Origin of the sequence: Nonomuraea sp. NPDC049419, from assembly GCF_040676995.1 — a bacterium.
GTDB classification, from domain to species: Bacteria; Actinomycetota; Actinomycetes; order Streptosporangiales; family Streptosporangiaceae; genus Nonomuraea; species Nonomuraea salmonea.
The window spans coordinates 57,672-167,433 of record NZ_JBFAQB010000006.1 but is presented as its reverse complement, the minus strand read 5'-3'; the positions used below and the strand labels follow the sequence as shown (position 1 = coordinate 167,433).

The window sequence follows — 109,762 nt, the reverse complement described above, 5'->3', positions numbered from 1 at the left end:
CGCATCAGGTTGTCCGGCCAGAGCGCGAAGCCGGCGTTGTTGAACGCCGACACCCCATGGAAGATGCCGAGGTAGACGGCCCGGCCCAGCGGTTCACCATATCCCGTGACGAAACGTACGGCGAGAACGGCGGCGACGGCCGTCTCGCAGATCAAGCTGAACATCACCACCTTGCGCAGCACGTGACGCAGATCGGCCGCGACCACCGCCTTGGTCTCTAACTGGGCGGACAACCTGGCCCGCAGGCCGACGCGGCCGGAGACGATGACCATGATCAGCGTGGCGAGCGTCATGATGCCCAGGCCACCGGCCTGAATGAGCAGGACGATCACTATCTCACCGAAGACCGACCAGTGCGTCTCGGTGTCGACCACGATCAGGCCGGTCACGCAGACGGCGGAGGTGGCGGTGAACAGGGCCGTGAGCCAGTGCGGGCTTTCCCCTTCTGTCGTGGCCAGCGGGGTGCCGAGCAGGAGTGTCCCGATCAACACTGCCGAGCCGAACCCGGCCGCGATGACCACGGCTGGATGCCGGCCGCGGCCCGGCGCGGCCGTGTGGCGCCGCATCATGAGATCACCCGCGCCGCGGGTCGCCGGACAAGCTGTCAACGCCGTCATTCATCGCGGAGGCTCCGTTCGGTCGCGCGGCCATAGACGTCGCCGACCAGACTTCCCGGCACTCCGGGCCATACCGTAGCGCAGCGAGGCGCGCGGGCAGTACAGGCCGGCCAGTGGGCTGCGCGACCGTGACCCGCTGCGACCCGCATGATCACGACTGACAGCTCTGGCTTCCCTTTCTGCTGACCATATGGTTAGCATGCTGTCCATGCGATCAGCCGAGGATGATTTGACGGCGCGAGCTCGGATCAGGAACGCGGCGCTGGAGTTGTTCGGCGCCGAAGGAGTAGGCCGGGTGAGTCTTCGCGCGGTGGCCCAGCGGGCCGGCGTCTCGCACGCCCTGGTCCTGCATCACTTCGGCACCAAGGAGGGCCTGCGCCAGGCGTGTGACGACTACGTGATCTCGCTGGTGCGCGATACTCCGGACGCCGACCTGGGCGACACGGCAGGACTGGCCGCCATGCTGGAGGCGGGCACGGAGGTACGCCGCTACCTGGGACGAGCGTTCCTGGACGGCGCCCCAGAGGCGGCGGCGCTGTTCGACGAGCTCGTGGCCTCCACGGGTCAATGGCTGGAGCAGGGCGTGAGCGAAGGGTGGGTGCAGCCCAGCGACGACCCGCCGGCGCGGGCCGCGATGTACGTCACCTGGCTGCTGGCACCGCTGGCGTTCGGCGAACATCTGGCGCGCTCACTGCGCGTGACGGACGTGCACGACATGCGGACCATGCTGCGCGTCTCGCGCGCCGGCATCGAGATCTTCACCCGCGGCGTGTTCGCCGACGACCGCGCCCTGGACGCGTGGGACGCCATGCGTGACGAACGCGGCTCGCGCTGAGCCGCCGCGCCTACTGTCAGGAAAGGAACATCCGTCATGAGCATCGCCGCCAAGATGCTGGCCGGCAGAGCCAAACTGGCCCCGGCCGAGACCCAGAACGTGACCATCGAGAAGGACCTGCGTGTCCCGATGCCGGACGGCGTCGTGCTGCTGGCCGACCACTACGCTCCCCAAGGGCTCGGCGACCGGCCGACGGTGCTGATCCGCTCGGTCTACACCGACAGGACCAAGGGCGCCATGGTGAGCCGCCTGGTCGCCGAACGCGGCTTCCACGTCGTGGTCGTCAGCGGCCGGGGGAGCTGCGGATCGGAGGGCACGCTCACCCCGTTCGTCTCCGAGCGCGACGACGGCCTGGCCGTCCTGGAGTGGCTGCGCCGGCAGCCGTGGTTCACCGGCGAGCTGGGCACCCTGGGACAGAGCTACAACGGCTACACGCAGTGGGCGATCGCCGCCGGCGCCGGGCCGGAGCTGCGCGCGATGAGCACCTCGCTGATCGGGTCCAACGCCTACGACCTGGTCTATCCGGGCGGCGCACTGGCTCTCGAGCTCTTCCTCGGCTGGATCAGCATGGTCGCCCACCAGGAGAAGCCGTTACCCGTCTATCTGTCCACCGTGGCGCTGGGCGGTAAGAGGCGGGCGCGGGCCGCTCGCGTCCTCCCGCTCGCCGAGGCCGACACCATCGCCATCGGCGCCGTGGCGCCACACTGGCGGGACTGGCTCGCACATCCCGACGCCGGGGACCCGTGGTGGTCCGCTGGTGACCACAGCCGGGAGATCTCGGCGGTGTCCGTCCCCAACCACCTGGTCAGCGGCTGGGACGACTTCGCGCTGCCCGGCCTGGTCCGCGACTACCAGGCGCTGCGCAAGGCGGGGCGCGAGCCGTACCTCACCATCGGGCCATGGCAGCACTGGGACGCCGAGCTGTCGATGACGGCCCTGCGGGAGAGCATCGTCTGGCTGCGCGCCCACCTGCTGAAAGACCGGGACGGGCTGCGCACGGCGCCGGTGCGCGTCTACGTCAGGGGCGCCGAGGAGTGGCGCGACCTGCCGGCCTACCCGCCCGCCGAGGTACGACCGCAGCGCTTCCACCTGCACCCGAACGGCGGTCTGGGAGGCGATCTGCCTGCTGACTCCGCCCCCGACCGCTACCGTTTCGACCCCGCCGACCCGACCCCGGCGGTGACCGGGATGTCCCGCATGATCGGCATCTCGCGCAGGACCGGGGAGAGCGTGCTGGCCGGACGTGCCGACGTCCTGACCTACACCGGCGAGCCGTTGCCCGCCGATCTGGAAGTCATCGGCGTCCCCGCCGCCGAGCTGCACGTGACCTCCAGCCTGGCGCACACCGACTTCTACGTGCGCGTCAGCGACGTGGCGCCCTCGGGCGCGATCACGCATGTGTCCGACGCGCTGCGCCGGTGCGCCGCCGACCGGCCGATCGACGGGATGGTCGAGATCGAGCTGGCGCCGGTGGCCCACCGGTTCAAGCGCGGCCACCGCATCCGGGTGCAGGTCGCCAGCGCCGCCTACCCGCGCTGGGACCGTAACCTCGGCACCGGTGAGCCGCCCGCCACCGCGAGCGCGATGCGCGCAGCCGACCAGCAGGTTCATCACGACCCCCGCCGGCCCTCCGCCCTCATCCTGCCGGCCTGCTGACGAGAAGGCATGGCTTTTCGCCTGGCGGCCGCTGCCACGGTGCTGGTCACCCCTTCGTAACCCATGACCGGTCCGCGTGGCATGCGTCATGGGGTCGCCGATGTCCATGACGGTGCGACACCCGCATGAAGCGTGCCGGCCGGAACACAGGTCAGGGCCGGGGGGAGGGAGGGCGCAAGCGGACGGTCGCCGAGCCGAAACGCAGGTCGTGCTGGCGTTGCAGCCACGCCCGCCGCGCCCAGTCGTAGCGGCCCAGCAGGCGGGCGCCGCGCTTGGCCAGGGCATAGCGCCAGCTCGCGGCGCGGGCGTCCCCCTGCCCCCGCGCTTCGCGCCGCTGCAGCCGCTGGGCGCGTGACACCTCGGGCTCGCGCTCGGCCTGGATGGCCCGGCATGCCCGGTCGACGCTTCCGGTGGTGGGTTCCGAAGCAAGTGCGAGGAGGTGATTGGCCGCCACGACGACGTCCCGCAGCGCCAGGTTGATGCCCTGCGCGCGGACCGGTGACATCGGATGGGCGGCGTCGCCGAGCAGCAGCACGCCGGGTGCCGACCAGGACGGGGCGTGACCGACCATCACGTTGAGCCTTATCGGGCCGACGACGTCGGTGTGGTGCCGCATGACGTGCTTGGCCAGCCACTCCGGCGCCGACGCGAGGGCGGCGGACAGCCAGTCGTCGCCACGGAACTCCGCCATGCCACCCTTGGGCATGATCAGCCCGCATTGCAGCAGATCGTCCCAGGAGGTGTAGGCGATCAGCGGATGGCGGCCCCGCCGGACCATGATGTGAAAATCGCAGCGCGCGCGCAGCGGCTCCGGAGCCGGCAGTTTGAACCACAGCACGTCGTACGCTTCGCGTTCCTGAGTCAGTGTGAGTCCCGATCGGGTCCGCACCGACGAGCCCCGCCCGTCACATCCGATGACCAGATCCGCCGGCCACGTGGTCTCGGCCCCGCCATGCACCACCCGCACCCCGCTCACCCGGCCCGCGGTATCGCGTACGACGTCGGTGAAGCGGGTCTCGGGGTGGTAGCTGAACGTGCGATGGCTCCGGGCTTCGTCAACCACCCCTTGCAGCAGTGCGGCGGGAGAGACGACGCGGAAGCCGCGCTCCCCGAGCTCGGCGACGGGCTCGGGGACGGTCAGCACGTCCTCTCCGTCGATGAGGATGCGCCAGGCGTCGATGGGACGGCCTGGCAGCTCGGCCAGCATCCGGGCCAGCCCCATCTCCTGGAGCGCGTCCACGCCCAAGGGCATGAGGCCCTCGCCCCGGAACACCGCCGCGCTCGACGCCTCCCGCTCCGCCAGCCGCACCTGAACGCCATGCCGCGCCAGCAGCAGAGCAAGGGTCGCTCCCGCAGGACCGGCACCTACCACCACGACCTTCATCGGGCACCTCCTCGCGCCACGGCCACTTTAAAGCAACTTACCGTTGCATGCAACGGTAAGTTGCTTTAAGATCGGTTCATGGAGGAATCGTCACCACGGCGCCGCACCGGTGGCCGCAGCCTGCGGGTCACGCGGGCTGTACACCAGGCGACGCTCGCGATTCTCGGCGAGAAGGGCATCAACGGGGTGTCCATCGAAGGTGTCGCGGCCAGGGCCGGAGTGAACAAGACGACGATCTACCGGCGCTGGGGCACGCGGGCCGGCCTGCTCGCCGATGCCCTGGTCGAGGGGACCGGCCGCCAGATCCCGCTGCCTGACACCGGCACCCTGCGCGGCGATCTGGTGGCGTTCGCGCTACGCGTCCGTGACGCGCTCGTCGCTCCCGGCAGCGGCGGCCTTATGACGGCTCTCTCGGCGGGTGGCGTGCACGAGGAACTGGCCGAGGTGGGCCGCCGCTACTGGGAAGGGCGGTTGGCGGCGGTGCGGCCGCTGCTTGAGCGGGCGGTCGAGCGGAAGGAACTGGCTCCTCACACTGATCTCGACGCTCTGATCATCCGCGTCGTCGGCCCCGTCTGGTTCAGTCTGTTCGGCCCCGGCCGCGAGGCGGACGACGCGTTCGTGGCGCAGTGCGTCGACATCGCCCTGGTCGGCACGACCACGCTCGTGACGGGCGTCTCGGAGCCGGCACAAGGGTCTTCTGCGGCCCCGAAGCCAACGCGCCGCCTTGACCGTTGACTGCAACGGCTGGGGTCTGTTGGCTTCCATGCAGCGTGTCCGTCGACGGACACGCTGCTGATGGGCAGCCTGGTGCAAGGCGCGTACCGTCAAGCTGACAGCGCCTTGACCGCGTGTTCTGTGATCTGGCTCGACGGCATGGCTGATGCTGAGCCGTCGCATCCGGTGACCGGCTCCTTTCTCTCGAGAGAAGAGGGCACTGTCCCTTTCTCGCGTCCTTGGTCCGCCCCTCTACCTCGCCTGGGTGAGGCCAGTGGCGACGATGTCGATGAGCCGGTCCAGGACCTTCGGGTACAGGTCCGGACGGGCCAGCCGGTCGCGGTGCAGCGGCATCATGAGGACGGCCTGCAGGACGCCGACGATCACCTCCGGGTCGTCGCCGGCGAGGTCGTCGCTGTGCTCGGTGAGGTAGGCCGCCAGCGCGGTGACCGGGTTGTCCGGTGCGGAGGTCACCCGTTCCTGGTCCAGCTTCCTGACCACCGCCTCCATCTCCTCGGGGTGCGTCATCAGCCTGCCGTAGAGGGGGTTGCCGTCAAGCTCCGCCAGCGTGGCGTGCAGGAAGGCGCGCAGCCCGGCGCGGGTGTCGCTCTCCTCGCGCAGCGCTCCGTCGATGACCCTGCTCTTGACCTCGGCCATCTGGGCGAGCATCAGCTCCAGGTAGAGCGCCTCCTTGGAGTCGAAGAAGACGTAGAAGGTGCTCTTGGCGATGCCGGTCCCGGAGACCAGGTCCTCCAGGGAGGTCTTGCGCAGGCCCTGCGTGGTGAACAACTTCAGGCCGTTGTCCAGGAGCAGCCGCGTGATGCGCGCCTTTTCCGCGGCCGAGAAGGCGGGAGGCATGAGGTGCACCTTCCGATGGGTCCAAACAGATCAATCGCATGTTTTCACGTGGAGCGGGGAGATCGGACCAGGTCCAGGACGCGCTGCTCCTGGGCCGGGTCGAACCACTGGGCCGGGGACGGGGTGTCAGGGCGGGGCACGGGATCACCTTCGCGCTGCAGCCAGGCCCAGGTGTCGGCCAGGGTCTCGCGCAGGGGCCGGATGGTGAGCCCGGCCGCCAGGGCGGCGCGGACGTCGGCGTCGTGCAGGCCCGTGGGGTGGGGGTTGCCGGGGTAGCGCAGCCCGAACTCCATGCCGAGCGGGAAGTTCTCCCGCTCCAGCAGCTCCGGGGACGCCCACACCAGCTCGGAGTCTGAGCCGATCACCTGCGCGGCCGTGGTGAGCAGGTCACCGATCGTGGTGTGCCCGGCCGGTCCGGCGACGTTGAACACCCCGCCGGTGCCGCGTTCGGCCGCCGCCAGCATCCAGGCCGCCAGGTCGATCGCGTCGATGTACTGCAGGGCCGCGTCGTCCGGTCCCGGGGCGAGCACGGGGCCGCCCCTTTCGAGCCGCCGCAGCCACCAGGGAATCCGCCCGACGTCCTCGTACGGGCCGAGGATCATGCCCGCCCTGGCCAGCAGGGCACGCTTTCCGAACGCCTCCAGCACGGCCAGCTCGCCGCCACGCTTGGCCGCGGCGTAGTCGGTGCCGTCCTGTACGTCGGGATCACCGGCCACGAGCGGCGCGCTCTCGTCGGCTCCGGCCGGCCAGGGCCAGGCGTAGACGGCGCGGCTGGAAACGTAACCGTAGTGCCCCGTCCGTCCGGCCAGCAGCCGGGCGCTGTCCCGGACCACGCTCGGCGCCCACGCCCAGGTGTCGATCACCGCGTCCCAGGAACGCTCGCCGAGCGCCTGTCGTACCGCGTCGGGGTCGGTCCGATCGGCGACCAGCGCTTCCACCCCCGGTGCGGGCGGGCGCGACAGGCCGCGATTGAGCGTGGTGACAGTGTCGCCGCGCCGCAGCGCGACCTCCACCACCGCGCGGCCGACGTGGTGGGTGCCGCCCATGACCAGTACACGCATCGCCATCCCCTCAACCCGCCAGCTGGAAGCCGCGCTCGATCAGGCGGCGTACCGGCCCCCACGACGACAGCCGCAAGGGAAGCTGGGTCAGCTCCAGCAGCAGCGGGTTGCGCGGGGCGTACACCCCCTTGACCCGGCGGCCGAGCTTCTGCTTCTTCTCCGCCTCCGGCCGCAGCTCGGCCTCCCAGTCCGCCAGCGCGGCCGGGACGTCGTGGCCGTGGCGCTCCAGGGCGGCGCCGAGCCGGTCGGCGCCGCCGACGGCCAGCGAGGAGCCGTAGCCGGCGAACAGGGTCACGCACCAAGCGGCGTCGCCGAGCAGCGCGATCCTGCCTCTGCTCCAGCGGTCGACCACGATCTGGCTGATGCTGTCGAAGTAGACCGAATCTGCCGTCTTCAGCCCTTCCAGGGCGTGGGGGACGAGCCATCCCATGTCGCTGTAGAGCTCGTGCAGCTCCTCCAGCGACGCCCCCGCCCGGCCGCCGTCGGTGCGGTAGCCGAAGAAGGCGGCGGTACGGCCGTCGCCGACGCTCATCATCGCGAACGTGCGTCCGTCCGCGCTGATCGAGCCGGTCGTCTGGGCGGGCAGTTCGGCCGGCGGCTCCTTCAGCATGTAGACCGCGACCCGGTGTTCCAGGTCGAGCCGGTAGTCCTCTTCCGGGCCGAATACCAGCGTGCGCGTCGCCGAGTGCAGCCCGTCGGCGCCGATCAGCAGGTCGGCGTGCTCGGTGCTCCCGTCGCTGAGGGTGACGCGCACCGCGTCCGCGTCCTGCTCGACGGCGGTGATCGTGGTGCCGAACCGGATCGTCGTGTGATCGGCGACGGCCTCGTACAGCACGGCCTCGATGTCGCCGCGCAGGATGGTGAACGACCTGTTGCCCATGGTGGCCGCGATCGTCGTAGCGTCGAGGGAGAAGCGGCGTGCCCCGTCGGGCTTGCGGTAGACCAGCTCGCGCGTCACGAACGCGCGCCGCTGCAACTCCGGCAGGACGCCCATCCGCTCGGCCCCGTCATAGCCGATGCCGCCGAACGTCACCCCGTAGCCGCCACCGCGACGCTGTGGCGCGCGCTCGATGACCAGCGTCTCCCAACCCGCTTGATGCAGTCGCAGCGTCGCCGCCAGCCCGGCGATCCCCGCCCCGATGATGATGGCTCGCATATCCGAGCTCCCCTTGTGTCTATAAAAACAAATCGGGAATATGTTCTCACAGTATCGTGCGCACGTCGAGACCCGTTGGTCGCGGCCCACGCGCCATGCCCGTGGCAAGGCCGCCGTGAGCGTCGTGCCAGATCAGCGTGGACGCTGTGCCTTCCGGGCAGGGGCGCGGAGGACGGCGGCGTCGCGGGCGGCGATCGCATCCAGCAGGCTGGTGCCGCGCCGATGGAGCAGCCGTACGGTGAGCGCCGGGGTGGCGTACAGGACGGTGCCGGCCAGGAGGATCCCGGCCAGGACGGTCACCCACGGCAGGCCACCGGACACCGCGCCGATCACACCTGGCAGGAAGGCGGCCGGCAGGACCAGACAGAAGATCGTCATCTGCGCTCCGGTCGGATCACCCGCCTGCTGCCCGGGATAGACGCGGTCGCGGGCATCGGTGCCCACGGCCGGCATCACGAGCGCGAGCAGCGGCGCCAGGGCGCAGGCGGTCGCCGCCGCGGCGATGGCGCCGCCGACGGCGGCACCACCCGCGGGCGAGCCGGTCGCGGCCCACAGCACGGCCGCGAGCACCACGGACGGGACCCCGAACAGCAACGCCCACGCGACCATGCGCCCTCGCACGTCAGCCCTGGCAGCGCCTGGTGTGGTGACAAGCTGCCACAAGGCCGTGCCGTCCAGGGCATACGTGTTGATCGCGACCATCCCCCCGAACACCGCCGCCGCCGCTCCCACGAAGGGCAACGCCCAACTCCAGCCGGTGAGCGCGATGATGCCCGCCATCAGCAGCGGCGTCAGCCAGGCGCTGCGCAGTTCCACTCCCCGCGCCGGGTCGCGCACCCAGGTGGCCAGCTCTCGCGACACGACCGCCGACACCTGCGGGCTGGTGAACGGCAACGACAGCGGACGTCCCGGTACGGCCGGCCGCTGAGGCGCCGCCCGGCGAGGTGGGCGGCGCAGGGCGCGAGCCGTCAGCGCGATCCAGCCCAGATGCAGCAGGGCCCCCGCGGTCAGCAGCGCCGCCAAGGGCAGAACCGCCGTGCCGAACCCGGCACCGTCGCGGGCGGCGAGCGCGGCGCGGTAACCCCAGCCCGTGGGCAGGGCGGCGAGCACGTCGATGACCTCAGCGGGCAGCCGGCCGAGGGTGATGGTGGTGTCTCCCTCGCCGAGACGCGGCGCCAGCCAGGCGGCGATCGGCACCCAACCGGCGAACGACACCGCGAGCATGATCGCGGTCTGCGTCGCCGCCATGGTCATCCCGGCCCGGGTCTGCAACAACCAGGCCATCAGCGCCGCCACCGTCTTCCCCGCCCAGACCAGCAGATACAGCTGCGCCACGAGAGCCCCGACGGCGATCGCCACCGCCGCGGGGTCCCTCGGCGCGGCCAGCACGACCAGGGACGACAGGCACGCCAGCGTGATCAGCGGGCCGACGCCGAGCAGTTCGGTCCACGACAGCGCCCGCGCCAGCCGCCACGGCGGCAGCGGATAGCCGCGCAACCACTCGCGCGAGATGACCGATGGCTCGTGGCGCGGCTGGGCCAGAGGCCCGAACACCCACATACCTCCCCACACGGTGAGCGCCACGGCGATCCAGCCCTCGTCGATCACGCCGCGCGAGGCCGCCACCGAGCCCGCGGCCACCAAGGCGGCCAGGACAAGGCCGGCCACCAGGCTGAAGGCGCGCTCGTTGTGCGGGCCGTTGCGGAACAGGCGCAGTTTGAGGGCGAACAGGGTGCCCGTCATCGCAGCCACTCCAGCGGACGTACCGGGTCGGCGCCCACCAGCTCGACGAACCGCTCGTTCAGCGTCGAGCCCGCGGCCACCTCCTCCACCGGTCCCTCGGCCAGCACCCGTCCGCCGGCCACCACCGCCACCCGGCTGCAGTTGCGTTCGACGAAGTCCATGATGTGGCTGGACAGGAGCACGGTGCCGCCCGCGCCGACGTATTGCTTGAGCACCTGCTCGATGGCGTGGGCGGAGACCGGGTCGATGGCCTCGAACGGCTCGTCCAGCACCAGGACGCGGGGCCGGTGCAGCAGCGCCAGCGCGAGGTTGATCTTCTTGCGCATGCCGGTGGAGTACTCCACGATCAGCGTGCGCGGGGCCGCGTCCAGCCGGAGGATCTCCAGGAGATCGCGCGCCCGTGCCTGCCAGCCGTCGTCCAGGCCGCGCAGCCCGGCGCTGTAGCGCAGAACCTCGGTGGCGGTCAGCCGCTCGGGCAGGGACAGCCCGTCCATCATCATGCCGAGCTGGGCGAGGGCGGCCTCCCGGTCGGTTCGCAGATCATGGCCGGCGATCCTGATCGTGCCGGAGGTCGGCTCCCGCAGCCCGCATACGGCCGTCAGGGTCGTGGTCTTACCGGCGCCATTGGGGCCCACGATGCCGTAGAACATCCCCGGCGGGATGCTGAGGCTGAGCCGGTCGACGGCGAGCACGGTGCCGAAGCGCTGCGTCAGGTCCGTCACTTCGATGGCGGGGGTGCAGAGATCTGACATCGAACGTCTTCACCTGGCCGTGTGCGCGAGGATGGCGTCGGCCAGGGTCTCGTGCACCTCGGGCGGCAGGGTGTGGCCCATACCCTGGACGATCATCAGCCTCGCGTCAGGGATCTGGTCGGCGATGAGCGCGCTGTGGCCCGGCTTGACCGGTTCGTGGCTGCCCTCGATGACCAGTGTGGGGGCCTTGACCTGGTGGAGCACGCCCACCGGCTCGAAGTCGGGTTCGGCGGCGGCGGCCAGCCGGTGGTTGGCCACGGCGGACAGGTCGCGGGCCCGGTCGTGGACGCGTTCCTGCAGGCGGCGTGCGGCGTCCTCGTCGAACGGCAGTCCGGTGCCGTGCAGCAGGCGCTGTTCGGCGATCATGGCGTCGATCTGTGCTCGGCGACCGGCCGGGGGAGGGGTGGACATCAGTGTGCGGTAGAAGGCGACGAACTCCGGTGCCGGTTCGGGCAGGCTGTCCTCGGGCTGGGGCTCGCCCATGAGCGCTCGCATGATCACCGCGCCTTCGCCGCCGCCCAGCGGTGAGGAGCCGATGACGGTCAACGAGCGCACCCGCTCCGGCGTCTCGACCGCGATGTACTGCCCCAGCAGGCCGCCCGCCGAATGGCACACCAGGTGGGCGCTGTCCAGGCCGTGGGCGTCCATCACGCGGTAGACGTCATTCTTGATGTCGTCCCAGGTGTACGGCATCTTCTCGAAGTCCACGGTGTCGGACATGCCGGTGTCGCGGTGGTCGTACCGGATCACCCGGCGGCCTCCGGCGGTCAGCAGGCCGACGAACTCGTCCGGCCACAGCACGCCCTGCGACATCGAACCCATGATCAACAGAATCGGCTCGTCCGTGGCGGCGCCGAACTCTTCACTCCACATGTTCACGTTCTGCATGGCCCAAAGCATGCCGTAACCCGCTATGGGCGCCTTCCGTAGGACTACTGGCCGCGCCCGTACTGGTCGCGCCCGTACTGGCCCCGGCTACCACCCGGGACCGGCGTGAGGTGAGGCGCCCCGGGTGCTGACGCACGCATCCGCCCGCGAAGACCGGCATCCAGACTCTCGTGCGGGCGAGATCGCTCCGGGCCAGGCTCCAGCCGGGGACGTTGGCGTCCATCGCGGTGCGGTAACGGTCGGCGGGCGGGTCGTCGGTGAGGCACGGCGGCCGCAGGTCCGTCCAGTCGCTGGCCGTGAGGATGCGCTCCATACGCTCCAGATCGCGGTAGACGTGGCGGTAGACCGCCCGCAGTAGCGGCCGGCCGCCCGCGCCTGCGCTCGACCGGGTCAGCGGCGCGCTTCCGTGATCACGCAAGGCGGGCGCTGTCGTCTCTCACCAGCATTCCGCCCTGCATTGATCATCAGCCGCTGTCGAAACTCCTGCAGGCGCTGCCCGTTCAGGCCAACGAAATCAATTCCTGACCTCCTGTAGGTCACGGTGCGTGAGGGCCGCCGTGACGGGTAGGCGCATATGACTATCACCAGTACGACAAGGGAGGCGCCATGAGCGGCGTTCTTTCCTCCGCCACCAAGACGCCCGTCCAGATGGCGGCGCTCATCGTCGGCGCCGTGTTCCTGCTGATCGGCATTCTCGGGTTCATCCCCGGCATCACCACCAATTACGGTCAGATGCAGTTCGCCGGCCACGAGTCAGGTGCGATGCTGCTGGGCCTGTTCCAGGTGTCGGTCCTGCACAACATCGTCCATCTGGGGTTCGGGGTCGCCGGTGTCCTGCTGGCCAGGACGTGGGCGGCGGCACGCGGGTTCCTGCTCATCGGCGGCATCATCTACCTGGTGCTCTGGCTCTACGGGCTGTTCGTCCCGCATGGCGGCGGGGCCAACTTCGTCCCGTTCAACACGGCCGACAACTGGCTGCACCTGGTGCTGGGGGTCGTGATGATCGTGCTCGGGGCGGTAGCGACGCGTGCCCGGCTCCAGCACCGCCTGGACACTCACTAGCCGAGCGCGGCGCGTGGGCCCGCGCGCTCCCTTCATCGGCATCCTCAACCTGTGCCCTGCGCGGCCCGGCACGCCCGATCCACAGCACCCCGCCGAGCTCAGCGACTCGCCGCCTTCCGGGGCCGGCGGGCGGCCAGCTCGACCCGGGCGAACAGGACGGCCAGCACGGCCAGCACCGCAGAGGGGGCCAGGAGCCACAGCCAGCGCTGCGCCCACCAGCCGGCGGTTGGCTGCGCGAGCAGGGTGCCGCCCAGCCCTTCATAGGCCCAGAGCACCCCCAGGTACGCGGTCATGTGCCAGAGGAAGATGGTCAACGCGACCACGTTGAGGGCCACCACCGGCTTCCAGACGGCCGGCCGGCGTAGCAGCCGCTCGGCGGCCGGCGTGATGAGGACGAGCAGCCCGAGCTGGAAGACGGCCAGGGCGGCGATGGTGGCGTTGGTCGGGAAGATGTTGGATTCGGGCTCGCCGGCGGTGGACACCATCGAGAGGGGATAGCCCGCTCCCACGGTGAGTCCGGCCAGCGCGACCAGACCTGCCGCGGCGATCGCGAGCCGCTGCGGCAACGGCCGGTGCCCCAGCTGCCAGGTGCGCCAGGCGTAGCCGAGCTGGTGGCAGAACACCCACACCAGGGCGGCGGTCGCCCAGCCCGCCCAGTCCAGGCCGGCGCCGCGGTGCGCCACGCTGCCGAGGGCGATCAGCAGCACGAGCGCTGCCAGGACCCGGGCTCCGTAGCGGGCGTGCAGGCTCGTGGTGATCGGCACCGCGGCGATCAGCAGGCCGTACACGCCCAGGAACCACAACGGCGTCAGGTAGCCGGGGAACCACTCCCACATCCATCGGTGCGGGCCGGGAAGGGCAGCCGCGATCAGCTCGCCGGCGAGCCAGAGCAGGGCCCAGGCGGCCGTCGGCCAGAGCAGCCGGCGCAGCCGGTCCAGGACGAACTGGCCGGCGGTGGTCCCGCGCGCCCGGGCCCGCTGCCAGCCGACCAGGTTGGCGTACCCGCCGACGAGGAAGAACACCGGCATGATCTGCAGCACCCACGTGGCCAGCCAGCCGCCGGGCACGGTGTGGATCGGATTGGGCATGGACAGGCTGCCGTCGGCGGTGCGGTGGGTGACCGACAACGTCCAGTGCCAGAGGGTGACGACCACGATGCACAGCGCCCGAGCGGCGTCGACCACGCGGTCACGGGACGCAGGCGTGGCCGAGACCAGCCGGTCAAGTGCCGATGGTGCGCCGCTCAGCGGTACAGCTCCTCGATGTCGGCCGCGAAGTCCTTGTGGACCAAGGCACGCTTGACCTTCAGGGTCGGGGTCAGATATCCGTTCTGCTCGGTCAGGTCCACCGGAAGGATCCGGATCCTGCGGATCGACTCGGCCCGGCTCACCGTCGTGTTGGCCTCGTCCACGGCCGTCTGCAGCCTGGCCAGCAGATCCGGGTCGTCGCGGAGGTCGCCCGGGCCGGCCTGCTCGGGCTTGCCGGTGGCCCGCTTCCACGACGCCAGCGCCGCGGCGTCCAGAGCGATCAGCGCGGCCGTGTACGGCCGCCGGTCGCCGACGACCACCGCCTGGCTGATGAGCGGATGGGTGCGCAGGCGGTCCTCCAGCGGCTCCGGGGCGAGGTTCTTGCCGCCGGCGGTCACGATGATCTCCTTCTTGCGGCCCGAGATCGTCAGGAACCCGTCCTCGTCCAGGGCGCCGACGTCACCGGTGCGCAGGAAACCGTCGGCGGTCAGGCTCTGCCTGGTCGCCTGCTCGTTGCGCCAGTAGCCCTGGAACACCATCGGGCCCTTGATCAGGATCTCGCCGTCGTCGTCGATCCGGAGGTCGACCCCGGGCAGGGGCGGCCCCACCGTGCCGATCCTCAGCGCGTGGGGCAGGTTCACGGTCGCGGCGGCACTGGTCTCGGTCAGCCCGTACCCTTCCAGCACGGTGAGGCCGATCCCCCGGAAGAAGTGGCCCAGCCGGGCGCCCAGCGGCGCTCCGCCGGAGATGGCGTAGCCGACCCGGCCGCCGAGCGCGGCCCGCAGCCGCCGGTACACCAGCCGGTCGGCCAGGCGATGTGCCAGGCGCAGACGCCGGCCCGGCCGCCCATCGTCCAGCGCCTGGCTGTAGGTCACGGCGGTCCGCTCGGCCCAGGCGAAGATCCTTTCCTTGCCCTGAGCCCGGGCCCGCTGCTGAGCGGCGTTGAAGACCCGCTCGAAAACCCTGGGCACCGCCAGCAAGAACGTCGGCTGCAGGGCGGCCAGGTCCTCGGTCAGCCTGGCACGGTCGGCGTTGTGCGCCAGGCACACACCCCGCTCCACGCAGGCCACCTGGATCACCCTGGCGAAGACGTGCGCCAGCGGGAGGAACAGCAGGGTCGAGGCGTGCCGGCCGAAGATGCCCTCCAGGCTGTCGATCGCGGCGCGGGCCTCGTACAGCAGGTTGCCGTGACTCAGCATGCAGCCCTTCGGGCGGCCGGTGGTGCCCGAGGTGTAGATGATCGTCGCCAGGTCGTCGGCCGACACCATCCGGCGCCGCTCGCGCAGCTGAGCGTCGCTCACGCCGTGCCCGCCCTCGCGGAGCCGGTCCAGCCCGCCGCCGTCGATCTGCCACACCCGCGGCGGTCCGGACGAGAGGCCCTCGGCCGCCTCATCGACCAGGCGGCGCTGCGTCTCGTTCCCGACCACCACGGCGACCGGGCCGGCGTCCTCCAGCACCCAGCGGACCTGCTCGGCCGAGGACGTCTCATAGATCGGAACCGGCAGCGCCGCCACCGCCCACAGGGCGTAGTCCACCACCGTCCACTCGTAGCTGGTGGCGGCCAGCAGCGCGACCCGGTCTCCCGGCTGGATCCCGGCGGCGAGGAAGCCGGCCGCCAGGCCGCGGACGTCGGCCGCGAACCGCCTGGCCGTCACCGGACTCCAGCCTCCGGCCGACCGGCGCTGGAACAGGACCATGTCACCGTTCACCCTGTCGTCGCTGAACACCATGTCGGCGAGCTGGGTGTCAGGGGCAATGGTCACCGGGGCCGGGGCCTCGTGGACACGCATCGTCCATCTCCCTGTGACGAAAAGGCCGAATGAGGCGGAATGTGGCGCCGGGCGCCGCGTGAATGGCGGCGATAAGCAGCCGAATGTGATGTTTCCCCAGGTCAGCGAGCACAAACGCGGAAGGTCGTACGACGGCGCGACCTGAATGGGTTGTTCGTGATGGGATCCCCAACAGTGTCCTGGATGTGGGGGAGTGGGCTGAGCACGGCTGAGGGCGCTCGCGAAGGCCGGAGCCCGGCACGCAGGCCGGGCGGACCCGGTTGCGCAACGAGATCGCCGCGTTGCGGCAGGAGCTGGCCGCAGGGCCCGACCAGGAGCGGGCCAGGCTCGTGGGTCTCCGTCTGGACCTGCTGGAGCCGCGGATCGACGAGCTGCTCGACCCGGCCGGTCCCGGTCTGGGGCGTGCCCTGTTCGCGCAGGTGGCCGGTGACGAGGTGCGCACCGAGTGGCTTCAGCTCCCGGTGGGTGACCTCGCCACGGTCAGGGAGCACGCTGCACCTGGCCAAGTACCTGCGCGAGGCGGCCCAGCACGTGGCGGGCCAGGCCCGGCGGCTGGGCTGGGAGACGCTGCTGCTGGTGGGCGACCCCCGCGACACCGCGGTTCTGGGCGAGGCGCTGCCGGCAGGCCCGGAGATCGTCCACATGGACGCCGTGCTCGATCCCGCTCTGTCGCCGTCGGAGGTGCTGGAGTTCGTCCGCCCCGCTCGCGAGGAGGCGCGGGCCAGGCATGACGCCGCCCTGGCCGCGCGCGCCCGGGGCCTTGCCCTGTCGGGCGGCAACGGTGCGGTCGGCCTGGACGACATCCTCTCCCTGCTGCGGCAGGGCCGGGTCGAGCACCTGCTGCTCGACGAGGCGGGCCCGCGCAACACCGAGCCCGTGGGCGTCACCCCGGAGGAGCTGGAGGAGGAGATGATCGAGCTCACCTTCGAGCACGGAGGCGAGGTCACCGTGCTGGAGACCGGAGCGGCGGAGGAACTCGCCGAGGCGGGGCGGAGTGGCCGCGATGCTGCGCTGGTGAGACCCACCCAGGTCGACGCCGGTTCCGCGGTGCTCCGCCGCGCTCAGGGGCCGGCGTCCGGCCGGACGGACCGGTCCCGCGTGACGCGCAGAACGGCGGCGCCGCACAGGTACGCGAGCACCCCGCCCCACGGGAGGCCGGTGGGGCCGTGGTAGCCGGGGCCGGCCACGGCGACGATCAGCAGCCCGGCCAGCACGGCGGCCGACCCGAGCACGGTCGCGCCGTCACGCCACGGACCGCGCTCGACGGAATGCGTCAGCGGCCGGCGCAGTTCGATGCGCGCGAACAGCGCGATCAGGACGATGAGGACGACAGCGCAAGCCGCCAGCCACGGCACCCGCCACAGCAGCCACGCCGTCGAGTGCAGCGGGGGCTGCGGCAGGATCCCGGTCGGAACCAGCACAGCGGCCGCGATCACCGCCGCCGCCATGTGCCACAGGAACACGGTCAGGATGACGGCGTTGGTCGCGATGACCGCGCTCCATGGGCCGATCCGGCGAAGCCACCGGTTGGCCGCGGGCCGCAGGGCGAGGAGCAATCCGATCTGCGTGGTGGCCAGCGCCATCAGCGCCAGGCTCGGCGGCGCCGTGTTGTAACCGACCATGCCGACGGGGTAGGGGCCCACCACGGTCAGCCCGATCAGGGCGGCCAGGCCGCCGGCCGCGACCGCGAGCGCCTGCCCGCGGCTCAGCCGCAGGAGCCCGTCCCGCCAGCAGAAGCCGAGCTGGTAGATCGCCAGCCAGGCGAACAGGTAAGTGCTCAGACCGACGACCGGCACGTGCAGACCCCGCCCCAGCAGGTCGGCGACGGCGACGATGACCACCATCGCCACCGGGGCGGCGAGCCCCGCGCGGCGGTGCAGCGCGTACAGCCACGGTGTGAGCACCACCAGGACGAGGTACGCCAGCAGGAACCACAGCGGGATGGAGGCAAGCCACGCCCCATGGCCGAGCAGCTCGGTGCTCACCCCGGCCGCTATGAGGATCAGCGAGGTCAGCGGCAGCACCAGGAACAGCGCGGTCGTCGGCCGGAGCAGCCGGCCCGTCCGCCTCAGCACCCAGCCGATGCCGTCGCCGCCGGAAGCTCGGTGCGAGGCCATTGAGGCGCCGCCGGCGTAGCCGCCGACCAGGAAGAAGATCGGCATCACCTGGAACAGCCAGGTCACCGGGTCGAGCCAGCTGAGAACGTCCAGCGCGTTGTACCCGGACAGCCGGCCGTCCCGGTAGGTCACGGCGACGACGAACCAGTGCCCGACCACCACCAGGCAGATGGCCAGCGCGCGCCACATGTCGGCGCTGCGCTCGCGGCTGTCGGGCGTACGCGCCGCCAGGTCACGCACCATCCCCGTCAACCCGCGCATGACGTCAGCCCTCGCTCACCGTGGATCGTCCCCGTGCCCCGTCCGCCCCCAGGCCGGAGGCCACGCTGAGGGCTGTCCCCCACCCGCGGTGACGTGAAACGGCCGCCGGTCCGCCCCTCGTCCGGTCATGACCACACAGGCCGGCTGGGTGGCGGGCTTGCCGGCGGGCGTGACTCTGGGGGCCCGCGCGAACGCGGCGTGATCGCGGTCGCGCCGGTCAGGGGGAGGGATCGATCGGGTGGTTGGCCCTGATCACGTCGCCCGGGTCGTACGCCTGCTTGACCTGCCGCAGCCTGCGCCGTACGTGGTCGGGTTCGAAGGCGAGCCCGATGTCCGGCCGTTCCCTGAAGTTGCGGTAGGACAGCGGTGCCCGCCAGGGAGCCAGGGCGGCGGCGAGCGCGTCGAGGGCGGCGTGCACGGCCGCGCTGGAGGCCGCGTCGGCGGCGATGCCGCCGGAGAACATGGTGAAGGCCGCGTCCAGCGAGGACACCGCGCCGCCGGGGAGGGCGCCCGGGGCGAGGGCGCCACCGAGATGGCGCGCCTCGACCGTGAGCAGCGGTACGTCGGCGTCGGGTCCGGCCACGGCGAGCAGGGCCGCCAGCGTCTCGTCGGTGAGGGCGGACAGCTGGAGGCCGTCGCCGACGGCCGGCGTGGGGCCGGGCGGGTCCAGGTGCAGCAGGTCGAGCCGGGACGGCGGGATGGGCGCGATGGTGTCGAGTTCGGGACCCAGTTCGCGTAGCGGCGCGAGCAGCGTGCCGGCCGCTTCGTGGCCGAGCTGGGCGACCGCTTCGATCGCGACCAGTGAGCGGCCGCGGAAGGTCGGCGGGATGTTCTCCAGCGGGGGGAAGCGCAGCAGCCGGCCGAGGGAGGTGACCGTGTCCGGCACGGTGGCGGTCCAGTCGCGCCACCGGGTCAGCACTTGCCCGGCCCGCTCGATGGGCCAGTACAGCGCGCCCGCGTGCACCTCGGTGACGGGGAACAGGGCGAACTCCAGCTCGGTGACGATCGCGTGCGCGCCGCCGCCGCCCCGGATCGCCCAGAACAGGTCGGGCTCGTGGTCGGCGTCCACGCGCAGCACGCGTCCGTCGGCGGTCACCACCGTGGCGCCGGTCACGTGGTTGGCGGCCAGGCCGTGGGAGCGGGCGAACCAGGACAGGCCGCCGCCCAGGGTGTAGCCGACCACGCCGACGTCGGAGGCCGTACCGGCGAGCCCGGCCAGGCCGTGCTTGGCGGCGGCCGCGCTCACCTCGCCCCACACCGCCCCCGCGCCCACCCGCGCCAGCCGCCGCACGGGGTCGATGTGCACGTGCGCCATCTCGACGGTGCGCAGCAGGATGGTGCCGTCCAGCGGTCCGAGCGGGGCGGCGTTGTGGCCGCTGGACTGCGGCGCCACGCGCAGCCCGCAGGCGCGCGCCGTCTCCAGGGTGGCGGCGACGTCGGCGGCCGAGCGGACCAGCACCACGGCGGCCGGGCGCTGGTCCACGGCCAGCTGCCAGGCCGCGCGGGCGGCGTCCCAGCCCGGGTCGCCGGGCAGGACCATCGTCCCCTCGAGCCGCGAGCCCAGCGCCCGTAAACCGCCGCCGGGTCCGGGAAAGGGAGTGACGCTCATCGGGTCTTCCTCTTCGATCGTGACTCGTCGTTGTCGCGATCGACGATGCCGGGCCGCGGACGCCTAACCCATCCCGCCCGCCAGGGGTATCCAGGGCCGTCATCCCCCGCAGGTGCGGGAGGCGGGAGGAGGCCGCGGCCCCACCCCCCAAACGGGGGATAGGTGAGGAGGAGCCGGCGTGCGAGCATGACGTCATGGGGACCATCGGGGGGCCGGCCGGCGCTGATCCGCGCGCCGCCGGACGGACGGATGTGTCGGGCAAAGGAACGGAGATCTTCGCGGCGGCCGCGCGCCGCCTGCGCCGGGTCGTCCCGTACGACGCGGCGGCCTGGATCGGCACCGACCCGGCGACCGTGCTGCCCACCTCGCCCCTGCGGGCGGAGAACCTCGGGCAGGAGCACTGCGACACCTACTGGCAGCGCGAATACGGCGCGCACGACGTGCTGACCTTCCGCGACGTCGCTCGCTCGGCCGCCGCCGCGGGGACGCTGCGGCAGGCCACCGTCGGCAACCCGGGCCGTAGCGTGCGCTTCCGCGAGTTCATGCGGCCGCTCGGGTACGCCGACAACCTGCGTGCCGCCTTCCGCCTCGGCGCGGGCGCGTGGGGAGTGGTGGACCTGTTCCGTCTCGACGGCCGTCCCCCCTTCGACGAGCGCGACCTGCGGCACGTGGCCGCCCTGGGGCCGGAGATCGCGCTGAGCCTGGCCGGGCTGGCCGTCGCCACCGGGCCGGGCGCCGCCTCGGGCGAGGCGAACGTGCCGGGCACGGCGTTGTTCGACGCCGGTGACCGGGTCGTCTTCGCCGACGCGCAGGCCGAGCGCTGGTTCGCCGAGCTGGGCGGCTCCCCATGGGCCCCTCTGTCGATCAGCCTGCGGGCGGGAGCCGTCGCCTCGGTGGTGGCCCGCGCCAGGGCCGTGGCCGCCGAGCGGGAGTCCGGCCCGGCCGTGGTTCGGGTGCGCGGTGAGAGCGGGCGCTGGTTGAGCATCCACGCCTCGGTGCTGCAGGACGGGCGCGGTCAGGCGGGGCCGGTCTCGGTGGTGTTCGAACCGGCGACGGCGACGCAGATCGTCCCGATCATCGTGGAGGCGTACGCGCTGACGCCGCGTGAGCGGGAGGTCACCGAGTGCGTGGCGCGCGGGCACACCACGGCGGAGATCGCCGCGCGGCTACGGCTGTCGGCGCACACGGTCCGCGACCATCTCAAGGCGATCTTCACCAAGGTGGACGTCAGCAGCCGAGGCGAGTTGGTGGCGAAACTCTTCGGCGAGCACGCGGGTCCCCTCCTGTACGAGCCCGACGCGGACATCGTGCACGTCAACACCTGATCCGGCGATTGGCGTTTGCTGGGGGAGATGGTGGTGAGGGTGGGGGTGCTGTAGCGGCCTTCGTCGATGTCGTCGAGTTCCACTGCGGGTGGCGAAGGCGGCAGACGTCCCAGTAGGGGCGCAGGTCGTAGGCGTTGAAGGGCAGCATGCCGACGCGCAGCGTGCCGGTGATGCCCTGGCCGGCGAGCTGGCTGCAGGTGGCGGCCACGCGCAGGCGTTCGCCTCCTACGAGCGGGAGACGCGCGGCTTCGTCGCCGAGCACCAGCACCTGGGGCGCGAAGGCACCGACCACTTCTTTCTCGGCACGCCTGCGCAGGAGGAATGCGACCGCTCGGCGGCGGCTCGCCCGCATCTGGTGCGTCTCAAGGACTACGCTGCCGGCTTCGCCGCGGAGCGGCCGTCGCCCGGCCGGGCTGCCCGCTGACCTGGTGCCGCCGTTGGCACGGCGGCGCTCGTACCGGTCTGCGCGCTGGTCACCATCCTCGCGCTCGGCCTCGGCCAGGCCGGCCCCGCCGGCATCGCGGGCACCCTGCTCGTCGCGGCCGGCGTCGTCACCGGCCTGCGACGACCCAGCCGTGACAGCCGCCGATCACGCCATCGCCGAAGGCGCAACCCGCGAGTCGACGGCTGATGCGCCACAGCCGACACCGCAGCATGCGTTGATGCGAGCAGCGTCCTGATGAGTGTTGGGAGTAAGCCATCCGGCAGACTCCCGGGTGGACAGTGGCCGGCAGGGCGTCCAGGTGCGCGCGGGCGGGCCTGGCCTGGCCGTCCAGCCAGTGGTGGGACTCCTCGCCTCCGGCCTCCGTCCACCGGTAGGGGTCCACGAGCGCGATGCCGTGGAGGATCTCGCGCGCGACGTCCACCCAGGCGATCGGGGGGTCGGTGAGGTCGCTCATAGGCGCATGATCAGACGCTCAGGCGTTGACCAGCAGCGTGGTCAGCAAGTCGTCGAGGGCGATGAGGCCCGCCACGCGACCGTCGCCGTCGCGGACCAGGGCGATCTGGCTGTGGGCGGCGCGGAGCCGGCTGACCGCTTCGGAGACGGAGACGTCGGGGGCCAGAGCCGGCAGGCGGTAGGCGAGCCTTCCGGCGGTGGCCGGGTCGGCGCGGCGGCGGGCGAGGTAGGCGTCACGGAGGTGGACGACGCCGACGGGATCCGTGGCCGGCCCGACGAGCAGCCGGGAGCGGCCGGCGCGTACCGCGGCGTCGATGACCTGCTGCGGGGTGGCATGGGCGGGTACGGTCACGATCCGCTCGGGCGGCGTGATCAGCCCGGTGACGGGAGCGTTCGGCGCGTGCAGAGCCTGGCTGAGCACCGCGTGGTCCTCGGCCTCGATGAGGCCGAGCCGCCTCGACTCCGCCACCAGGTGCTGGAGCTGGGCGGGGGTGCGGGGGTTGGCGCCCTCCTCGCGCGGACGCACCTTGACCAGGCGCAGGAGCCGGTTGGTGATGGCGTTCAGGGCGCTGATGAGCGGCCGGACCAGCAGCGTGAAGGCGCGGAACGGCAGCGCCAGGATGGTGGCCGACCGCTCCGGGTGGGCGATGGCCCACGACTTGGGCGCCATCTCGCCGAGCACCATGTGCAGGAACGTCACCAGCGCCAGCGCGATCACGAACGCCACGCTGTGCGCGGCGGCCTCCGGCAGGCCCACAGTGTGGAAGAGGGGAGTGAGGGTGCCGGCGATCAGCGGTTCGGAGACCACGCCGAGCCCGAGCGAGCACAGGGTGATGCCGAGCTGGGCGCCGGCCAGCATGAGCGACAGCTCCTTGATGCCCGAGAGCGCGGCGGAGGCGGCTCGGCTGCCCTGGGCGGCGGCCTTCTCCAGGCGATGGCGCTTGGCGGCCACCAGGGCGAACTCGGCGGCGACGAAGAAGCCGTTGCCGATCAGCAGGAAGAGCGTCAGGGCCAGGCCGGTGGTCAGGCTCACGGCTGCTCCTCGCGGTAGGGGGTCAGGCGGACGCGTTCGGGGACGTGGCGGTGGAGGGTGAGCACCTCGACGCGGGCGTGGGTCGGCGCGTGGGGATCGAGGGTGGCGGGCAGTTCGACGTCGAGGGTGTCGCCCGGCACGGCGAAACGGCCGAGGCGGTGCAGGATGAGTCCGGCCAGGGTGTCGTACTCGTCCTCGTCCGGGAGATTGAGATCGATCTCCAGAGCGATCTCGTCGATGCGCAGGCCGGCGTCCAGCTCCCAGGCGTCGTCGCGGCGTACCGCCGGCGGCGCTTCGACGTCGTTCTCGTCGGCGATCTCGCCGACGAGCTCCTCGGCGACGTCCTCCCAGGTGAGCAGCCCGGCCAGGCCGCCGTGCTCGTCGACCACGCACGCCACCTCCTCGCCGCGCTCGTGCAGCTGCCGGACCAGGTCCGGCAAGGTGAGCGAGAACGGCACGATGAGCACGTCCCGGGCGATGTCGGCGACCCGCGTGCCGCCGGCCTCGTCCGGCGGGACGGCGGCGGCGTCACGCAGGCTGACCAGGCCGACCACGTCGTCCACGGTGGCGCCGAGCACCGGGTAGTGGGTGTGGCCGTGGGCGGCGATGAGCTCGTCGAGATCGGCCACGGTGGCGTAGCCGGGGACGGTGACGACCTCGACGCGCGGGACCATGACCTCCTCGGCGGTGTGGTCGGAGAAGGCCAGTGCCCGTTCCAGCACGTCGGCCTGGCTGCCGGGCAGGTGGCCGTGGGCCTCGGACTCGCCGATGATGTGCCCGAGCTCCTCCAGGGTGGCGCCGTGGTGCAGCTCCTCGACCGGTTCGATGCCGGCCGCGCGCAGCAGCCTGTTGGCCGCCGCGTCGAACAGCTTGATGATCGGGCCGGCGACGGTGAGGTAGACGAGGGTGGAGCCGGCCAGGGCGCGGGCGAGCGGCTCGGGCCTGGCCAGTGCGAGGTTCTTGGGGGCGAGCTCGCCCAGCACCATCTGGATGACGGTGGCCAGGGCGAACCCGATGGCCAGCGCCACCGCGCCCACCATGCCCGCGGGCAGGCCGAACGAGGTCAGCGCGGGGGCGATCAGCTCGGCCAGCGCCGGGCGCGCGATGAACCCCACCACCAGGGCCGTCACGGTGATGCCGAGCTGCGCGCCGGACAGCATGAACGACAGCCGCTCCATGACCTTGACCGCCTTGGCGGCCTTCCTGTCACCCGCCGAGGACTGGGCCGAAAGGGTCAGCCGGTCGGCGCTGACGTAGGCGAACTCCTGCGCCACGAAGTAGCCGGTGGCCGCGGTGAGCAGGAGGACGGCCAGCAGGCCGAGAGCCACGCTCATCCGGCACGCCCCTTCCTGCTCGACGGATGAGTCAGGTTCGCCGACACCTCTGTTTCCCCTCCGCCTCGCCGGATCGAGCAGGTCATGGAAGCGCATGCGGGCAGGCCCCGCCCGCATGCGCTGCAACGAACGCTATCGGAGCAGTGCACACAGGCGATGACTGGGACGTATCCGCCGACCGTGCGCATCTACCCAGTGCGGGCCGACGCTCCCACTACCATGATCAACCGTTGTGGTGCTCGTCCGAGGGGATGGTCGGGAGTGTCCGGGCAAGAACGCGTTCGTGTGGCCCTGGAGAGCAGGCTCGTGCAACGGGCCGTCATCGCCGTGATCGTCATCAACGCGATCACCATCGGCATGGAAACCAGCTCCCATCTGATGGATCAGGTGGGCGGCCTGCTGCACGCCGTCGACCGGACGGCACTCACCGTCTTCACCGTCGAGATCGCCGCCCGCCTGTATGCCTACCGCACGGCGTTCTTCAAGGATCCATGGAACTGGTTCGACACGATCATCGTGGCCGTCGCGCTCATCCCCGCGTCCGGTCCCACGTCCGTGCTGCGCGCCCTGCGGATCCTGCGGGCCCTGCGGCTGGTCTCGGCGGTGCCGAGCATGCGCCGGGTGGTCGGCGCGCTGCTGACCGCTCTGCCGGGGATGGCGTCGATCATCGGGCTGCTGGTGCTGATGATCTATGTCGCGGCGGTCATCGCGACGAAGCTCTTCGGTGAGATCGTGCCGGAGCGCTTCGATGAGCTGCCGCGTTCGCTGTTCACGTTGTTCCAGATCATGACGGGCGACGACTGGGGGAACGTCGCCCAGGAGGTGATGGAGCACAAGCCGTGGGCGTGGGTGTTCTTCATCGTCTACATCCTGATGTCCACGTTCGTGGCGCTGAACCTGTTCATCGCGGTCGTGGTCAACGCCATGCACGAGCCGGAGCCGTCCGCGGCGGACGCGGGGGCGCAGTCCGAGCTGGAGGCGGTCCGGCAGGAACTGGCCGCGGTGAACGCCAAGCTGGATCAGCTGCTCCTGCGTCACCAGCCGTCAGCGGCGTCATCGAAGGACACGTCATCGACGGGTACCGATCAGGCCGGCCCTTCCGTCCAGTGACCGGAGGGAGCTCCCGGCGTGCTCCGCTCCGTCCGGAACGCAGGTCGTTCTCCGGCTCGCCGGGATGACCCCCGTTACGGTCAATCCGACATTGCGCACGAATGCCTTGCAATGTGATCAATCGCGCTACCTGCGAGGACATCTTCTTGTGGCCTCCGGAACCAGGCCGCCAGGATGATCGTTAAGGGCTGTGGCTGATACATGCCACCAACCTTCGACAGGGAGAACAACGTCGTGGTCTTCAAGCGGATGCTGGGCGCCTTCGGTGTGGGCGGCCCCTCGGTGGACACCGTCCTGACCACCCCCCGGATCCAGCCGGGCGGCACGCTGAGCGGCGAGGTACGCCTGGCCGGCGGCGACTTCGACGCCGACATCGAGCACATCACCCTGGGGCTGGTCGCCCGGGTCGAGATCGAGCACGGCGACGGCGAGGGCTCCGGGGTAGGGGAGTTCTTCCGCGCACAGGTCACCGGGCCGTTCGTCCTCAAGCAGGGCGAGAACCGCAGCATCCCCTTCACGGTCCCGGTGCCCTGGGAGGCGCCGATCAGCGAGATCGCCGGCCAGCAGCTGACCGGCATGGCCCTGGGTGTCCGCACCGAGCTGGCCATCGCCAAGGCCGTCGACAAGGGCGACCTGGACATGGTCGCGGTCGAGCCGCTGCCGTCCCAGCTGCGCATTCTGCAGGCCTTCATCCAGCTCGGCTTCCACTTCAAGTCCGCCGACCTGGAAGTCGGCCACCTGTACGGGGTGCACCAGGACCTGCCGTTCTACCAGGAGATCGAGTTCTACCCGCCCGCCCAGCACCACGGCGTCCTGGGCGAGGTGGAGCTGACCTTCGTGGCGAGCCCGCACGGGCTGGAGGTCATCCTGGAGGCGGACAAGCGCGCCGGCCGCTACTCCGGCGACGCCATCGGCCGCTTCACCGTCAGCCACGACGACGCCATGCGCACCGACTGGCCCAGCGAGATCGACCGCTGGCTGGCCGGGCTCACCCAATACGGGCACGGCGGCTTCGGTCACCCCGGGCCGTATGACCACGGCGACCACCACGGGGGCTACGGTCAGCCCGCGCACTACGGTGACCCGCACGGTCATCCGGGGCACTACGGCGATCACCATGGCCACTCCGAGCACCACCGCAGCGGGCCCGGCTGGGGCACGGTCGCCGCCGCCGGCGCGGCGGGCCTGGTCGGCGGGATCGTGGCCGGCGAGATCGCCGAAGAGATCTTCGAAGGCGACGGCGAGGAAGAAGGCGACGGCGACTGGTGACAGGCGCGTGCCGGGCCCGCCGACCGAGCCGCAGCACTCGGCCGGCGGGCAGCCCCGTGGTCAGCGACGATCCACTCGCCGCTGACCGGCACGGCGCACAAATCCTCCCATAGCGGCATCACCACTCGGCGAACGGTCGCGTGGCGGCGGTGTCGCCGATGATCGTCAGTACGGCGACCGTCACGAGGGTGACGGAGCTCGACACGCCGTGGATGTGGATGCACGTGAAGGCGTTCTTCGCCATGGTGGCGACGTTACGGACGGTACGGGTGCGTCCGGTATGAGGCTGTCCGTACGGCCGGGTGGGCTGAACCCACTCGCTAGAGGCCGTGGATGCGGCGGCCGGTGATCTGGTGGGGGACGACGCGGATGTAAAGGTGGCGGTCGCCGCCCGCCCACGGGGTGACGTCGGCGCCGATCGGGGCCTCGTCGTCGCCGACGTGGTGGGCGGGGCCCTGGACGAGGACGCTCCAGCCCTCGCGGCGCGCCTCGTCGATCCTGTCCACCTCGAAACCGATCTTGATCTCCACGCCTTTCACACCGGTGCGCAGGTCCTGGTCCATGGGGCCGCCGTGCTGGGTGCGGAAGACGATCGCGCCGTCGTGCACCGTGTAGTTGACCGGCAGCACCGTCGGGCCGTGCGAGCCGTTGAACGCCACCCGCCCGATGCCGCCCGGCTCGATCAGGCGCAGGCACTCCCCGGGCTCCAGCCGTTCCAGCTCGGGCTGCTCGGCGGCGGCTCCCCGGCCGGGCGGGCGGTCGTGGCCGCCGCCCAGCAGGTCCTCGGGCGTGGTCTCCAGCGCCTTGGCCAGCCGCGCCACCGTGTCCCTGTCGGGCGTGCCCAAGTGGTCCTCCAGGTACTGGACGTATCCGGGCGACATGTCCGCGCGGCCGGCCACCTCTTCCAGTGTGAAGGCCAGCTTGGCGCGGTGATGGGTGATGCGACGCCCGAAGTCGCCGGGATTGTTCATGCGGCTCTCCATGCGTCAGAAGCTACCGATCCGTACGGCGGTGCCGACAGGGCCTTTGGTCCCTGATCGCCGGCCGGACCGTCGGGACTTCCGGCCCTATTCGCCGACCCCGCGCTGGGGTCGGATGGCGGTGAACCCGGGCACCCCACGGAGAAGAGGCAGGTGCCGCTGGCCGGAGTACGCGACGACCCCCACACGTTCCGGCTGTTCTGCCCGGACGAGAACCACCAGCAACCGGCTCGGAGCCGTGTTCGAGGTGCCGAAGCGCGCCTTCGCCGAACGCGTCACCGAGGACGACGTGGCGATCGGCCCCGACGGGCGGGTCATGGAGCTGCTGTTCTGCGCTGGAGACGTGGTCACCGTGGAGACGGTCGCGGCGGCGCGGATACTCTAGGGGCGGCTGCCCGACGCTGCGGGGCTGAGATCACCCGCCCACGCGCGCCGTGCCCGCTCGCCGTGGTCAGGGTCCCGCGATGACCCCGCGCGGTGCCTGGACGAGCGGGACGGGCCCTCGGAGACTGATGGTCACCGAACGGATGCGGATGGTGATGGCGAGATGGCGGAGACCGGCGGACGGCGGGCGATGCTCATGCTGGCCCTCGCGACCGTGGGGTTCGCGGCGAACTTCTGGGCCTGGGCCCTGCTCAGCCCCCTGGGCCCGCGCTTCAAGGAGCTGCTCGGCCTCTCGGCGCCCCAGCAGGCGCTCCTGGTGGCGGTGCCGGTGATCGTGGGCTCGATCGGGCGGATCCCGGTGGGCGCGCTGACCGACCGGTACGGCGGCCGGGTGATGTTCCCCCTGGTGTCGGCCGTCACCATCGTCCCGGTGCTGTTCATCGGCCTGGCGGGACAGACGTCTTTCCCGGCGCTGCTGGCCGGCGGGTTCTTCCTCGGCATCGCGGGCACCGCGTTCGCGGTCGGGGTGCCGTTCGTCAACGCGTGGTTCCCGCCGCACCGGCGCGGCCTCGCGGTGGGGATCTTCGGCGCGGGCATGGGCGGCACCGCCGTCAGCGCGCTGACCACGGTCGGGCTGGTCGAGTGGGGCGGCGCGGCGGCGCCGTTCGTCATCACGGCGGTCGTGCTGGCGGTCTACGCGGTCGTGTCGTGGCTGGTGCTGCGGGACGCGCCGGGCCGCAGCATCCCCGGGGAGCCGCTGATGACGCGCCTGACGGCCACAGCGCGGCTGCCGATCACGTGGCAGGCGTGCCTGCTGTACGCGGTCGCGTTCGGCGGCTACGTCGCCTTCTCCGTCTACCTGCCCGCCTACCTGCAGACCGGGTACGGCCTGGGGCAGGCGGACGCCGCGTACCGGATGGCCGGGTTCGTCGTGCTGGCGGTGCTGATGCGGCCGATCGGCGGCTGGCTGTCGGACCGGATCGGCCCCGTGCGCGTGCTGGCCGGGGTGTTCGCCGTGGTCACCGTCATGGCCGCGATCCAGGCGCTGACGCCACCGCTGCTGCCGGTGGGCACGGTCGCGTTCCTGTCGATGGCGGCGGCGCTCGGCGCGGGCAGCGGCGCCACGTTCGCGCTCGTCGCCCAGGTCGCCCCGGCCGACAAGGTCGGCTCGGTCACCGGGCTCGTGGGGGCGGCCGGCGGGCTGGGCGGGTTCGTGCCGCCGCTGGTCATGGGCTTCATCTACGGCCGGCTCGGCTCGTACGGGCTCGGCCTGGCCCTGCTGGCCGTGACCGCCGCGCTCGCCGTCGTGCTGACCCTGACCGCGGTACGGGCCCACGCCTGACGTCAGCGCGACGGCTCCCAGCCGCGCCGGGGACGGCCCTCGTCCCTGCTGCGATAAACGATGTACGGCCGGGTCAGGTAGCCGACCGGCGCGGTGAGCATGTGCACCAGCCGGGTGAACGGCCAGATCCCGAACAGCACCAGCGCGCTCAGCGCGTGCAGCTGGAACAGCAGGGGCGCGCCCGCCATCAGCTCAGGCCGCGGCTGGAAGAGGAAGATCGACCGGAACCAGGGCGAGACGGTGGTGCGGTAGTCGTAGCCGCCGCCGGTGATGTTGGCCAGCACCGTGGCGGCCAGGCCCAGGGCGATGGTGAGGGCGAGGACGGCGTACATGAGCTTGTCGTTGCGGGTGGTGGCGGTGAAGACGGGGCCGACCGTGCGGCGGCGGTAGATGAGGATGGCCAGGCCGCCCACGGTCGCGACGCCCGCGATAGCGCCCACGACGACGGCGAGCAGGTGGTAGAGCCCTTCGCTGATCCCCACCGCCTCGGTCCAGCTCTTGGGGATCACCAGGCCGCCGACGTGGCCGAGCGCCACCACCAGGATGCCGAAGTGGAACAGCGGGCTGCCGACGCGCAGCAGCCGCGACTCGTACAGCTGGGACGAGCGCGTCGTCCAGCCGAACGTGTCGTAGCGGTAGCGCCACACGTGCCCGAGCACGAACACGGTCAGCGCCACGTACGGCAGCACCACCCACAGCAGCACGCTCACCGGCCCGCCTCCATGATCGCGTAGGGTTCCAGGCCGACCGCCTCGGCGGGCGGGCCCTCGGCGGCCAGCCGCAGCGCGGCCTCCCGCTCGCGCCGCCCCGCCGGGGGCAGCGTGGCCAGCACGGCGGCCACCACGTCCGCGTACGGCGAGCCCTCCTCGCGCAGCGCCGCGTGCAGCACCTCCACGCCCGCCCGGTGCTCCAGCAGCAGCCTGCGCGCCTCGCGGACGGCGCCGCGGGCCGACAGCTCGCACACCACGGCCAGGTGGTCGGGCAGCTCGCCGCCGGCGAGCTCGAAGCCCGCCGCCTTCAGCGCGTGCTGGAAGCGCAGCAGCGCGGCCCCTCGCTTGCGCGTGTCGCCGTAGGCGTAATAGGTGAGGTACGGGCAGCAGCGCCGCTTGAGGTCGAACGTGGCCACGTAGTGCGCGGCCAGCGCGGCCCGGCCGGTGGCGGCCACGTGGGCGAGGAACGCCGACAGCCGCTCGCGCGCCGCACCCGCCGGCAGCCCGTCGACCGCTTCGCCCAGCACGCCGAGCCCGTCGTGCAGCCGCTCGTCGGGGTAGCCGAGCAGCACAGAGGCGACCATGTGGACGGTCCGCACGCTCACTTCTTCCTCCTCGGGAACAGGCCGTCCGGGACGCCCTTGCCGTCCCAGTTGAGCAGGTTGACCCGGCCGCGCAGCTCGTCGGCGTCGTCCAGGTCGTCGCCGGTCTGGCGCTCGCGCAGGGCGTGGAAGTTCTCCACGGCGACCGGGGCGGGCCGCCCGGACGCCTCGCCGAAGGGGCCGTTCATGCCGGGGCCGCCCTCGTAGTCGAGGCTGCAGCCCAGCTCCTCCAGCTGGGCGGCCTGCTCGGCGTGGGCCGTGGGGATGACGTACCGCTCGCCGTAGGGGGCGAGCGCCAGCAGCCGGTGCATGGCCTCGACCTGCGCGCCATTCATCCCGACAGCCCGCGCGATCGACTCGCCGGGCTCCTGGCCGAGGTTGAGCCGGCGCATGTACGACCGCATCGCGGCCAGCCGGCGCAGCACCGCCCGCACGGGCTCCGGGTCGCCGGCCGTGAACAGCTCGGCGAGGTAGCCGATCGGGATGCGCAGCGCGTCGATCGCGCCGAACAGGTTGCCCGCGTCCTCACCGTCGTGCCCCGTGTGGGCGAGCACGTCCACGACGGGGGACAGGGGCGGGATGTACCAGACCATGGGCATCGTCCGGTACTCCGGGTGCAGCGGCAGCGCGACGCCGTACTCGAAGATCAGCCGGTGGATCGGGGAGTCGCGGGCGGCGTCCAGCCAGTCGTCGGGGATGCCCTCGGCGCGGGCGGCGGCGATCACGCCGGAGTCGTGCGGGTCGAGCAGCACGCCCTTCTGCGCCGCGAACAGGTCCCGCTCGTCCGGCGCCGAGGCGGCCTCGGCGACGCGGTCGGCGTCGTACAGCACGAGGCCGATGTAGCGCAGCCGGCCCACGCAGGTCTCCGAGCAGACCGTCGGGATGCCCACCTCGACGCGCGGGAAGCAGAACGTGCACTTCTCCGCCTTGCCGGTGCGGTGGTTGAAGTACACCTTCTTGTACGGGCATCCCGTCACGCACATCCGCCACCCCCGGCAGCGGTCCTGGTCCACCAGCACGATGCCGTCCTCCGACCGCTTGTACAGCGCGCCGGACGGGCAGGAGGCCACGCAGGAGGGGTTGAGGCAGTGCTCGCAGATGCGCGGCAGGTAGAACATGAACGCCCGCTCGAAGTCCAGCCTGACCTGCTCCGACAGCTTCCGCAGCACCGGGTCGGGCGAGGGGTCGCCGGCCAGGTCGTCGTCCCAGTTCGCGCTCCAGCCGATCTTCATCGGGCGGCCGGTGATGAGCGAGCGGGGCCGCGCCACCGGGGTGTCGGCCTGCATGGGGGCGGAGAAGAGCCGGTCGTAGTCGTACGTCCAGGGCTCGTAGTAGTCCTGGATGGACGGCATGAGCGGGTTGGCGAAGATCGTGAGGAGTTTCCTGAGCCGGCCGCCGGCCTTCAGCGTCAGCTTGCCGCGCCGGTTCAGCTCCCAGCCGCCCCGCCACTTCTCCTGGTCCTGGTAGCCGCGGGGGTAGCCCTGGCCCGGGCGGGTCTCGACGTTGTTGAACCAGACGTACTCGGTGCCCGCCCGGTTGGTCCACGCCTGCTTGCAGGTGACGGAACAGGTGTGGCAGCCGATGCACTTGTCCAGGTTCATCACCATGGCGAGCTGTGCCATCACGCGCATCAGTAGTCGACCTCCTGGCTGCGGCGGCGGATCACGGTGACCTCGTCGCGCTGGTTCCCGGTGGGGCCCAGGTAGTTGAAGGCGAAGCTGAGCTGGGCGTAGCCGCCGATCAGATGGGTGGGTTTGACCAGGAGGCGGGTGAGCGAGTTGTGGATGCCGCCGCGCAGGCCGGAAGTCTCGCTCTTGGGCACGTCCACCACGCGTTCCTGGGCGTGGTACATGAACACCGTGCCCTCCGGCATGCGGTGCGAGACGACCGCGCGGGCCACCACGACGCCGTTGCGGTTGACCGCCTCCACCCAGTCGTTGTCGCCGACGCCGGCCTTCGCGGCGTCCGCCGGGCTCATCCAGATCGTCGGCCCGCCCCGCGACAGGGTCAGCATGAGCAGGTTGTCCTGGTATTCGGAGTGGATGGACCACTTGGAGTGCGGGGTGAGGTAGCGCACGACCACGCCCTGCTCGCTCTCACCGAAGGCCGGTTCGCCGAACATCGCGGTCATGTTCAGCGGTGGCCGGTAGACGGGCAGCGCCTCGCCCGCCTCGTGGATCCAGTCGTGGTCGAGGTAGAAGTGCTGGCGGCCGGTGAGCGTGTGCCAGGGCTTGCGGTGCTCGACGTTGATCGTGAACGGCGCGTAGCGCCGGCCGCCGCTCTCGCTGCCCGACCATTCCGGCGAGGTGATCACCGGCACCGGCCTGGCCTGGGTGTCGGCGAAGGTGATCTGCCGGTGCTCGTCGGCCAGCCCGTCGAACGACGTGCCGGTCCGCCGGCCCAGCGTGGCGAACCCCTGCGCGGCCAGGCGCCCGTTCGTGGTGCCCGACAGCGCCAGGATGGCCTCGCACAGGTCGCGGTCGCGGGCCAGCGACGGGCGGCCGTTCCGCGTGCCGTTCAGCCGGGACAGCCGGTCGATCTCGCCCGACACGTCGTACGTCAGGCCCTTGGTCGTCGCGCCGAGCCGCTCCAGCAGCGGGCCGAGCGCCGCCATCTTCTCCGCCACCGCCGCGTAGCCGCGCTCCACGACGACCACCTTCGGAAAGTCCCGGCCCGGCGTGGGCGGCCGTCCCATCGCGCGCCAGTCGTGCACGCGGCCGTGCGGGGTGGCCAGCTCGTCGGGGGTGTCGTGCAGCAGCGGCACCGCCACCAGGTCCTTGCGTGTGCCGAGGTGGGTGCGTGCCAGGCCGCTGAACGCGCGGGCGATGGCGTGGAAGGCGGCGAAGTCCGTACGGGTCTGCCACGGCGGGTCGATGGCCGGGGTGAAGGCGTGCACGAACGGGTGCATGTCGGTCGAGGACAGGTCGTGCTTCTCGTACCAGGTGGCGGCCGGCAGCACGATGTCGGAGAACAGCGTCGTGGACGTCATCCGGAAGTCCAGCGACAGCAGCAGGTCGAGCTTGCCGCGCGGCGCCTCCTCCGGCCAGGCCACCCCCTCGGGACGCCTTTCCTGCGGGGCCTCCTGGGCGCGGACGGCCGAGTCGGCGCCCAGCAGGTGGCGCAGGAAGTACTCGTTGCCCTTGGCCGAGGAGCCCAGCAGGTTCGCCCGCCACACGGTCAGCACGCGCGGCCAGTTCCCGGGGGCGTCGGGGTCCTCGCAGGCGAAGCCGAGCCGCCCGCCGGCGACCTGCCCCGCCACGTACGCCGCCGGGTCGTCGCCCGCCTCGTCGGCCAGGTCGAGCGGGTTGCGGTCGAACGTCGGATACGACGGCATCCACCCCAGCCGTGCCGACTGCGCCAGCAGGTCAGCGGTCGCCTTCCCGGCGAAGGCACCCTCGCCGAGCGGCGAGGAGACGACGTCGGCGCTGTAGGTGTCGTAGCGCCACTGGTCGGTGTGCAGATACCAGTACGCGGTGCCGATCATCTGCCGGGGCGGCCGCACCCAGTCCAGCCCGAACGCCAGCTGCGCCCACCCGGTGATCGGCCGGCACTTCTCCTGCCCGACGTAGTGGGCCCAGCCGCCGCCGTTGACGCCCTGGCAGCCGGTCAGCGTGGTCAGCGCCAGCATCGCCCGGTAGATGGTGTCGGAGTGGAACCAGTGGTTCGTCCCCGCCCCCATGATGATCATCGAGCGGCCGCCCGACTCCTCGGCGCTGGCGGCGAACTCCCTGGCGATCCTCGCCACCGCCTGCGCCGGAACCCCGGTGATCGCCTCCTGCCAGGCCGGCGTGCACGGCTCGTTCTCCGATGCTCCCGGCAGCCCGTCGCGCGCCACCCCGTACTGGGCGAGCATCAGGTCGTACACCGTGGTGACCAGGTGGCCGCCGATCCGCCGCACCGGCACGCCGCGCTCCAGCACGCCCTCGCTGTCGAAGCGGGGCAGCGCCACCGTCACCGCCTCCGCTCCCATGCAGGTCAGCAGGGGGTCCACGCCGTCCAGGCCGAGGTTCCAGCGGCCCTGCCCCTGCTCGCCGTAGCGGAAGGCGAGCGAGCCGTTCGGCACCACCGGCTCGCCGGTGCGCGCGTCCAGCAGCACCGTCGCGAACGCCCCCTCCGGCCTGCCGAGATCGGCCGCCGTGAGGAACTTGTCCGGCACGTACGGCCCGCCGCGCTCCCGCAGCCGCACCAGGAACGGCAGATCGGTGAAGCGCTTGACGTAAGAGGTGAAGGCGGGCGTCTCGCGATCGACGAAGAACTCCTTGAGGATCACATGCCCCATCGCCATCGCCAGCGCGCCGTCCGTGCCCGGGTGCGGGGCCAGCCACTCGTCGGCGAACTTGGCGGCGTCGTTGTAGTCGGGCGCCAGCACCACCACCTTCTGCCCGCGGTAGCGCGCCTCGGCCATGTAGTGGGCGTCCGGCGTGCGGGTGACCGGCACGTTGGAGCCCCACAACATCAGGTACGCCGCGTCCCACCAGTCCGCCGACTCCGGCACGTCCGTCTGGTCGCCGAACACCTGCGGCGAGGCCACCGGCAGGTCGGCGTACCAGTCGTAGAACGACAGCATCGCGCCGCCGATCAGCGAGACGAACCGGGCGCCGACCGCGTGCGAGGCCATCGACATGGCCGGGATCGGCGAGAACCCGGCCACCCGGTCGGGGCCGTAGGTCTTGATGGTGTGCACGTGCGCGGCCGCGATGATCTCGCACGCCTCGTCCCAGCTGATGCGGACGAGCCCGCCCTTGCCCCGCGCCGACTGGTACCTGGCCCGTTTGTCCGGGTCCGAGGTGACCTCCGCCCACGCCGCCACCGGATCACCCAGCCGCGCCTTCGCCTCCCGGTACAGCTCCACCAGGACGCCGCGCGCGTACGGGTAGCGGACACGGGTGGGGGAGTAGGTGTACCAGGAGAAGGCCGCGCCACGGGGGCAGCCGCGCGGCTCGTACTCCGGCCGGTCGCCGCCGACGCTCGGATAGTCGGTCTGCTGCGCCTCCCAGGTGATGATGCCGTCCTTGACGTACACCTTCCACGAGCACGAGCCGGTGCAGTTCACGCCGTGCGTGGAGCGGACCACCTTGTCGTGGCTCCACCGGTCCCGGTAGAACGCGTCCGCCCGCCGGCCGCCCACCTGATAGAGCGCCCTGAGGTCCGGTGAGACCGTGCCGGGCCGCAGGTGCCGTCCCAGCTTCAGCAGCGCGTCGCTGACCGCTCCGTCCATGTCACTCGCCCCTGCCGTCGTCGGTGGTGGGGGAGAAACGGTGCCCGCCCCCGCCGCCCGCCCTTCCTGAACAGGGCGGCGGGAACGGGGGCCGAAAGGCACCTGCGCGAAGGACCAAGGTCCTTCCGCGAAGTCAGTCGTTGCGGCCGGCGCGCAGCCGTGCCGACAGCGCCGCGGCCTGCGTGCGGCGCTGCATGTCGAGCTTCGACAGCAGATTGGAGACGTAGTTCTTGACCGTCTTCTCGGCCAGGAACATGCGCTCGCCGATCTGCCGGTTCGTCAGCCCCTCGCCGATGAGGTCGAGGATGTGACGCTCCTGCTCGGTCAGCGCCGCGAGCGGGTCCTTCCTGGCGGCCTGGTCGCGCAGCCGCTGCAGCATGGCCGCCGTGGTCTGCGGGTCGAGCAGCGACTGCCCCGAGGCCACCGTACGGACCGCGCCGACCAGGTCGGAGCCGTGGATCTGCTTGAGCACGTAACCCGCCGCGCCCGCCATCACCGCGTCGAACAGCGCGTCGTCGTCGGCGAACGACGTCAGCATCAGGCACGCCAGCCCAGGCACCCGGGAGCGCACCTCGCGGCAGACGTCCACGCCGTTGCCGTCGGGCAGCCGGACGTCGAGCACCGCAACGTCAGGGGCCAGCGCCGGGATGCGTGCGATCGCCGACTCGGCGGTGCCCGCCTCGCCGATCACCTCGATGTCGTCCTCCGAGTCGAGCAATGCGGCGACACCTCGGCGCACGACCTCGTGGTCGTCGAGGAGGAACACACGAATCATGTCTGTGACGCTACCCAAGCGGCGACCCCGCCGAAAGGACGAAAGTCCCTTGCCGGACCGCCGAAGGTCCACCGCCGCGCGGTTTCCCGCACGCTCGGGCGGGCGTGCCGCTCGGCGTGTCAGCCGAAGGGGACCGAGGTCCTGTCACGACGGTGACGGACGGCCCTGGGAGACCGGCCTGGCGTTCAGCCTCAGCCGCAGTGGACCCCGAACGCGGCATCGCGTGGTGCGCCTTGCCGCCCACGCGGCCTCGGCCCCGGCGATGCGGGGGGCCTTTCGCGGCAAATGATGACAAGCTCGCGCGATCTTACTCCATGACCTTCTCAGCGCGGCCGACGCCCTCGGCGGCTTCCTGCCGGCGACCGGCGAAGGCACGATCAGGCGCTGTGGGTTTCTTGAGCGTTCGCTTGCCCTGATCGAAGACGGACACGGGCATGACCGCCGCATGGCAGACCTTCCCTTGCACGACCGCGCGGACTTCGACGCCGCCGAGCGCGGCTTCATCGCGAGCTTGTCACCCGCCCTGATCACGGCGGCCGACGGCAGGGTCGTCTGGGACAACGACGCGTACGCCTTCCTCGACGGCGACTGCCCGGGCAGCGCGCACCCCAGCCTGTGGCGGCAGGCTCAACTGTGCGCCAAGCAGGGCCTGTTCGAGGTCACCGAGGGCATCTACCAGGTACGCGGCCTCGACCTGTCGAACATGACCCTCGTCGAGGGCGAGCGCGGCGTCATCGTCATCGACCCGCTCGTCTCCACCGAATGCGCCGCCGCCGCGCTCGAGCTCTACCGCGCCCACCGCGGCGACCGGCCGGTCACCGGCCTGATCTACACCCACTCCCACGTGGACCACTTCGGCGGCGCCCGCGGCGTCACCGGCGGCGACGCCATCCCCGTGATCGCGCCCGCCCACTTCATGGAGCACGCCGTCTCCGAGAACGTCCACGCCGGCACCGCCATGAACCGCCGCGCCGCCTACATGTACGGCCAGCACCTGCCCCGCACCCCGGACGGCCAGCTCGGCTGCGGCCTCGGCATGGGCACGTCCGCCGGCACGGTCTCGCTCATCCCGCCCACCCTGCACGTCACCCGCACCGGCCAGGAGGAGACGGTGGACGGCGTACGCATCGTCTTCCAGCTCACCCCCGGCACCGAGGCGCCCGCCGAGATGAACTTCCTCTTCCCCGGCCGGCGTGCCCTGTGCATGGCCGAGAACGCCACGCACAACCTGCACAACGTCCTGACCCTGCGCGGCGCGCCGGTCCGCGACGCCCGCGTCTGGTCCCGCTACCTGACCGAGGCCATCGCGCTGTTCGCCGGCCAGGCGGACGTCGCCTTCGCCTCCCACCACTGGCCCACCTGGGGCCGCGAGCACATCGTCACCTTCCTGTCCCAGCAGCGCGACCTGTACGCCTACCTGCACGACCAGACGCTGCGGATGCTGAACCAGGGCATGACGGGCAGCGAGATCGCCGAGGCCATGCGGCTGCCGCCGGCCCTTGAGCAGGCCTGGCACACCCACGGCTACTACGGCTCGGTCAGCCACAACGTCAAGGCGATCTATCAGCGCTACCTGGGCTGGTTCGACGGCAACCCCGCCAACCTGTGGGAGCATCCGCCGGCCGAGCTGGCCAGGCGTTACGTCGAGCTGCTCGGCGGCGCCTCCGCCGTGGTCGCCCTGGCCGGCCGTTACGTGCAGGAGAACGACCTGCGCTTCGCCGCGACCCTGCTCAACCACGCCGTCTTCGCCGACCCTGGCGACTCCGCCGCCCGCCGCCTGCTGGCGCAGGTCTACACCCGCCTGGGCCACGGCGCCGAGAACGCCACCTGGCGCAACTTCTACCTGACCGGAGCCCAGGAGCTGACCGGCTCGCCGTCGAAGCCCGCGACCGACACCGTCTCACCGGACCTGCTCAGCGCCCTGACCGCCGAGCAGGTCTTCGACTCGCTGGCCAGCCGCGTCAACGGCCCCGGCGCCTGGAACGAGCGCTTCGCCATCGACTGGCACCTCACCGACACCGGAGAGCACCACCGCACCACGATGTCGAACGGCGCCCTGATCCACGAGCGCAACCCGTCCGGGAACGGCGCCGACCTGACGCTGCGGCTGGCCAAGGAGCGCCTGATGAGCCTGCTCACCGGCGACACCGACGCCGACACCGACACCGACACCGACGGCCTCGACCACGACGGAGACCTGACCGTCCTGCGACGGCTGACCGCGGTCCTGGAGCAGCCCACCCCGGACTTCGCCATCGTCACACCCTGAACAGGTGCGAGGCCGGAGACCGATGGGCACGGCAACGGCAGCGCCGTCTCGCTGCCCAGGCAGGACATCGAACGCCGGCTGCCCGGCCTGCTCGACCTCCTGGCCAAGGAAGCGAAGGCCGGCGGTGCCGCGTCCGATCAGCCGCAGGCGGCCACGTGGCATGACCGGTCTTTCGGCACCCGGCCTGTGGGACCTCCGGCCCTGCCCGACGTCGAGGTGACGACGCTGCTGGAGGAGAGGACGCCCGCGACGGTCCTGCGCGAGCAGGCCAAGGCGGCCATCGAGGTGGTGATCGAGGTGGTGATCGGCAGCCGCGGGCCGGGCATGCTCGACAGCGCCGTCCTGGGCTCGGTCAGCGACCACGTCGCCGGCCACGCGGACGCGCCCGTCGTGGTGGTCCACGGCGATCAGCGCCCCGCCTACGGGCAGGTCGTCGTGGGCGTCACGGTGACCCAGGACCTCCGCTACGCCGACCAGGTCGACACGCTCGTCCAGGCGTCACAGGAGTACCGCACGCGGGGCCCGTCCACGGGCGAAAGTCCCGACCTCGCCCGTAGACCGGCCACCCGGCAGGGGTCAGGCGCCGCCCCGGATGGGCAGGTCGGCGATGTCGTCGTGCTTCCACGCGCGATCGTCGCGCACGGCGACCACGCCGTCGATGTTCTCGGCCAGGCGGACGGCGGTGACGGCCTGGCTGCGCTCGTCGTACGTCCCGGAAAGGGTGACGACGGCGTCGCGCACGCGGACGTCGGCCTTGACGTGCAGGGCCTCGCGCACCTCGCGTTCGATGTCCTCGTCCGGCCGCAGGAAGACCTTGATGAGGTCGCGGCGGGTCTTGCGCCTGCCTTTGGGGTGACGGAGCCGGGCACGCAGCGGAGGCCGGCAGCCCTCGCGGTAGTACTGCTCCCTGAACTCCTCCTTGCGCAGCAGGTCGGCCTCCGACACCATGCCGAGCACCTGCCGGTCGTCGTCGATGACCGGCACGGCGCTGACGCCGGCCGCGATGAGCGTCTCCGCGATCTCCTTGAACGGGGTTGCGGCGGATACCGCGACGCCCTCGGACATGACGGGCCTCTCCCTCGACGTCGTACCTTTCCTTCCGAGGCTCGTGACCCAGAGGGTTGGCGGGCAGAGCCGGGACGGCCCGCCTCCAATACCGAAGATCCCTGCCTGTCCACGCTGGTCCGACTTATCGTGAAATAAGATGCTCGCATTCCTCCCGGAAAGGGGGCAGGATGCGCGACTTCTATGCGACGGTGGCGCAGGTGCTTCCCGTCGTATTGCTGGCTTTCGTCTGGGACTCGAAGTATTTCGACGGACTCTCCGAGCGGCAGCGAAACGTCCGGTTCTGGACGCTTGAGCGGGTCCGTATCTATGCCTTATCCGTGGCCACGGTCATCATCGCGGACCTGGCGGTCTGCCTGCTCGTCCTCGCCGGGACAGTGCCGGATTCGGCGGGGCTGCGGGGCGTCGTCATCGCAGGCGTGGCCCTCGGGCTGGTCAGCCTGCTGTACCGCATCCTCGCCACGATCATCACGAACACTCGCCCGGTGGATCGGGAGGGATGAAGGGTGCGGCTCAGGCACGTCGTGGTGATCGTTCCGGGCATTCTCGGGAGCGTCCTGCGTGACGAACGCGGCACGCGCGTATGGGGCGGGCTCCCAGAAGGGCTTCGCCGGCTGCTCCAGCCGGGCGCACTCGACATCGACGTTCCGCTTGAACCGGTGACGCTGATGCCGACGATCAAACTCATCGGGAAAACGCTGGCACCGGGATACGACAATCTGGTCAAACGCCTCCAGAACGCCTTTTCGAACGCGAAGGTCGCCACGATCACGCCGGGCGGAGGCGATGGCTCGTCCGGAAATATCCTGCTTTTTCCGTACGACTTCCGTGCGGGTGTCGCGGCTGCCGCCGAGCACCTGGCCCGGGCGATGCGGGATCGTCTCGGCCCGCCGGAGGACAACCGGCGGCGCGTGATCGTCATCGGGCACTCGATGGGCGGGCTCGTCGCCCGGTACTGGCTGGGGCCACTCGGCGGCGCCCCCTGCTGCGCGTCCCTGATCACGGCAGGAACACCGCACCGGGGAGCGCCGAAAGCCCTGGACTGGCTGTGGAACGGCGTCGGGGCGGGAGCCGTACGCGACCCGCGGCTCACCACGATCATGCGGCGCTGGCCGTCGGCGTACGACCTGCTGCCCCGCTACCGGACCGTCCTGACCGGGAAACTGACGCCCGGCCTGGAACCGGGCGCCGACCCGGCGGCGCTCTACCCGGCCGCACTGCCATGGCCGGACCCCGCCCAGGCCGAGCACGCGCGCCGCGCGTACGCCATGCACGAGGACATCCGCACCGCCTGGGAAGAGCTCGGCGAGCACGCGCCCGATCTGCAGCCGCTGTTCGCGCCCGGCCACGCCACGCCCGGCCGCAGCACGCTCAAGGACGGTCGCCTCAAGGTGGAGAAGGTGAACGCCGAATGGCTGCCCGAGCCCGAGCGCGGCGGCGACGGGACCGTGCCGTGGTTCTCGGCCCTGCCCATCGAACTGGACGCGCAGCGGTCGCGGTGGCGGCCCGTCCGGGACCGGCACCTGCCGATGGCGTCCAGCCCGGCGATCCTCCAGACGCTCGCACTCCTGTCCGGCGCATCAACCTCCGCGACACGCGGGGACACGGTTGAAGGGCCGTGGCTGGGCCTCGACCTGGACGAGACGGTCCCGGCGGGGACGCCGGTGCCGCTACGCGCCCGCTGGCACGGCGAGGCCGCCGCGGAGGAAACTGCCGTGGAAGCCCGCATCGCCGGTCAGGCCGTGCCCGGCGTGCCGACGGACGCGGGCGTCTGGGAGTTCGGCCTTCCGCCCCTGCCGCTCGGGGAGCACCGCGTCGAGGTCATCGCTCAAGCGCCCGGCCGGGATCCGGTGAGCTGCGCCGATGTCATCGGAGCCGTCGAAGAGGAGACCTGAGCCATGAGCGGATGGCTGCGCTGGCCGAGGGACTCCGCGCCCGGGCTGCTCGCCGCGTACGTGCAGCGGGGCGTCGTCGGCAAGATGCTCGGCGACAACCGCCCGGCTCCCGGCGCGGGCCCGCGACTGGACCGGGCGCGAGCCCTGTACGAGGCGTTCACCCGGCGGGACATCACCTACGCGCACGAGGACCCGGCGAGCGACACGGCCGGCCAGGCGATCAGGACACCGGGCGAGGTGCTGCTGCACCACCGCTGCGCCACGTGCCTCGACATCGCTGTCACGTACGCGGGCGGGTGCCTGGACGCCGGCCTGCATCCCCTCATCGTCATCGCCGAACCGGCCACGGCCGGGGGAGCGTTCCATGCGTTCGTCGTCGTGTGGCTCGGCGGGGAGTACCAGCGTCCCGTGTCGTTCGACTATCCGCTGACGGCTCTCGTCCACCAGGAGATGCCTGCGGAGGTCGCGCCCGTCCAGGAGACGAACGGGACATTCCTTGCCATCGACGTCACCGGCGCGGCACACGGATACGGCGGACGAACCGATCCACTGCCCTGGAAAGACGCCGTCACGGCGGGCGCCGAGCTGTGCGGACGCTGGAGCTTCGCGGTCGACGTCGGGCTCTACGAGGGGGACGTCCTCCCGCAGCCGGCGACACCCGCGAACGACCCGCTGACGCCCCCGTACTACAGGGCGCGGACGAGGACAGGACCCCTCGCTGAACTCCAGGCGCGAAGAGGACGTATCCCGTTCGCGCCGCGCGAAGAACTCGACCTGCTCATCGACTGGTGCGAGACCGCCGACCCGCAGAACCGTACGAAGGTCACGATCCTGCACGGCCTCGGCGGAGCCGGCAAGACCCACCTGGCGGCCGAACTCGCCGCGACCATGGCCGGACAGGGCTGGCACACCGGCTTCCTCATCCGCAAACCCGACGACGTCCAGCTCGCCTGGCTGGGGCTGCTCGTCTCACCCCTGCTCGTCGTCGTCGACTACGCCGAAGCCGTGAAAGCGGAGGACGTCAACGCTCTGCTCCGAGCCGTCCGGGGCCGAGCCGCTCCCACGCGCGTCGTCCTGACGGCACGTCTCATGGGCGACTGGTGGACGGACATCGAGGGTCTCCTGTCCGCCGACGACCACGATGTCGCGGTCTCACCCCGCCCCTTCGAACCGTTGCACCCGGCACCCTGGCGCGTCTTCCGGCTCGCCTACCGCGCCTTCACCGGCCACGACCGCACCGCCCCCTCACCGGCGGACCTCCCGCAACCGGCCCCATGGACGACGCTCGACCTCGTCCTGCACGCCTGGCTCGCCGCCGAGGGCGTCCGCGACCTGCCGCGCGGCCACGCCGACCGCTACGAAGAGGTCATGCGACGAGAGATCGCGTACTGGCAGGAGACCTACCGCGAACGGCACGCGAGCGACGTGCCATCGAAACACACGTTCTGGTCGCTCGGGGCATGCCTGGCGCTGCTGTCCCCGCGCGAGGAGCGCGTACCGGAACTCATCACCGAAGTCCTGGGCATCGACGACCGGCTCGTACGGGACCATCTGGCCGACCTCGTCGAAGAGATGCTCCACACCGAGTCCGAGAGCGAAACGGTCTCCATCAGGCCCGACCCGATGGGCGCCCACCTTCTCGTACGCCCCCACCCCCGCGACCCCGAGTTGTTCGACCGCTGCATCGACGCGGCGACGGACCTGGAATTCGCCTTCGCGTGCTTCGCGATCTCCCGCGCGGCCCAGAACGACCACGAGAAGGCGCGAGATCTCGCAGCCGCAGCGCTCGACCTCCGGCGAGATCTCTGGCGGTTCGCCTATGTCGTCGCCGCAGCTCAGGGCGGCCCGTTCGTACCGGCTCTCGAAGCCCTGGCTCGCGAGCCCGACACACCCCTGCCACTTGCGGATATCGCCGAACGGATCCCGCTCGGCCACAGCGCACTCGGCGAACTCGCGCTGATCGCCGCGCAAGCGCAGGTGTCAGAGGAAGCCGAGACCAGCGAGCGAGCCCGGACTCTCAAGAGCCTTGCCATCCGTCAGGCCGCCGCTGGACACGTGACCGCTGCCCTGGCGACCATTCAGGAAGCCGTCACTCACTACCGCGAGCTGGCCGAGGCGAACCCCGCCACCCACTTGCCTGATCTGGCCATGGCGTTGAACGTTCTGTCGGCCCAGCAAGCCGGGACCGGGGATCGGGCCGGTGCGCTGGAGTCGATCCAGGAAGCCGTCGCCATCGACAGAACTCTGGTCGAGACGGACGGTGCTGCTTTCCTGCCCGATCTGGCCGCCTCGTTGCACAATCTGTCCGCTTCTCGGGCGGAGTGCGGGGATCGGCTGGGTGCTTTGGAGTCGATTCAGGAAGCCGTCGCTCTCCGCAAGACCTTCGTGCAGACGAACCCCTCTGGCTACCTGCCCGACCTGGCCGACTCGCTGCACAGCCTGTCGCTGCGCCGGTTGGAGTGCGGGGATCGGGACAGCGCTCTGGAGTCCGCCCGGGACGTCGTCGCTCTCTACCGCATGCTGGCCGAGGCGGATCGCGCTGCCTTCCTGCACGACGTGGCGAACGCGCTGAACACCCTGTCCATCGCGCAGTCCGCGACCGGGGACCGGGTCGGTGCGCTGGAGTCGATCGAGGAGGCCGTCGCCATCCACCGGACCCTGATCGAGGGCAACCGCGCGGCCTCCCTGCCCGACCTGGCCATGTCGCTGCACACCCTGTCGAACCGGCAGGCCGAGTGCGGGGACCTGGTGCATGCGCTGCAATCGATCGAGGAAGCCGTCGCCGTCCGCAGGGGCCTTGCCGAGGCGAATCCCGCTGCCTCCCTGCCGAAGCTGGCCGGCTCCTTGAACAATCTGTCATCCGTACAGGCTGGGTGCGGAGATCGTGACAGCGCGCTGGCCTCGATCGAGGAAGCGGTCACCATCCTGAGAACGCTGGTCGAGACGAATCGCGCCGCCTTCCTGCCGGAACTGGCCGGAGCCCTGAACAACTTGTCGAGCGAGCGATCAGCGAACGGAGATCGCGCCGGGGCCCTGCGGTCGGTCCAGGAATCCGTCGCTCACTATCGTGAAGTGATCGACGGCAACCGTGACGGCTTCCTGCCTCACCTGGCCAGCGCCCTGAACACCCTGTCGAGCCGGCAGTTCGAGACCGGCGATCGGGATGGAGCCCTGGAGTCCAGCAGGGAAGCCGTGGCTCACTATCGCGCATTGGCCGAGGCTAATCGCGAGGCCTTCCTGCCCGATCTCGCCATGTCCTTGCAGAACATGTCGGTCCAGCAGTCCGCGGCTGGGGACCGGATCGGCGCGCTGGAGCCGATCCAGGAGGCCGTGGCTCACTATCATGCGCTGGTCGAGGCGCAGGGTTACGCCTTCGTGCCCAGCCTGGCCGGCGCACTGAACACCCTGTCGAACCGGCAGGCCGAGACCGGGGATCGGCAAGGTGCACTGGCGTCGGTCCAAGAAGCGGTCGGCCTTCGCAGGGCCATGGTCGAGGTGAATCGCGCAGCCTTCCTGCCCGACCTGGCCATGTCTCTGCACACGCTGTCGGCCAGGCAGGCTGAGTGCGGTTATCCGGATGGGGCCCTGGAGTCGATCCGGGAAGCCGTGGCTCACTACCGCGCGCTGGCCGAGGTACATCGGGCCGCTTTCCTGCCTGATCTGGCGGCCTTGCTGGGCAGCCTGTCGGCTCGGCAGGCCGCGACCGGGGATCGGGACGGTGCTCTTGAGCCGGCCCAGGAAGCGGTGGCCATTCACAGGGCCTTGGCCGAGGTGGATCGGGCTGCCTTCCTGCCTGGCCTGGCCGAATCGCTGCACACCCTGTCGAACCGGCTCGCAGAGCGCGGGGACCGCGACGGAGCCCTGGCGTCGATCCAGGAGGCCGTCACCCACCTCCGTTCATCGCGGAAGGGTGGTGCCTTTCTGCCGGAATTGGCCGGCATGCTGAACACCCTGTCGGACCGGCAGGCCGAGTGCCTCGACAGAGGTGGTGCCCTGGAGTCGATCCGGGAGGCCGTCGCCCACTTGCGTACCTTGGTCGAGACGAAGGGCACCGCCTTCCTGCCCGAACTGGCCGGAACACTGAACAACCTGTCGGTCCGGCAGTCCGACGACGGGGAACTGGACGGTGCCTGGGCGCCGATCCAGGAGGCCGTCGCCCACTGCCGCGCGTTGGCCGAGGCCGAACCCGCCGCCTTCCTGACCGACCTGATCAGGTCGCTGAACACCCTCGCCGCCCTTTCGGAAAAGCTGGGACGGGGCCGCGAAGCGACCGGTGTCTGGTCGGAGATCGCATCGGGACTTCGGCCAGGAGCACAAGCGGAGTGCCTGGCGCATCTCGTGGCCCGGCAGTTCGCCGGCGGGCGTCGCTCGGCTGCGGTGAAGACGCTCACCCGGGCCGTACAGTGCGCCGATGCGGATGAGGACCCGCAGTGGCGCGGCCGAGCGCGGCGCGCCCTGCAACGCGTCGGAGCCCAGCTAGCCGCAGAGGACAAGAAACCGGAGAAGTGGCCGTCCTGGGTCGTGTCCGACCTGAGCGACGAGGAGATGGAACGCCTCAACCGCTGGCTGACGGCGGCCGACTGGGAGACCAAGGCCGCGTACCTCCGAGCCGAGTACACCACGCTGTCCGGAGAAGACGGTCGATCCGCCCTAGACCTGGCTCAAGCCTGGTACCCGGAATTTCCCGGGCTGCAAGAGCTCTCCGGCCTACTGGACGCCATCGATGACGGCGGCCTCGATCAGGTCCTCGACCTCCTGACCGCGCACAACAGGCGCGTGCTCCTGACCCGTGCCTGGCTGAGCAGTGCGGACTGGGATCAGTCGCGGGCGTTCCTCCGCGAGAACAGCAAGGAACTGGCGCACCTGGAAACGGTGGCGCTGCTCAAGGGCACCGAGGACGAGATCGCGCACCAGCACGCGGCCATCCTGGAACTCCTGGAATCGTTGGAGCTGGACGAGGTCTTCGACGCCGTGACGGACGTGACCGTGGCGGCCGATCACGGGTACCGCTTCCTGGAAGCCGGCGCCTGGATCAAGCTCGCCCCCTTGTCACGAGCAGTTCCGCACCTGATGATGACGCCGTTCGTGTCGCCGTTCCTGGCAGCCGTAGCCGCGGTCCTCAGGGGCACGCCCGAGGACGGATCCGACCCGGAGGCGTGGATGCGTACCGCCGCCGAGGCTGCCACGGACACGCAGCGCCGGGCGGGCGTGGCGCGCTTACGGCGGATGACCCGCCGCTTTCCGCAGCAGGCCGCAGCCTTGGAGCGGCTCACAGCGCTGCTGGAGGCGGAGCCCGCCGAGACGTGAGCGGCGGCGACCCCGGCGTGACAGCCTGGAAAGTGGAATGGTCCCGAGAGGAGATCGTCGAAGCGGCCAGGACGTGTTTGCTCCGAGCCGGCGCGATAACGGACGGATTCTCCGGTGTCGGTGCCGTCGCGGAGCCGGACAGCCTGGTAGTGGTCTTCCGCTGGCGGCGGGATCCGAACGTGTACGCCGTCGACGTCGCATTCCCGACCGAACTCGTAAGCCCGTGGACCGGCCTGCCAGTGGCCTCGGCCGACGAATGGGCCGTCGAGGCCCTGTCCCGCCTCGCCGAGGACCTCGCGACCGGCTTGGTGAGCCGCGGCCGCCGGAAGGTCCGCGACGGCTACGTCGTGCTGGACCCCACGACGCCCCCGACGTCTCTCCTCCTGGGTCCCACCTCGGCGAGGTCCCCTCGAAGCCCGTCCCCTCCTGCTCGCGGCGCCCGCCTGGGGCCTACGTGACCTGGGGATCTGCAGAGGCCCTGGTCCCGCTGCCCGCGTCCGAGACCGGGTCCTGGCTGGCCGATGCGGGCATGGACGTGAGCGTTCCCCACCGGCTGATCGCCGGGGACAGGCTCGCCTTCTGGCTGCAGGCGTACGTGAACAACTCTCGCGGGCACCCTTTCGTCGGCCATGCGGCCGCGTCCTGGGAGAACGCGCGACACACCACCGCACGTCTCGAGGTGGTCCACACCACGCCCGGCGTGCCGACGGAGGTACGCGGCGCGCTGGCGCGGTTCGCTCGGTGACCGAGGACGGCGCTCTGCACGTGGTCACCGCCCTCAACCTCCCCGAGCTCGACGAACTGGGCTTCCGGCCCGTCCCCGGGGGCGGACTCACACTCAATACCATCGACACCGATGCGCCGGAATTGATGTGAAGGGCGCGAAACTAACCCTTCAAACGCTCAAGCCCAGCCGGTTCGACGATGAAGAATCCGTCATGGGCGGTACACGTGCCAGGCGGCTGAGTCAGAGTGGAGATCCCAGGGACGGGTGGTGTGAGATGAGGCGGATAGTCCGAGCCGACCGCCGTGAACAATGCGCCCTCGAAGATCTGTCCAACGTGGGGAATTTCGACGCCTCGCCTGCCGTCTGATGCCCGGACCGGATTCGTCCCCTCGGGCCACAGCGGAACCAGCGTCCTGAACTGCCGATAGTGATCGCCATGCCTCGTCATCACAAGGCACGACTCACCTTCCACCCACTCGAGCCGTGCCGTCAACGGCATCAAGGTGGAGTAGAACTCCCCCTGATAGACAGCGATAAGCGGGTCAGTGCCGATAACAGCATGGCACACCTTGCTCGACGGGCACAGCGTAGGCAAGGCGGTCGCGAATGATCCACTTTGGTGGGCGTCTGCGGTGCAGGCCACTAAACTCACGGCCGCCGCGAGCGTAGCAGCGGCTGCGGATAGTCGTCTCACGGGGACAACCCTTCTGACGTGGGATGCCTGGATCGTCCTATAGGGCGATCCAGGCCCCCCACGCTACTCCTTGTCCCTTTATTCTCGATTCCAGATCCTGTAGCCGAAGGCGTCGCGGTACACCGCCACGTGGCTGTACGCGCAGTACAGGCCCGTCTCACCCGCGAGGGCGCCCTCTCCGACGACGATGCCATATGCGGTGAAGCCTGTAGCCGGGCCTCCCATGAAAGCGGGACCACCGCTGTCGCCACCGTCGCACTTGGTCCCGGCGCGCTCATTGGTGACGTAGAGATTGTCTGCGGTGCCGTTGGACCAGTTGGTTCTGCGTACAGTGCCACAAGTGGTCCCGGTCTTCTTCACCGTAGTCGCAACAGGTCGTCGAGGCGAAATATTTATCCGGCATCTCGAAACGTGAGTACGAGGCGGTCAAGGAAATTCTAGGAATAGAGGTGGCCGCTCCGGTCGCCAATCTTAATACCTGCTGATCGGCGGTGATGTCAGCCTGGGCCTCCGGTCGCGCTTCGACACCCGAATCCTTGCATATCAGGGGAACCTTTTCTCGTGTTCTAGAGCACGACTACCGCCCCGGCTGAATAGCTGAGGCCAGCAACAATGGCCACGACACCAGCCTTGGCCGCTACTGGTCCTCGAGGATGCGGCCGCGCAGCATCGTCTCCATGACCTTCATGAAGCGCTGCGTCCTGGCGGGGCCGATGATAAACGGGTTCTTCGTGGCCCCCGCGCGGAGTTGCTCGATGCGGGTCAGGCCGTAGTCGGCGCCGCCGTGGTTGTTCAGCTCGACGTCCACGCCGGCCTTGCGCATCGCGACGGCGGCCGTACGTACGGAGGACAGGTACGTGCGCTTGGCCGCCGTCGTGGCGGGCGGGTTGGTGCCGCCCCACAGGATCGCGGTGTGGCGGCGGCCCTTCCAGCGGACCGGGAAGACGGGCGAGACGGTGCCGGAGGTGTGGCCCGGCGTGTGGTGGAAGACGATCGTGGTGTCGCCGAGGGTCAGCCTCTGGCCGTCGGCGATCTCCAGGTCGCGCTTGGGGGCGTGCTCGGGGCGCTCGGCGGCGATGAGGTCCCAGTCGGCCTTGTGCATCATGACGCGGGCGCCGTACGTGTCCGCGAGGCACTGCGCGCCGCCGAAGTGGTCGTCGTGACCGTGGGTGGCCACGACGTACTTGATGTGGGCGGGGTTCACGCCCACATCACGCAGACCAGGGACGATGATCTTCTTGGCGTCGTCCGGTGAACCCATCGCGTCGATGAGGACGACGCCCTTCGACGTGAGCAACGCCGTGGCCTGGACGAACGTCGTGCCGACCACCGCGACGTCGTCGAAGATCTTGAACGGCTTGACGGGCTGTACGTCCGGCATCTGCAGACCGGGGGAGAGCGCCTTGACCAGGGCCTTCAGCACTGGGTCGTCGCCGGCGAGCTTGGCCGCGCGGTCGTAATAGTCCTGCGCGGTCTTGGGCGCGGCCGATGCCGGGCGCGCGCCTCCCGCCAGCGGGAGCAGGGCGGCGGTGGCCAGCACGGTACGACGGGACGGCATGAACGAATACCTGCTTTCTCGACGACGGTCCGGACAGCGAAGCAGACCTCGTTTCCGCATGTCCAATAGCGATCTTCATCGCCGACCGATAAGGGAGTCGATATCAAGCCAGGTCGGACACGATCTCCACCTCAGGGTGGAGATCCACGCGGACTCATGCCGCGGGTTGAGGACACTCCGCAGAAGCGCCACTAGCGTCACCGGACGTGATCTAGGAGGTGCCATGCACATGGACAAACGTCAGCTCATCAAGGACCTGCTGTGGGACGTCGGCCTGCCCGCCGTGATCTTCTACCTCTGCCGCGCGCTCGGTCTCGAAGCCCTCCCTGCCCTGGCCGTGGGCGGGCTCGCCGCCCTGGCGAGGGTGGGTTGCGTCGCCGCCGCACGCCGCAGGCTGGACGGCCTCGCCGCCCTCGTCAGCGCCACCTTCGTCCTGCTGCTCGCCGCGTCGCTGCTCACCGGCGACCCCAGGATCCTGCTCGCCAAGGAGTCGATCCTGGCCGGCGCGGCGGGCCTGCTCCTCGTGGGCTCCTGCGTCATGGGGAAGCCCGTCGTGTACGCCGTCATCCGCCGGCTCAACGACGCCGAGTGCTGGGAGGAGCGGTGGCGTACCGAGCCCGCCCTCCGCCGCCACGTCACCACGCTGAGCCTCGTCATGGGAACGGGGCTGCTCCTCGACGCCGTCGTCCGGGTGGTCCTCATCTACCTGCTGCCCATCGACACCATGGCGGGCCTGTCGATGGCGCTGCACGTCGCCACCCTCGCCCTGCTCGCGGTCTGGGTGCTCTGGTACCGCGGCCGCCGGGTCACCAGGTGACGGGCAGGCTTTTCACGCCGTAGATGTCGGCCATCTCCGGCCGCAGAGCCACCTCCTCGGAGGGTACGGCGAGGCGCAGCGTCGGGAAGCGGTTGAACAGTGCGGGGAACGCGACCCGCAGCTCCACCCGGGCGAGCTGCTGCCCCAGGCACTGGTGGATGCCGTGGCTGAAGGCCAGGTGGCCGCCGTCCTGGCGGCGCAGGTCCAGGGTGTGGGGGTCGGGGAAGCGGTCGGGGTCGCGGTTGGCGGTGCTGAGGGACAGGATGACCATCGTGCCGGCCTCGATGGTGTGGCCGGCCAGCTCCACGTCCTCCAGCGCGACCCGGAAGAACTGCTTGGCCACCGACAGGTACCGCAGCAGCTCCTCGACGGCCGAGGCCGGGTCGGCGTGCAGGGCGGCGAGCTGGTCGGGGTTGCGCAGCAAGGCAAAGGTGCCGAGGGCCAGCATGTTGGCGGTGGTGTCGAAGCCGGCCGACAGCAGGATCAGGGCCATGCCCTGCAGCTCCTCGTCGGTCAGGTCGCCGTCGAGCAGGTCGCTGAGCACGTCGTCGGTGGGGTGGGCGCGCTTGGCGGCCACCAGCTCGGCGAGGTACTGCTGGGTCGCGACATAAGCCGCGATCAGCTCGTCGTCGCCGGCCTCGCCGCCGAGGAACGCGTCGATGTTCTCCTGGAAGCGGTCCCGGTCCTCGTACGGGACGCCCAGCAGCTCGCAGATCACCATGGCGGGGATGGGCTTGGCGAACGCGGTCACCAGGTCGGCCCCGGGACCGGCCTGCTCCATGGCGTCGAGGTGCTCGGCGGTGATCTGCTCGACGCGTTCGGTGAGCTGCCGCATCCTGCGCACGGTGAACTTGCCGACCAGGGGCTTGCGGTAGCGGCCGTGCCGCGGCTCGTCCATGAGCAGGAACTCGCCGGGCGGCGCCTCGGGCACCTCGATGTCGCCGTAGTCGACGAGCGGGTGGTGGCGCATGAGCTCCTTACGGGAGCTGAACCGGGGGTCGGCCAGGATCTGCCGGGCCAGGTCGAAACCGGTGACCAGCCACCCCTGGTGCCCGTCGGGGAAGGGAAACCGGCTGATCGGGCCGTGCTCGCGGGCTTCGAGCAGTTCCCTGGGCGGGTCGAACGGGCACCCTGACGGGCGTTCTGCGGGCATCGACGGCAACGTGTGCATGATCGTCCTTAGAAGAGTACTTCGTGTTGCTAGGTACCGCTAGAAAGTATCACTGACTACCAGTACTTAGCAACGCCGAATAGCTGGGACGGGCCGCCCGGACTTGTGCCGGATCGCCGTAGTATCGGGCTATGACTTCTGGCCCCCCGGAACCTGTCCGCCGTGCCGACTGGCGCGTCTCGCATGACGAGCGCGAAGCGGTGGTGGAACAGCTGAACAATGCGGCGGCCGAGGGCCGGATCGACCTCGAAGAGCTGGACGTGCGGCTGAGCGCGGCCCTGAACGCCAAGACGTACGGCGATCTCGAGCGCCTCACCGCCGACCTGCCGCCGGAGGTCCCGGTCGATCAGGAGCCGCTGGTCCTCAAGGGCGGCATGCACGGCGTCACGCGCACCGGGCGCTGGGACGTGCCGGGCCGCATCATCGTGTACGGCGGCATGGGCGCCGCCAAGCTCGACTTCTCCCAGACCGAGTGCCGGCTGCCCGAGGTGCAGATCGAGGTGCACGGCGAGATGGCCGGCGTCACGATCGTCATCCCCGACGGCTGGATCGCGGAGACCTCGCGCATGAATCCCGGTCTGGGCGGCTTCAGGGACAAGACCACGCCCGACCGGCTGCCCAGGACCCCGCTGATCCGCCTGGCCGGCAGCGGCGGCGCCGGGGGAGTGGTCATCCGCCACCCCAACAGCTGGGAACGCCGCAAGCTGCGCCGCCTCCAGGAGCGCTGACCCCCCGGCACCCGTACGCCGTGCGCTCGCCAAAGAGCGCTGACCCTCTTGAAGCGCTGCGCGGCGGGAGCGTAGAGCTGTGCGCTCGCCAATCCGAACCGCGCGCGCGGTCGTCTCAGGCACGTGGGCGCGCCCGCTCGGCCGCGACCCCCGCCAGGTGATCACACACCTGACCGGCCCAGGGCGCGTCCCGCTCCCGCAACAGCGAGCCCAGCGCCTGCCAGGTGGAGGGGTCGTCCGGCGCGAGCACGACGGCCTGCTCGGGCAAGAGCCGCTCCCGCAGCCCGTCCGGCCTGGGCAGCATGGACGCCGTACGGTGGCCGGGCTCGCGCCAGCCGTCCGTCAAGGGCTCCTCCAGCAGGAAACGCGGGATGAGCAGCGCCTCCTGGGCGAACCGGTCCCCGCTCACGTCGCCCTTGGCCCGGAAGACGCCGGCCAGCCCACGGCTGTGCGCGACGACCGACTCCATGACGGGCGCACGTGCCACCCGCAGGCTCGCCACCATCCCGCTGTAGTGCGCGTCCAGCTCCGACAACTGCCCGTGCACGGCCCGCAGCCCCAGCGGCATGCGGGGCATGCTCCACTGCAGGACGTACAGGGTGCCCTGGATGACGCTCTCGGCCTTGGTCAGCGCGATGAACCAGGAGTCGAACCCGTCAGTTCGCCGAGCCTCCTCCAGCAGGCGGAACGCCCGCTCCACCAGCATCCCGACCAGCGAGGACGCCTCAGAGGAAAGGGGTCGCGGCGCGGGATCGGCCTGCGCGAAGGGGGTGGTCATCCACTCGTGGAAGGTGCCCGGAAGCCGCCCGTCGAAGAAGGTCCGGACCATCTCCTCGGCCGTCCCGCCCCCGGACCGCACCCGTAGCAGCAGGGTGATGGCCCGCGCCGCCCCCGTGACGTCCCGGCACAACCCGCACTCCACCACGTCCACGACATAACGGACGGCCGCCGACGGATCGTCCGTCTGAAGCGCATGGAAGAGGGCCGCCCGCAGCAGGCGGGCCGACTCCAGGACGCGGCTGTTGCCATCGCGGGCGTCCGGGGCCCAGGACCGTCTGACCGAGTCGTGCGCCTCCCACCGGGCCAGCAGATCGATGGCCCAGCCGGAGGGCGGGAAATCGACGGAGGCCGGCAGGTAACCGCCCGGCTCGCCCCCGCCCCGCCGCGCCAGCCACAGGAACGGGATGCGCATGGACGGGGCGAACTCCAGCCCGATCGCCCGCTCCAGTGCCTCGGCCAGCCGGACGGTCACGATGTGCCGGGGGATGCGGCCCTGGAGGTCGCCGCCCGGGAAGCGGGACGGGCCGAGCACGGCATCGCAGGTGCCGGCGAACAACGCCTCCTGCATCAGTTCGCCGAGGACGCCCATGAGCGTCTCGGCGCCGGGCGGCGTCTCCCGGGCCTGCCACCGGATGTCGATCATCCCATCAGCCCGATCGTGCCGACGATGTCGCCGTAGTGCTCCCTCGCCGTGCGGAAGCCCTCGATCAGCCATTCGCGTACGGGCCTGCGGCCGGTCCGCTCGTACGCCAGCCCGCGCCGCGTCCACACCACGCCGAGGTCGTCGAGGAGCCTGCCGGGCTTGCCGGTGGTGGCGAGGTGGTCGATGTCGGCGAACGCCTCGCGCAGGAACGTGCGTACCTCATGCTCTGACGCCAGATGCCCCAGCGGCAGATAGAACCCTTCGGTGTCCTCGGACAGATCGAGGAAGACGGCGAGACCGGGCAGCGGCGGCACCCGGGAACCAGCGAAAAGCGTGCGAATCATGTGATTCGCCGGATTGGCCCCTCGATCCAGCTCCGCCCACTGCCCGAACGCGTCAGGCCCGAGCGGGACCGCGATCGGTGCGGGCCGGTCGAGCGTGAACAGGACGAGCACGTTGGGCCCGCTGTCATCGGCCATCGTGCCGGAACGTACGTAGTCGGCGACGGCGGCGTCCCCGGTGGGATGAAAGGCCAGTAAACAGAAGACCGCCGAATACTCCCGCAGCTGCCGCATGTTCTCCGGCCGCAGCAGATCGGGCAAATGCCGGACATTTCCCGTATTGAAGCGCCCGACCGCCAGCGCCTCCTCCAGAATGGCCTGCAGAGAGATGACCAGCATGCCGTGCACGTTAACGCGCGAAACCGTGCTCCGCCGCTCGTTGCGGGAAATCACCTGAGCACGATTCGACGCTCCGATGCGCGAGAAGCCGCAGGGCGTCGGCGGACCCGGCATCGTTCGGCGTGTAGACCTCGAGCCGGTGATCGGGGCTGTCGGGCTGCAACCACACCTGATAGCTGACGCCGACCGCCCCGACGGTGGGGTGCCGCAGGTGCATGGTGCCGACCGTGCAGTCGGCCACCTCACCCTCCGCCCACAGCGTCGCGAACTCGGCACTCCGCATCGTCAGCTCACCGATCAGCTTCGCCAGCAGCGCGTCGGTGGGGAACCGCCCCGCTGTGAGCCGCAGGTAGGCGACGTGGACGCGGGCCAGCTCGTCCCAGTTGCGATGCAGGTCGCGGGTGAACGGGTCGAGGAAGAACATCCGGGGAACGGACGGGCGCCGCGCCGCCTCCTGCGGCGCCTCGAACGGGACGTGCTCGGCCATGAGCGCGTGACCGGTACGGTTCCAGGCGAGCACGTCGCCCCGCCGGCCGAGCACGATCGCCGGCATCGCCTCGCCCAGAGACTCCAGGAGCGCGATGACCCGGGGGTGCGGCTCCTCGGCAGGAGGCTCGGACAGATACGGGTTGCCGGGTTGCCGGGCGAGGTTGTGCAGGTGGACGGCCTCGATCGGGTCGAGCTGCAGCACCCGCGCGAGGGCGTCCAGCACCTGCTCGGAGGCGCTCTCGGCCTGCCCCTGCTCCAGCCGGACGTAGTAGCCGACGCTCACCCCCGCGAGCTGGGCCAGCTCCTCTCGCCGCAGCCCGGGGACGCGGCGCGTGGTCCCGTACGTCCGCAGCCCGGCCATCTCCGGCGTGACCAGATCACGCCGGCGCTTGAGGAACGCTCCCAGACTCTCCATGCGACCGATCGTAGGCGGCCCGGCTCCCGCGTGGGTGACCCTGTCAGGTGCACCCATGGCAGGGGGATGGCTGACGATCCGGCCCCGGCCCGACAGTCAGGGACATGTCGCAACAGCACAATGCACCAGGGCTGCGAGCCTGGCTCGGCCTCATCGTGGTCCTCGGGCCCGTCCTGCTCGTCTCCATGGACGGATCCATCCTCTTCCTGGCGATGCCCAGGATCAGCCAGGCCCTCATGCCCACCGCCGACCAGGCCCTGTGGATCCTCGACGGCTACGGCTTCGCCGTCGGCTCCCTGCTGATCGCGTTCGGCAACCTCGGCGACCGGTACGGCCGGCTGAAGCTGCTCATGATCGGCGCCACGGTCTTCGGCATCGGCTCCGCCCTGGCGGCCTTCGCGCCGAACGCCGGGCTCCTCATCGCCGCCCGCGCCCTGATGGGAGTGGCGGGCGCGACCCTCCTCCCGTCGGCGCTGGCGGTGCTGAGCGAGCTGTTCGCCGACCCGCGGCGCCGGGCGCAGGCGATCGGCGTCTTCGCCGCGGCGTTCGCCGCCGGCTTCGCCATCGGCCCGGTGGTGGGCGGTCTCGTCCTGGAGCGGTTCTGGTGGGGCTCGGTCTTCCTCGTCAACGTGCCGGTCGTCGCCCTGTTCCTGCTCCTCGCACCCGGCCTGCTCCGCGAGGTGCGCACGAAGCGCGCAGGCCGCATCGACGCGCTCAGCGTCGTGACCTCAGCCCTCGGCCTCTTGCTCGTGATCTACGCTGTAAAGGCGGCCGCCACTGAGGGCCTATCCAGCAGCACGGTGATCGCGGGCATCGCCGGGGCGGCGCTCCTGGCCTGGTTCGCCCGCAGGCAACCGCAGCTCCGGCGGCCCCTGATGGACTTCTCGCTCTTCCGCGACAGGCTCTTCTCGCTGGCGATCGTCACCGGGCTGCTGCCGCTGGCGGCGTGGTCGGCGACCGCGTACCTGGCGGGCGTCTACCTTCAGTCCGTCCTCGGCCTGAGCGTCCTGCACGCGGCCCTGCTCGCGATCCCCGGCGCCGTCGTCCTGACCGTCACGTGCGTCGTCACGCCCTTCGTGGTCGACCGCATCGGCAAGCGCACCGCCCTGATCGTCTGCCACTTCTTCATCGCGGGCGGCCTGCTGTTCCTGCTCCCCACGGCGATCACCGGCGGCATCGGCTGGTACGTGACCGCCACGGTCATCACCGGCATCGGCTACGGCATCAGCTTCAGCGTCGTCGCCGACACCGCCGTCGACGCCGTCCCCGTCGAGCGCGCGGGCGCGGCGGGCGCGATCGCGGAGACCAGCAACGAGCTGGGCAACGCCCTCGGCATCGCCCTGCTCGGCTCAATCGCCGCCCTGGTCTTCCGCCTCCAGGGCCCGGACCTGGCCCCCACCCTCGACGAGACCCTGCACCTGCGCGACCTGGCGCCGGCCCTGGCCACAGAGGCGAAGACGGCCTTCGTCGCCGGCCTGCACGTGGTCGCCGCGGTGGCGAGCGCTCTGCACGTCGTGCTCGGCGTCGTAGCCGTCTCCACCCGAAGAGGTGGCGGTGGCATCGTGCAGCCGGGGCCCGGGCCGGGCGTAGTCCCAGTCCAGGATCTCCACGGGCTCCGACCCTGGCGCGCAGGGCCGGATCCACGGTCAGTGCTTGCGCTTGGCGGTACGGCCGAGGCGGAAGGCGGAGATGAGGAAGAAGACGCCGCCCGGGATGGCGTAACCGGCGGCGTTGGCCAGCGTCGGGTCGGGGGCGGCGGCGCCGAGGATGAACGAGGCGCCGGCGAGCACCGAGATGCCGCCGCTGAGGATCATCGGCCACTGGCCGCCCATCTTGCGCCGCGGCACGGCCACGATGAGCTGCACCGCACCGGCCACGATGGCCCAGGCGCCCCAGACGCGCAGCACCGCGGGGATGCCGGAGGCGCACGCGATGGCCACGCCGATGGCGGTGATCGAGCTGACGGCGACGTTCACGTACAGGAGGGCAGGGGAGCCGGTCGCGCGCGAGGAGCGGGCGTCCACGATGGCGGCGCCGACGTCGAAGAGCGGATAGAGCACCAGCAGGGTGACCGCGAGCGGGCCCAGGTTCGCGGCCGTCGTGAACATCACGAGGGCCCAGACGATGGCGAAGGCGAACCGGACGAAGTACAGCCGCCGCAGTGCGGACGCGGTCCCGGAGAGGCTGGGGGAGGCGGCGATGGAGCTCATGGTGGTCCTTTACACAGCGAAGAGGTGACGAGGAGGCCGCGCACGCGGGATCGACTCGCCAGAACAGAACGTTCGGTCTTGCCTAGACTCCTCCTCGTTTGGCAAACTGTCAAGACCGAACGGTCTACCCACTAGGATGGTCACATGCGCACCGAAACCGAAGGCCGGCCGTCCGAAGCGCGGTCCCGGCTCCTCGACACGGCCACCCGGCTCTTCTACGCGGAGGGCATCCACTCCGTCGGTATCGATCGCATCGTCGGGGAGGCCCAGGTCACCAGGGCCACCCTCTACCGGCACTTCCCCGGCAAGGAGGAGCTCGTCCTCGCCTACCTGAGCGGGGTCGACCGCGCCATCCGGGCACCCGCGGAAGAGGCCGCCGCCGGCCTGCCGCCCGCCGAGGCGATCCTCGCCATCAGCCGCTCCATCGCCCAGGGCATCCAGTCGGAGGGCTTCCGCGGCTGCGCGTTCCTCAACGCCGCCGCCGAATACCCCGACCCCGAGTCGCCGGTGCGCAAGGCCGTGATCGCCCACCGCCAGTGGTTCCTCGACACCGTCACGGGCCTGCTGGCCCAGATCCGCGAGGACGGCGCCGAGCCCGCCGGACGCCACTTCGTCATGATGCGCGACGGCGCGATGGCGGCCGGCTGCCTGTTCGACCCCGAGCTGATCAGCGACACGTTCCTGCACGGCGTCGAACGCCTGCTGGAGGTCTACACGACCAGCGGTGGCACCACCTCGGCCGGCGCCTGACGTCATCGGGTCCCCCCGCGTGGCGACCGCGCCGGGCGGGGGGACCCGATGAATACTGGACGCCATGCGCGTCGACTTCGACCCCGATGAGCTGGGCGGGGACGCCTTCTACCGGTTCCTGACCTCCGTGGTCGTGCCACGGCCGATCGCGTGGATCTCGACGATCACCCCGGACGGAGCCGTCGAGAACCTCGCCCCGCACTCCTTCTTCAGCATCGCCAGCACCGACCCGCCGATCGTGCAGTTCACCTCGATCGGCCGCAAGGACTCGCTGCGCAACGTCGAGGACACGCCGGAGTTCGTCGTCAACTTCAGCTCCGAGCCGCTGATGCGCCAGATCCGCGACACCGCCACCGACGTCCCGCGCACGGTCAGCGAGTTCGACATGGTGGGCATCGAACGCGAGCCCAGCCGCCTCGTACGCCCACCCCGGGTGGCCGCCTCGCCCGTCGTCCTGGAGTGCCGCTCCCACACGACGCTGCGCATGGGCAACTCCACCCTGGTCTTCGGCCGCGTCTTCCTCGCCGCCGTGCACCAGGAATACCTCGTGGACGGCCGCCCGAACGCCGAACGCCTCCGCCCCCTGACCAAGCTGGGCGGCGACCAGTGGGGCACGCTCGGCGAGGTGCTGCACCTGGCGCGCATCCCGTACGAGGAGCCCGCCCGCTGAGCACCCCTATGTGCGGTCCTCGACGGGAACGGGCTCCGGCAGCGGGAACAGCGCCCGCCACCTCTCGATGAGCCCGCGATCACCCTTGGCGGTGCCGCCGTCCAGCAGCTCGTCGAGGGGCCGGTCGGTGCGGAGCAGGGCGAGCAGGGTGTCCAGGTCGGTGGCCAGCGTGGCGCCGGGATCGTCAGGCTCGCCCCGGCTGACCGCGATGCGCCCATCGGCGACGGTCACCGTGAAGTCGTCCTCGCCGATGCGGAGGCCGAGGGTCGCCGCGAACCCTTCTGCGGCGCGGGCGTCGAAGAGCGCCTCCAGCGACAGCAGCACCGAGTCGACCCCGATCGGCGCGTCAGGCCGCAGGCCCGGCGAACGGCCGCCCCACCTGGCCAGCGACACCACGATCGGCCCCAGCTCGGCACCCCACCGGGTCAGCTCATAGACCCAGGACGCGGCCGGCCTGGCCAGCCGGCGGCGGCGTACGACCCCGGCCGCGGTCAGCTCGCGCAGCCGCTGGGTGAGGATGTCGGTGCTCACCCCGGGCAGCCCGGCCTGCAGGTCGGTGAATCGCTTCGGCCCCAGCAGCAGCTCCCTGACCACCAGCAGCGCCCATCGCTCGCCGACCAGGTCGAGGGCGTGCGCGACCGCGCACCCGTCGTCGTATTTCCGCTTGCCCGCCACAGAGCGATGCTAGCGCACCTCATAGGAGAAGCCATCTAGCAACTTGGAATTTCCAAGTAGTTACTGCTACTGTCCAAGTCCGGTTGAACGGACAACAAGGAGGCGGCACATGCCCGTGTTCACCATCGACGCCCCTGAGGGCGCGTCGCCGGACGCGAAGCGGAAGATGCTCAAGGAGATCACCGAGGCGCTCGACGGGGCGTACCGCATCCCCGACACGCGGGGCTGGGTGCGCGAATACCCGGCGGAGAACGTTTCCCAGGACGGGCGGGTCGGCGCCGACCCGGTGCGCCCGGTCTGCACGCTGGAGGCGCCCGAGCTGTACCGGCTGGACGCCAAGCGCGAGGTGGTGCGGAAGATCGAGGCGGCCATCGCCGGCGCCTACGAGGGCATCGCCGACACCGCGGAAGTGCTGGTATTGATCAACGAGTACCCCCTGCACAACGTCGGATGGCGCGGCAGCCTGCAGTCGGACAAGCCCGAGATCGTGGCCGCCGTGACCCAGGCCAACGGCTAGGTCATGCGGCCATGTGCTCGGGGCGGACGCCCAGGCCGATGAAGCGGCGCAGCCGTGACAAGGTGCGGAACGCCATGAAGATCGGCGGTACGTGCCCGATCGTGTCGTCGGCCAGGTCCTTCGGATAGAGGCGACGCGGGATGCCGAGCCGGAACGCCTGAGCGGGGCGACCGCATCCTGCGCTGCCACGTTGATGCCGAGCGGCCGCCGGGTGACATGGCGTGCGGCATCGCCGGTGCATCGGCTCGGTGATGCCGCACGCAGCCGATCCGGCGGCCTCCAGCACCCCGGCCGCCGGCCGCCCCGTACGGTCCAGGACGCCTACGGCAGCCCGGCTCCCCTGGTGGGCGGACACGGGGTCGGGGCGCCGGACGGTGGCGGCATGTCGATCACGAATTGGAGCACCACAGGCGGCGACCTGCGCGTTCCCCACTTCATCGGCCTGCACTCCATCCAGGTATTCGTGCTGACGGTGCTGGTTCTCACCGCCCTCGCGCGCTCGCGGCGACGGCCGTCCTGACCGCGCTGGCGGCGGCCCTGATCGTCACGGTGGCCCATCGCAACGAGCCGGATCGTCGCGCCGAGACGGTGAGCCCACGGGAGCTGGTCCTCCACAGGAAGGCGGCGCACCGCAACGAGCTCACGCGGGGCGAGACGAGGGCGCCCGCCGGCTCCCTGGATGTGGACTCGCACCGCAGCGTGGCAAGCGCGCCGGCCCGTTCTCCTGATCTCGGTGCCAGATGATCGCCGGGACAGGCCGCAGGCGTCGTTCGGCCGGCGCGAGCCGATGACTACCTGTTCCACTCCTAGGCGGGACCCCTGGATGACCTCCGCCCCGCCACGATGATCAGTACCCCGGCGATGGCCCCGACGAAGTACGGTGACGGAACGAGCAGCACCCCGCTCACCAGGCACCACACCGCAAGCCCCCACCCGATCCCGGCCGGCACGGCCACCCCCCGTCCGGCGAGCTGCCAGACCAGGCAGCCCAGGAGGATCAGCGGCACGGCGAAACTGCCAGGACCGGCCCAGAAGGCGACCTGATCATCCAGGTTCCCCTCCGCGCCGGACAGGAGCGGGACGGCCGCCCACAGCCCACGCTCCACCCAGCCGGCGACATCCTCCCGACTGATGAGAGTCAGCAGGGACAGGTGCCCGATCCCCAGCACGAGCATGATTCCGGCCGCCCAGCGGAGCAACCGCCTTTCGGTGTTCATCACGACGTCCTCCTCAGGTGGGCGCGCCAGGCCCGCTCCCATTGCCGGGTCAGGGCCGGGTAGACGACGAGGTACCGGAACGGAGCGATGGCGGCCAGGTAGAGACGCCCGAACCGGCCGTTGGGCCTGACAAGGACGGCCATCCGCAACTCGTGGTCGCCCTTTGCGCCCGGCACCCACCCGAGGTGCATCACGGCGTGCACGGTCCCGTTCGCCAGCTCGCGCGCGGACTCCCGCTCCAGCTCGTACACCGGCCGGAGGGGCAGGGAAGCGCTCTCCGGGCCACGCGGTGCGGCGCGGAGGTCGTCCGGCAGGCGGTCGCGGATCGAGGTGACCCGCCTGCCGAGGCCTGACGACACCCTGTCCCAGCCGAAGAGCGCGCCGAGCCGCCATCGGAGGGCGAACAGGAACCGCGCCGGCCCCCTCAGCGCCGCGGGCCCGCCGGCCGCCCGCGTGGCCTCGAGCATCGCCGGGAAGTCGCCGGGTCCGGCTCCCGGCGTGCGGAACGACCACACGTCCTCGACCGAGAAGTCCCGCGTGAGCTCGTGAATGCGCCACGGGAGGGACGTGTGCGCGGACTTGGGGAGTCTCATGACAGATGCCGTTCGGCCATCATGGCCAGCAGTGTGAGCTGGTCGAGGTCGGGGGTGGCGGCGGGGGCGAGCTCGCGGTAGCGGCGGTGCAGGTTGACCACGATCCGCTCGGCGTCCAGCCAGGTGGCGTACTCGCCCAGGTCGACCTTCTCGATCGCCTCGCTGAAGGACAGGCCCTCAGCGTGGGCGGCGTCAGCCTGCTCGACCACGTGGGCGAGGTAGCCGCGTACCGCACGCACGCCGTCGGGGTCGGTGACCGGGCCGTGGCCGGGGACGATCGTGGCCGCGCCGGTGGCGATCAGCTGGTCGCAGGCGGCGATCCAGCCGCTGATCGGGCCACTCCACACGATCGGGGTGCAGCCGACGAACAGCAGGTCGCCTGCGAACAGCACGTCCGCGTCCGGTACATGCACGACCGAGTCGGCGGCGGTGTGGGCCGGGCCGAGGTCCATCACGCGCACCTCGCGGCCGCCGACGTCCAGGATCAGCTCCCCTTCGTAGGAACGGTCGGGCAGCCGCAGGCGGATGCCGCTGAAGTCGAAGGCGCCGAAGCGCTCGCGGAAGTAGGGCGTCGCCGGGCCGATGTCCACGACCTGAGTGGCGGTCAGCATCTCCGGCGGCATCTCGTGCCGCATCTCGTTGCAGGTCGCCGCCGCGGCGATGATCTCGACGCTCTCGGCCAGTAGCTGGTTGCCGTGGGTGTGGTCGCCGTCGGCGTGCGTGATGACGGCATGGGTGAGCGGGTGCCGGTCGGTGACGAGGCGCATGGCGGCGAGCATCTCGGCCGTGAGCGGCAGGTCGAACAGGGTGTCGACCAGGAGGGACGCGCCGTCGCCCGCGATCAGGCCGGCGTTGCTCCAGCCGTACCCGCCGTCGGGCAGCAGCCACGCCCACACGTCCGCGCCGACCTCGTGCAGGCCGCGCGTGTAGGGCAGCCGTGACGGGGCGCGGTTGACGCGCGGGCGCGGCGGCCGCCGGTCCGGGTTGTGCCGGGGCGCCAGCCGGTACGGCGCCGCCGACCCGCGTACCGTCTGCCGGGTCGCGCCCAGCCCATCGACGGCCAGCTCGACGACGTCGCCGTCCCGCAGCCAGCCTGGGAAGGAGGCCGGGTCGGTGAGCGACAGGTGCTCGACGAGGCAGCAGCCGGGCACGGTGCCCGAGCCGAACACGTCACCGGGCAGCAGGTCGACGCCCCGGGAGGCGTAGGAGACGACCTCGCCGAAGCTCCAGTCCATGGCGTCGGTACGACCCGAGCCGATGGTGCGGCCGTTGACCTTGGCCTCGACGCGCAGGGCGAGCCGGCCCCCGCGACGCCAGGGCGCCAGCTCGTCGGGGGTGACCAGGAACGGCCCGAGGGTGGTGGCGCCGTCCTTGCCCTTGGCCTGGCCGATCGCCATCGGCGACTCGCGTAGTTGCAGGTCGCGGGCCGACCAGTCGTTGTAGATGGTGTAGCCGATGATGTGCTGCTCGGCCTGCTCGGGGGTGAGGTCGCGGCCTCCGGGGCCGATGATCGCGGCGATCTCCAGCTCGAAGTCGAACCAGGCGCTGCCGGGAGAGATCGGCACGTCGTCGTACGGGCCGACGATCGTCGCGGGGGAGGCGAAGTAGAAGGCGGGGATCTCGTACCAGGTGTCCTTGAGCGTGCGGGGCGCGCCGGAGGCGTGCTGGCAGTTGCGCATGTGCTCGAGGAAGCACAGGCAGTCGCGGACGGACGGGGGGCGCGGGATCGGCGCGCGCAGCATGGCGCCGGCCAGCGGGACCGGTCGCTCGCCTGAGGCTAAGGCGGCTTCCCCGGCCGCGCGCAGTTCGTCGGCACCCTGGCTGATCAGCTCGATCAGGTTGACACCCGGCGGGGCCGGGTGGATCAGGTCCTCACTGAGCACGCCGGTGCGGTCACCGGTGCTGGTCGCATAGGTCACCCAGCGCATGAGCGAACCTCCTCATCTCTATGTTGGCCAACATAGGCTATATCGGACGGCATATGCTCTGCTTTCTGGCATACCTGGTTAGATGGAGCCCATGGCCACGCGACGTGACGAAAGGACCCAGGAGAGCCGCCGCCTCCTGGTGGCGGCCGCCGCCGAGCTCTTCGCCGAGAAGGGATACCGGCGGACGAGCTTCATCGACATCGCCGACCAGGCCGGCATCAGCCGCGGCTCCATCCCCTGGCACTTCGGCAACAAGCTGGGCCTGCTGGAAGCCGTGCTCGACGACCAGCTCCACGCCGTCCTGACCGGCCTCCCCCCGTCCGACGCGGCGGGCGACGCGCTGAACCAGGTCATGGACTTCATCCGGCTACCGGCCACCCGCCTGTTCATCACCCTGCTCGCCGAAGCCGTGGAGACCGGCTCCCCGATCCGGGAACACTACGCACGCCTGCACGCGGCGCTGCGGCAGGGGGTACAGACCCGGATCCCCGCACACCCGGCACCCCCGGGCACGACTCCGGAGGCGCTCACGGTCCTGCTCGTGGGGACCGTCATCGGCGTGCACGCACAGTGGCGGGTGGCGCCCGAAGCAGTCGACCTCGAGGCCGTCCAGGCCACGATCCGCGCCCTGCTGCCCCCGAGCCTCGGCCTCGCCTGATGCCGGCGAGGCCGAGGCCGAGGCTCGGGCATCAGATCTTCAGGCCGAGGGCATCAGGTCGCGGCGGCGCAGGAACACCAGCCCCGCAGTGGTCAGGGTGATGGCCACCGCAGTCAGCCCCAGCAGTGGCGCTACTGGTGACGAGACACTGCCCAGAAGCATCGCCGGCACGTGCACGAACGGCGAAAGGTCGAGGACGATCCCGTCGGCCAGCTTGAACTCCGCCAGCAAGTCCACAACCAGAAAGAGGCCCAGCACGGTCCAGCTCACGGCAGCCGCCAGCCGTGGCAGCAGGCCCGACAGCAGCATCGCGAACCCGACCACGATCCAGACCGCCGGCAGGTAGGCCAGCGTCGCCCCGGTCACGCGGGCCACGTCGCCGTCGAAGGTGAGCCCCGCCGCCGCGCCCAGCACGGCCAACAGCAGCACCGGGCTCATGACGGCGAACACCAGGTGGCTCAGCGCCCAGCGCAGCCGGCCGACGGGGGTGGACAACAGCAGCTCGGCCCGGCCCGCCGCCTCCTCGCCACGGGCGCGCAGTGCCGACACCAGGGCCGCCCCCGCGACAAGCTGGCTGAGCACGTACATCACGAAGGTGAAGAACACATCCGAGAGCCGGGCTTCGGCTCCACCGAGGGTCGCGGCCAGCTCCCGGAACTGCGGCGTGTCCAGCTGGGCGTTCAGCCCGCGCGCCGCCACTCCGAGCAGGGCGCCCAGCGCTCCGAAACCGATCGCGAAGCCCGCCAGGGTGCCGCGATGCAGGCGAGCGGCCAGGCCGAACGCGCCCGGCAACGTTCCCTCGGCGGGTCCGGGGCGGGCGGGGATCAGGCCGCCCGCCACGTCCCGCCGCGCGGACAGCGCGAACGCGGCCGCCGCCAGCGCGGTGACGAACGCCGCGATCAGCCCCAGCACCCACCAATGGTCGCCGGCGTAGGGTTTGGTCAGCCGGACCCAGCCGAACGGCGTCAGCCACGCCAGCCAGCCGATGCCGCCGGTGTCGGCCAGCGAGCGCAGCGCGAACAGCAGGCCGCCGACGGCGATCGCGATGCCGCGCGCCGTACCGGAGGACGCGGTGAGCTGCCCGGTGATGGCGGCCACGGCCGCGAAAGCCCAGCCGCCCGCGGCGGTGGACAGCCCGAACAGCAGCGAGGAACCCGCGGGCAGCCCGCCCGCGACCAGAGCGGGAACCGACAGCAGACCGTGCAGCAGATTGGCGGCCAGCACGACCACGAGCGCCGCGGCCAGCGGGGCGTGACGGCCGATGACACCCGAGGCCAGCAGTTCGCGCCGGCCGGTCTCCTCCTCGACGCGGGTGTGTCTGATCATCAGCAGGATGCTGATGAGCCCGCCGAACAGCGCGAGAGAGGAGCCGAGCGTCCACGCCGTCAGGCCGCCGACGCTCGCGTCATAGATGGTGCCGCGCATGGCCAGCTGCGCGGGGTTGCTCGCCGAGGCCGCCGCGAAAGAGTCGCGGGCGGCCTGGTCGGGGTACAGGTCGGTGGTGGCAGAGGCGATGCTCGCGGGAAGCAGCGCGGTGATCGCGATCCACACGGGCAGCAGCACGCGGTCCCTGCGCAGGATGAGCCGGATCAGTGTCCCCGTGCCGGTCATGGTGCCGGTCATCTTGCGGCTCCCTCGTAGTGGCGCAGGAACAGCTCCTCCAGCGTCGGCGGCTGGGTGGTCAGAGTGCGTACGCCCGCCCGGGCCAGCTCAGCGAGCACCGAGGTGAGCGCATCACCGTCGACCTGGCAGCGCAGCCGGGCGCCGTCCACGGTCAGGCCGTGTACGCCGGGCAGGGCGGCCAGGCCGGGCGCCGGCCCGATCAGCTCGGCGGTGACGGAGGTCCGGGTGAGGTGGCGCAGGTCGGCCAGGCTGCCGGACTCGACGGCGCGGCCGGCGCGGATGATGCTGACGCGATCGCACAGCGTCTCCACCTCCGACAGGATGTGGCTGGACAGCAGCACGGTACGGCCGTCGCGCTTCTCGCGCAGGACGCAGTCGTTGAAGACCGCCTCCATGAGGGGGTCGAGGCCGGAGGTGGGCTCGTCCAGGATCAGCAGCTCCACGTCGGAGGCGAAGGCTGCCACCAGGGCCACCTTCTGCCGGTTGCCCTTGGAGTAGGTGCGGCACTTCTTGCGCGGGTCGAGCTCGAAGCGCTCCAGCAGCTCGGCGCGGCGTTTCGGGTCGAGGCCGCCGCGTACCCTGCCCAGCAGGTCGATGACCTCCCCGCCGGTGAGCGAGGGCCACAGGGTGACGTCGCCCGGCACGTAGGCCAGGCGCCGGTGCAGCTCGGTGGCATCGCGCCAGGGGTCGCCGCCGAGTAACGCGACCCGGCCGCCGTCGGCGCGCATCTGGCCGAGCAGGATACGGATCGTGGTGGTCTTCCCCGCGCCGTTGGGGCCCAGGAAGCCGTGCACCTCGCCCGTCTTGACGGTGAGATCGAGCCCGTCCAGGGCCCTGGCCTGGCCGAAGGTCTTGACCAGACCGTCGGCGTGCACTGCGGCGTTCATTGCTGTCCCTCGAGCTTCTCCAGGCCCGTCCGCGCTTGGTCGAACAGTTCGCGGCCGAGGAATTCCGGTCTGATCAGGTCGAGCTGGGCCTTGCCGACGCGCAGCGCGCCCCGGGAGCCGTACAGATCCGTGCCGAGCGCGCGGGAGACGTGCTCGTGCAGCACCGTGATGCCCAGCTTCATCGCTGTCAGCACGGTCGCGCGGGCGCGGTGATCGGCCTCGGGCCGCTCGTCGTCGGCGAGATGCTCCTCCGTCACACGGACGAGTTCGTCGAACATCGCGGCGGCTGCCGGGGAGCCGTCCACGAGGGCGCGGCCGAGGTACTTCATCAGGGGCGGCGCGGTCCGGTGAACGTTCTCGATGAATTCCGGCTTGTCCAGACCTCGGTCGGTGACGCCCGCGGTGACCTGGTCGCGCAGGTAGCCGAGGACGTACTCGTCGCACGCGTGCCTGAGTGCCTCCTTGCTGCCGAAGTGGTGCTGCACCAGGCCCGGCGAGACCCTGGCGGCCTCGGCGATCCCGCGGATCGTGGTGGCCTTGACCCCCTGCTCAGCGAACAACGTCATCGCCGCGTCGCGGATGCGCGCACGCGTCGTCAGATCCTCTTCAGTGATTGGTCGCACGCCCAAGAGTCTATACAAATGTATTGCTCATCATGCAAGCGTTCAACGCCGCGCAGGGCGCTTCAGGCGTGGTGGCGGCGCCGGTGGTAGGCGTAGGCCAGGGCGAGCACAAGCGGGCCCCACAGCGCGAGCGGACTGATGCACGCCATGGCCAGCGCCTGCCACCAGCCGTTCTCATACGTCATGTGCCCGAAGACCCCGACCCAGGAGAGCACCATCCACACCGAGACCACGCTCAGGAGCAGCCCACCGGCCACGGCGGGGATGACCGCCGCCATCGGCGGCACACGCCGGCCGCCGATGACCGGGATCCAGCCCGGCACCACCTCGCCCCACCGGCGCACCAGACCGATGCTGAGCAGTGCCGCCAGTTCCGTGAGCACACTGAGCCCGAACACGTACGGGATGGTGAGCCACAACGGCGACACCGGCGCGTCGCTGAGCTGACCCATCTCGAAGTGAAAGGCGAACGGCAGCCTCCACAGGCACGAAGGGAGCAGCAGCCAGGGAAGCGCGTAGGCGGCACGCAGCGCCCAGCGCGGGACGGGGCGTTCGGTGTCGCTGGCGGCCGGAGCCTTGTGCAGCAAGTTGATCGTCATCGTTTCTACCTCCAGGACTGTCGCGGATGACCGGGACTTAGACTGTGCCGCCCGGCCGCGGAACACATCTGCCGATCGGCTGATTCGCCGCCGCGGACCGCTGCTCTAAGGTGCCGTCATGAGATTCCTCGCCGGCGGCCCGGCCGTGGCCGGCGCGCTCGCGCTCACACTCGTCCTCCGGCCGCTCCCGAGCCCGCTCGTCGCCGTGCCCGCGCTGCTCACGGTCGCGGCCATGTCGCTCGTCTGGTGGCCGAAGGCACGCCCTCTCCTTGCGGCGATCACGGCGACCACTGGTGCGGTCGGCGCGATGTGCACGCTCGTCTGGCTGGCCGATCCGGGCATCCCCGGCGGCCCATCGACCTACGTCCATACGATCGCCGTGCTCACGCTCATCACGCTGACCGTGCGCTGGTCCGCCGTACGGCAGGCAGCCCCGGCGGTAGGAGTGGCCGCGATCTCCGAAGCGCTGCTGGGGTTGCAGATCACCCAGCCGCCGCCCTCGGGTCTCGACGCGGTCGCCCTCACCCTCTTCTGGTCCATCGGCACGGCGGGCGCGGTCGGTCTCGGCGCCTATCTGCGCACCCTCGACCGGCGCCGGGTGGACGCGGTCACGCAGGCCCGCCGCACCCAGCGCCTGCAATTGGCCCGTGACCTGCACGACTTCGTCGCTCACGACGTCAGCGCCATCGTCATCCAGGCACAGGCGGCGCAGATCCTGCTCGACCGCGATCCGGCCGAGGCCGCGGTGGCCCTGCGGGCGATCGAGGAGGACGGCGCGCGAGCGCTCGCCTCCATGGACCGGACCGTACGCATGCTGCGCGAGCTGGAGGGCGACAGCGCCTCAGCCGAGCCCCTGCCCGGACTTGACGGCCTGCCCGACCTGGTGCGGCGTTTCGCCGACGCGGGCTTCCCCGACACCGAGATGCGTGTCGAACCGTCCGGCCCGGTACCGCGCGAGGTCGGAACCACGATCTACCGCATCGTCGTCGAAGCGCTCACCAACGTCAGGAAGCACGCGCCGGCCGGATCGAGCGTGGCCATCCAGGTGAGCGACGAGACCGGAGCGGTCGTCGTGTCCGTCGCCGACCATGCGCACGACCAGGCGCACGACCAGGCACGCGGCCAGGCCCTGTTGCGCCTGCCGTTCGCCGAACGCGCCGGCGTCGGCCTGGCGGGGCTGGCCGAGCGGGTGCAGGCGCTGGGCGGCGAGTTCACCTCTGGCCGCGCCGCCGGCGGCGGCTGGGTGGTGAAGGCGGTGTTCCCATGACCATCCGGGTTCTGATCGCCGACGATCAGCCGGCCGTCCGGCGCGGCTTCCGCACGATCCTCGCGGCCCAGCCGGACCTGGAGGTGGTGGGCGAGGCACCGGACGGCCTGGCCGCGCTCGCCCTCGCCCGCGAGCTGCGACCGGACGTGGTCGTCGCCGACATCCGCATGCCGCGCATGGACGGGCTCGAACTCACCCGCTGCCTGGCCGGCCCTGAGACGGCGGCGCCGATGCGGGTGATCGTCGTGACCAGCTACGACCTCGACGAGTACGTGCACGCCGCGCTCCGCGCGGGAGCTTGCGGCTTCCTGCTCAAGCACGCGGGGCCGGCGCTCCTCGTGGAGGGCGTCAGAGCGGCCGCCGCCGGCGACGCGCTGATCAGCCCGTCGGTGACCGTACGCCTGCTGCGCCATCTCACCCCGTCGCCCACCCGGACCGGCGTACCGGGCGAGCAACCGCTGAGCGACCGCGAGCTTGAGATCGTCAAGCTTGTCGCTGGCGGCCGGTCCAACCCCGAGATCGCCGCCGAGCTGTTCATCTCGGTCGGCACCGCCAAGACCCACGTGGCCAACGTCCAGCGCAAGCTCGGGGTACGCAACCGCGTGGGCATCGCTGCCTGGGCCTACGAACATGGCCGCGCGTGAATCGCCCCGCACCGTCCCCGTGCCGGTCAAACGCGGTCTCGGCGCCCCGGTCTCGGCGCCTCGACGTAGCGCGTGAGCTCCTGCGGCACGGTGCCGGCCAGGCGATGCGGCCGCACACCACAACATCGGCCACCGCCCCAGTGGTACCGCTCGCGCTGAGCTCAGCGGGTCACGGCGGCTCGGGATGCCGTTGGTGATCTTTGAGGCTATTCGCGGCTATTCGCGGCCGGATTCCTGAAGTGTGGCGGCCAGCCATCGGCTGAGGGCGGTCATCGCCGTCCCCTCGCTGTCGGCGTCCGCACGACGTCCAGCGCCGAAATCTGACCAGCCGGCGGGTGACGGCCCAGTTTGAGGGTTGCCTCAAGTTCGCTACAGTGAGCAGCGGACAAAGTTGAGGGCAGACTCAGCTTGACGATGCGGGGAGCGATATGGCGAAGCTGGACGCGAAAGTCGCGGTGGTCACCGGTGCGACGTCGGGGCTGGGGCTGGCGACGGCGCGGTTGTTCGTCGAGGAGGGCGCGCGCGTGTTCATCACCGGACGGCGCCAGGACCGGCTCGACGCGGCGGTGGCCTCGCTGGGCCGCGGCGTGACCGGGGTGCTCGGTGACGTCGCCCGGGTCTCCGACGTGGCCCGCCTGGCCGAGGTCGTGACGGCCGAGGCGGGCAAGGTGGACGTGCTCGTCGCCAATGCCGGCGTCTGGACGTGGAACGAGACCATCGACGACGTGACCGAGGAGTCGTTCGACGCGGTCTTCGGGGTGAACGTGCGCGGGACGTTCTTCACCGTGCAGAAGCTGCTGCCGCTGCTGTCCGACGGCGCCTCGGTCGTCCTCATCGGGTCGGGCGCGGCGGACAAGGGCGGTCCCGGTACGACGGTCTACGCCGCGAGCAAGGCGGCGCTGCGGTCGTTCGCCCGCACGTGGACCACCGACCTGAAGCAGCGCGGCATCCGGGTCAACGTGCTCAGCCCCGCAGCGATCGACACCCCCGCGTTCGCGGACCTCCCGGCAGGGTTCAAGGAGGGGATCGCCGCGCAGGTGCCCATCGGGCGGCTCGGTGACGCTGCGGAGATCGCCACCGCCGCGCTCTTCCTTGCCTCCGCCGACTCGAGCTTCGTCACCGGCATCGACCTCCCCGTGGACGGCGGCATCGGCCAGGTGTGATCGCGAGTACAGTGCTTCCCGGACCCCCGAGGTGAAGGAGCCGCCGATGTACCCCGATCCCACGATGGCCCGCATCGGTGAGGGGGTCGAGCTGCACCACCAGCGTGGTGAGCGTGACGCGGCCCGTGAGCTGTTCGCGCGGATCTGGGAGGACATCGGCGGTGAGCAGGGTGATCCGCTGCACGTCTGCGTGCTCGCTCACTCCATGGCCGACGTGCAGGACGACGTGCACGAGGAGCTGACGTGGGACCTGCGGGCGCTGGCCGCTGCCGATCGCGTCACCGATGAGCGGGTGGCCGAGGCGGGGGTGCCGCTGTCGGTGGCCGGCCTTCATCCGTCGCTGCACCTCAACCTGAGCGAGTGCTACCGCAAGCTGGGCGATCTCGACGGCGCCCGCGAGCACCTGCAGCGGGCGCGGGACGAGATCCACGTGCTCGGCGACGACGACTACGGCCGGCTCATCAAAGACGGCCTGGAGCGGATCGCCAAGCAGCTCGACGAAGCGACCTGAGGGGCGATTCGCACCTGCTCGGCCGGCTACGAAGCTGTAGGAGCCGAGTGGCGCCTCGTAGACGGCGTGGCCGTTCTCCAGGCGCAGGAAGTCGGCGCGGGGCGAATTGACGGTGGGCCGCCGGTCGGCGGGGACCCGTACCTCGGCCGTGGTGTTGGGCGGGATCTCGGCCGACAGCGTGAACGTGCGAGCAGAGCGCCGCCACTCGGACCTGACCACGCCCTGCGGCGTGCGGTACTCGCCCTTGATCGAGGTGAGGTCGCCGACCGGCTTGGGCTCGATGGCCACCGGGCGGTAGGCGATGGAGGCGGCGCGGATGCCGGCCAGAGATCGTGGCGGGCATGACGGCGGGCGCGATCAAGGGGTGGGCGGCTCCTCCAGCATGGTGAGCTGACTACACCAGCCCCAGCTCACGGGCCCGGACGCCCGCCTGGAAACGGGACTCCGCGCCGAGCGCCTCCATCAGCTCGGCCACCCGCCGCCGGTAGGTCCGCACGCCCAGCCCCAGCCTGCGGGCCGCGGTCTCGTCCTTGACCCCCTGGCCGAGCAGGTCGAGCACGGCGGGCGCGAGCTGCCGGATCTCGGCGACCTGCGCGTCGTAGACGGCGAGGTCGGTCGCCGACCGCCATGCCGTCTCGAACAGCGACATCACACCCTGCACGATCTCCGGCTGCGAGATCACGCTGTAGCCGCGCCGACCGGCCGTGAGGTCGCCCGCCAGGATCACCACCCGGCGGTCGAGGATGATCGTCTCGTTCAGCTCCTCTTTGCTGATGCGGATCTCCGCGCCGAGGCTGTCGCGGCGCCGGGCCAGCTCGCGCGCGGACACCGAGTCGAGCAGCAGGCCGGGCCGGTAGAGCTTGCGGACCCGGACGTCGCGGGGGGAGCCATCGGACATGGGCGGCATCTCGGGCGAATGGCTGTAGGCCCAGGTGGCGAGGTCGTTGGCGGCGCAGGCCAGGTCGGTGACGGCGGCGAACAGGTGAGCGGTCCTGCGGAACAGCTCCTCCTCGCCGTACACGACCGCGACCGCTTCGCTCACGCGGGTCAGTTCGTTGCTCACCCCTCGATTCTGCGCCATGCTCCCACGGTACGGGCAGGTCGGCAGCTTGTTGCCAGACCGCGGCTCATGGCGAGCCCGGCCTGCACGCTGAGTCCCATGACGACTCACCTGAACAGCACCCCTGACGCCGCCGCGGCCGGCACCTGGCGACTCGGCGACCGTACCGTCAACCGGATCGGCTACGGCACGATGCGCGTGGCGGGCGCGCCGACCGCCCCCAAGCTCAAAGACCGCGCCGAGTCCCTTGCCGTGCTGCGCCACGCCGTCGAGCTGGGCGTGAACCACATCGACACCGCCGCCTTCTACTTCCTGCCCACCCGCTCGGTCAACGAGCTGATCAGCACGGCGCTCCAGCCATACGCCGAGGACCTGGTCATCGCCACGAAGGTCGGCCCGGGCCGGTCGCGGGACGGCGGCTTCGAGGAGTACGCCAGGCCCGAGGAGCTGCGCGCCCAGGTCGAGGAGAACCTGCGCCAGCTCGGACGCGACCACCTCGACCTGGTCAACCTGCGCTGGGGAGCCGGGCTCGAACGCGTGCCCGGCTCCCTGGCCGAGCACTTCGGCGCCCTGGCCGCGCTGCGCGAGGCCGGACTGATCCGCAACCTCGGCGTCTCCAACGTCACCGAGGAGCAGCTCGTCGAGGCGATGAAGATCGCGCCGGTGGTGTCCGTGCAGAACCGGTACGGCCTGACCGAGCGCGAGGACGACGCGCTGGTGGAGACGTGCGGGCGGCACGGCATCGCGTTCGTGCCGTTCTTCTCCGTCGCCGCCGCCATCCCCGGCGCCCTTCCGCACGGCGACCACCACGAGGCGGGCCAGGCGGAGGTTGCCGAGATCGCGCAGGCCCACGGCGCCACCCCCGCGCAGATCCGCCTCGCCTGGACCCTGCACCGCGGCGACCACGTCCTCGCCATCCCCGGCACCGGCGACCTCGCTCACCTGGAGGAGAACATCGCCGCCGGCGCCCTCCGGCTGACCGCCGACGAGATGGCCCTGCTCGACGGCATCGCCGAACTGTCGTAGCCCGCTGACATACTCGGCGCATGACGAGCGTGTACGAGGCGGCGGGCGGCGACGAGGGCCTGCTCCGCCTGGCCGAGGCGTGGCATGCCAGGGTGATGGCCGACGACGTCGTCGCCCACGCCTTCAGCCACGGGTTCCACCCCCGGCACAGCGAACGGCTGGCCGCCTACTGGGCCGAGGCCCTCGGCGGGCCCGCCACCTACTCCGCCTCCCACGGCGACGAGACGCAGGTCGTCCGCCTGCACAGCGGCAACGGCCCGCACGAGGAGATGGACCAGCGTGCGATCGCCTGCTTCGACCAGGCGCTCGACGACGTCGGCCTGCGCGCGGACGACCGGCTCAGGCAGGTGCTCCACGACTACTTCGCCTGGGCCACCACCACGGCGATGGCCCGCTACCCCGACTCGCCCGACGACGTCCCCGAGGGCATGACCATTCCCCGGTGGTCGTGGGACGGCTTGCAGCGCTGAGTCCCTTGACGCATACCGCCGACATACCGCGGGCCCGTAGCGTTCCTTTCATCCAGTCAAGGAACGAAAGGACATTCATGCGGCTGTCGATCGGAATCAGCGCCCTGGCCATCTCCGCCGGACTGCTCGCGGGCGTCCAGCCCGCTCACGCCGCCACCGCCTTGGCGTGTCACGTCAGTCCGGGCATTCCGTACAAGGACGGCGCTCGCGTCAGTGGCGTGGTCACGTGGATCGGCGACTGCGGCCGGATGACGCTGAAGGTGCAGCGCAAGGACTGGTACGGCTGGAACACCATCAACTCCGACACCTGGACCAAGGACTCCGACAAGAAGGTCGGCCTTCCGGCGAAGTGCGGCAGCGGCACCCACGACTGGCGGGTCTACGTCGAGACGGCGAAGACCGGCAACTTCACCAACATCAGCAGGAAGATCACCTGCTGATCCGCCTGAGCCGGGCGGCGTGACCGGGCAGGTGCTCGGTCGCGCGGATCCGGATCAGGTCTTGCCAGGGCAGGTCCTGGTCGGGGACGGGCGTTCCGGTGCGGGTGACCAGATGGAGGCGTACGGGGGCGTCTCCATCGAGGTCCGCGATCGCGGTGACGAGGTCGGCGGCGTGGTGGCGTACCAAGTCGATGCGGTCGGCGTGCGTGGTCGAGGCGATCAGCTCGTCCACGTCCATGGCTTCGCGGTTGTCGATCGTGACGAGCAGGCCCGCCCGCGACCGGCGGGCGGCGGCGGCGAGCATGCGGTCGCTCAGCGCGATGTGGCTCAGCGTCCAGTCGGCCTCCGGGCCCCTGATGCTTTTCGCGGTGGCCAGGAGGTCGGTGTAGGCGGCCTCGAGTGCGGTGGTGTCCATGGTCAGCTCTCCAGGGGGGTGGGGCGGCGTACGGCCAGCACTGCCAGGCAGGCCGCGGCGACGACGGCGGCGAACCACTGCACCGCCGTCAGCAGCCCTGCCACGGTGGCGAGCAGGCCGACGCCGATCACCGGCAGGCCGACGCCGAGGTAAATGATCACGTAGAAGCTGGACAGCACGTCGGCGTGCCGGCCTGCCGGGGCCGCCTGGCTCACGGCGGTGAGCCCGCCGAGGAACGCCAGCCCCTGCCCGATCCCGCCGACCACGGTCGCGGCGAGCAGGAGGGGTAGCGAGGCGACGCTGCCGGCCAGTGCCAGCAGGACGAGCCCGGCGGCCAGGAGCGGAAGTCCGGCCTGCTCCAGGCGCCGGGCCGGCCTGCCGTACCCGATCAGCTGGGCGAGCGCGGAGCACAGCAGCATCAGCGCCACGGCCGCGCCGCTCACCGCCAGGTTGTGGCTGCCCGACAGGGTGGCGACGTACGTGGGGACGAGCGAGAGGAAGAGGCCGACCACGGCGAAGGCGAGGAAACTGGCCGTCCCGCTGGTCGCGAACACCGGCCGCATGCTTTCCGGCACCTCGGGACGCCGGGGCCGCCAGCGCTGCCTCACCTCGTTGTTCGGCAGCGCCGCGATCACGGCCGCCGCCGGGACCAGCAGCACGATCTCCAGCACGTACGGCAGGACGTGCGGCGCCGGGGCGTACTCGGCCAGCGCCCCCGCCAGCACGGGCCCCAGGCCGAGCCCGCCCGCGGCCGCCACGGTGGACACCAGCGCCGCCCGCCGACGGTCGCCCGTCGGTTCGAGCTCCGCCAGCGCCGCGGTCAACGCCCCCGAGGCCGCACCGAGAGCGACCCCCTGCAGAATCCGGGCCGCGAACAACCACGCCGTGCTCTCCGCGACGGCGAACACCACCGACCCCAGCGCCGCCACGGCCACCGCCGGCAGCAGCACCTTCCGCCGTCCGACGGCGTCCGAGAGCGGCCCGGCCACCAGCAGGGAGGGGATGAGGACGGCGGCGTACGCGGCGAAGATCAGCGTCACGACCAGCGGCGAGAAACCGAACCTCGCCTGGTAGCCGCCGTAGAGCGGGGTGGGCAGGTTGGTGCCGGTCAGCAGGACGAGCATCGCGTACGCGGTGCCCCAGAACTTCCACCGCGCTGTCGCGACCGCCGGCTCTCCGACGCGGCCTGCGTCCTTGGGTTGGCCTGGCACGCCTTCGCGTTGGCCTGGGGCGGCGGCTGTGTCTTTGAGGCGGCCTGGCGCGACGACGCGATGATCAACGGACATGGTCCCTCCAGAGGCGATTCATGTTCGGACTTGCCGAACATAACACATGTTCGGAGACTACGAACATGAGCTGTACCCTGGACCCATGGCCAGCAGAACCGCCACGGAACTCATCCACCCCGGCCGCGCCGACCTGCGCTTCACCACCGTGCTCGCCGCCCTGAGCGACCCGGTGCGGCTGGCGATCGTCGCCCGGCTCGCCGACGTCTGGCCCGACGGGGAACTGGCATGCGCGACGTTCGCCTTGCCGGTCAGCAAGTCCACCCAGAGCGGCCACTTCAAGGTCCTGCGAGAGGCCGGCGTGATCCGCCAGCGCGACGAGGGCACCAGGCGCCTGAACAGCCTCCGCCGCGACGACCTCGACGCCCGCTTCCCCGGCCTCCTCGACCTCACGATCCCTCAGGGCCGCGAAGTCCTCGCGAGCTGGTAGGGGTTATTCGCTTGCGCAGAAGAGATCGAAGCTCTTGGGAAGGAGGTCAACTGGCCAGGGCGAAAAGCCGACGAGACAGGGCAAAGAGCCATGAGACTGGACTACGTCCTCGCTGGCTATCGGGTCGCCGGTTGAGCTTCGACCCGGAACTGCTCTACATCGGCGCGATGTTTCACGCTCTCGGACTGAACGAGGCAGGCGTTCGCCGACGGCATCGCACCCAAGCCGGAGACCACCTTCGGCAACGTCAAGGCGGACATGCTCGAAGCGACCCCATCCTGCGCGGAATCCGGCGGCAGAAAACAGTGAGAGGATTTCGAGGGTGACGGCAAGACATGGTGACATCGACCGCGCGGCCATCGACAGCGCGGCCGGGGTGTTGCGTGGTGGAGGTCTGGTGGCCTTCCCGACCGAGACTGTCTATGGCCTGGGCGCCAACGCCGCCGACGGCGCCGCCGTCGCGCGCGTCTTCCAGGCCAAGGCCCGCCCGCCGTCCCACCCGCTGATCGTCCACCTCGGCGGCGCGGAGCACCTGGACGACTGGGCGGCGGACATTCCAGCCGCCGCGCGGCTGCTGGCCGAGCGCTTCTGGCCTGGGCCGCTGACGCTGGTGCTGCGGCGCGGCGGCCGGGTGCCGCTGGAGACGACCGGCGGCCTGGAGACGGTGGCCGTGCGGGTGCCCGCCCATCCTGTGGCGCTCGCGCTGCTTGAGGCCTTCGGCGGCGGCATCGCGGCGCCGTCGGCCAACCGCTTCGGCTCGGTCAGCCCCACCACGGCCGGCCACGTCCGCGCCGAACTGGGTGACGCCGTCGACGTCGTGCTGGACGGCGGGCCCTGCCTGGTAGGCGTCGAGTCGACCATCGTCGACGCCAGGGGCGAGGTTGTGAGCATCCTTCGGCCCGGCGGAGTGACGCGTGAAGATCTCGAAGCGGCGCTGGGCCGCCCGCTCGCGGCTCCCGCCACGAGCCCGGTACGGGTGCCGGGCCAGCATCCCTCGCACTACGCGCCGCGGGCCCGGGTCGTGCTCGTCGAGCCCGAGCAGGTGATCGCCGAGGCGGAACGGGTGCAGGAGTCGGGCCACCAGGTGGGCGTCCTGCTTCCCCCTGCCTTCGCCGGCGCCGAGGTGAAGGCGCACGCCGTGGTGGCGCTGCCGGCTTCGATGGCCGCCTACGCGCAGGGGCTGTACGCCTTCCTGCGCGAGCTCGACCAGCGCGGCTGTGACCTCATCGTCGCGTCCCTGCCGCCGGAGCAGGGGCTGGGAGCCGCGATCGCCAACCGGCTGCGCCGCGCCGCAGGGCCTCGACCCGCCGCGTGATCGGCACCGACGCCGGTCACGCCGCCGCATGACGTCTGCCCCGGGCGCGCAGGATTACGGCCCGCGCAGCGCTCCTTCCAGATTCGCCACGGCGCCGACCACGTCGGGGAAGGCGTCGATGAACGCGTCGACACGACAGGCGGCGAAGTCGTGAGGCCGGCGGATGCCGCTGTGCAGGCAGGCGATGAAGTGTAAGCCGGCGCCGTTGGCCGCTTGCCCGTCGCTCGGCGAATCTCCCACGTACACGCATTCGTCCGGCCGCAGCCCGGTGTCGGCAAGGAGCGGGGCGAAGGCGCGGGGGTCTGGTTTGCTGAAGGGCGTGTTGTCTGCGTGATAGGCCGCGGTGAGCCGGTCGGCGAGCACGTGTTCCGGAGCCGGAAGATGCTCCATCTCGGCTTCGGTACGCGAGGTCAGCAGCATGAGGCGACGTCCCTCCGCCAGCAGCACGTCGAGCGCGGCAAGATTCTCCGGCGTGATGACGTCCAGTGTTCCCGGACGGACGCGAAGGTCATTCGCCCGCCTCGGTTGCCGTCGGTGACTGCGGGGACTGGAGCTGGGGCGGTGCCTGTAGCGTCTGGATGGCCTCTTCCACCGATGCCTTGACCTGGAATGCGCTGCGCAGGCCGGTGATCGTCAAGATCCGCTCCAGCGGGGGCGGGATGTTGGCCTGCCCGGTGCCACGTCGTACCGGCTGACCCATTCAGGCTGGCGTTCGGCGCGGCGCCTCTGAAGAGCACCGGCAGGAGGCAGTGATGCCCGCCGGACGCTCAGGCGCCGCGCCATGAACCGGAAGGGAATGGCCTGCCCCTTGGTCGGGGGTGGGACGGGTGCGATCGGTGCGGCTCCCCTGTCTCGCGCGGCCGGGGCTGGGCGATTCTTATGTTCCGCTCACATCTAGAAGCCTAAAGTACTAGGAGTCTAGATAAATGGAGAAAAGCCGCGACGGCTGATCGGAGGACATGGCGTGACTTCCGTCATGCGAGCCCAGGGTCTGGGCAGGAGATACGGCAGGCGCTGGGCGCTGCGCGAGTGCACGCTCGACATCCCCGCCGGGCGCGTCGCCGGCCTGGTCGGCCCCAACGGGGCCGGTAAGTCCACATTGCTGAAGCTGGCCTGTGGCCAGCTCGAGCCGACGGCGGGCGGCATCACGGTGCTCGGCGGGCGGCCCGCGAGCACGCCCGCGCAACTGGCCAGGGTCGGATTCGTCGCTCAGGACACTCCCGTGTACGCGGGGCTGACCGTCGCCGATCATCTGCGGCTGGGCGCGCGGCTCAACCCGCGCTGGGACGCGGCCATGGCGCGTGACCGCATCGCGCGGCTCGGCCTCGGCCCCGCTCACCGGGCGGGCAGGCTGTCGGGTGGCCAGCGTGCCCAGCTCGCCCTCACCCTGGGCCTGGCCAAGCGGCCCGAGCTGCTGATCCTTGACGAACCGGTCGCCTCGCTCGACCCGCTGGCCCGCCGGGAGTTCCTGCAGCACCTCATGGAGGCCGTCGTCGAGCACGAGGTCAGCGTCGTGCTCTCCTCGCACCTGGTCTCCGACCTGGAACGCACCTGCGACTACCTGATCGTGCTGGTGGACTCGCGCGTGCAGGTCACAGGGGAGGTCGACACGCTGCTGGCCACCCACCACCGGCTCACCGGCCCGCGCCGCGACCCCGGCCTGTCACCCGCAGGACAGCACGTCGTCTCGGCGCGCCACACCGAGCGGCAGAGCACGTACGTGATCCGCGCCGGCTCCCCGATCCACGACCCCGCCTGGACGGTCAGCCGGCTCAGCCTGGAGGACCTCGTCCTGGCCTACATGGACCCCGCCGCGAGCCCGCACGTCGCCCTGGAGGTGCAGCGATGATCTGGCTGACCTGGCGCCAGTTACGCGGCCCGGCCGCGATGATGGCCGCCCTGCTCGTCGTCCTCGCCATCGTCCTGGCCGTGACCGGCCCGGGCCTGGCCTCCGAGTACGCCGCCGGCATCGCCGCCTGCACCCAGGACGACACCTGCGGCCGCTTCTACGACCGCTTCTTCGACACCTACGACATGCCTTTCATGGCCGTCAGCCTCATCGCGCTGCTCCTGCCCGCCGTCGTCGGGCTGTTCTGGGGCGCCCCGATGATCAGCCGCGAGCTGGAGACCGGCACGCACCTGCTGGTGTGGAACCAGAGCATCACCCGCACCCGCTGGCTGGCCGTCAAGCTCGGCTTCACGGGGCTGGTGGCGATGGCCGCCGCCGGCCTGTGCGGGCTCGCGGTGACCTGGTGGTCCGACCCCCTGGACAAGTCGGCCACGGACGAGCTGGCGCTGATGGCGCCGCTGGTGTTCGGGGCGCGGGGCATCGCGCCGATGGGGTACGCGGTGTTCGCCTTCGTCCTGGGCGTGACCGTGGGCATGCTGGTACGCCGCGCCCTGCCCGCCATGGCCCTCACCCTGGCGATCTTCGCCGCGCTGCAGATCGCCATGCCGCTGGTGGTACGTCCCCACCTGATGCCCACGGTCACGGGCACGTTCGAGCTCAGCCAGGCGAACGTGGACGGAGTCGGGATGAATCGCGATAAAGGCGGACAAATCGAGATAAGTCTGAACGCGGCTGTGCCGGGGCACGCCGGCGCCTGGGTCCTGTCCAGCGAGCTCGTCGATCCGTCCGGACGTGCGATCACCGGCTCCGAGTCCGGCATGGGGGTCGTCAAGGTCTCGACGACGTCCGGACCCTGCGCGCCCTCCGGAGCACCGGTCCTGGACACGTGCATGGCCGAGGTCAACCGGCTCGGCTACCGGCAGCAGGCGACTTACCATCCCCTGGAGCGCTTCTGGCCGTTCCAGTGGATCGAGACCGGCATCTACGCCCTGCTCACCCTCATCCTGACCTGGACGTCCTTCTGGTGGATCCGCAGGCGCCCGTCATGACAGGGAGGATGGTGACGGCCGTGGTGGCCGTCCTGCTGGCGGCGGGCTGCTCGGCGCCCGCGCCGCCGCGCGGCCAGGCGGGCAAGGCTTCCAGTACGGTCTGCTCCGCCCCGAAGGGACCGCCCGCCGCGGAGACACCGACCACGATCGACGTCGTCGAGCAGGCCTACTTCTGCCTCCTCGGCACCTACTACAGCGGCCCCACCCTGGACGCCCGCACGCTGCTGACCGCCGGATTCGCCGCCCTGACCCAGGAGCTGAACCGCAACGGCAAGGACGTACCGGAAGCCGTCATGCCGCCGCTGACCGGCGACCGCGCCACCGACTGGACCGCCTTCGAGACCACCTACCGCAAGGTCACCGACCAGGTGCCGGACCTGCGGGAGAGGCTGGCCGTCGTCACCCTCGAGGCCGTCGTGGCTGCACTCGGCGACAACCACGCCCGCTGGGCGCACGGCGACGCACGGCCGCCCGACTATTACGACGGCGACGGCTACGGCCTGGGCCTCGAAGCCAACGCCCGCAACCCGGACGTCGCCCTCCCGCCGCTGTTCGTCACCGCCGTGCAGGGCGGCGCGGCGCGGGCCGCCGGGCTCCGGCCCGGCGACGTCATCGAGGAGATCAACGGCTCGGCGCCCTTCATCGGCGGGAAGGCCGGCCCGGCGATCGAGGAGCTGTATCCGCGGTACCCGGAGGCACGGCCCGTACTGCTGCGGCTGCTGCGCGAGGACCGTCGCTGGAGCGTGACGCTCAAGCCCGGCCTGTTCCAGCGGGACCTGGCCACGCTTCAGGTGGTGCAGTCGAAGCTGCTGGACGACGTCGCCTATGTCCGGATGCGCGGCTTCGCGCCGGACTCCGCGGACCGGGTCCTGCGGGCGATCTCCCGGCTGCGCGAAGGCCGGACGCTGTCGGGCGTCGTGCTGGACCTGCGGGGCAACGGCGGCGGCAGCCCGCTGGAGGCGACCAGGCTGGTGAGCGCGTTCGTCCATGGCAAGGTCACCGCCTACCAGTGCACGGTGGCCGGTAGGTGCGAGACCTCCCGGACCGACGACACCGTCGAACTGGTCGGCCTCCCGCTGGCCGTGCTCACCGACCGCGGCTGCGCCTCGGCGTGCGAGCACTTCAGCTCCGCGATCAAGGACCTGCGGGCCGGCCCGCTGATCGGCACCAGGACGGCCGGCGTGATCTCGGGGCCCGCGCAGCCGTACCTGCTGAGCAACAACACCCTGCTGAGCTTCCCGACCAGGCGCCACCTGGGGCCGAACCGCGAGGTGATCGACCGCATCGGCGTGCCCCCCGACCACCACGTCCCCCTGACCGCGCAGGACGCCGCCGCGGGGCGAGATCCCGCCCTCGACAAGGCCCTGACCCTGCTGCACAAGTGAACGGACCTTCCCATGAGACCTCTCCTGGCCGTCGCCGCGGGACTGGCCGTCCTCACCGCCTGCTCCACACCGGCCCCGCCCCGCTCCGCCGCGCCCTCGCCCACCCCGGCAGACCCCGCCACCCTGCCCGCCCCGACGGGCCCCCACCCGGTCGGCACCACCGCGCTCCACCTCAAGGACACCTCCCGCCCCGACCCCTGGAACCTCGACGCGAGCGCCAGGGAACTCAAGGTCACGTTGTGGTACCCGGCCGCGCGCAAGGACGGCCCGCCGGCGCCGTACATGACGCGAAAGGAGGCGGAGCTCCTGCTGGCGGGCAAGCGGATCGCGGGCGTGCCGCCCGGCACCCTGAGCGGCACACGAACGCACGCCGTCAAGAACGCCCGGCCCACCGGACGGAGGTTCCCGCTGGTGGTGCTCTCGCCCGGCTTCACCAACCCCATCAGCACGCTCACCTCCCTGGCCGAGGACCTGGCCAGCAGGGGTTACGTGGTGGCCGGCATCGACCACCCCTACGAGAGCCACGCCACGACCCTGGCCGACGGGCGCATCGCCGACTGCCTCGCCTGCGACAGCGACAACGACCCGGGTTTCGGTACGGGGGCGGTCGCCGGCAGGGCGGCGGACGTCTCCTTCGTCCTCGACCACCTGCCCGCGAAGTGGGCCAGGATCGACCGCTCCAAGATCGCCATGGTGGGCCAGTCATTGGGTGGGGCGAGCGCCCTGGCGGCCATGGTCAAGGACCCCCGGGTACGGGCCGGCATCGACATGGACGGCACCACCTACGCCCGCATCCCTCGAAGCGGGCTCTCCCGCCCGTTCATGTTCCTGGGCTCGGCCCAGCACGTCCCCGGAGGCCCGGACACCTCGTGGGAGCGCGACTGGAAACTGCTGACCGGCTGGAAACGCTGGATCGTCCTGACCGGCGCCGACCACCAGTCCTTCACCGACTCCCCGCTGCTGGCGAGCGCCCTCGGCCTCAAGCCGGCGTACGGCGCGCTGCCCGGGGCCCGCGCCGCCGAGCTGACCCGCACGTACGTGGCGGCCTTCCTCGACCAGCACCTGAAGTCCCGGCCCCAGCCTCTCCTGGACGAACCCCGCGACCCCGAGGCCAAGCTCTGCCCCACGTCCTGCGGACAGTCCTGAGGCCGGTGACAGCAGGTGGCGGACGTCAGACCGTCGCGAGGCGGTGGCTGATCGCTACGACCGCGGCGGTGAGATCGGGCAGCGGCCGGTTCTCGTCCCGGCGCCAGTGGCGCACCTGCTCGGCGGTCAGGGCCGCGAGCAGCGTGTCGGCCCGGATCTGAGGATCCGGGACGCCGGCGGCGGTGAGCAGGATCGCACAGTGTTGCCGCCACAACCGGTGCGAGCCCGTACGGAGCCGAGCCCCGGCGCTCGCGGTCTGGGACAGCGTCACGAGGTCGAGGTGGGCGTCGACATAGGCGAGGTAGGCGGCGGCGAAGGCGGCGAGCCGGTCGGCGGGCGGTGCACCCGGGCCCAGCGGGGGCGGCCCGCTCAGCATCGCGGTCTGAAGTTCGGACTCGCGTTCGTCGAGGAGTGCCGCCGCGAGGCCGGACTTGTCGCCGAAGCGCCGGTAGAGCGTGCCCTTGCCGACGCCGGCGGCGGCGGCGACGTCGTCCATGCTCACGGCGGCCACTCCAAGGGTGTCGAACAGCCGCTCCGCTGCGGCGAGCACCTTCATCCGGTTGCGAGCCGCGTCCGCCCGCTCCTGCGGAACCCCGCCGGACAACAGGGGCAGATCCCTCCGATGCGATGCGACGGCGTCGTTCATGGGTCCGACTGTAGTGCAGTTCGAAGCCCGTTGTTGACTTAAACGGACTGAAGTCCGTATATTTCGGCGAGCAAGCGGACTGTGGTCCGCATTCACTTCTGGAGGTAGTCCCATGAGCAAGCTGCTGCACATCTCCGCCTCGCCACGTGACGAGACGTCGGAGTCGCTGCGGATCGCACGGGCGTTCACGGAGGCGTATCAGGACTCCCACGCCGGCGATGAGGTCGAGCACTGGGATCTGTGGGACGGCTCGCTGCCGGACTTCGCCGTCGGCGCCAAGGCGAAGATGACGGTGTTCGGCGGGAACGAGCCGCGGGGCGCCGAAGCCGAAGCCTGGGCGAAGGCGCGGCGGACGTTCGAAAGGTTCGACTCCGCGGACCGGCTGCTGTTCAGCGTGCCGATGTGGAACGGCTCGGTGCCGTACGTGCTCAAGCAGTTCATCGACGTGGTCAGCCAGCCGGGCTGGATCTTCACGGTCGATCCCGTGACCGGCTATGGCCACCAGTTTTCGGGACGTGGCAAGAGAGTCGCCGTGATCTACACGAGCGCGGTCTGGGGGCCGCGGCTCGGCCCGGAGTTCGGCACCGACCATCAGTCGACGTTCTTCGGCGACTGGCTGCGCTGGACCGGCCTGACCGACATCCAGGAGGTACGGTTCCATCCCACCCTCACCGGCGACTGGGACGACGCGCGGTGCGCCGCCGACGCGCGAGCCAGGGACATCGCCAAGGTCTTCTGACGACTTCTTCCAAGAAGAAGGGGCTCCTGGCTGCGCGGAGACACCAGCATCACCAGAGGTTTCACTTTCAGTGACGACAAGAATACTGAGAGCGTACGGCTGGTTGCCTCAGGTGACCAGCGTGACGGTCGCCGACGGAAGGCTGGACATGCAGACCCTGGAGCTGATGACCCGCAAGATCGACACCTGTTTCGGGCATCTCGACGTCGACGGCAACGGCACGGTCGAACGGGACGACCTGCTCGGACTCGGCTCGCGCCTGGTCGCCCAGTTCGGCGAGTCGCCGACCTCGCCGAAGGCGACCGCCATGGCCGCCGGGATGGTCCGGTTCTGGGAGGCGCTGTGCTCGGCCGCCGATGTCAACGGCGACGGACGGCTCACTCCTCAGGAATACCGCAGGGGCATGACGCGAGCGTTCGTCGAGGATCCCACCGGCTTCGACCGGGCGTTCCTGCCCATGGCCGAGGCCTTGTGCGGGCTCCTGGACACCGATGGAGACGGCACGGTGAGCCGCCCGGAGTTCGCCGCGTTCCACCAGGTCATGCGCACCTCCGTGGAGAACGCCGACCTGGCCTTCGGCAAGCTGGACACCGATGGCAGCGGTTCCCTGAGCGTGACCGAGCTGCTGGCCGCCATGCGCGACTACTACAGCAACCCCGACGAGAGCGCCGACGCGCTGGGCCACTGGCTGTTCGGGAGGGTTTAGGGCGTGCTGCGCAGCTACCGGTCGCTGGTCGGGGGTCACCCGGCGGACGGCGTCGGATGGGTGCATTGGGTACGGGTCGGCGACATGCTGGAGGCGCCGTACGACATGGGGGCGCTGAAAGCGACGCTGGACACCGGCGAGGCCGGCCCCGACGCGCTCACCCATCCGTCCCTGGTGGGCAGGGTCGCCTTGAGCGGCCCCGGCCAGCGGCGCCAGGCCCTGGCCTCCGCCCGCGCCCATCAGCCGGCCTGGGGCAGGGTGCCTATGGCCGAGCGCGTCGGCTTCGTGACCGCCTTCCACGGGGTGCTGCGCGCCCGGCAGGACGAGCTGCTGGACCTTCTGGTCGCGGAGGGCCACCCGGTACGCGTCGCGCGGATGGAGATCGCCACCATGCTGGCGGCGGTGCACCCCAGGACGGCCACCGTCGCGGCCGGGTCGATGAGCTGCGACCACCGGGTCAACGGCCGCAGGATCGAGCTGGTACGCAAGCCGGACGGCGTGGTCGGCCTGATCCCGGCCCGCAACGCCGCCGCCGCGACCCTGGTGTTCTCCGCGGTGATGACCTTGGCGGCGGGCAACGCGGTCGTGGTCGATCTGCCGCCCAGCGCCCCGCTCAGCGCGGCGTTCGTCTGCCATGAGCTGATCGCGCCCTTGCTGGCCGGCCATGACCGGGTGTTCAGCGCGTTGTGTGCTCCCGTGCGGGAGGCGGTACCGGAGTGGCTGGCCAGCCCGGACCTCGACGACATCTACTACTTCGGCCCGTCCGATCGAGGGCTGGAGCTGGCCGCGGAGTGCTTGCGCCACGGTAAGAAGCCGGTCCTGGAGCTGTCGGCGAACGACACCGTGGTGGTGTGGCGGGACGCGCGCCTGGACCTGGCGATCACGGCCATGCTGGAGGCCTTCTACGCCTCCGGGCAGATCTGCCTGACACCCAACCGCGCCGTGCTGCACCCCGAGATCGCCGATGACGCGATCAAAGGACTCCAGCGGGAGATCGAACGGCTGCCCGTGGGACGCCCGGAACGTCCGGACGTCATCCTCAGCCCGGTCGTCCGGCGCGCGGAGTTCACCGAGGTCGTCGCGGAAGCGGTCGGTGCGGGCGCGACGCTGGTGACCGGCGGAGAGTTCGTCGACGTCCACGGAGTGCCGCGCGCGCGAGGGCCGTTCATCAGGCCCGCCCTGCTGAAGGTGGACGGACTGGAGCAGGCACGATCACTGCGCGCCGCATGCGAGGAGACCTTCTGCCCGTTGCTGACCGCGGTGATCGCCGACCCTCCGCGTACCGCCGACGTGATCACCTTCCTCAACGCCAACCGCTACGGGCTGCGCAACTCCCTGTGGGCCGCCGATCCCGCCGTCATCGCCGCCTTCGCGATGGAGGTGCGCAACGGGGGCACCCTGAAGGTCAACGACAGCCATCTCGGCCCCGTCCCGCTGCTGCCCGTCGACGGCGGCACCGGGCGCACCGGCGGTCCCGGCGGTGAGGCCAACCTGCCGATGCTGCGCACCAGTCATCTGCAAGGGATCAGCACCGCGATGGACGTGCCGGACGACCTGCTCTTCGACTACTCCTCCGCGGTGGCGGACGGTCCGCCCGTGGTGTGACGCGGCAGCCGGCTGTCACAGGCGACCCGGCCATCTCGTCCTGAAGGAGAGGTGCTCACCCCTCGGAGCCCGGCGACGCCTACGTCTCCGGCTCCGGGCGGACACCACGACTTCACGTACGGAAGGACCATGGTCATGCGTATTGCCGTCTTCGGTGCCAACGGTCCCACCGGCCGGCTCCTCACCGGCCAGGCGCTCGCCGCCGGACACCACGTCGCCGCGATCACCCGGCAGCCGCGCTCGTTTCCCCTGCGCCATGAACGGCTCGACGTCATCGGCGCCGACGTGCACGATCCCGAGGCCGTCGACGCCGCCGTGGCGGAGCGGGATGCGGTGCTGTCGACGCTCGGCGTGCCGCCGGGGAAGAAACCGATCACCACCTATTCGCGGGGTGCGGCCAACATCGTCGCCGCGATGAAACGGCATCGAGTGCGCCGCCTCGCCGTGGTGAGCTCGAGCGGGGTCGATCCGCAGACGTACTCGGAGGGCGGGTTCCTGTTCAACCGCGTCGTGCTGCCCTATGTGACGCGGGTGCTGGGCAGGACGCTGTACGACGACATGCGGCGGATGGAGGAGCTGGTCCGCGCCAGCGATCTCGACTGGACGATCCTGCGTCCCAGCGGGCTCTACCATCTGCCGTCGGTGACCGACTACGTCCTCGCCGAGGGCCACCTCGACGCCAGGTTCACCTCCCGGACGGATCTGGCCGCGAGCATGCTGGCCCTCCTGGACGACGACCGGTATGTCCGTACCACGCTCAGCGTCATCACCACGGTCGACAACCCCACATTCCTCCGGTGGTTCCGCCGCGAGGCGTTCGCCAAGAACTGACGGGGTCACTCCCGGCTCTCGCGATGGGCACCCAGGAGCGGAAGGAACACCTGGTCGGTGACGGCGACCAGGTCGGCGTCGGACGGCCGGACCCCGAAGACGACGAAGTCGTCCCGCAGCAGGCTCATCGGCAGGGTCACCACGCGTCGCGGCCAGGGGCCCGGCGGGATCTGGCCGCGCTCGGCCGCAAGCTCCAGCACGGTGGTCATGGCGTCCGACAGGGCCGAACCGGCGATGAGGTCCCGCAGCCGCTGTTCCAGCCGCGGATCGTGCACCGTGTCCGCGATCAAGCCGGTGACCGTGTCGCGGCTGGTGCCGGCGAGGGTGGCCCGCGCCTGGCGCAACAGGGCCAGGACGTCGTCGCGCAGATCGCCGGTGTCGGGGGCCGGCACGTTCGCGAACCGCCTCCCCAGCATGTCGAGCACCAGCTCGGCCAGGCTGCTCCAGCGGCGGTACAGGACGGGTTTGCTGGTGCCGGCCCGGCTGGCGATGCCGCTCATCGTGGACTTCGCGTACCCCAGTTCGGCCAGTTCGTCGCGGGCCGCGTCCAGGATGGCGTCTTCGAGCGCGGCGCCCCGGCGGCGCGACATGGTCTCGGTGGCGGACGGGTCCGTCCTCGGTGTGTTCGGCATCACGACTCCCCAAGAAACCTTGCGTTTCTTGACTGCCGAGCTTATCGTCTGGACAAGAAACCAAGGGTTTCTTATTTCGAGAGGTGACATCATGACGAACTCCACCGCTCAGACCGCCCCCGCATACCCGATGCCCCGCTCATGCCCGTTCGGCCCGCCTCCGCAGTACGAACACCTCAGGCAGGAGGCGCCGATCTCGCGGGTGACCCTGCAGGGCGGCACGCAGGCGTGGCTGATCACCGGGCACGCACTCGCGCGGGCGTTCCTGTCCAGCGACAAGATCAGCTCCAGCCGCGCGAACCCCGGTTTCCCGCAGCTGATTCCCGGCGTGGCCTCGGTGCCGCTGAAGGGCACGCTCGTGGCCATGGACCCGCCGGAGCACTCACGGCACCGGCGCATGGTCACCAACGAGTTCACGGTCAGGCGGGTCAAGCAGATGCGGCCGGAGATCCAGCGCATCACCGACCGGGCCATCGACGAGATGCTGGCAGGACCGCGACCGGCCGATCTGGTGGAGTCCGTGTCGCTCCCCGTGCCCTCGCTGGTGATCTGCGAACTGCTGGGAGTGCCGTACGCCGACCGCGGCCAGTTCCAGAGCAGGACCACGATCATCCTGAGCCGCAACTCGACGAGCGAGCAGCGACGCGACACCGCCTTGTGGTTGCGCGGGTACATCAGCGATCTGGTCGCGGGCAAGGAGGCCGTGCCGGGCGACGACCTGCTGAGCCGGCTGATCGCGAAATACCGCGACATCGACGCCTATGACCGCGAGACCCTCACCGGTATCGGTCTCCTGTTGCTGGTCGGAGGCCACGAGACCACCGCCAACATGATCTCGCTGAGCGTGGCCTCGCTGCTGGACGATCCCCACCTCCTGGCCGGGTTGCGGGAGCGGCCCGAGCAGACCCCGCAACTGGTGGAAGAGCTGCTGCGCTTCCACTCCGTCGTCGACAACGCCACCTCCCGGGTGGTCGTCGAGGACTTCGAACTGGACGGCATCACCTTCCGCGCCGGCGACGGCGTCATCGTGGCGGCGGCGGCCGCCAGCCACGACCCGGACGTGTTCGCGCGGCCGGACCGGATCGACGTCGACCGCGGCGCCCGCCACCATCTGGCCTTCGGCTTCGGAATCCACCAGTGCCTCGGGCAGAACCTGGCCCGGCTGGAGCTGGAGATCGTGCTGAACACGCTGTTCGCCCGCGTGCCGAACCTCGCACTGGCGGACCCCGTGGAGCGCCTGCCGTTCAAGACCGACGCGCTCGTCTACGGCATCCACCGGCTACCGGTGACCTGGTGACCCGAACGGGACCCCCGCCACCGCGGCCCAGACAGGAGAACCTTGACGTGGAGCCGTTCGGACTGCCCGAAGGCAGCCCGAACGGCCATGGGTCCGCTCCTGAATGTCGATCCAGTATTCGGCGACGTTGAGCATGCGGCTGTTGGAGTACCACGCTTTCAGGACGATCCCGTGGTCCCCGTTCTCTTGTGCGTCGATGCTGCGGAGCGAGACGTTGTGCGGCGGATTGGCGCTGGGTGAGGGGACGCTGCCGGCTTCCGCCGGGGATGCTCTTCGCCTGAGTGAGGTCGGGATAGGACTTGCCGCCCGGCACGGGGTAGGCGCGACTTGCCGTGATTCTCTTGCACGAAGTCCGTAGGTCTACACATGACATCCGGGGTCCAGCCGGCGGGTCAGGTGGTCCGGCGGGAGCGGATCGACGCCAGGGCGCCGAGGATGAGGGCGATCAGGGCCATCGCCAGATCCACGTAGCCGCCGACGATGCCGTACCCCGTGCCTGGACCGCCTTCTGCGGCGGCGATGATCCAGCCGCCGATGACCGCGGTGGCGAGCCCCGCCGTCAGAGCGATGGCTGCGCCCCTCCTTGCGAAGCGGCCGGTGGAGCGGGCCAGGGCCAGGCCGCCGATGGCGACGCCGGCCAGGCCCAGCACTGCGCCCACCACGGACCAGAGGCGTCCCGTGGTCAGGGCGTAGGCGTCGACGGGCTGGGCGAGGAGGCGTGCCGCTGTTGTCTCGAGCGCCAGCGGGCTGGTCAGCGTGTCAAGGATGGACATGAGGATTCCTCCAGTCGAGTGAATGCCGGAAGCGGGTTCTTGGATCACAGCGTCGACCGCAGCGTCTCGGTCGAGTTCTTGCCGAGGTCAGCGGCTCATTTCGGCGCGACGGACGCGGGTCAGGGCCAAGCGGCCCAGGAGGGCGCCGAGCAGCCCGAGTGCCAGGGCCATGGCCGCGCCGAACACGCCGTTGCCGGTGCCGAGGCCGCCGTCGGCGATGGCCAGTTTCACTGCGCCGTTGAGGCCGCCGACGATCCCCAAGGTCAGCGCCGCGATGGCTTTCCACCGCCCGGCGTCGCGCAGTGCCAGCCAGCCGATGATGGTGCTGCCCACCGCCACCAGGGCGGCCACGCCGGCCCAGATTCGTTCAGGGGTGCCGACGAAGGTGTCGAGGCCCTGGCCTGCGCATTCTGCGGCCGACGTACAGACGGGTGAGACCAGCCCGAGCAGGAGGGACATGGGACGTCCTTTCGCCGAAGTTCTGTTGCCCATCGAGCGTCGCGCCGATGGGAGGGGTGTCGCTTCGGGCCGTGGATGGCGGCTGCTACGCAGGTGCGCGTAGGTGGGTGCGCGGTCGGTACGTCCGTTGCCGTAGGTGGGCGGGCCTGCGGGGGGAGGTGGTTCCAGCGGCGGCGATCGTAGGATCGCGGCATGAAACAGTCGTGGCGTCTGCCGGTGGCGGTGCAGGATGCGTTACTCGCGCTCTTCATCACCGTCATGCAGGTGCAGGGCACGATCGTGCGCAACGCCGGTGAGGTGGTGCTGCGGCCGCTCACCGACCTCGGCGATCTCGGGTACGTCCTGCTCGTCGTCAGTGGGCTGGTCGTCGCGGTTCGCCGCCGGTGGCCGGTGCCGGTGTTCGTCGTCACGGCGCTGGCCAGCGTGATCTACTACGTGCTCGGCTTTCCCGATGGGCCCGGGTGGCTCGGGCTCTTTCTCGCGCTCTACACGCTGGCCGCCTATGGGGACGGGCGGCGGTCGTTGGTGATCGCCGGGGTGGGTGTCGCGGTGTTGTCCACTGTCTGGCTGGTCGCCGCGGCCGATGTCGAGCCGCCGGCGGCCATCGGGTGGGTGTACTTCCGGATCGGAGCCTCCGTCATGAGCGTGGCGCTCGGTGAGTCCGTACGGTCTCGGCAGGTCATCGCCGCCGAAGCACAGAGGCGGGCCGAGCTGGCCGAGCGGACGCGCGAGGAGGAGGCGCGGGCACGGGTGGACGCCGAGCGGCTGCGGATCGCGCGTGAGGTCCATGACACGGTCGCGCATGCCATCGCGATCATCAACGTGCAGTCCGGGGTGACGGCGCACGTGCTCGGCAAGCGGCCGGACGTCGCGCGGGAGGCGCTGCGCGCGATCGAGCAGACGAGTTCGCGGGCGCTGCGGGAGATGCGGGCCATTCTCGGGGTGCTGCGGGATGACGATGAGGAGGGGCGGGAGCCGTACCCGGGGCTGGAGCAGATCGGGGAGCTGGTCGCCAAGGCCCGCGCGGCCGGGCTCGACGTCGAGGTCCAGGAGAGCTCGCCCGCGACGCCGTTGCCGAGTGCGGTGGGCGGTGCGGCGTACCGGATCGTGCAGGAGTCGATCACGAACGTCGTCCGCCACGTCGGTCCGACCCGGGTGACGGTGGTGCTCGATCCTGGGCTCGAAGCTTTGGAGGTCCGGGTGACCGATGAAGGCCGGGGCGCTGTCGTGGATCCGCCTGATGAGTCCGGGCGGGGGATCGTCGGGATGCGGGAGCGCTGCCGGTTGCTGGGTGGGGAGCTCGATGCCGGGCCGAGGCCGGGCGGTGGGTTCGAGGTGAGGGCGAGGCTGCCCCTCGCGCCGGCGGAGGTGCGGCTGTGATCAAGGTGTTGCTCGCCGATGACGAGGGGCTCGTACGGTCAGGGTTCAAGGTGCTGCTCGACCTCGAGGACGACATCACGGTGGTCGGAGAGGCGAGGAACGGCGCGGAAGCCGTCGAACGGGCCCTGGCCACGCGTCCCGACGTCGTGCTCATGGACATCCGCATGCCCCAGGTGGACGGGATCCAGGCCACCGCCGAGATCGCCGGGACGCGCGGGCTGGAGCAGGTCCGCGTGCTGATCCTGACCACGTACGACACCGACGAGTACGTCTTCGACGCTCTGCAGGCCGGAGCCAGCGGGTTCCTGCTCAAGGACGCGGGGCCGGCCGAGCTGCTGCACGCCATCCGGGTGATCGCGGCCGGCGACGCGCTGCTCGCGCCCCGGATCACGCGGCGTCTCATCGGCCAGTTCACGGCCCGGCGGACGGCCGTCCGGGTCGCGGAGGACCGGCTGGCGGTGCTGACCGAGCGCGAACGCGAGGTGCTGGCCCTGGTGGGGGAGGGGCTGAGCAACCACGAGATCGGCGCCCGGCTTTTCCTGAGCCCGGCGACCGCGCGGACGCATGTCAGCCGCGCGATGACGAAACTGGGGGCACGTGATCGCGCGCAACTGGTCGTGATCGCCTACCGGACGGGCTTGGTCGTTCCCTCGGCGTGAGGCTATGGGCGCTGAAGGCCATGGCCGGGGCCGCCAGAGGTCGATGACCATGGCAGGGCGTTCCAGCGCGTCAGGACGTCCTTGCCGGACGGTCGAAGCCGTGGAGCACCTAGGCTGGTGGAATGATCTACGTCATGACGCCCCTCACCAGGGAGGTTCGCGAAGCCGTGGCGCTGGCCTGGGGTGTCACGGGGGACGGGGAGCGGCTGCACGGTGGTGAGGAGTCGGCCGCCTACCGTCTCGACGGGCACGTGATCCGGGTCGGTCCTGTGGGGCGTGGCGTCGCCGAGGCGGAGTGGTGTCATGCGGTCGCGCGGCATGCCGCCGCTGATCTGCCTGAGGCCGTTGCGCCGCTGGCGACTTTCGAAGGGGCGACGGTCGTCGTCGTGAGTGGCCGTCCGGTCTCCTGCTGGCCGTACGTCGAGGGTGGCTGGCCGGACTCCGACGTCCCGGCTCAGCGCGAGGCCGGTGCTCGGTTGCTCGCCAGGCTGCACAGGTCGCTCTCCGGGTGCCGTCCTGGTCCGCGGCCGGTGGCCGCCTTCCAGGAGTCCGGCCTGTACGGCGCTCCGCCCCAGGACGCCGCCGAGCTGGACGACCCCGGCCTGGACCGCTGGCTGGCCGACTTCCACGCCAGGCATGCCGTGCGCCACCCTCTGCACGGGGACTACTACACCGGCAACACCTTGGCCCGGGATGGCCGGATCGTGGCGGTTCTCGACTGGGACGAGACCTTCGTCGGTGCCCCCGAGCTGGAGCTGGCCGCCGCCGCCCTGGAGTGGGGTGATGACGTGGCCGGGCCGAGCAAGGAGTTCGTGGCGGCGTACCACGAGGAGGGCGGCACGGCGGGGCACCTGGACGAGGAGTCGCTGGCGCAGCTCGTCAGGCACAAGCTGCGCAGGGAGTACGCCTACTTCCACAAGGCCGCCCGCGCCGGAGTCGCGCACGATGAGGAGGACCTCGAATACCACCGCGCCCGGGTGGAGCTGTTCCACCGTCTGCGCCCCTGACGCAGCGACGACGGCAGGCGGAAGGCCGCGGCGAGCAGCAGCTCCTTGCGCGAGAACGTCGCCGCCGCCGAGCTCGCCCACTTGGACGCCGTCGCGGTCTAAGAGTCCTTCAGCAGGCCGCGTTCGCCGAAGACCTTCTTGGCGACGAACGTGGCGTTGATGGCCTTGGGCATGCCGCAGTAGACGGCGGTGTGCAGCAGGGCTTCGGCGATCTCGTCGCGGGTGAGGCCGACGTTGAGCGCCGCGTTGATGTGCACGTCGAGCTGGGGTTCGCAGCCGCCGAGGGCGGTGAGCATGCCGAGGGTGACCAGTTGGCGGTCGCGTGGCGACAGGCCGGGCCGGTTGTAGATCTCGCCGAAGCCCCAGGCCACGACCTGGTGGCCGAGCTCGGGGTTGATGTCGGCGAGGGCGTCGATGACGCGCTGCCCGCTCTCGCCGTCGACGCGGTCGAGAACCTCCATCCCGCGCTCGAAACGGTCCTGACGGGTCTCGGCGGTGGTGTCCGAGGCGGGGGCGGTGGTGGGTTCCGTGGTGAAGTCGGCGGTCATGGTTGATCCGTTTCCGGCTGCTGGTCGAGCAGCGTCTCGTAGTGCTTGATCTTGTCGCCCAGTGCGGCGGCGTTGCGGAGCAGGCCGCGGATGCGCTCGTCGAGCTCGGCCTGGTGTTCGCGGAGCAGGGTCAGCCGGTCCCCGAGGGTGGCGTCTCCGGCGGCGCGCAAACGGGCGTACCGCTGCATGTCGCTGATCGACATGCCGGTCTCGCGCAGCCGCAGCAGGAACTCCAGCCAGTCCAGGTCGGCGGCCGCGTAGCAGCGCTGGTTGCCGGGGGTGCGGCCGACTCCTTCGATCAGCCCGGCGCGCTCGTAGTAGCGCAGGGTGTCCGGCGAGAGGCCGGTGCGCGCGGCGACCTGGGCGATCGTGAGGGTCGGCTGCTCCTGCGGCCGGGCATGTCCGTCACTCATCGGACGAACGGTAGAAGTTGGAGCGCGCTCCAAGTCAAGCCGGGTCAGACGCTCAGGGTGTGCAGCAGGAACCGGATGCGCGTGGTGAGGTCGTCGGCCGTACGGACGAACGCCGGGTAGCCGCCCTGATCAGGGGCCGCCGGGTCGGGGAGGCTCCAGTGCGTCGTCTCGGGGGCGCCGGGGAAGTCGGGGCATACCTCACGGACCCGGTCGCACAGGGTGATCACCCGGTCGAAGCGGCGGCCGGTGAACTCGCCCAGGTGCTTGGGGCGGTGGGCGCTCATGTCGAGGCCGCGTTCGTGCATGACGCGGATCGCGTCGGGGTGCAGCGGTTTGGGGGCGCTGCCCGCGCTGGCGGCCTCGGCCCGCGGCCCCGCCAGGTGCCGCAGGAGAGCCTCGGCCATCTGCGATCGGGAGCTGTTGCCGGTGCAGAGGAACAGGACGCGGAGGGGAGCGGAGCCGTCCTGGGGCGGGGGCGGCGCGGCGGGGATCAGGCGGAGGCCGGGATGCAGCGCGGCGCCGGCCTGCATGAGCAGGGTGCGGCAGGTGGCGAGGTCGAGGCTGTAGTACGTGTCGCGCTTGTCGGCGGAGCTGCGGCGCATGGTGACCAGGCCGCCGGCGCGCAATTGACCCAGATGGTAGGAGGTGAGGCTCTGCTTCTGGCCTACCAGGGCCGTGAGCTCGCGTACCTGCAGATCGCCGCGCGCCAGCTCGTTCAGCAGCCGCCACCGCACCGGATGCCCGGTCAGGCGCAGGACCTCGGGCGGTGAGAGAGTGTCGCTCACATGTGGCACGATACATCAAACCAAATTGATGAAAATGCCGATCGCGGCGCCGCCTGCGACGAGCCAGGCGTTGTTGAGCTTGGTGCGCCACAGCAGGAGCAGGCTGATCAGGGCGATGGCCACCGTCGGCAGGTCGATGAGGGCGGTGCGGGCGAGCTGGTACGACACGCCGGCCATGAGCGCCAGTGCGGTGGCGTTGACGCCGTCGAGCAGGGCGGAGGTCCAGCGGGATGCGCGGAGCCGGTGGGTGATCTTGGTGAGCAGGCCGACGAAGACGAAGGAGGGCAGGAAGATGGCGACGGTGGCGAGGAACGCGCCGATGGGGCCGGCGACGAGGTAGCCGATGAAGGTGGCGGTGGTGAAGACCGGTCCTGGGGTGACCTGGCCGATGGAGACGGCGTCGATGAGCTGGGCGGAGGTGATCCAGCCGAGCCGGTCGACGAAGTCGCCGCGCAGGAAGGCGAGCAGGACGTAGCCGCTGCCGTACAGGACAGAGCCGATCTTGAGCATGGTCAGGAAGAGCTGGGTGAGCTGGCCGCCGGTGGGGTCGGGGAAGACGGGTGTGCCGAGAATGGGGACGGCGAGCAGGCCGTGCACGCCGCCGCCGGGGCGGCGCGGCAGGTGGGCGGCTGCGGCCAGGAGCGCGCCGGCCGCCAGGATGAGGAGCTCGTTGACGCCCAGCAGGTACGCGGCCAGCGCCCCGGCCGCCACCGCCCCGAGCCACCAGGACTTGATCACGGCCCTGAGCAGGCCGAACAGGGCGTGGGCGATGATGGCGATGACCACGGGGACGATGCCGTACAGGATGCCCTCGACGGCCGGGGTCCTGCCGTAGGTGACGTAGGCCCAGGCCAGGGCGGTGACGATGAGGGCGGCGGGGAGGATGAAGCAGGCGCCCGCCAGGATGAGGCCGCGCCTTCCCGCGCGGTCGTGGCCGAGGTGGATGGCGAGTTCGGTGGAGTTGGGGCCGGGGATCAGGTTGGTGGCGCCCATCAGGTCGGCGAAGCGTTCGTCGGTGACCCAGCCGCGGCGGCGTACCAGCTCGTCGCGCATCATCGCGGTGTGCGCGGCGGGGCCGCCGAACGCGATGGTGCCCAGTTTGAGGAAGAGCAGCGCCACCTCCCGCGCCGCGCCGCCCTGGCGATCGTCCACCCCGCCGTCCTTCCGCTCGCTCTCGCTGTCCGGGTACATCAAACCAGATTGATGTACCATCGCCTCACGGCGGTCCCCGGTAGCGATGCCGCCGCGACAGGAGGCTCCCGTCATGGCCACGTCCGACCAGTACGCCGGCGTCCGCTACCTCGTGGACGACGTCCAGGCCGCCGTCGACTTCTACGCGACCCACCTCGGTTTCACCGTCCGCACCGCCGTCGCGCCCGCCTTCGCCGACGTCGTGCGCGGCCCGCTGCGGCTCCTGCTGTCCGGCCCGCCCAGCTCCGGTGCCCGCGCCACCCCCGAGGGCACCCCGCCGGGCCGCAACCGCGTCCACCTCATCTACGAGGACCTGGACGCGGAGATCGACCGGCTGCGCGCCGCCGGGCTGTCGTTCCGCAGCGAGGTCGTCTCGGGCCCCGGCGGCCGGCAGATCCTCCTCGAAGACCCCTCCGGCAACCTCGTCGAACTCTTCGAGCCCGCCACCCCGCACTGAACCTCACCGGCTTGCCGCTCTCTACGCTGGCCCCATGAACCCACGACTCAGGGACGATCTCGCCGACCTGCCCGGCCTGCTTCACGAGGCTCGCGAGCACGCCACCCGGTTCCTGGCGGGGCTGGGGGAGCGGCCGGTCGGGCCGCCGCCTCGCTCACGCGAGCCGGTCGCGTTGCCCGAGAGCGGCGCCGGGGCGAGGGGTGCGCTGGAGGTGTTCGAGCGGCGCTGGGCGGCCGGGTTCTCGGGTGGCGCCGGTCCCCGGTACCTGGGGTTCGTCGTCGGTGGCAGTACGCCGGCCGCGCTCGCCGGTGACTGGCTGACCGCCGCCTACGACCAGAACGCCGACAGCGGCGTCGACTCCTCGGTCGCCGACCTCGAACGCGAGACCGTCGCCTGGCTGCGCGACCTGTTCGGGCTGCCGGGCGCGCACGAGGGGGCGTTCGTCAGCGGCGCCACCATGTCGAACGCCACCGGCCTGGCCATCGGCCGCGAGTGGGTCGGCGAGCGACGCGGCCTCTCGGTGGCCGAGCAGGGGCTGGCCGCGCTCGGGCCGGTGAAGGTGCTGTCCGGGACGCCGCACTCCAGCATCGGCAAGGCGCTGTCGATGCTCGGGCTCGGCCGTTCGGCGCTGTGCAGGGTCGGCGTGCTGCCCGGCAGGGAGGCGGTGGACGTACGGAGCCTCGAAGCGGCGCTGCGCGAGCTGGACGGCGAGCCCGCGATCGTGGTCGCGAACGCCGGCACGGTCAACACCGTCGACTAGGACGACCTGCGGGCGATCGCCGCGCTGCGCGAGCGGTACCCGTTCTGGCTGCACGTGGACGCCGCCTTCGGCGCCTTCGCCGCGCTCTCGCCCGGCCACGCCCACCTCGTGGACGGCCTGGGCGAGGCCGACTCGATCTGCCTCGACCTGCACAAGTGGCTGAACGTCCCGTACGACAGCGCCGCGCAGTTCACCCGCCGCCGAGACCTCCAAGCGCGGGTGTTCCAGAACTCGGCCGCCTACCTCGGCCCGCTCGGCGACCGGCCCGACTTCCTGCACCTCACGCCGGAGAACTCGCGGCGGCTGCGGGCCCTGGCGGCCTGGTTCACGCTGGCGGCGTACGGGCGGGAGGGCCACGCGGAGATCGTCCGGCGGGACATCGCGCTCGCCGCCCGCCTCGGTGAGCGCCTGGCCGCGATGCCCGCGTACCGGCTGCTGGCCCCGGTCCGGCTGAACGTCGTCTGCTTCACCCTCGCCGACGCCCCCGAACGGGCCGCCGAGGTGGCCCGCGCGGTCGCGGAGTCCGGCGAGGCGTTCGTCACCACCACCGAGTACGCGGGCGTCCCGGCCCTGCGGGCGGCGTTCTCCAACTGGCGCACGACCGAGGCCGACGTCGACCGCGCGGCCAAGGCCCTGGAACGCGCGGCCGGCTGAGTTCCGAGCCCCTGCTGATCACGACGCCGGTAGGCCGCCGTGATCAGCAGTGCTAGAGAGCGGCGGCGTGCGTACGGGCGCGCAGGCGCAGGATCACCATGGCCACCAGCGCCGCCGCGACCGACCCGGTCAGCACGGCCACCTTCACCTGCGCGACCTCCGCCGCGCCGAAAGCCAGCTCCCCGATCAGCAGCGACACCGTGAACCCGATCCCCGACAGCACGGCGAGCCCCGCCATGTCGGTCCACCCCAGCCCCTCGTCCAGCGTGGCGCGGGTGAATCTGGCCACCAGCCACGTCGCGCCCAGGATGCCGAGGGGCTTGCCGATGAGCAGCCCGGCCAGGATACCGGCGGCGATCGGCTCGGTCAGCGTGCCGGCCAGCCCGCTCAGCCCGCCCAGCGACACCCCGGCGGAGAAGAACGCGAACACGGGCACGGCGACCCCGGCCGAGACAGGACGGAACCGGTGCTCGAAGTGCTCGGCGAGCCCGGTCGCGTCCTCGCCTGAGCGCGCCGCGACGGGAACGGTCAGCGCCAGCAGCACCCCCGCCACGGTGGCGTGCACCCCCGAGGCGTGCACCAGCGTCCACGTGGCGAACGCCAGCGGCAGCAGCAGCCACCAGGCCCGTACGCCGCGCCGGACCAGCACCGCGAAGACCGCCAGCGGGACGAGGGCGCCAAGCAGCGGCAGCACCGCGAGGTGTGAGGTGTAGAAGAGGGCGATGACGACGATGGCGATCAGGTCGTCCACCACGGCCAGGGTCAGCAGGAAGGTCCGCAGTGCGTCCGGCAGCGAGCGGCCGATCACCGCCAGCACCGCCAGCGCGAACGCGATGTCGGTGGCGGTCGGGATCGCCCAGCCCTGCGCGCCGCCCGAGCCGCCGGCGAACGCGAGGTAGACCAGCGCGGGCACGACGACCCCGCCGAAGGCGGCGGCCACCGGCACCGCGGCCCGCCGCAGGTCACGCAGGTCGCCCGCGACGAACTCGCGTTTCAGCTCCAGCCCCGCCACGAAGAAGAAGATCGCCAGGAGGCCGTCCGCGGCCCACGTCGCCAGGTCGAGATCGAGGTGCAGCGCGGCGGGGCCCACCTCGAACGCCCGCAGGTCCTCGTACGTCTGCGCCCACGGCGAGTTGGCCCAGATGAGCGCGACGAGTGCGGCGGCCAGCAGCAGTGCGCCGCCGATGGTCTCCTTGCGCAGGATGCCGGCGATGCGGCGGGCTTCGGAACGGTAGAACAGGTTTCGGGCAGGGCGAGATGGCGTGGTGAAGGTGCCGGGCATGAAGCTCCGCTCGTGGTCGGGGACAGGACGTTACGCTCGCCGACCAGACTTCCCGGCACACCACCTAAAACCTATCAAACTACGCATACATCGCTTAGCTCCTGGAGAGGACGGCGTCCACCAGCGTGTCGGTGAACTCCTGCGTCACGGGCCGGCCGGTGACCAGGACGCGGTAGTAGATCGGCCCCATGATCTGGTCGACGGCCAGGTCGATGTCCAGATCGGGGTCGAGGTCGCCGCGGGTGAGCGCGCGTTCGAAGGGGAGCCGGTCGTAGCCGCGCTGCTTGCCGAGGTGCTCGGCCTGCAGCCGGGCGGCGAGCGCCGGGTCGTGCTGGGCCTGGGCGGTCAGGGCGCGGAACACGGCGCCGGCGTCGGAGGCGGTGAGGAAGGCGGCGACGTCGCGGGCGTGGGTGCGCAGGTCATGCCGCAGGTCGCCGGTGTCGGACGGGATGAGCGCCTCGGCGGCGTCCTGGACGAAGGCGTCCATGAGGATGTCGTTCTTGGACGGCCACCAGCGGTAGATCGTCTGCTTGGCCACGCCCGCCCGCTCGGCGATGCCCTCGATGGTCAGGCGCGCGTAGCCGACCTCCACCAGCAGGTCGTCGGCCGCCTCCAGCACGCTCTGGCGCGCCTCCTCGCTGCGGCCGTACCGGTTGCCGCGGTGCTTCTGTGCGGTGCCGCCCATGGGCTCCCTCCTTCGACGCGTCCGACCTTAGCAGTTTGTCTAGACGCAACGGTGCGTCTATGTTAGACGCCATGAACACATTGACGAAGCCGGACATCGCGCAACTCCTCGACCGGCTGTTCGCCGCCGCCGACCGCGAAGAGGCCGACCCCGCCCCCTGGCCGCTCGACATCCCGTACGCCGAGGCGACCGCGCGGCAGCGCGCCGACGCGATGGCGGGGGAGTACATGCCGATCTCCAGAGCGGGCGGCCGGTTGCTGTACGCGCTGGCACGCAACGGCCGCCCCGAGACGATCGTCGAGTTCGGCACCTCGTACGCCATCTCCACCCTCCACCTGGCCGCCGCGGTCGCCGACAACGGCACGGGCCACGTCTGGACGACCGAGCTCAGCGACGTCAAGGTCAAGGCCGCGCGCGCCAACCTGGAGCAAGCGGGCCTGGCCGAGCACGTGACGATCCTGGCCGGCGACGCCCTCGAGACGCTCGCCGACCTCCCGGGGCCGATCGGCCTGCTGCTGCTCGACGGCTGGAAGGAGCTGTGCCTGCCGGTGCTGCGGCTGCTCGAAGACCGCCTGGCCCCGGGGGCGCTCGTGGTGGCGGACGACATCACCTTCGAGAGCATGGCCGGCTACCTCGCCTACGTCCGCGACCCCGCCCACGGCTACGTCTCCGTCGCCTTCCCCGTGGAGGACGGCATGGAGATCAGCTGCCGCCCCTAGCGCTTTGCCGTTGCGGCAAACGGCTTTGCGGACCACGCGTGGCCGCCCCGACCCTGGTCACTGAGCAACCCCTACCGACAGGAGGCCACAGTGAACAAGGATCTCGCCGGCCGGACCGCACTGGTCACCCGAGCCGCCGACCTCGCCGGCCGGACAGCGCTGATCACCGGAGCCACCGCGGGCATCGGCCGCGCCACCGCCCTGGCCCTGGCCGGGCGCGGCGCCCGCGTCATCGTGCACGGCCGCGACCGCGAGCGTGCGGAGACCACCCTGAGCCGGATCGAGGAGGCGGGCGGCTCGGCCCGCTTCGAACCCGCCGACCTCACCCGGCCCGCCGAGGTGACGGCGCTGGCCGAACGCGCCGGGGACGTCGACATCCTCGTCAACAACGCCGGCGTCTTCCACTTCGCCCACACCGCCGACACCGACCGAGCGACCTTCGACACGCACGTCGAGGTCAACCTGCGCGCCCCGTACCTGCTCGTGCAGGCCCTGGCCCCCGCCATGGCGCAGCGCGGGCACGGCGCGATCGTCAACGTCAGCAGCGGCGCCGCCACCACCCCCGGCCACGGCACCGGCGTCTACGGCGCCACCAAGGCCGCCCTGGAGTCCCTCACCAGGACCTGGGCGGCGGAGTACGGCCCGGCGGGCGTCCGGGTCAACGCCGTCGCGGCCGGCCCCACCCGTACGGAGGGGACGGCCGCGTTCGGCGACGCCTTCGAAGCCGCGGGACGGTCGGTCGCCCTGGGACGCCTCGCGGACGCCGAGGAGATCGCCGCGGCCGTCGCCTTCCTCGCCTCCCCGTCCGCCAGCTACGTCAACGGCACCACCCTCAGCGCCGTCGGCGGCCTGCCCGCCCACGGCTGAGCGTGACGATGGATCAGCGAGGTCGCGGATGACCCCGCTCCATCGTCAAAGCCCTACCTGGCGCGGCTCAGGGGGTGTAGCGGTAGCCCATGCCGGGTTCGGTGATGAGATGGCGGGGGTGGGCGGGGTCGGGTTCGAGTTTCTTGCGCAGCTGGGCCATGTACTGGCGCAGGTAGTGGGTCTCCTTGACGGCCTGGCCGCCCCAGACCTCGGTGAGCAGGTAGCGCTGCGGGATGAGCTTGCCAGGATTGCGCAGCAGGATCTCCAGGATGTGCCACTCGGTGGGGGTGAGCCGCAGCCCGCCTGAGACGGTCTTGCCGGCCAGGTCGACGACGTGCTCGCCGATGCGGACGCTGGCCGGCTCGGCGTCGTGGACGGCGGCGCGGCGGGAGACGGCGCGGATGCGGGCCAGCAGCTCCTCGATGCTGAACGGCTTCGTCACGTAGTCGTCGGCTCCGGCGTCCAGGGCGTCGATCTTGTCCTGGTTGTCGGCGCGGCCCGACAACACGACAATGGGCACCCGGGTCCAGCCGCGCAGGCCGTGGATGACGTCCGTGCCGTCGATGTCGGGCAGCCCGAGGTCGAGGACGACGAGGTCGGGCTGCCATCGGGCGGCCTGGCGCAGCGCCGATGAGCCGTCGGCGGCGACCTCGACCTCGTAGTGGCGGGCGACCAGGTTGATGCGCAGGGCGCGCAGGATCTGCGGCTCGTCGTCGACGACGAGGATCTTGGTCATGACGGCTCCACCGCGTCGTGGACGGGCATGCTCACCATCATCGTCAGCCCTCCTCCCGGCGTCTCCTCCGGGGTGAGGGCGCCGCCCATGGCCTCGGTCAGGCCGCGCGACAGCGCGAGCCCGAGGCCGACGCCGGTGCCGTTGTCGCGGTCGCCGAGTCGCTGAAAGGCCAGGAAGACGCGCTCGCGGTCCGCTCGCGGGATGCCGGGGCCGCGGTCGATCACCCGGATCTCGACCTTGTCGTCGTGCCTGCTGCCGGTGATGAGCACCTTGCGCTCGGGCGGGCTGTGGCGTACGGCGTTGGCCATCAGATTGACCAGCACCCGCTCCAGCAGGGCGGGGTCGGCCACGATGTCGGGCAGGTCGGCGGCGAGGTCGCCCTCGATGCGGTCGCGCAGGGCGCCGAGGTCGTCCACGGCGCGGGGCACGACCTCCTCGAGCGCGACGGGCTGCAGCGACAGCCCGAGGACGCCGGCTTGGAGGCGGCTCATGTCGAGCAGGTTCTCCACCAGCCGGTGCAGGCGGGTCAGGGACTCGTCGGCGGTGGCGAGCAGCTCGTCGCGGTCCTGGGGCGTCCAGGCGACCTCGTGGTTGCGCAGGCTCTCGACGGCGGCCTTGGCGGCGGCGAGCGGGGTGCGCAGGTCGTGGCTGACGGCGGCCAGCAGGGCGGTGCGCATCTTGTCGGCAGCGGCCAGCGGCTCGGCCCGTTCCGCCGCCTCCTGGAGGCGTTCCTGGCGCAGCGCGACGGCGGCCTCGGCGGCGAATGCCTCCAGCACCCGCCTGTCGCTGGCGTCCAGCAGCCGGCCGCGGGCGGCGAGGACCAGGTCGTCCCCGACGGCGACGTCGGTGTCCGCCATGGCGGGCGCGGTGCAGGGGGCGGCGCCCGAGGTGGCGACGATGCGCCAGGCGCCGGGGTCCTGCCGGTCGCCGGCACGTTCGAGCAGGGTGACCGCGTCGAGCCCGAAGGTCTCGCGCAGCCGCCCGAGGAGCGAGGGCAGCGCGGCCTCGCCGCGCAGCACGTGACCGGCCAGTGTGGACAGCACCTCGGCGTCCGCGCCCGCGCGGGCGGCCTGCCTGGTACGCCGGGCCGCCAGGTCCACGATCGTGCTGACGGCCGCCGCGACCAGGACGAACACCACCAGGGCGAACAGGTTCTCCGGCGCGGCGATGGTGATCTGCCCGGTGGGCGAGGTGAAGAACCAGTTGAGCAGGAGCGAGCCGCCGACGGCGGCGAAGATCGCCGGCCACATGCCGCCGACGAGGGCGACGACGACGACCAGGCAAAGGAACAGCAGGATCTCGCTGGGCAGCGAGAGCACACCGCGGAACGGCGACAGGGCGGCGGTCAGCGCCGGCATCCCGGCCACCGCCACGGCCCATCCGGCCAGCCGGCGCGTACGGGTGAGCGCGGCGCGGGCACGCTCCGGCCGCCTGCGGCCCTTCTTGGCCTCCTCGTGAGGCACCAGGTGCACGTCGATGGAGCCGGACAGCGAGGTCGTCTCCACGCCGACGCCGCGCGAGAGGATCTGCGCGAACCGTCCTCTGCGGGAGGCGCCGAGGACGAGCTGGGTGGCGTTGACGCCGCGCGCGAAGTCCAGCAGCGCGCGGGGGATGTCGTCGCCGACGACCTGGTGGTAGCTGCCGCCCATGTCCTCGACCAGCGTGCGCTGCCTGGCCAGGTTCGCCGGGTCGGCGCCGGCCAGCCCCTCGGCACTGGTGACGTGGACGGCCAGCAGGTCGGCGCCCTTGGTGCGGGCCGCGATGCGGGCGGCTCTGCGGACGAGTGTGTCACCCTCGGGGCCGCCGGTGAGGGCGACCACGACGCGTTCGCGGGTCTCCCAGGTGCCCTCGATGCCGTGGTCGGCGCGGTAGCGGTCGAGCTGCTCGTCCACCTTGCCCGCCACCCACAGCAGCGCCAGCTCGCGCAGCGCGGTGAGGTTGCCGACGCGGAAGTAGTTCGCCATGGCGGCGCTGACCTTCTCGGGCGCGTACACGTTGCCGTGCGCCATGCGGCGGCGCAGCGCCTCCGGAGACATGTCGACCAGCTCGATCTGGTCGGCGCGGCGCACCACCTCGTCCGGCACGGTCTCGCGCTGCGGCACGCCGGTGATCTCCTGGACGACGTCGTTGACCGACTCCAGGTGCTGGACGTTCACGGTGGAGACGACGTCGATGCCGGCGTCCAGGATCTCGTCGATGTCCTGCCAGCGCTTGACGTTCTTCGAGCCCGGGACGTTGGTGTGGGCCAGCTCGTCGATGAGCGCCACCGCCGGCCGGCGCGCGATCACGGCGGCCACGTCCAGCTCGGTGAAGGTGGCGTCGCGGTGGACGACGCGCCTGCGCGGGACGACCTCCAGCCCCTCCAGCAGGGCGGCGGTGCGGGGCCTGCCGTGGGTCTCGACCAGGCCCACGACCACGTCCCTGCCGCGCTCGCGCGCGCGGCGGCCCTCGCCGAGCATCGCGTACGTCTTGCCGACCCCGGGCGCCGCCCCGAGGTAGATGCGCAGCCGTCCCCTCATGTCACCTCCCGTCGAGGGCGAGGTTGAGTTCGAGCACGTTGACGGCGGGCTCGCCCATGAAGCCCAGCGCCCGGCCGGTGGTGTGCCGCCGGATGAGCCGTTCGACCTCGGCCCGGTCGAGCCCGCGCGCCCTGGCGACGCGGGGCGCCTGGAGCTCGGCGTAGGCGACGGAGATGTGCGGATCCAGGCCGGAGCCGCTCGCCGTCACCGCGTCGGCCGGCACCCGCACGGCGCTCACGTCACCGCGGACGGGGACGGTACGCCCGGCCGCGTAGTCCTCGCCCGGCCTGGCGCACTCCACCGTCACCCCCTGGTACGTGCGCACGAACGGGACGGCCGGGCAGACCTGGTTGACGCTCACCACCCGGCCGGGGAACACCTTGAGCACCGCGCCGACCCCGTCCGCCGTGCAGTACGGACGCGCGCCGCTGACCCCCTCCAGCTCGCCCACCGCCTTGGACCGGGCGCAGACCAGGGTGAGCAGCGACGGCCTGCCCGCGTCCACGACGTCCTCGGGCCCCAGGCTGGAGGCGCCGCTCGCGGCCGGGTCGTGGCCGGTCGCCGACGGGCGGGACTGGAAGTACGCGCGGACCGGCTCACCGCCGGCGCCGGTGAAGGACTGGCCGATGAGCGCGCTGCCGACGGCCCTGCCGTCCGCGGCGACGATCGAGCCGTTGGCGCGGCCGTGGAACAGCGCCTGCGCGACGCCGGTGACGGCCAGCGGATAGACGACGCCGAGCAGCACGCTGAGAACGGCCACCGCTCTCAGCGCGGCCACGTGCCGGCGAACCCAGCTGGGCATACGTTCCATTTAACTCATCCCTGGAAGGAGGCTGACGAGCAGGTCGATGGCCTTGATGCCGAAGAACGGCGCGACGACGCCGCCGAGCCCGTAGACGTACAGATTGCGGCTGAGCAGCTTGGACGCGCTGGACGGCCGATAGCTGACGCCTCTGAGCGCCAGCGGGATCAGCGCGACGATGACGAGCGCGTTGAAGGTCACCGCCGCCAGGATCGCGGACTGCGGGCTGGACAGGCGCATGACGTTGAGCGCGTCAAGACCGGGGTAGACCGCGGCGAACATGGCCGGAATGATCGCGAAGTATTTGGCGAGGTCGTTGGCGATCGAGAACGTGGTGAGTGCGCCCCGCGTGATGAGCAGCTGCTTGCCGATCTCGACGATCTCGATGAGCTTGGTCGGGTCGGAGTCGAGGTCCACCATGTTCCCGGCCTCCTTGGCGGCGGAGGTTCCGGTGTTCATGGCGACGCCGACGTCCGACCGGGCCAGGGCGGGGGCGTCGTTCGTGCCGTCGCCGGTCATCGCGACCAGCCGGCCGCCCTCCTGCTCCTTCCTGATCAGGGCGAGCTTGTCCTCGGGGGTGGCCTCGGCGAGGAAGTCGTCCACGCCGGCTTCCTCGGCGATGGCCGCGGCGGTCAGCGGGTTGTCGCCGGTGATCATGACGGTGCGGATGCCCATGCGGCGCAGCTCGGCGAAGCGTTCCCGCATGCCCTCCTTGACGACGTCCTTGAGGTGGATCACGCCGAGCACGCGGCCGGCCTCCGCGACCACCAGCGGGGTGCCGCCGGAGGCGGAGATGCCGTCCACGACCTGCCCGACCTCTCCGGACGGGCGGCCGCCCGCCTCGCCCACCCACGCCAGGACCGCGGCGGCGGCGCCCTTGCGCACCTGGCGGCCGTCCACGTCGACGCCGGACATGCGGGTATGGGCGGTGAACGGCACCCAGGTCGCGTGCGCGAGCTCGCCCGGAGGGCGCTCGCGCAGGCCGTGGTGCTGCTTGGCGAACACCACGATCGAGCGGCCCTCGGGGGTCTCGTCGGCCAGGCTGGACAGCTGCGCCGCCGCGGCCAGCTCGGCCTCGCCGGCCCCGTCCACCGGGACGAACGCGGCGGCCTGCCGGTTGCCGAGCGTGATGGTGCCCGTCTTGTCCAGCAGCAGCGTGGACACGTCGCCGGCCGCCTCGACCGCGCGTCCCGACATCGCGAGCACGTTGCGCTGCACGAGGCGGTCCATGCCGGCGATGCCGATGGCCGACAGCAGCGCGCCGATCGTGGTCGGGATCAGGCAGACCAGCAGCGACACCAGCACGACGCCGGTGACGCCGTCGCGGCCGATGGCGAGGGAGCCGGGGACGCCGGGGTTGGCGGCGACGGAGTAGACGGCCGCCGGCTGCAGGGTGACGGTGGTGACGAGGAAGATGACCGTCAGCGCGGCCAGGAGGATGTTGAGCGCGATCTCGTTCGGCGTCTTCTGCCGGTTCGCGCCCTCGACCAGCGCGATCATCCGGTCGATGAAGCTCTCGCCGGGCTTCTGGGTGATCCGCACGATGATGCGGTCGGACAGCACCTTCGTGCCGCCCGTCACGGCGGAGCGGTCGCCGCCCGACTCGCGGATGACCGGGGCGGACTCGCCGGTGATGGCGGACTCGTCCACGCTGGCGATGCCCTCGACGACGTCGCCGTCGCCGGGGACGACCTCCCTGGCCTCGACGATCACGTGGTCGCCGGGCCGCAGGTCGGCGGCTGGGACGACGTCCCACGTGCCGGGGTCGTGCGGGCTGCGCAGCCGGCGGGCCCGGGTGCCGGCCTTGGCCTGGCGCAGCGTGGCCGCCTGCGCCTTGCCGCGGCCCTCGGCGACCGCCTCCGCCAGGTTGGCGAAGAGCACGGTCAGCCACAGCCACGCCACGATCGCCCAGGCGAAGAACGAGGGATCGGCGACGGCGAGGATGGTGGTGAGGGCCGCGCCGGCTTCGACGACGAACATCACCGGGTTGCGCCACAGCGTGGCCGGGTTGAGCTTGCGCAGCGCGTCCGGCAGTGCGGCGGCCAGCTGACGGGGGTCGAGCAGGCCGCCTTTCAGCACAGGGGTTGACATGTCAGGACAGTCCTTCTGCGAGGGGCCCGAGCGCGAGGGCAGGGAGGAAGGTGAGGGCGACCAGGATCACGGTGACGCCGATGAGCAGGCCCACGAACTGCGGCCGGTGCGTCGGCAGCGTGCCCGCGCCTTCGGGGACGGGCGC

General features: G+C 71.3%; 110 protein-coding genes and 2 pseudogenes (2 of these 112 only partly in view). 53 read left to right on the top strand and 59 right to left on the bottom strand.

The genetic code is table 11. From position 1 onward, the window contains the following. Window positions 1-569: the start of a potassium transporter TrkG gene (locus AB0K12_RS20465; protein ID WP_364563158.1), read on the bottom strand. It extends 784 nt beyond the left edge of the window; the window shows 569 of its 1,353 coding nt (coding positions 1-569); it begins with the start codon at window positions 567-569; the stop codon falls past the left edge of the window. Window positions 570-825: 256 nt separating this feature from the next. Here AB0K12_RS20465 and AB0K12_RS20460 point away from each other — a divergent pair, with 256 nt between their 5' ends. Both AB0K12_RS20460 and AB0K12_RS20455 read left to right on the top strand, forming a co-directional pair. After that, window positions 826-1,452, top strand: coding sequence for a TetR family transcriptional regulator (locus AB0K12_RS20460; RefSeq protein WP_364563155.1), 627 nt, complete (start codon window positions 826-828; stop codon window positions 1,450-1,452). A gap of 36 nt (window positions 1,453-1,488) precedes the next feature. Then, on the top strand, window positions 1,489-3,108 hold the full coding sequence (locus AB0K12_RS20455) for a CocE/NonD family hydrolase (RefSeq protein ID WP_364563152.1): 1,620 nt from the start codon (window positions 1,489-1,491) through the stop codon (window positions 3,106-3,108). Between the two features lie 151 nt (window positions 3,109-3,259). Here AB0K12_RS20455 and AB0K12_RS20450 read toward each other — a convergent pair whose 3' ends face one another. Continuing rightward, window positions 3,260-4,492, bottom strand: coding sequence for an FAD-dependent monooxygenase (locus AB0K12_RS20450; RefSeq protein WP_364563149.1), 1,233 nt, complete (start codon window positions 4,490-4,492; stop codon window positions 3,260-3,262). 78 nt (window positions 4,493-4,570) lie between these two features. Here AB0K12_RS20450 and AB0K12_RS20445 point away from each other — a divergent pair, with 78 nt between their 5' ends. Then, window positions 4,571-5,227, top strand: coding sequence for a TetR/AcrR family transcriptional regulator (locus AB0K12_RS20445; protein WP_364563146.1), 657 nt, complete (start codon window positions 4,571-4,573; stop codon window positions 5,225-5,227). Window positions 5,228-5,458: 231 nt separating this feature from the next. On the opposite strand, the gene AB0K12_RS20440 is transcribed toward AB0K12_RS20445, so the two are convergent. The 7 genes from AB0K12_RS20440 to AB0K12_RS20410 form a co-directional block, all read right to left on the bottom strand. After that, the gene (locus AB0K12_RS20440; protein ID WP_364563143.1) at window positions 5,459-6,064 is read right to left on the bottom strand and encodes a TetR/AcrR family transcriptional regulator; all 606 of its coding nucleotides are present in this window, start codon (window positions 6,062-6,064) and stop codon (window positions 5,459-5,461) included. 44 nt (window positions 6,065-6,108) lie between these two features. Continuing rightward, window positions 6,109-7,125: an NAD-dependent epimerase/dehydratase family protein gene (locus AB0K12_RS20435; RefSeq protein ID WP_364563140.1), complete on the bottom strand. Its 1,017-nt coding sequence runs from the start codon at window positions 7,123-7,125 to the stop codon at window positions 6,109-6,111. A 10-nt stretch (window positions 7,126-7,135) separates the two neighbouring features. Beyond that, on the bottom strand, window positions 7,136-8,281 hold the full coding sequence (locus tag AB0K12_RS20430) for an FAD-dependent monooxygenase (protein WP_364563137.1): 1,146 nt from the start codon (window positions 8,279-8,281) through the stop codon (window positions 7,136-7,138). Between the two features lie 132 nt (window positions 8,282-8,413). Continuing rightward, window positions 8,414-10,024 (bottom strand): hypothetical protein, encoded by a 1,611-nt coding sequence (locus AB0K12_RS20425; protein WP_364563134.1) that lies wholly within the window; start codon window positions 10,022-10,024, stop codon window positions 8,414-8,416. Next, complete coding sequence (locus AB0K12_RS20420; protein WP_364563131.1) at window positions 10,021-10,776, bottom strand: ABC transporter ATP-binding protein; 756 nt, start codon at window positions 10,774-10,776, stop codon at window positions 10,021-10,023. The genes AB0K12_RS20425 and AB0K12_RS20420 overlap by 4 nt, the downstream gene beginning before the upstream one ends. 9 nt (window positions 10,777-10,785) lie before the next feature. Continuing rightward, window positions 10,786-11,664, bottom strand: coding sequence for an alpha/beta fold hydrolase (locus AB0K12_RS20415; protein ID WP_364563128.1), 879 nt, complete (start codon window positions 11,662-11,664; stop codon window positions 10,786-10,788). After that, a complete protein-coding gene (locus AB0K12_RS20410; RefSeq protein ID WP_364563125.1) occupies window positions 11,639-12,082 on the bottom strand; it encodes an NAD(P)H-binding protein in 444 nt (147 codons plus the stop codon). The genes AB0K12_RS20415 and AB0K12_RS20410 overlap by 26 nt, the downstream gene beginning before the upstream one ends. Before the next feature lie 188 nt (window positions 12,083-12,270). On the opposite strand from AB0K12_RS20410, the gene AB0K12_RS20405 reads away from it, so the two are divergent. After that, a complete protein-coding gene (locus tag AB0K12_RS20405) occupies window positions 12,271-12,726 on the top strand; it encodes a DUF4383 domain-containing protein (protein ID WP_364563122.1) in 456 nt (151 codons plus the stop codon). Window positions 12,727-12,824: 98 nt separating this feature from the next. Here the strand turns inward: AB0K12_RS20405 and AB0K12_RS20400 are convergent, their stop codons facing one another. Both AB0K12_RS20400 and AB0K12_RS20395 read right to left on the bottom strand, forming a co-directional pair. Beyond that, the gene (locus tag AB0K12_RS20400; RefSeq protein WP_364563119.1) at window positions 12,825-13,910 is read right to left on the bottom strand and encodes an acyltransferase; all 1,086 of its coding nucleotides are present in this window, start codon (window positions 13,908-13,910) and stop codon (window positions 12,825-12,827) included. 59 nt (window positions 13,911-13,969) lie between these two features. Beyond that, entirely contained in the window at window positions 13,970-15,763 is a 1,794-nt protein-coding gene (locus AB0K12_RS20395) for a long-chain fatty acid--CoA ligase (protein WP_364563116.1), read from the bottom strand. A 465-nt stretch (window positions 15,764-16,228) separates the two neighbouring features. Between AB0K12_RS20395 and AB0K12_RS20390 the strand changes: the two genes are divergently transcribed. Then, entirely contained in the window at window positions 16,229-16,936 is a 708-nt protein-coding gene (locus tag AB0K12_RS20390) for a hypothetical protein (protein WP_364563113.1), read from the top strand. Here AB0K12_RS20390 and AB0K12_RS20385 read toward each other — a convergent pair. Continuing rightward, complete coding sequence (locus tag AB0K12_RS20385) at window positions 16,825-18,141, bottom strand: acyltransferase (protein ID WP_364563110.1); 1,317 nt, start codon at window positions 18,139-18,141, stop codon at window positions 16,825-16,827. The two genes, AB0K12_RS20390 and AB0K12_RS20385, sit on opposite strands and share 112 nt — an antisense overlap. 217 nt (window positions 18,142-18,358) lie before the next feature. Further along, complete coding sequence (locus AB0K12_RS20380; protein WP_364563107.1) at window positions 18,359-19,750, bottom strand: FAD-binding protein; 1,392 nt, start codon at window positions 19,748-19,750, stop codon at window positions 18,359-18,361. A 194-nt stretch (window positions 19,751-19,944) separates the two neighbouring features. On the opposite strand from AB0K12_RS20380, the gene AB0K12_RS20375 reads away from it, so the two are divergent. Both AB0K12_RS20375 and AB0K12_RS20370 read left to right on the top strand, forming a co-directional pair. Beyond that, on the top strand, window positions 19,945-21,075 hold the full coding sequence (locus tag AB0K12_RS20375) for a helix-turn-helix transcriptional regulator (RefSeq protein ID WP_364563104.1): 1,131 nt from the start codon (window positions 19,945-19,947) through the stop codon (window positions 21,073-21,075). A gap of 88 nt (window positions 21,076-21,163) precedes the next feature. After that, complete coding sequence (locus AB0K12_RS20370) at window positions 21,164-21,499, top strand: hypothetical protein (protein WP_364563101.1); 336 nt, start codon at window positions 21,164-21,166, stop codon at window positions 21,497-21,499. 127 nt (window positions 21,500-21,626) lie between these two features. Here the strand turns inward: AB0K12_RS20370 and AB0K12_RS20365 are convergent, their stop codons facing one another. Genes AB0K12_RS20365 through AB0K12_RS20355 form a run of 3 tightly spaced genes read right to left on the bottom strand, consistent with a single transcriptional unit; the run spans window position 21,627 to window position 24,340 of the window. After that, entirely contained in the window at window positions 21,627-21,974 is a 348-nt protein-coding gene (locus AB0K12_RS20365) for a hypothetical protein (RefSeq protein WP_364563098.1), read from the bottom strand. A gap of 18 nt (window positions 21,975-21,992) precedes the next feature. Then, entirely contained in the window at window positions 21,993-23,006 is a 1,014-nt protein-coding gene (locus tag AB0K12_RS20360; RefSeq protein ID WP_364563095.1) for a hemolysin family protein, read from the bottom strand. Next, window positions 23,003-24,340: a hemolysin family protein gene (locus tag AB0K12_RS20355; protein WP_364563092.1), complete on the bottom strand. Its 1,338-nt coding sequence runs from the start codon at window positions 24,338-24,340 to the stop codon at window positions 23,003-23,005. Before AB0K12_RS20355 ends, AB0K12_RS20360 begins: the two co-directional genes overlap by 4 nt. Window positions 24,341-24,646: 306 nt before the next feature. Between AB0K12_RS20355 and AB0K12_RS20350 the strand changes: the two genes are divergently transcribed. Together AB0K12_RS20350 and AB0K12_RS20345 are read left to right on the top strand one after the other, a co-directional pair. Then, window positions 24,647-25,450: an ion transporter gene (locus AB0K12_RS20350; RefSeq protein WP_364563089.1), complete on the top strand. Its 804-nt coding sequence runs from the start codon at window positions 24,647-24,649 to the stop codon at window positions 25,448-25,450. A 201-nt stretch (window positions 25,451-25,651) separates the two neighbouring features. Further along, a complete protein-coding gene (locus AB0K12_RS20345) occupies window positions 25,652-26,719 on the top strand; it encodes a sporulation protein (protein ID WP_364563085.1) in 1,068 nt (355 codons plus the stop codon). Between the two features lie 118 nt (window positions 26,720-26,837). On the opposite strand, the gene AB0K12_RS20340 is transcribed toward AB0K12_RS20345, so the two are convergent. Together AB0K12_RS20340 and AB0K12_RS20335 are read right to left on the bottom strand one after the other, a co-directional pair. Further along, window positions 26,838-26,963: a hypothetical protein gene (locus tag AB0K12_RS20340; RefSeq protein WP_364563082.1), complete on the bottom strand. Its 126-nt coding sequence runs from the start codon at window positions 26,961-26,963 to the stop codon at window positions 26,838-26,840. 76 nt (window positions 26,964-27,039) lie between these two features. Then, a complete protein-coding gene (locus AB0K12_RS20335; protein WP_364563079.1) occupies window positions 27,040-27,702 on the bottom strand; it encodes a pyridoxamine 5'-phosphate oxidase family protein in 663 nt (220 codons plus the stop codon). A 235-nt stretch (window positions 27,703-27,937) separates the two neighbouring features. Here AB0K12_RS20335 and AB0K12_RS20330 point away from each other — a divergent pair, with 235 nt between their 5' ends. Both AB0K12_RS20330 and AB0K12_RS20325 read left to right on the top strand, forming a co-directional pair. After that, a complete protein-coding gene (locus AB0K12_RS20330) occupies window positions 27,938-28,084 on the top strand; it encodes a hypothetical protein (RefSeq protein WP_364563076.1) in 147 nt (48 codons plus the stop codon). Window positions 28,085-28,246: 162 nt separating this feature from the next. After that, on the top strand, window positions 28,247-29,425 hold the full coding sequence (locus tag AB0K12_RS20325; RefSeq protein WP_364563073.1) for an MFS transporter: 1,179 nt from the start codon (window positions 28,247-28,249) through the stop codon (window positions 29,423-29,425). Window positions 29,426-29,427: 2 nt separating this feature from the next. Here AB0K12_RS20325 and narI read toward each other — a convergent pair whose 3' ends face one another. From narI to AB0K12_RS20300, 5 genes are all read right to left on the bottom strand, one after another. After that, the gene (gene narI / locus AB0K12_RS20320) at window positions 29,428-30,135 is read right to left on the bottom strand and encodes a respiratory nitrate reductase subunit gamma (RefSeq protein WP_364563070.1); all 708 of its coding nucleotides are present in this window, start codon (window positions 30,133-30,135) and stop codon (window positions 29,428-29,430) included. After that, window positions 30,132-30,740, bottom strand: coding sequence for a nitrate reductase molybdenum cofactor assembly chaperone (gene narJ / locus AB0K12_RS20315; RefSeq protein ID WP_364563067.1), 609 nt, complete (start codon window positions 30,738-30,740; stop codon window positions 30,132-30,134). The genes narI and narJ overlap by 4 nt, the downstream gene beginning before the upstream one ends. Beyond that, entirely contained in the window at window positions 30,737-32,368 is a 1,632-nt protein-coding gene (narH, locus tag AB0K12_RS20310) for a nitrate reductase subunit beta (RefSeq protein WP_364563064.1), read from the bottom strand. The genes narJ and narH overlap by 4 nt, the downstream gene beginning before the upstream one ends. Next, window positions 32,368-35,955, bottom strand: a complete 3,588-nt coding sequence (locus tag AB0K12_RS20305; protein WP_364563061.1) for a nitrate reductase subunit alpha — start codon at window positions 35,953-35,955, stop codon at window positions 32,368-32,370. The genes narH and AB0K12_RS20305 overlap by 1 nt, the downstream gene beginning before the upstream one ends. A gap of 133 nt (window positions 35,956-36,088) precedes the next feature. After that, window positions 36,089-36,730: a response regulator transcription factor gene (locus AB0K12_RS20300; RefSeq protein WP_364563058.1), complete on the bottom strand. Its 642-nt coding sequence runs from the start codon at window positions 36,728-36,730 to the stop codon at window positions 36,089-36,091. Window positions 36,731-37,175: 445 nt separating this feature from the next. Here AB0K12_RS20300 and AB0K12_RS20295 point away from each other — a divergent pair, with 445 nt between their 5' ends. Next, window positions 37,176-38,999 (top strand): alkyl sulfatase dimerization domain-containing protein, encoded by a 1,824-nt coding sequence (locus AB0K12_RS20295; RefSeq protein ID WP_364563055.1) that lies wholly within the window; start codon window positions 37,176-37,178, stop codon window positions 38,997-38,999. Window positions 39,000-39,185: 186 nt separating this feature from the next. After that, a pseudogene (locus AB0K12_RS20290) lies at window positions 39,186-39,341 on the top strand (hypothetical protein); the annotation flags it as partial. Window positions 39,342-39,575: 234 nt separating this feature from the next. On the opposite strand, the gene AB0K12_RS20285 reads toward AB0K12_RS20290, so the two are convergent. Then, window positions 39,576-40,064, bottom strand: a complete 489-nt coding sequence (locus tag AB0K12_RS20285; RefSeq protein ID WP_364563052.1) for a CBS domain-containing protein — start codon at window positions 40,062-40,064, stop codon at window positions 39,576-39,578. A gap of 170 nt (window positions 40,065-40,234) precedes the next feature. On the opposite strand from AB0K12_RS20285, the gene AB0K12_RS20280 reads away from it, so the two are divergent. The 6 genes from AB0K12_RS20280 to AB0K12_RS20255 are packed head-to-tail and all read left to right on the top strand — an operon-like array spanning window position 40,235 to window position 48,142. Then, the gene (locus AB0K12_RS20280) at window positions 40,235-40,567 is read left to right on the top strand and encodes a hypothetical protein (protein ID WP_364563049.1); all 333 of its coding nucleotides are present in this window, start codon (window positions 40,235-40,237) and stop codon (window positions 40,565-40,567) included. 3 nt (window positions 40,568-40,570) lie between these two features. Next, window positions 40,571-41,959 (top strand): hypothetical protein, encoded by a 1,389-nt coding sequence (locus AB0K12_RS20275; protein ID WP_364563046.1) that lies wholly within the window; start codon window positions 40,571-40,573, stop codon window positions 41,957-41,959. Window positions 41,960-41,962: 3 nt separating this feature from the next. Continuing rightward, window positions 41,963-47,266 carry a hypothetical protein gene (locus tag AB0K12_RS20270; protein WP_364563043.1) on the top strand — a complete coding sequence of 1,768 codons (5,304 nt, stop codon included), beginning with the start codon at window positions 41,963-41,965 and terminating at the stop codon, window positions 47,264-47,266. Continuing rightward, window positions 47,263-47,724 carry a hypothetical protein gene (locus tag AB0K12_RS20265; protein ID WP_364563041.1) on the top strand — a complete coding sequence of 154 codons (462 nt, stop codon included), beginning with the start codon at window positions 47,263-47,265 and terminating at the stop codon, window positions 47,722-47,724. Before AB0K12_RS20270 ends, AB0K12_RS20265 begins: the two co-directional genes overlap by 4 nt. Continuing rightward, window positions 47,721-48,011 carry a hypothetical protein gene (locus tag AB0K12_RS20260; RefSeq protein WP_364563038.1) on the top strand — a complete coding sequence of 97 codons (291 nt, stop codon included), beginning with the start codon at window positions 47,721-47,723 and terminating at the stop codon, window positions 48,009-48,011. The genes AB0K12_RS20265 and AB0K12_RS20260 overlap by 4 nt, the downstream gene beginning before the upstream one ends. Further along, on the top strand, window positions 48,008-48,142 hold the full coding sequence (locus AB0K12_RS20255) for a hypothetical protein (RefSeq protein ID WP_364563035.1): 135 nt from the start codon (window positions 48,008-48,010) through the stop codon (window positions 48,140-48,142). Before AB0K12_RS20260 ends, AB0K12_RS20255 begins: the two co-directional genes overlap by 4 nt. A 1,182-nt stretch (window positions 48,143-49,324) precedes the next feature. Here AB0K12_RS20255 and AB0K12_RS20250 read toward each other — a convergent pair. Continuing rightward, a complete protein-coding gene (locus tag AB0K12_RS20250) occupies window positions 49,325-50,245 on the bottom strand; it encodes an MBL fold metallo-hydrolase (RefSeq protein ID WP_364563033.1) in 921 nt (306 codons plus the stop codon). 229 nt (window positions 50,246-50,474) lie between these two features. Here AB0K12_RS20250 and AB0K12_RS20245 point away from each other — a divergent pair, with 229 nt between their 5' ends. Further along, the gene (locus AB0K12_RS20245; protein ID WP_364563031.1) at window positions 50,475-51,062 is read left to right on the top strand and encodes a VC0807 family protein; all 588 of its coding nucleotides are present in this window, start codon (window positions 50,475-50,477) and stop codon (window positions 51,060-51,062) included. Here AB0K12_RS20245 and AB0K12_RS20240 read toward each other — a convergent pair. Continuing rightward, entirely contained in the window at window positions 51,052-52,233 is a 1,182-nt protein-coding gene (locus AB0K12_RS20240; protein ID WP_364563028.1) for a cytochrome P450, read from the bottom strand. The genes AB0K12_RS20245 and AB0K12_RS20240 overlap by 11 nt on opposite strands. A gap of 131 nt (window positions 52,234-52,364) precedes the next feature. On the opposite strand from AB0K12_RS20240, the gene AB0K12_RS20235 reads away from it, so the two are divergent. Beyond that, window positions 52,365-52,961 carry a DUF1707 domain-containing protein gene (locus AB0K12_RS20235; RefSeq protein ID WP_364563026.1) on the top strand — a complete coding sequence of 199 codons (597 nt, stop codon included), beginning with the start codon at window positions 52,365-52,367 and terminating at the stop codon, window positions 52,959-52,961. Between the two features lie 115 nt (window positions 52,962-53,076). On the opposite strand, the gene AB0K12_RS20230 is transcribed toward AB0K12_RS20235, so the two are convergent. From AB0K12_RS20230 to AB0K12_RS20220, 3 genes are read right to left on the bottom strand one after another with little or no spacing between them, the layout of a single operon-like run. Next, a complete protein-coding gene (locus tag AB0K12_RS20230) occupies window positions 53,077-54,384 on the bottom strand; it encodes a hypothetical protein (protein WP_364563023.1) in 1,308 nt (435 codons plus the stop codon). Then, window positions 54,381-55,064, bottom strand: coding sequence for a hypothetical protein (locus tag AB0K12_RS20225; RefSeq protein ID WP_364563020.1), 684 nt, complete (start codon window positions 55,062-55,064; stop codon window positions 54,381-54,383). The genes AB0K12_RS20230 and AB0K12_RS20225 overlap by 4 nt, the downstream gene beginning before the upstream one ends. A 10-nt stretch (window positions 55,065-55,074) precedes the next feature. Continuing rightward, window positions 55,075-55,968, bottom strand: a complete 894-nt coding sequence (locus AB0K12_RS20220) for a helix-turn-helix transcriptional regulator (RefSeq protein ID WP_364563018.1) — start codon at window positions 55,966-55,968, stop codon at window positions 55,075-55,077. Window positions 55,969-56,153: 185 nt separating this feature from the next. On the opposite strand from AB0K12_RS20220, the gene AB0K12_RS20215 reads away from it, so the two are divergent. The 3 genes from AB0K12_RS20215 (at window position 56,154) to AB0K12_RS20205 (ending at window position 59,598) form a co-directional block, all read left to right on the top strand. Then, window positions 56,154-58,313 (top strand): MFS transporter, encoded by a 2,160-nt coding sequence (locus AB0K12_RS20215; RefSeq protein WP_364563015.1) that lies wholly within the window; start codon window positions 56,154-56,156, stop codon window positions 58,311-58,313. A 9-nt stretch (window positions 58,314-58,322) separates the two neighbouring features. Beyond that, window positions 58,323-58,928 carry a TetR/AcrR family transcriptional regulator gene (locus AB0K12_RS20210; RefSeq protein ID WP_364563013.1) on the top strand — a complete coding sequence of 202 codons (606 nt, stop codon included), beginning with the start codon at window positions 58,323-58,325 and terminating at the stop codon, window positions 58,926-58,928. Between the two features lie 64 nt (window positions 58,929-58,992). Further along, complete coding sequence (locus AB0K12_RS20205) at window positions 58,993-59,598, top strand: flavin reductase family protein (RefSeq protein WP_364563010.1); 606 nt, start codon at window positions 58,993-58,995, stop codon at window positions 59,596-59,598. Window positions 59,599-59,604: 6 nt separating this feature from the next. Here the strand turns inward: AB0K12_RS20205 and AB0K12_RS20200 are convergent, their stop codons facing one another. Further along, entirely contained in the window at window positions 59,605-60,273 is a 669-nt protein-coding gene (locus AB0K12_RS20200; protein ID WP_364563007.1) for a helix-turn-helix domain-containing protein, read from the bottom strand. A gap of 109 nt (window positions 60,274-60,382) precedes the next feature. Between AB0K12_RS20200 and AB0K12_RS20195 the strand changes: the two genes are divergently transcribed. After that, on the top strand, window positions 60,383-60,790 hold the full coding sequence (locus tag AB0K12_RS20195; protein WP_364563004.1) for a hypothetical protein: 408 nt from the start codon (window positions 60,383-60,385) through the stop codon (window positions 60,788-60,790). 1 nt (window position 60,791) lies between these two features. On the opposite strand, the gene AB0K12_RS20190 is transcribed toward AB0K12_RS20195, so the two are convergent. Next, entirely contained in the window at window positions 60,792-61,076 is a 285-nt protein-coding gene (locus tag AB0K12_RS20190) for a hypothetical protein (RefSeq protein ID WP_364563001.1), read from the bottom strand. Between the two features lie 96 nt (window positions 61,077-61,172). Here AB0K12_RS20190 and AB0K12_RS20185 point away from each other — a divergent pair, with 96 nt between their 5' ends. Next, a complete protein-coding gene (locus AB0K12_RS20185; protein ID WP_364562999.1) occupies window positions 61,173-61,310 on the top strand; it encodes a hypothetical protein in 138 nt (45 codons plus the stop codon). Window positions 61,311-61,596: 286 nt separating this feature from the next. Here AB0K12_RS20185 and AB0K12_RS20180 read toward each other — a convergent pair whose 3' ends face one another. The 3 genes from AB0K12_RS20180 to AB0K12_RS20170 are packed head-to-tail and all read right to left on the bottom strand — an operon-like array spanning window position 61,597 to window position 64,528. Further along, window positions 61,597-62,007: a DUF6463 family protein gene (locus AB0K12_RS20180; RefSeq protein ID WP_364563947.1), complete on the bottom strand. Its 411-nt coding sequence runs from the start codon at window positions 62,005-62,007 to the stop codon at window positions 61,597-61,599. After that, window positions 62,007-62,600, bottom strand: coding sequence for a DUF2867 domain-containing protein (locus tag AB0K12_RS20175; protein WP_364562996.1), 594 nt, complete (start codon window positions 62,598-62,600; stop codon window positions 62,007-62,009). The genes AB0K12_RS20180 and AB0K12_RS20175 overlap by 1 nt, the downstream gene beginning before the upstream one ends. After that, on the bottom strand, window positions 62,597-64,528 hold the full coding sequence (locus AB0K12_RS20170) for a fumarylacetoacetate hydrolase family protein (RefSeq protein ID WP_364562993.1): 1,932 nt from the start codon (window positions 64,526-64,528) through the stop codon (window positions 62,597-62,599). Before AB0K12_RS20170 ends, AB0K12_RS20175 begins: the two co-directional genes overlap by 4 nt. Before the next feature lie 91 nt (window positions 64,529-64,619). Between AB0K12_RS20170 and AB0K12_RS20165 the strand changes: the two genes are divergently transcribed. Beyond that, window positions 64,620-65,186, top strand: coding sequence for a TetR family transcriptional regulator (locus tag AB0K12_RS20165; protein WP_364562991.1), 567 nt, complete (start codon window positions 64,620-64,622; stop codon window positions 65,184-65,186). Window positions 65,187-65,225: 39 nt separating this feature from the next. Here AB0K12_RS20165 and AB0K12_RS20160 read toward each other — a convergent pair whose 3' ends face one another. The 4 genes from AB0K12_RS20160 to AB0K12_RS20145 all read right to left on the bottom strand — a co-directional run bounded on the left by AB0K12_RS20160 (window position 65,226) and on the right by AB0K12_RS20145 (window position 68,918). Continuing rightward, a complete protein-coding gene (locus AB0K12_RS20160; protein ID WP_364562988.1) occupies window positions 65,226-66,809 on the bottom strand; it encodes an ABC transporter permease in 1,584 nt (527 codons plus the stop codon). After that, window positions 66,806-67,696, bottom strand: a complete 891-nt coding sequence (locus AB0K12_RS20155) for an ABC transporter ATP-binding protein (RefSeq protein WP_364562986.1) — start codon at window positions 67,694-67,696, stop codon at window positions 66,806-66,808. Before AB0K12_RS20155 ends, AB0K12_RS20160 begins: the two co-directional genes overlap by 4 nt. Next, the gene (locus tag AB0K12_RS20150; protein WP_364562983.1) at window positions 67,693-68,319 is read right to left on the bottom strand and encodes a TetR/AcrR family transcriptional regulator; all 627 of its coding nucleotides are present in this window, start codon (window positions 68,317-68,319) and stop codon (window positions 67,693-67,695) included. Before AB0K12_RS20150 ends, AB0K12_RS20155 begins: the two co-directional genes overlap by 4 nt. A 62-nt stretch (window positions 68,320-68,381) precedes the next feature. Further along, window positions 68,382-68,918: a hypothetical protein gene (locus AB0K12_RS20145; protein WP_364562980.1), complete on the bottom strand. Its 537-nt coding sequence runs from the start codon at window positions 68,916-68,918 to the stop codon at window positions 68,382-68,384. Window positions 68,919-69,036: 118 nt separating this feature from the next. Here AB0K12_RS20145 and AB0K12_RS20140 point away from each other — a divergent pair, with 118 nt between their 5' ends. From AB0K12_RS20140 to AB0K12_RS20125, 4 genes are all read left to right on the top strand, one after another. After that, complete coding sequence (locus AB0K12_RS20140) at window positions 69,037-70,185, top strand: histidine kinase (RefSeq protein WP_364562978.1); 1,149 nt, start codon at window positions 69,037-69,039, stop codon at window positions 70,183-70,185. Beyond that, on the top strand, window positions 70,182-70,829 hold the full coding sequence (locus AB0K12_RS20135; RefSeq protein WP_364562975.1) for a response regulator transcription factor: 648 nt from the start codon (window positions 70,182-70,184) through the stop codon (window positions 70,827-70,829). The genes AB0K12_RS20140 and AB0K12_RS20135 overlap by 4 nt, the downstream gene beginning before the upstream one ends. A gap of 428 nt (window positions 70,830-71,257) precedes the next feature. Beyond that, on the top strand, window positions 71,258-71,992 hold the full coding sequence (locus AB0K12_RS20130; RefSeq protein ID WP_364562971.1) for an SDR family oxidoreductase: 735 nt from the start codon (window positions 71,258-71,260) through the stop codon (window positions 71,990-71,992). Between the two features lie 46 nt (window positions 71,993-72,038). After that, window positions 72,039-72,503, top strand: a complete 465-nt coding sequence (locus AB0K12_RS20125) for a hypothetical protein (protein WP_364562969.1) — start codon at window positions 72,039-72,041, stop codon at window positions 72,501-72,503. A gap of 114 nt (window positions 72,504-72,617) precedes the next feature. On the opposite strand, the pseudogene AB0K12_RS20120 reads toward AB0K12_RS20125, so the two are convergent. Both AB0K12_RS20120 and AB0K12_RS20115 read right to left on the bottom strand, forming a co-directional pair. After that, window positions 72,618-72,821: pseudogene (locus tag AB0K12_RS20120) on the bottom strand (alpha-L-rhamnosidase C-terminal domain-containing protein); the annotation flags it as partial. Window positions 72,822-72,897: 76 nt separating this feature from the next. Continuing rightward, window positions 72,898-73,566: a DNA-binding response regulator gene (locus tag AB0K12_RS20115; protein ID WP_364562967.1), complete on the bottom strand. Its 669-nt coding sequence runs from the start codon at window positions 73,564-73,566 to the stop codon at window positions 72,898-72,900. A gap of 96 nt (window positions 73,567-73,662) precedes the next feature. On the opposite strand from AB0K12_RS20115, the gene AB0K12_RS20110 reads away from it, so the two are divergent. The 3 genes from AB0K12_RS20110 (at window position 73,663) to AB0K12_RS20100 (ending at window position 75,499) form a co-directional block, all read left to right on the top strand. After that, window positions 73,663-74,589, top strand: coding sequence for an oxidoreductase (locus AB0K12_RS20110; RefSeq protein WP_364562964.1), 927 nt, complete (start codon window positions 73,663-73,665; stop codon window positions 74,587-74,589). Between the two features lie 20 nt (window positions 74,590-74,609). Beyond that, entirely contained in the window at window positions 74,610-75,059 is a 450-nt protein-coding gene (locus AB0K12_RS20105) for a group II truncated hemoglobin (RefSeq protein WP_364562962.1), read from the top strand. Window positions 75,060-75,136: 77 nt separating this feature from the next. Further along, complete coding sequence (locus AB0K12_RS20100; protein WP_364562959.1) at window positions 75,137-75,499, top strand: hypothetical protein; 363 nt, start codon at window positions 75,137-75,139, stop codon at window positions 75,497-75,499. On the opposite strand, the gene AB0K12_RS20095 is transcribed toward AB0K12_RS20100, so the two are convergent. Together AB0K12_RS20095 and AB0K12_RS20090 are read right to left on the bottom strand one after the other, a co-directional pair. Next, window positions 75,489-75,914 (bottom strand): hypothetical protein, encoded by a 426-nt coding sequence (locus AB0K12_RS20095; RefSeq protein ID WP_364562956.1) that lies wholly within the window; start codon window positions 75,912-75,914, stop codon window positions 75,489-75,491. The genes AB0K12_RS20100 and AB0K12_RS20095 overlap by 11 nt on opposite strands. 2 nt (window positions 75,915-75,916) lie before the next feature. Continuing rightward, window positions 75,917-77,125, bottom strand: coding sequence for an MFS transporter (locus AB0K12_RS20090; protein WP_364562953.1), 1,209 nt, complete (start codon window positions 77,123-77,125; stop codon window positions 75,917-75,919). A gap of 160 nt (window positions 77,126-77,285) precedes the next feature. On the opposite strand from AB0K12_RS20090, the gene AB0K12_RS20085 reads away from it, so the two are divergent. Then, window positions 77,286-77,630, top strand: a complete 345-nt coding sequence (locus AB0K12_RS20085) for a helix-turn-helix domain-containing protein (RefSeq protein WP_364562950.1) — start codon at window positions 77,286-77,288, stop codon at window positions 77,628-77,630. A gap of 322 nt (window positions 77,631-77,952) precedes the next feature. Beyond that, the gene (locus AB0K12_RS20080; protein WP_364562948.1) at window positions 77,953-78,945 is read left to right on the top strand and encodes an L-threonylcarbamoyladenylate synthase; all 993 of its coding nucleotides are present in this window, start codon (window positions 77,953-77,955) and stop codon (window positions 78,943-78,945) included. Window positions 78,946-78,999: 54 nt separating this feature from the next. Here AB0K12_RS20080 and AB0K12_RS20075 read toward each other — a convergent pair whose 3' ends face one another. Together AB0K12_RS20075 and AB0K12_RS20070 are read right to left on the bottom strand one after the other, a co-directional pair. Further along, complete coding sequence (locus AB0K12_RS20075) at window positions 79,000-79,422, bottom strand: HAD family hydrolase (protein ID WP_364563944.1); 423 nt, start codon at window positions 79,420-79,422, stop codon at window positions 79,000-79,002. A gap of 31 nt (window positions 79,423-79,453) precedes the next feature. Beyond that, window positions 79,454-79,582 carry a hypothetical protein gene (locus AB0K12_RS20070; protein ID WP_364562945.1) on the bottom strand — a complete coding sequence of 43 codons (129 nt, stop codon included), beginning with the start codon at window positions 79,580-79,582 and terminating at the stop codon, window positions 79,454-79,456. 327 nt (window positions 79,583-79,909) lie between these two features. On the opposite strand from AB0K12_RS20070, the gene AB0K12_RS20065 reads away from it, so the two are divergent. The 4 genes from AB0K12_RS20065 to AB0K12_RS20050 are packed head-to-tail and all read left to right on the top strand — an operon-like array spanning window position 79,910 to window position 84,374. Next, complete coding sequence (locus tag AB0K12_RS20065; RefSeq protein ID WP_364562943.1) at window positions 79,910-80,794, top strand: ABC transporter ATP-binding protein; 885 nt, start codon at window positions 79,910-79,912, stop codon at window positions 80,792-80,794. After that, complete coding sequence (locus AB0K12_RS20060) at window positions 80,791-81,843, top strand: ABC transporter permease (RefSeq protein WP_364562940.1); 1,053 nt, start codon at window positions 80,791-80,793, stop codon at window positions 81,841-81,843. The genes AB0K12_RS20065 and AB0K12_RS20060 overlap by 4 nt, the downstream gene beginning before the upstream one ends. Then, entirely contained in the window at window positions 81,840-83,228 is a 1,389-nt protein-coding gene (locus AB0K12_RS20055) for a S41 family peptidase (protein ID WP_364562937.1), read from the top strand. Before AB0K12_RS20060 ends, AB0K12_RS20055 begins: the two co-directional genes overlap by 4 nt. A gap of 12 nt (window positions 83,229-83,240) precedes the next feature. Further along, on the top strand, window positions 83,241-84,374 hold the full coding sequence (locus tag AB0K12_RS20050; RefSeq protein ID WP_364562934.1) for an alpha/beta hydrolase: 1,134 nt from the start codon (window positions 83,241-83,243) through the stop codon (window positions 84,372-84,374). 25 nt (window positions 84,375-84,399) lie between these two features. On the opposite strand, the gene AB0K12_RS20045 is transcribed toward AB0K12_RS20050, so the two are convergent. After that, window positions 84,400-85,020 carry a helix-turn-helix domain-containing protein gene (locus AB0K12_RS20045; RefSeq protein WP_364562931.1) on the bottom strand — a complete coding sequence of 207 codons (621 nt, stop codon included), beginning with the start codon at window positions 85,018-85,020 and terminating at the stop codon, window positions 84,400-84,402. Window positions 85,021-85,132: 112 nt separating this feature from the next. Between AB0K12_RS20045 and AB0K12_RS20040 the strand changes: the two genes are divergently transcribed. The 4 genes from AB0K12_RS20040 to AB0K12_RS20025 all read left to right on the top strand — a co-directional run bounded on the left by AB0K12_RS20040 (window position 85,133) and on the right by AB0K12_RS20025 (window position 88,901). After that, window positions 85,133-85,759 carry an NAD(P)H-dependent oxidoreductase gene (locus AB0K12_RS20040; protein ID WP_364562929.1) on the top strand — a complete coding sequence of 209 codons (627 nt, stop codon included), beginning with the start codon at window positions 85,133-85,135 and terminating at the stop codon, window positions 85,757-85,759. Between the two features lie 121 nt (window positions 85,760-85,880). Further along, window positions 85,881-86,465 carry an EF-hand domain-containing protein gene (locus AB0K12_RS20035; protein ID WP_364562926.1) on the top strand — a complete coding sequence of 195 codons (585 nt, stop codon included), beginning with the start codon at window positions 85,881-85,883 and terminating at the stop codon, window positions 86,463-86,465. A gap of 3 nt (window positions 86,466-86,468) precedes the next feature. Further along, complete coding sequence (locus AB0K12_RS20030) at window positions 86,469-88,070, top strand: aldehyde dehydrogenase family protein (protein WP_364562923.1); 1,602 nt, start codon at window positions 86,469-86,471, stop codon at window positions 88,068-88,070. 135 nt (window positions 88,071-88,205) lie between these two features. Continuing rightward, window positions 88,206-88,901 carry an NAD(P)H-binding protein gene (locus AB0K12_RS20025; protein ID WP_364562920.1) on the top strand — a complete coding sequence of 232 codons (696 nt, stop codon included), beginning with the start codon at window positions 88,206-88,208 and terminating at the stop codon, window positions 88,899-88,901. Window positions 88,902-88,906: 5 nt separating this feature from the next. On the opposite strand, the gene AB0K12_RS20020 is transcribed toward AB0K12_RS20025, so the two are convergent. Further along, on the bottom strand, window positions 88,907-89,533 hold the full coding sequence (locus tag AB0K12_RS20020) for a TetR/AcrR family transcriptional regulator (protein WP_364562917.1): 627 nt from the start codon (window positions 89,531-89,533) through the stop codon (window positions 88,907-88,909). Window positions 89,534-89,624: 91 nt separating this feature from the next. Here AB0K12_RS20020 and AB0K12_RS20015 point away from each other — a divergent pair, with 91 nt between their 5' ends. Continuing rightward, the gene (locus tag AB0K12_RS20015; protein WP_364562914.1) at window positions 89,625-90,830 is read left to right on the top strand and encodes a cytochrome P450; all 1,206 of its coding nucleotides are present in this window, start codon (window positions 89,625-89,627) and stop codon (window positions 90,828-90,830) included. 392 nt (window positions 90,831-91,222) lie between these two features. Here the strand turns inward: AB0K12_RS20015 and AB0K12_RS20010 are convergent, their stop codons facing one another. Then, window positions 91,223-91,603: a DUF6223 family protein gene (locus AB0K12_RS20010; RefSeq protein ID WP_364562911.1), complete on the bottom strand. Its 381-nt coding sequence runs from the start codon at window positions 91,601-91,603 to the stop codon at window positions 91,223-91,225. 87 nt (window positions 91,604-91,690) lie between these two features. Beyond that, on the bottom strand, window positions 91,691-92,062 hold the full coding sequence (locus AB0K12_RS20005) for a DUF6223 family protein (RefSeq protein ID WP_364562908.1): 372 nt from the start codon (window positions 92,060-92,062) through the stop codon (window positions 91,691-91,693). Window positions 92,063-92,254: 192 nt separating this feature from the next. Between AB0K12_RS20005 and AB0K12_RS20000 the strand changes: the two genes are divergently transcribed. From AB0K12_RS20000 to AB0K12_RS19990, 3 genes are all read left to right on the top strand, one after another. Further along, the gene (locus AB0K12_RS20000; protein ID WP_364562903.1) at window positions 92,255-93,442 is read left to right on the top strand and encodes a sensor histidine kinase; all 1,188 of its coding nucleotides are present in this window, start codon (window positions 92,255-92,257) and stop codon (window positions 93,440-93,442) included. Then, the gene (locus AB0K12_RS19995) at window positions 93,439-94,101 is read left to right on the top strand and encodes a response regulator transcription factor (protein WP_364562900.1); all 663 of its coding nucleotides are present in this window, start codon (window positions 93,439-93,441) and stop codon (window positions 94,099-94,101) included. The genes AB0K12_RS20000 and AB0K12_RS19995 overlap by 4 nt, the downstream gene beginning before the upstream one ends. Window positions 94,102-94,223: 122 nt before the next feature. Then, on the top strand, window positions 94,224-95,108 hold the full coding sequence (locus AB0K12_RS19990) for a phosphotransferase (RefSeq protein ID WP_364562897.1): 885 nt from the start codon (window positions 94,224-94,226) through the stop codon (window positions 95,106-95,108). Window positions 95,109-95,206: 98 nt separating this feature from the next. Here the strand turns inward: AB0K12_RS19990 and AB0K12_RS19985 are convergent, their stop codons facing one another. Genes AB0K12_RS19985 through chrA form a run of 4 tightly spaced genes read right to left on the bottom strand, consistent with a single transcriptional unit; the run spans window position 95,207 to window position 98,045 of the window. After that, window positions 95,207-95,656, bottom strand: a complete 450-nt coding sequence (locus tag AB0K12_RS19985) for a carboxymuconolactone decarboxylase family protein (RefSeq protein WP_364562895.1) — start codon at window positions 95,654-95,656, stop codon at window positions 95,207-95,209. Continuing rightward, the gene (locus AB0K12_RS19980; protein WP_364562892.1) at window positions 95,653-96,069 is read right to left on the bottom strand and encodes a MerR family transcriptional regulator; all 417 of its coding nucleotides are present in this window, start codon (window positions 96,067-96,069) and stop codon (window positions 95,653-95,655) included. Before AB0K12_RS19980 ends, AB0K12_RS19985 begins: the two co-directional genes overlap by 4 nt. Window positions 96,070-96,113: 44 nt before the next feature. After that, window positions 96,114-96,854, bottom strand: coding sequence for a MarR family transcriptional regulator (locus tag AB0K12_RS19975; RefSeq protein ID WP_364562889.1), 741 nt, complete (start codon window positions 96,852-96,854; stop codon window positions 96,114-96,116). Window positions 96,855-96,869: 15 nt separating this feature from the next. Beyond that, window positions 96,870-98,045, bottom strand: a complete 1,176-nt coding sequence (chrA, locus tag AB0K12_RS19970) for a chromate efflux transporter (RefSeq protein ID WP_364562886.1) — start codon at window positions 98,043-98,045, stop codon at window positions 96,870-96,872. Window positions 98,046-98,118: 73 nt separating this feature from the next. Between chrA and AB0K12_RS19965 the strand changes: the two genes are divergently transcribed. Genes AB0K12_RS19965 through AB0K12_RS19955 form a run of 3 tightly spaced genes read left to right on the top strand, consistent with a single transcriptional unit; the run spans window position 98,119 to window position 99,916 of the window. After that, window positions 98,119-98,502 carry a VOC family protein gene (locus AB0K12_RS19965; protein ID WP_364562883.1) on the top strand — a complete coding sequence of 128 codons (384 nt, stop codon included), beginning with the start codon at window positions 98,119-98,121 and terminating at the stop codon, window positions 98,500-98,502. A gap of 34 nt (window positions 98,503-98,536) precedes the next feature. Next, window positions 98,537-99,262, top strand: a complete 726-nt coding sequence (locus AB0K12_RS19960) for a pyridoxal-dependent decarboxylase (protein ID WP_364562880.1) — start codon at window positions 98,537-98,539, stop codon at window positions 99,260-99,262. 6 nt (window positions 99,263-99,268) lie between these two features. Continuing rightward, window positions 99,269-99,916, top strand: coding sequence for a pyridoxal-dependent decarboxylase (locus AB0K12_RS19955; RefSeq protein WP_364563941.1), 648 nt, complete (start codon window positions 99,269-99,271; stop codon window positions 99,914-99,916). A gap of 52 nt (window positions 99,917-99,968) precedes the next feature. Here the strand turns inward: AB0K12_RS19955 and nhaA are convergent, their stop codons facing one another. Together nhaA and AB0K12_RS19945 are read right to left on the bottom strand one after the other, a co-directional pair. Beyond that, window positions 99,969-101,198: a Na+/H+ antiporter NhaA gene (gene nhaA / locus AB0K12_RS19950; RefSeq protein ID WP_364562877.1), complete on the bottom strand. Its 1,230-nt coding sequence runs from the start codon at window positions 101,196-101,198 to the stop codon at window positions 99,969-99,971. Between the two features lie 94 nt (window positions 101,199-101,292). Next, window positions 101,293-101,883 (bottom strand): TetR/AcrR family transcriptional regulator, encoded by a 591-nt coding sequence (locus tag AB0K12_RS19945; RefSeq protein ID WP_364562874.1) that lies wholly within the window; start codon window positions 101,881-101,883, stop codon window positions 101,293-101,295. A gap of 71 nt (window positions 101,884-101,954) precedes the next feature. Here AB0K12_RS19945 and AB0K12_RS19940 point away from each other — a divergent pair, with 71 nt between their 5' ends. Together AB0K12_RS19940 and AB0K12_RS19935 are read left to right on the top strand one after the other, a co-directional pair. Next, complete coding sequence (locus AB0K12_RS19940) at window positions 101,955-102,602, top strand: class I SAM-dependent methyltransferase (RefSeq protein WP_364562871.1); 648 nt, start codon at window positions 101,955-101,957, stop codon at window positions 102,600-102,602. Between the two features lie 90 nt (window positions 102,603-102,692). Then, window positions 102,693-103,469, top strand: coding sequence for an SDR family oxidoreductase (locus AB0K12_RS19935; protein ID WP_364562868.1), 777 nt, complete (start codon window positions 102,693-102,695; stop codon window positions 103,467-103,469). Between the two features lie 67 nt (window positions 103,470-103,536). Here the strand turns inward: AB0K12_RS19935 and AB0K12_RS19930 are convergent, their stop codons facing one another. The 5 genes in view from AB0K12_RS19930 to kdpA are tightly spaced (at most 1 nt apart) and all read right to left on the bottom strand, a layout consistent with a single transcriptional unit that may run on beyond the window. Next, entirely contained in the window at window positions 103,537-104,205 is a 669-nt protein-coding gene (locus AB0K12_RS19930) for a response regulator (protein ID WP_364562865.1), read from the bottom strand. Continuing rightward, window positions 104,202-106,724 carry a DUF4118 domain-containing protein gene (locus tag AB0K12_RS19925; protein WP_364562862.1) on the bottom strand — a complete coding sequence of 841 codons (2,523 nt, stop codon included), beginning with the start codon at window positions 106,722-106,724 and terminating at the stop codon, window positions 104,202-104,204. Before AB0K12_RS19925 ends, AB0K12_RS19930 begins: the two co-directional genes overlap by 4 nt. A gap of 1 nt (window position 106,725) precedes the next feature. Beyond that, entirely contained in the window at window positions 106,726-107,535 is an 810-nt protein-coding gene (locus AB0K12_RS19920; protein WP_364562859.1) for a potassium-transporting ATPase subunit C, read from the bottom strand. Further along, complete coding sequence (kdpB, locus tag AB0K12_RS19915) at window positions 107,536-109,617, bottom strand: potassium-transporting ATPase subunit KdpB (RefSeq protein WP_364562856.1); 2,082 nt, start codon at window positions 109,615-109,617, stop codon at window positions 107,536-107,538. It lies immediately after the preceding gene. A 1-nt stretch (window position 109,618) separates the two neighbouring features. Beyond that, window positions 109,619-109,762, bottom strand: the 3' end of a protein-coding gene (gene kdpA / locus AB0K12_RS19910) for a potassium-transporting ATPase subunit KdpA (RefSeq protein WP_364562853.1). The gene runs 1,506 nt beyond the window's last position; 144 of the gene's 1,650 nt are visible here — the last part of the coding sequence; its start codon lies beyond the right edge, outside the window — the gene reads right to left on this strand; its stop codon occupies window positions 109,619-109,621.

What these genes read in the sequence shown, in the direction of transcription:
- AB0K12_RS20460 (WP_364563155.1), top strand. Translation starts at nt 826, where the DNA reads ATGCGATCAGCCGAGGATGATTTGACGGCGCGAGCTCGGATCAGGAAC.
- AB0K12_RS20455 (WP_364563152.1), top strand. Translation starts at nt 1,489, where the DNA reads ATGAGCATCGCCGCCAAGATGCTGGCCGGCAGAGCCAAACTGGCCCCG.
- AB0K12_RS20450 (WP_364563149.1), bottom strand. Translation starts at nt 4,492, where the DNA reads ATGAAGGTCGTGGTGGTAGGTGCCGGTCCTGCGGGAGCGACCCTTGCT.
- AB0K12_RS20445 (WP_364563146.1), top strand. Translation starts at nt 4,571, where the DNA reads ATGGAGGAATCGTCACCACGGCGCCGCACCGGTGGCCGCAGCCTGCGG.
- AB0K12_RS20440 (WP_364563143.1), bottom strand. Translation starts at nt 6,064, where the DNA reads ATGCCTCCCGCCTTCTCGGCCGCGGAAAAGGCGCGCATCACGCGGCTG.
- AB0K12_RS20435 (WP_364563140.1), bottom strand. Translation starts at nt 7,125, where the DNA reads ATGCGTGTACTGGTCATGGGCGGCACCCACCACGTCGGCCGCGCGGTG.
- AB0K12_RS20430 (WP_364563137.1), bottom strand. Translation starts at nt 8,281, where the DNA reads ATGCGAGCCATCATCATCGGGGCGGGGATCGCCGGGCTGGCGGCGACG.
- AB0K12_RS20425 (WP_364563134.1), bottom strand. Translation starts at nt 10,024, where the DNA reads ATGACGGGCACCCTGTTCGCCCTCAAACTGCGCCTGTTCCGCAACGGC.
- AB0K12_RS20420 (WP_364563131.1), bottom strand. Translation starts at nt 10,776, where the DNA reads ATGTCAGATCTCTGCACCCCCGCCATCGAAGTGACGGACCTGACGCAG.
- AB0K12_RS20415 (WP_364563128.1), bottom strand. Translation starts at nt 11,664, where the DNA reads ATGCAGAACGTGAACATGTGGAGTGAAGAGTTCGGCGCCGCCACGGAC.
- AB0K12_RS20405 (WP_364563122.1), top strand. Translation starts at nt 12,271, where the DNA reads ATGAGCGGCGTTCTTTCCTCCGCCACCAAGACGCCCGTCCAGATGGCG.
- AB0K12_RS20395 (WP_364563116.1), bottom strand. Translation starts at nt 15,763, where the DNA reads ATGCGTGTCCACGAGGCCCCGGCCCCGGTGACCATTGCCCCTGACACC.
- AB0K12_RS20385 (WP_364563110.1), bottom strand. Translation starts at nt 18,141, where the DNA reads ATGCGCGGGTTGACGGGGATGGTGCGTGACCTGGCGGCGCGTACGCCC.
- AB0K12_RS20380 (WP_364563107.1), bottom strand. Translation starts at nt 19,750, where the DNA reads ATGAGCGTCACTCCCTTTCCCGGACCCGGCGGCGGTTTACGGGCGCTG.
- AB0K12_RS20375 (WP_364563104.1), top strand. Translation starts at nt 19,945, where the DNA reads ATGGGGACCATCGGGGGGCCGGCCGGCGCTGATCCGCGCGCCGCCGGA.
- AB0K12_RS20365 (WP_364563098.1), bottom strand. Translation starts at nt 21,974, where the DNA reads ATGAGCGACCTCACCGACCCCCCGATCGCCTGGGTGGACGTCGCGCGC.
- AB0K12_RS20355 (WP_364563092.1), bottom strand. Translation starts at nt 24,340, where the DNA reads ATGAGCGTGGCTCTCGGCCTGCTGGCCGTCCTCCTGCTCACCGCGGCC.
- AB0K12_RS20345 (WP_364563085.1), top strand. Translation starts at nt 25,652, where the DNA reads ATGCCACCAACCTTCGACAGGGAGAACAACGTCGTGGTCTTCAAGCGG.
- AB0K12_RS20340 (WP_364563082.1), bottom strand. Translation starts at nt 26,963, where the DNA reads ATGGCGAAGAACGCCTTCACGTGCATCCACATCCACGGCGTGTCGAGC.
- AB0K12_RS20335 (WP_364563079.1), bottom strand. Translation starts at nt 27,702, where the DNA reads ATGGAGAGCCGCATGAACAATCCCGGCGACTTCGGGCGTCGCATCACC.
- AB0K12_RS20325 (WP_364563073.1), top strand. Translation starts at nt 28,247, where the DNA reads ATGGCGGAGACCGGCGGACGGCGGGCGATGCTCATGCTGGCCCTCGCG.
- narH (WP_364563064.1), bottom strand. Translation starts at nt 32,368, where the DNA reads ATGCGCGTGATGGCACAGCTCGCCATGGTGATGAACCTGGACAAGTGC.
- AB0K12_RS20305 (WP_364563061.1), bottom strand. Translation starts at nt 35,955, where the DNA reads ATGGACGGAGCGGTCAGCGACGCGCTGCTGAAGCTGGGACGGCACCTG.
- AB0K12_RS20300 (WP_364563058.1), bottom strand. Translation starts at nt 36,730, where the DNA reads ATGATTCGTGTGTTCCTCCTCGACGACCACGAGGTCGTGCGCCGAGGT.
- AB0K12_RS20295 (WP_364563055.1), top strand. Translation starts at nt 37,176, where the DNA reads ATGGCAGACCTTCCCTTGCACGACCGCGCGGACTTCGACGCCGCCGAG.
- AB0K12_RS20285 (WP_364563052.1), bottom strand. Translation starts at nt 40,064, where the DNA reads ATGTCCGAGGGCGTCGCGGTATCCGCCGCAACCCCGTTCAAGGAGATC.
- AB0K12_RS20280 (WP_364563049.1), top strand. Translation starts at nt 40,235, where the DNA reads ATGCGCGACTTCTATGCGACGGTGGCGCAGGTGCTTCCCGTCGTATTG.
- AB0K12_RS20270 (WP_364563043.1), top strand. Translation starts at nt 41,963, where the DNA reads ATGAGCGGATGGCTGCGCTGGCCGAGGGACTCCGCGCCCGGGCTGCTC.
- AB0K12_RS20250 (WP_364563033.1), bottom strand. Translation starts at nt 50,245, where the DNA reads ATGCCGTCCCGTCGTACCGTGCTGGCCACCGCCGCCCTGCTCCCGCTG.
- AB0K12_RS20245 (WP_364563031.1), top strand. Translation starts at nt 50,475, where the DNA reads ATGGACAAACGTCAGCTCATCAAGGACCTGCTGTGGGACGTCGGCCTG.
- AB0K12_RS20240 (WP_364563028.1), bottom strand. Translation starts at nt 52,233, where the DNA reads ATGCACACGTTGCCGTCGATGCCCGCAGAACGCCCGTCAGGGTGCCCG.
- AB0K12_RS20235 (WP_364563026.1), top strand. Translation starts at nt 52,365, where the DNA reads ATGACTTCTGGCCCCCCGGAACCTGTCCGCCGTGCCGACTGGCGCGTC.
- AB0K12_RS20230 (WP_364563023.1), bottom strand. Translation starts at nt 54,384, where the DNA reads ATGATCGACATCCGGTGGCAGGCCCGGGAGACGCCGCCCGGCGCCGAG.
- AB0K12_RS20225 (WP_364563020.1), bottom strand. Translation starts at nt 55,064, where the DNA reads ATGCTGGTCATCTCTCTGCAGGCCATTCTGGAGGAGGCGCTGGCGGTC.
- AB0K12_RS20220 (WP_364563018.1), bottom strand. Translation starts at nt 55,968, where the DNA reads ATGGAGAGTCTGGGAGCGTTCCTCAAGCGCCGGCGTGATCTGGTCACG.
- AB0K12_RS20215 (WP_364563015.1), top strand. Translation starts at nt 56,154, where the DNA reads ATGGACGGATCCATCCTCTTCCTGGCGATGCCCAGGATCAGCCAGGCC.
- AB0K12_RS20210 (WP_364563013.1), top strand. Translation starts at nt 58,323, where the DNA reads ATGCGCACCGAAACCGAAGGCCGGCCGTCCGAAGCGCGGTCCCGGCTC.
- AB0K12_RS20205 (WP_364563010.1), top strand. Translation starts at nt 58,993, where the DNA reads ATGCGCGTCGACTTCGACCCCGATGAGCTGGGCGGGGACGCCTTCTAC.
- AB0K12_RS20195 (WP_364563004.1), top strand. Translation starts at nt 60,383, where the DNA reads ATGCCCGTGTTCACCATCGACGCCCCTGAGGGCGCGTCGCCGGACGCG.
- AB0K12_RS20185 (WP_364562999.1), top strand. Translation starts at nt 61,173, where the DNA reads ATGTCGATCACGAATTGGAGCACCACAGGCGGCGACCTGCGCGTTCCC.
- AB0K12_RS20180 (WP_364563947.1), bottom strand. Translation starts at nt 62,007, where the DNA reads ATGAACACCGAAAGGCGGTTGCTCCGCTGGGCGGCCGGAATCATGCTC.
- AB0K12_RS20175 (WP_364562996.1), bottom strand. Translation starts at nt 62,600, where the DNA reads ATGAGACTCCCCAAGTCCGCGCACACGTCCCTCCCGTGGCGCATTCAC.
- AB0K12_RS20170 (WP_364562993.1), bottom strand. Translation starts at nt 64,528, where the DNA reads ATGCGCTGGGTGACCTATGCGACCAGCACCGGTGACCGCACCGGCGTG.
- AB0K12_RS20165 (WP_364562991.1), top strand. Translation starts at nt 64,620, where the DNA reads ATGGCCACGCGACGTGACGAAAGGACCCAGGAGAGCCGCCGCCTCCTG.
- AB0K12_RS20160 (WP_364562988.1), bottom strand. Translation starts at nt 66,809, where the DNA reads ATGACCGGCACCATGACCGGCACGGGGACACTGATCCGGCTCATCCTG.
- AB0K12_RS20155 (WP_364562986.1), bottom strand. Translation starts at nt 67,696, where the DNA reads ATGAACGCCGCAGTGCACGCCGACGGTCTGGTCAAGACCTTCGGCCAG.
- AB0K12_RS20145 (WP_364562980.1), bottom strand. Translation starts at nt 68,918, where the DNA reads ATGACGATCAACTTGCTGCACAAGGCTCCGGCCGCCAGCGACACCGAA.
- AB0K12_RS20140 (WP_364562978.1), top strand. Translation starts at nt 69,037, where the DNA reads ATGAGATTCCTCGCCGGCGGCCCGGCCGTGGCCGGCGCGCTCGCGCTC.
- AB0K12_RS20135 (WP_364562975.1), top strand. Translation starts at nt 70,182, where the DNA reads ATGACCATCCGGGTTCTGATCGCCGACGATCAGCCGGCCGTCCGGCGC.
- AB0K12_RS20130 (WP_364562971.1), top strand. Translation starts at nt 71,258, where the DNA reads ATGGCGAAGCTGGACGCGAAAGTCGCGGTGGTCACCGGTGCGACGTCG.
- AB0K12_RS20125 (WP_364562969.1), top strand. Translation starts at nt 72,039, where the DNA reads ATGTACCCCGATCCCACGATGGCCCGCATCGGTGAGGGGGTCGAGCTG.
- AB0K12_RS20110 (WP_364562964.1), top strand. Translation starts at nt 73,663, where the DNA reads ATGACGACTCACCTGAACAGCACCCCTGACGCCGCCGCGGCCGGCACC.
- AB0K12_RS20105 (WP_364562962.1), top strand. Translation starts at nt 74,610, where the DNA reads ATGACGAGCGTGTACGAGGCGGCGGGCGGCGACGAGGGCCTGCTCCGC.
- AB0K12_RS20100 (WP_364562959.1), top strand. Translation starts at nt 75,137, where the DNA reads ATGCGGCTGTCGATCGGAATCAGCGCCCTGGCCATCTCCGCCGGACTG.
- AB0K12_RS20095 (WP_364562956.1), bottom strand. Translation starts at nt 75,914, where the DNA reads ATGGACACCACCGCACTCGAGGCCGCCTACACCGACCTCCTGGCCACC.
- AB0K12_RS20085 (WP_364562950.1), top strand. Translation starts at nt 77,286, where the DNA reads ATGGCCAGCAGAACCGCCACGGAACTCATCCACCCCGGCCGCGCCGAC.
- AB0K12_RS20060 (WP_364562940.1), top strand. Translation starts at nt 80,791, where the DNA reads ATGATCTGGCTGACCTGGCGCCAGTTACGCGGCCCGGCCGCGATGATG.
- AB0K12_RS20055 (WP_364562937.1), top strand. Translation starts at nt 81,840, where the DNA reads ATGACAGGGAGGATGGTGACGGCCGTGGTGGCCGTCCTGCTGGCGGCG.
- AB0K12_RS20050 (WP_364562934.1), top strand. Translation starts at nt 83,241, where the DNA reads ATGAGACCTCTCCTGGCCGTCGCCGCGGGACTGGCCGTCCTCACCGCC.
- AB0K12_RS20045 (WP_364562931.1), bottom strand. Translation starts at nt 85,020, where the DNA reads ATGAACGACGCCGTCGCATCGCATCGGAGGGATCTGCCCCTGTTGTCC.
- AB0K12_RS20040 (WP_364562929.1), top strand. Translation starts at nt 85,133, where the DNA reads ATGAGCAAGCTGCTGCACATCTCCGCCTCGCCACGTGACGAGACGTCG.
- AB0K12_RS20025 (WP_364562920.1), top strand. Translation starts at nt 88,206, where the DNA reads ATGCGTATTGCCGTCTTCGGTGCCAACGGTCCCACCGGCCGGCTCCTC.
- AB0K12_RS20020 (WP_364562917.1), bottom strand. Translation starts at nt 89,533, where the DNA reads ATGCCGAACACACCGAGGACGGACCCGTCCGCCACCGAGACCATGTCG.
- AB0K12_RS20015 (WP_364562914.1), top strand. Translation starts at nt 89,625, where the DNA reads ATGACGAACTCCACCGCTCAGACCGCCCCCGCATACCCGATGCCCCGC.
- AB0K12_RS20010 (WP_364562911.1), bottom strand. Translation starts at nt 91,603, where the DNA reads ATGTCCATCCTTGACACGCTGACCAGCCCGCTGGCGCTCGAGACAACA.
- AB0K12_RS20005 (WP_364562908.1), bottom strand. Translation starts at nt 92,062, where the DNA reads ATGTCCCTCCTGCTCGGGCTGGTCTCACCCGTCTGTACGTCGGCCGCA.
- AB0K12_RS20000 (WP_364562903.1), top strand. Translation starts at nt 92,255, where the DNA reads ATGAAACAGTCGTGGCGTCTGCCGGTGGCGGTGCAGGATGCGTTACTC.
- AB0K12_RS19990 (WP_364562897.1), top strand. Translation starts at nt 94,224, where the DNA reads ATGATCTACGTCATGACGCCCCTCACCAGGGAGGTTCGCGAAGCCGTG.
- AB0K12_RS19985 (WP_364562895.1), bottom strand. Translation starts at nt 95,656, where the DNA reads ATGACCGCCGACTTCACCACGGAACCCACCACCGCCCCCGCCTCGGAC.
- AB0K12_RS19980 (WP_364562892.1), bottom strand. Translation starts at nt 96,069, where the DNA reads ATGAGTGACGGACATGCCCGGCCGCAGGAGCAGCCGACCCTCACGATC.
- chrA (WP_364562886.1), bottom strand. Translation starts at nt 98,045, where the DNA reads ATGTACCCGGACAGCGAGAGCGAGCGGAAGGACGGCGGGGTGGACGAT.
- AB0K12_RS19965 (WP_364562883.1), top strand. Translation starts at nt 98,119, where the DNA reads ATGGCCACGTCCGACCAGTACGCCGGCGTCCGCTACCTCGTGGACGAC.
- AB0K12_RS19960 (WP_364562880.1), top strand. Translation starts at nt 98,537, where the DNA reads ATGAACCCACGACTCAGGGACGATCTCGCCGACCTGCCCGGCCTGCTT.
- nhaA (WP_364562877.1), bottom strand. Translation starts at nt 101,198, where the DNA reads ATGCCCGGCACCTTCACCACGCCATCTCGCCCTGCCCGAAACCTGTTC.
- AB0K12_RS19945 (WP_364562874.1), bottom strand. Translation starts at nt 101,883, where the DNA reads ATGGGCGGCACCGCACAGAAGCACCGCGGCAACCGGTACGGCCGCAGC.
- AB0K12_RS19940 (WP_364562871.1), top strand. Translation starts at nt 101,955, where the DNA reads ATGAACACATTGACGAAGCCGGACATCGCGCAACTCCTCGACCGGCTG.
- AB0K12_RS19930 (WP_364562865.1), bottom strand. Translation starts at nt 104,205, where the DNA reads ATGACCAAGATCCTCGTCGTCGACGACGAGCCGCAGATCCTGCGCGCC.
- AB0K12_RS19925 (WP_364562862.1), bottom strand. Translation starts at nt 106,724, where the DNA reads ATGAGGGGACGGCTGCGCATCTACCTCGGGGCGGCGCCCGGGGTCGGC.
- AB0K12_RS19920 (WP_364562859.1), bottom strand. Translation starts at nt 107,535, where the DNA reads ATGGAACGTATGCCCAGCTGGGTTCGCCGGCACGTGGCCGCGCTGAGA.
- kdpB (WP_364562856.1), bottom strand. Translation starts at nt 109,617, where the DNA reads ATGTCAACCCCTGTGCTGAAAGGCGGCCTGCTCGACCCCCGTCAGCTG.